Raw genomic sequence first — 115,343 nt, forward strand, 5'->3', positions numbered from 1 at the left:
GTCTCGCTGCAAACTTGCCAAAGTACTCATATCTCTCATCTCTATAACCTATCATCGCATCGAGCGTGTTAACTGCCCGGTAAAAGAGCGCCCCAGGGAGGCCAAATAACAGGTAGTATAGTAAAGGAGCTACCACACTGTCGTTGATGTTCTCGGCAAGGCTTTCTATTGCGGCGGAATTGAGATGAGGTTTATCGAGCTTTGAAACGTCCCTGCTAACTACCATAGCAACGTACCGTCTTTGTTCTTCGATATCCTCTTTTATTGTGTTTTTTATGTGCTCAGCGAGGCTTCTTATGGCAAAAGAGCTTTTTAGGAAGTAGATTGCTGAGATAAAGCTAAGCCAGTTTGGGAGAATTTTAGGAGTGTTTGAGAGAACTAAGGCAAAGGCAGCGACTAAAAGTGACGAAAGGACACCGGCAAAGAAATCAGCCTTTGGGTTCCTTCTTCTGTAGTGCTTGTCAAGGAATTCAATTAATCTTCCGAACCAGACGGTTGGATGGACTAATGCTGGAGGTTCGCCGAGGAACAGATCCCAGGTGAGGGCGAATAGTAGGATCATGACCTTTTCCATTTAAACATTCCTCCTTGGATTATTTAACCAAAAATGTTTATATTTGTCCCGCCAATTCTTCGTGGTGATTGGATGGGTAAGGCTCTCATGGTTCTTGGAACTTCATCAGGAGCCGGAAAATCCCTCCTTGCCATGGCCCTCTGCAGAATCTTCTCTAACATGGGATACGATGTTGCTCCCTTCAAGAGCCAAAACATGAGTCTTAACTCAGCTCCAAGCATTGAAGGAGGTGAGATAAGCCGTGCACAGTATTTGCAGGCAATAGCATGCCGGAAAAGCCCTTCCGTGAAGTTCAACCCAATACTTCTTAAGCCCGAGGGCAATATGAGGAGTCAAGTCGTCTTTATGGGAAAGCCCATTGGAAGTGTCTCTGCTCGAAGTTACATGTTTTCTAAGAAAAGAGAACTATTCGAGAAGGCAATGGAAGTCCTTGATGAACTCATGAGGAAACACGATCTGGTGATAATTGAAGGTGCTGGCTCACCTGTTGAGATAAACCTCAAGGACTACGACATAGCTAACACGCGCGTGATGAGGCGTGTTGGGGCTAAGGCAATTCTCGTTACTGATATTGATCGTGGAGGAAGCTTTGCCTCAATAGTTGGCACAATGGAGCTCTTGAGCGAAGAAGAAAGGAACTCTATCATCGGTTTTGTCTTCAACAAGTTCCGTGGGGATCCTTCATTACTCGAGCCTGGCTTTGAATACTTGGAGAGGCGATACGGAAAAAGAGTTCTTGGTGTGATTCCTTATGTAGAGCATCGTCTTCCAGAAGAGGATTCCCTAACGGAGTTTCCAAAAGTGAAAGGCGATCTACACATCCAGATTATCAAGTTGCCTCACATGAGCAACTTCACTGATTTTGAGCCGCTTCATTGGGCGAACGGTATTGATTATGTCACGCGAGCTGAGGAAATAAAGGGAGATGTAATAATTATTCCAGGTAGCAAGAACACTGTCGAAGATTTGCTTTGGATGCGAGAGAACGGGATAGAGGATGCCATAGTTCAGATGCATAGGGAGGGAGCTTTTGTCGTGGGAATCTGTGGTGGCTTTCAGATGCTGGGTGAGGAAATAGTTGATGAGGTTGAATCAAAGCGCGGAAGGGTTAAAGGAATTGGTCTCCTTCCTGTTAAGACGATCTTTGCACCCATAAAAAGGACGAATCATTTGAAGGCTGAGCTCCTCTGGGAGCCAATGAGAGGAATGATGGTTGAAGGATATGAAATAAGAATGGGTCGTTCAACCTCGGTGAGGCCCTTTTCTGTGATACGCGAGATAAATGGGGTTAAAACTTTCGAGCCTGAAGGTGCTGTTGGGGAGAGAATCTTTGGCACGTATCTACACGGGATATTTCATAACTTCACTTTCACGAGGCGGTTTTTAAACATTCTAAGGATCGAGAAGGGACTTGAACCAATCAGCATATTAGGCTGGAGCATCGAGGAAGAGATAGAGAAGTTCGCAAGAATCGTTAAAGAGAGTCTTGATGTGGAATATATACTCGATGTATTGGGTCTTTAAAAGTATGGTAAAGGTTATTTTGTCTGGGGCTATAACTCATTTGATGGATCTCGGTGAACACTTCCTGAGGATCGCGGAGGAAACTTTCCAAGAGCTCTCCAAAAAAGAATTGAATCTAGAAGATCTCCTGACTATTCAAGCTAGTGTTATAAAGAGCCTTGCGGATTCTTCCCTGATATTCTTTTCCCAGGAAAAAGATGAGAAAGTTTTAAGGGCTTTTTCAGACTTTAAGGATGTCTTGGATCTGCTAAGGGAGAGAAATGCGTTCCTCGGAGGGGAGTTGCTTCAGCTGAACATGCTTAAGAATATTGACCTTGAGAAGGGATTCTCCCTCGACAGGAGGTTTGGAATCCCGAAGGAAATCTTAGTTTGGGCCAACAGGATAATAAAGCCTAGGCTTTTCATAGTGTCCAAGAATAGAGACTACAAATACTTTAAGGATCCTATGTTTTCCCTGGGTGTTGACATAGAACCTACGGACAGGCTGTTTCCCTACTTGGTGAGGTCGGTCAGGAGGATAATAGAAGAGACTGGGGCACCTTTCAGGGTTGTTGCAGAGCTCATGAAGTGGGAGCTCTTCCTAGGTGATGTCAAAGATCCTCCAAGATGCTTTGATGGGTACGTTGAGGTAATTAGGAAGCTTCCCCGGGTCTTTGAAAATGCCTTAGAGTATAGGCTCTCCAAGGACGTGGTTATATATGAGGTCCCCGAATATCCATTTGGGAGTGCCAAGGAAGTTATAGGGTTCTCAACAAAGAAAAAGATCGGATTCATAGCAAGGAGGTGGTGAAATGAGGGCAATTGCCCTGTTTTCTGGGGGAAAGGATGGTCTGTACTCAATATACCTGGCTGAGAACATGGGGTATGACGTTGCTTATCTCCTGGCCCTCAAAACCACCATAGGTATCTCCCCCCACTACGAGAACCTCCCCTCATTAAGGAGGATAGCTAACGCAATGGGGAAGGCAATGATAACTTTTGACATGGTCAGGGGAAGGGAGGAGCTGGTTGAGTTGCTAAAGGCCTTAAGCGTTGAAGCAATCGTCGCTGGGGATGTTAAGATAGAGGATCACTACAGGTGGCTTGAGGGGATAGCTAGAGAGGCGGGCATAGAGTTAGTCGAGCCAATATTTGGGAGGAACACGCTGGAGCTCGCCAGGGAAATACTAAGAAGCGGGTTCTCGTACTCTATAATAGCCGTGGAGAAGGGAAAGGTTTCGGAGGAATACCTAGGCTACACCTTTGAGGGGGAGGGAGATTTACTCAAGTTCCTCGATGATAATCCCGGCGTTGATCCTCTTGGGGAATTTGGAGAGTTCCACACGGTGGTTCTCTCATCTCCCCTGTACTCGAGGAGGTTTAAGCTCGTTAAGGAGAAAGTTCTTGAGGACGAAAGGTATAGATGGCTCAAATTTAGGTTGGTGGAGGAGGGATGAAGATAGTTAAGTTGCTGGAGGAGAAGGGAATAAGGATAGAAGACATAGTTTCGACCGCCCTAGACCTTTACATAGGGGAAGAGAGGGAAAAAGTTGCGGAGATGTTCAAGAGGATACTCCTAAGATATCTAGAGGACATCAACGTTCAAGCTTTACTCCTAGCTGCAGTGCTCCTCGAGGAGAACTTTAAGGTTGAAGGAGATCCAGTGGAGTTGGTTGCTGACGAGATTATAGGGATTGAAATAGCAGAGTACATAGGAGGAAGGCTAGCCCTTTTCAACTTCTTCTACTACGACACAAGAAAGCCAGGGATACTAAAAGATCTCCCTCCCTTTTTGGATGATGCTATAGGCGGATTGATAGCCGGTTGCATGGTTAAGGTTTTTGAGGTGCTCAAATGAGGAATCTCATCCCTTTCTTCACTAGGATCCCACTTAGGGGAGACTTTGAGAAAGCCAGGGAAGAGCTCTGGGCTCTCCCTTTAATCGCCGTTTTAACGTCCCTTCTCCCAATGCTAATACTGTACCTTGATATTCCATTGGCAAACGTTCTCTCCTTGCTCGCTTTGTACTTCATAATCGGCTTATTGCACCTCGATGGCCTCGCGGATTGGGCGGATGGGATAATGGTTAAGGGGAGCAGGGAGAGGAAGATAAAGGCTATGAAAGACGTTAATACTGGCATAGCCGGGGTTTTTGCGGTTGTTAGTGTAATGATGATTCAAGCGTACTCCCTTTCCCTAGTTCCGTGGTGGGCCTTTTTCCTCGGCGAGCTGAACTCGAAGCTTTCAATGCTGCTGGCAATCTCAACTAGGAAACCCCTTGGTGAAGGGCTTGGAAAGTTTTTCATGGATGGTGTTAAGAGAAGAGATGTTTTAATCGGGCTCGGGATTTACGCCCTCTTCTTGGCTATTCTAGCTTATTACAGCCCTCCTTCCCTACTGGGGATTCTCGGCCTTGTTCCGGGCCTTTACGCGTTGCATCTTTCAATAGAGAACTTTGGTGGCTTGAACGGGGACTGCATAGGAGCCATCGCTGAGATAACTAGGGCAGGAACCTTCTTGGTACTGGCCTTAGTCTTTAGCCATTCATAACGAGATTTAGGGCCGAGAAGAATGCTATTATTATCAACGTCCAAACGAACGTTACGCTTATTGCTTCCTCTGCTTTAAGCCTGTACTGGGCAAGTATGGCATTCGCAGCTATTGCAGGGGGCATAGAAGCTTCCACCAGGACGGCATAGAATATTTCCCTTTCCGCATTTCTCAATGTTAAGAAGACGAAGAGAAAAGGTATTATACTTCTAAACGTTGCAACCTCGGCTAGCCTCCTTGGGGAGAACTTCCCCAGGGAAATCCTTGAGCCGAAATATATGAGGAGGAGCGGTATGTTCATCCATCCAACCGTTTTTATGGGGTTAAGAAACCAGTCTGGGAGCCTTATTCCGGCTACAACCAGCGATAAGGCAAGCAAATTCGCGAGTGTGGGCGGAAACCTCAGGGCCTTTTTAAAGCTTTCCTTTATTGAAGCCTTCTCGCTTGAGAAGTGGGCCGCTATGAAGGTAACTATTGGCAGGATTATCAGGGAGTTCGTCGTTGAGTAGAGTATCGCCGGTGTTATGTCCTTTAAGAATAAGCTGGCTATTGGGAAGCCGAGTGCGGCCGTGTTTGGATAGGAGGACAGAACCATTAAAGCACCCATCCACTTCCTGTCTTTGACAAACAGCCTAGAGTAAAAGAACGAGCTTGAGAGGCTTATCCCTATGACGAGAAAAACGTAAAGGAAGACGAGCTTTATCCTTAGCAGGTACTCTAGATTCTTGCTAGCAACGTTTCCAAAGACGAAGAGTGCGAAAAGAACCTCATTAACGAGGAACCTAAGGCCTTCGAAAAACCTCTCGCTTTTTATAACTCTCCTGAGGATGAAGCCGATGAGAATTAAGCTCAACATCTCTGGAATGTTCATGGTAGTTCATCGGACTTCCCTTTTAAAGCCTTTAGCGTTTAACTTAGGGCGATGATAGTCATAATGGCCGGTGGGAAGTCCACGAGGATGGGAGTGGAGAAGCCGATCCTTGAGATTAAGGAAAAGCCCATGCTCCTCTGGGTCTATGAAGAGGCCTCAAAGGTTGACGAGACCTATGTTGCGGTCAGCAAAAACTCTCCTAGGACTAGGGATCTGTGCTTAAAAGAAGGCATAGAAATCATCAAAACGCCAGGGGATGGGTACGTTGAGGATGTCAGGTTTATCTTAAGTGAGTATGGGGATTTCATAAGCTCTGTTGCCGACGTTCCCTTCGTAAAGGCCAGCGACTTCTACGAGCTTAAGAAGGCCTTCAAGGGGAGAAGTTTAACTGGGGTACTTCCTCTATCTAGGATTCCCAAAGACCTTAGGCCTTTAACTTACAAAGGCTATGCTATAGTTGGCCTGAACGCCGTTTCATGGGAAGGGGAGGAGCTCTTCATCCTCTCAAATCCCCTCCTAGCCCTGAACGTTAATACTCCCAAAGACTTAGAGCTGGCTAGGAAGATCGCGAAAATGATTGGGAGAAAGGATTTTTAAGTTAGGATAAAATATCCAGATGGTGGTTACATGGAGAGCCTATTTCTCCTGGTATTGGGAAACACCGAGATTAGCCTCATTCCTGGAATAAGTGTGGCCGGAGCAACTCCTGAACTTACAAAGTTCACTCCCCCAGCCGATGCCGAGTATCTCTTCTATGAGAAGCCAAGGATAATAAATGCGATTCCTGTAACGCCCGAGGGCCATCCCACACCGGCAATAATAACTAAAGCATCCAGAGAGCTCGCGAAGTTTCCGATTTTAGTTGTCAGGGGTGGAAGCTACCTGGCCCCGCTCCTCCCACACGTTCACATAAGTGATATCGTTGGAAGGGACTTCAGGAAGGAAAAAGCAATTCCAAAAGTCGAGGAAATAATCGAGAGGACAAAGCTCCTAGGGGAAGAACTGAACAGAACAAACATCAAGGAACTAGTAATAGGCGAATCAACGCCCGGAGGAACGACAACGGCCCAAGCGGTGCTATGGGCGTTGGGATATGATGCCAAAACTTCTTCAGCATCTCCGAGAAATCCCCAGGAGCTTAAGGAGAAGGTGATAAAGGAAGGCTTTGAGAGGGTCGGAATAAAGAATGGAGACCTTAAAAACGAGCCTATTAAAGCATTAGCTGAATTCGGGGATCCAACGCTCGCAACGATTCTCGGAATATCAATGGGCTTTAAGAGGGACGTTGTTTTAGCTGGAGGAACTCAAATGCTTGCCGTTGCAGCCCTGCTGAAAGCTCTCGGAGAGGACTTGTCAAGGTTCATGATAGCAACGACGAAGTGGGTAGTTAACGACGAGAGCGCTACCTTCCTCAAGACTGCCAGAGAGATCGGAATAATAACGTATTCTGCAGATTTGGACTTTAGTGGCCTTAAGTACAGGGGCCTTCAAGATTATGAGAAGGGCTATGTAAAAGAGGGCGTCGGTGCCGGAGGTTCCGTGTGGCTCGCCGTTAAGGCCGGCTTTTCTCCAGAGGATGTTGCAAGGAAGGTTGAAGAGCTCTACGAAAGGTTAATATCTCGGACTTAATTTTATGTTTTTGGTGGTTGAATGAAGGCTTTAATAATGGCCGGTGGTTACGCCACTAGGCTTTGGCCAATCACCAAGAGCAAACCCAAGCCCCTCCTTCCCGTGGGAAATAAAGTTATCCTCGAGTACATTCTAGAAAAGGCCCTCGATCTTAACATTCCCGTTTACATCTCCACGAACAAGTTTTTCGAGGAGGACTTCAAGAATTATGCGGAAAAGTATGGGGTAGAGCTCATCGTTGAGGAAACCTACAAGGAGGAGGAAAAGTTAGGAACTATAGGGGCTATTAGGAATGCCTTGGAGACCTTGGGCTTAGACGATTACCTGATAATAGCTGGGGATAATCTGTTTTCCCTCTCCCTGCGGGACTTCTTGGAGAAGTTTAAGGAAGTGGGAAAAACTCTGACGGCCGTTTACGATATAGGAGATCCAGAACTCGCCAAGAGGTACGGTGTTGTCATCCTAGAAGGTGACAGGGTTGTTAGCTTTGAGGAGAAGCCTCCAGTTGCGAAGTCAACATTGGTCAGCACGGGAATATATGCCTTCCCTTCTGAGGTCATAAGACTCGTTTATGAATATTTGGAAAACGGTAACAAGGACGCTCCCGGGTACTTCCTCCAGTGGCTTATTGAGAGGGGAGAAGAGATTTACGCCTACCGCTTTAGTGGATATTGGTACGATATCGGAAGCGCTGACAGTTACCTTGAAGCCCTAAAGGAGTTTCTCAAGGACAGCATAATTGAGGAGATCCAGATAAGTCCATACGCAAAAATAATTCCCCCCGTTGTGATAAAGAGGGGGACGAAGATACTCGGCAGGTCGATAATAGGGCCCTATGCCTACATCGGGGAAGAGTGCATTATAGAGAACTCCGACATAAGCGATTCAATAATATTCGACAAAACGATTATTAGGAACTCTACTATATGGAGGTCGATAATAGACGAGAAGTGTGAGATAAGGAACCTCGAGCTTAGGAAGAGCCTCGTTGGGGGGCATGCGAAGATTCAAAGGGGGGATTAGACCTTTGAGGTATCCAAAAATTGAGGAACCAAAGTATGCAATCCCAATAATTGTCATCATCTCAACTTTCTTTAGAATGGTAACCTTCAGGTTTAAGTACTTCCTTGGCTTCGACCCTTACTTTCACCTAGCCTACATAGAGGAAGCTTTGAAAGCTGGGAAGTGGTTCAACTTCTTCACGCTAGCCCATGGGCCGTGGGGCTTTCAAATAAAGTATTTCCACCCCCTCGGTCTCTGGATGACCCCCGCTTATATATACAAGATCTTAGCGCCCTTCGGCGTTTCGTTGGTGACGACCTTCAAGATAACTCCAGTGATATTTGGAGTTCTAACTATAGTTTTCTTTTACCTCTCCCTCAGAAAGCTCTTCAACGATAGGGTTGCCTTTCTATCATCTCTACTACTTTCGATGAGCTACGGCCACATGTTTAGATCCATGGCCAACTACTACAGGGGTGACAACTATATGCTCTTCTGGTACTCTGTTGCACTGCTGGGCATCGCCTACGCTTTAACATTGAAAGCTAGGTGGAGGTACGCTTTTTATTTAGTTCCAGCTCTTGCTACGGGTTTTTCTGCAGCTTTTTGGCAGGCTTACTATCCAATCTTCATCTTCATATTAGCTTCGGGACTTTTCTTGGCCGTGTGGGCCTACCTTAAAGAGGAAAAGTACTTTATCGATTCCCTTTTAATAATTCTTTCCACTGCACTAGGAGCATTAATTGCTAACTGGATTGGAGGAAAGCTCAACTATGGGATGCTCGGATATTATAGATGGATTGGCAAGATTGTCGCCAAAAAGTTAAACCTAACCTTCGGCTTCATAAAGGACGTTTACCTTCTCATTCATCTCAAGTACCTCCTTCCCCTTTCCCTCGTCTTCATTTTCCTACTTTACCTAACGGCGAGGTTTAGTAAGAACACTAGGGTGAGAGAGGCTGTTCTTGTAGGACTAACAATACTCGGCTTAACGGTTCTCTTCCTTAAGTTTCCCGCCCTCAAAGACTTATCAACGGGGTTTGGCATATTCAAGGAGTCTCCAATACAAGAAACTCATCCTCCCAGCTTTAATGACCTTTGGGCTGCTTATAATATAACTTTGTTTCTTATTCCTCTTTACCTCCTCCGCTTCCGGAGGATATCACTGGGGGATTTCTTGATGTTTGGATATATTTTTCCGACCCTCTATATGCTTTCCATTTGGACCCGGTTTCTCTTCATCTCCGCCCCCTCAATAGCCTTCCTTGCTGGTTTCGGCATTCTGGAGGTTTATGAGTTCATTAAGCCTAAACTCTCTGGAAGAAAGTTAATTGCAGTAACATTAGCTTTGCTCATTTTAATTCCTTCAATCTCTGGTGGCTTGGCATTTAAAACAATTTGGGAGATGAAGCCCCTTATCAATGAGCACTGGGTTGAGGCCCTCGAATGGCTGAGGAATAATTCAAATGAAAATGATGTAATCTTAACTTGGTGGGACTATGGTCACTGGGTTACTTATTACGCGAGGAGAGCCCCAGTGGCTCAGGGTAGTCCAAGTGCTTGGGTTGCTGCATATCTTTTAGGTTTGGTTGACTGGAAGTGGGCCCAGAGTATTGGAGTTGATTATGTCATTGTATCCTACTATGACTTCCTAAAACTACAGGCAATATTCGACACCGCAAGACTCAGCAAGAGGTGGGCTAACATTACAATGCAGGGGTATGGCTTTTCCGTGCTCCCTATGACAGCTAATCTTGGCGACGTTATGATGTTTGAGAACAACCTCTATGCTGTTATTATCAAACCAGGAACGAACGCTTGGGATGTTACGATTCGTGTTGGCAACACCTTTAGGTATCCAAGAGAACTCCTCGTGGAAAAGGGAACAAGGGTTATGAGGGTTCCACTCTTAAGATTCTCGAATTCAGGACCTTACTTGTACGTAAACCTAAACTACAACTACGCCTTCCTTATGACGGAGAAAACGTACAACACGACTCTAGCTAGGCTGTTTGTGGGGAATGGAGGTAAAAAATATAGCCTAGTTTACTCGGATGGTGGGATAATAAAGATATTTAGATTGCAACATCCAAATGTTGCCGTGGAGAGAGTGGACGGGAGGATTATTCTAAGGTTCAATAATGCAACGGGAACTGGCCTTGGGATATGGGGCTTCCTCGACAACGGTACCTTAGTTTTTAAGAAGTGGTACTCCGTAAAGGGTAAGGAGGAGTTTCTCCTGCCCCTTGACCTGAACGGGAGCGTGGTCGTTAGGTATGCTTATGCTGAGGGAAGAACGATAGTGGACAGGGGTGTTCTCAGGTTAGATTTAAGTGGGAGATAATTGCGAGTTTGCATACATATCTTACAGGAGGATAGGGGCTAAGGTTTAGGAAGATATCATTTTATGGGATCGTGCTATTAGAGGCAGAGTAATTTATGAGAAAAGTCTAACTTGATCAATCATAGTAAACTAAAATGTGCGTCATATGCATAATTTAAAGAATTTCAAGGAGAGACGAAATAATGGATAAGTTCCAAAATGTTGTTGTAAATAATAGTTCAATTTTTAACCTTCAGATTACACATCGAAGTTGGTAGGTATCATAAAAAACACTAATAGTACTTCCTGGAGTACAGTGGAGGGGTTGTCGAGAAAGTTTGGTAAGGAAGTAGATGAATATCGTGGAGGTAAGTCTGATGTATGAGAAAGAAAAGCTTGATCCTTCAAAAGTTACGATAATAATCCCGACACTAAATGAGGAAAAAGGAATTGGCTATGTCATTGATAGTTTTAAAAAGCTTGGATACAATAACATTCTTGTTATAGATGGAAACAGTAAGGATAGGACCAGGGAGATAGCAAGAGAGAAAGGAGCGAGGGTTATAGTACAGAGCGGTAGGGGAAAGGGCCAAGCGGTTGCTGAAGCCTTCAATTTGGTTGACAGTGATGTTGTGGTTCTCATCGATGGAGATGGTACTTACCCTCCCGAGGACATTGAGAAGATGCTCGAGCCAATTAGGAAGGGGATAGCTGATCATGTAATAGGAAACAGATTGGTAAACTATGAGAAAGGAGCCTTCACGAGGTTAAACCTGCTGGGAAACAAGATATTAAATTGGGTATTTCGGTTTCTATATGGGCATAATCTGTACGACATTTTGAGCGGATACAGAGCCCTAACAAAAGAAGTTTACAAGAGCGTTGAGCTGGAGAAACATGGGTTTGAAGTTGAGGCGGAGCTAACTGTTGAGACCCTCGCGAAGGGTTACAGGATCGTTGAAGTCCCAATAAACTACAGAAGGAGAGCTGGGGATACCAAATTAAGTCCACTAAGGGATGGCCTCAGGATAGGGAAAGCCTTAATTGAACTCCTGGTGAGGTACAATCCTGCCAGGTATTTTTATCTCCTTGGCATATTGTTCTCGATATTGGGATTAATCACTGGAATATATGTTGTCTCTGAGTGGCTTAAGGGGGTAACTCATTACCTCTTGGCTACTTTGACAGCAATATTTGTACTAATGGGCGTTCAGTTTGCTGTGATTGGCTTTGTTGTGAGTTTGCTATTTAGAGTTATGGTGGAGCTAAAAAGGGCCATAAGGGAGTTGAAGAAGTTATGAAAGCAACTCTAGGTGGTGTTGGAATGTCATGTATGCTTAGAACTCCTATCCTCACGAATAAGGAGGGGAAATGTTTTAAGATTGGGGAGATGGTTATAAATCTGAATCTGTCTGCATGGCCTGACAAGCCAAAGGAAACAAACTAGGAAATACAAGGTGGGATAATGAAAAAACAAGGGATAGCAATAATAGGGCTTCGAGGAATCCCTCCAAAGTATGGGGGTACAGAAACTTTTGTTCATGAACTCACCTTTAGGCTTAAAGATGTATTCCAGTTTTATGTTATGCATGAGGATAACAAGTTTTTCGAGGATGAGTATAATGGGATAATAAGGGTTCATTCTCTGGCAATTGAAAGTAGAAGCACAAGCATACCTTCAATAAATGATTCCCTTAACACTGTATATCTCCTCTCAAAGCATGGGAGAGACGTTAGGCTATGGTATTTCCTTGGACCAGATAGTTCCGTAGCAGCGATTTTGGCAAAGTTTGCAAGGAAAAAGGTTATGATAAATCCTGATGGCGTGGAATGGCGTAGGTTGATAAAGAGGAGCTATTTCGTGCCATTCTATCTGTTTCCAATTTACTTGGCAACAATGGTCTACATGTATTTGATGGAGCATCTGTCATGTAAGTTATCTGATGTCGTGGTCGCTGACTCCATGGGAATTAAGGAACACCTTGAAAAGCGACATAAACCGAGAAAAATCGTTTATATCCCCTATGGTGCCAGGGAGCTACTGCCCTCAAGGCTTTCAAAGGAGGAAGAGCTGAAGATTCTTGGCAGATTCAGCCTTGAGCCCAACGGCTATTACCTCACAGTTGCAAGGATAGTTGCCGAGAACAATATTCACCTTGAAATTGAAGGGTTTAAGATGGCAAGATCAAGAAAGAAGCTGGTAATAGTTGGAAACTTCAACAAGAGGGATCCATATACACGGCACCTGCTTAAGTTAAAGGGTGATAATCCCAATATAATATTTTTAGATCCAATTTACGACAGAGAAGTCCTCGGAGTTTTGAGGAAGAACTGCTTTGCCTACATTCACGCTTATGAAGTTGGAGGGACGAATCCTTCTCTACTTGAGCAGATGTTATTTAAGAGACCGATATTAGCTTATGATGTGCCATTTAATAAAGAAGTCCTGCAAGAGGGAGGGATATACTTTAAAGATGCCGAAGATTTAGCTAACAAAATGGAAATGCTTGAGAGAGGGGAGTTTGATTTAAAGCTTATAAAGAAGACTCAGATTAAGAGAATAAAGAGGCAGTATAACTGGGAGAATGTTGTGAGGGAGTATGAGAGGTTGTTTAAAAGAGTTTTGAGGTGAAAATGGACATGGAAGGCCTCCCCCCTGTCACAATATTGATATTGAACTGGAATGGAAAGGACGTAACATATAACTGTGTTTCATCCATAATTCGGAATACAGATTATCCAAGGGATAAGTTAAAAATAATTGTCATAGATAATGGCTCTACTGATGGTTCCTATTACTACCTCAAGCGAAAATTGTACCAGTTTAGAGATGTTATTACTGTCATACGACTTAAAAAGAATTATTATTTTATTAGAGGAAACAATATAGGAATTTCATATGTTTTGGAACATTTTGATCCAGACTATATTTTGCTGTTAAATAATGATACAAAGGTAATACAAAAAGATTGGCTAAGAAAACTTGTAGAGCTTGCAGAAAGCGATGACAAAATTGCCATTGTAGGCCCAAAGTTAATTTTTCCAAATGGAATAATACAGTGGAGTGCAAGAAAAAAAGAAAAGAATCCATTTTTCTTAATTTTACAAACAATTACGGCGAGACTAAACCCTGGGTTTGGTGAGCATGAAGAACAAGCAATATCAGCAAATTTCATAGGTGAAGTGAATACTATAAGTGGAGCATGCATGCTCATTAGAACAGAATTTGTTAAAAAATATGGAAAATTAGATATTTCTTTATATCCTATGTATCAGGAAGACGTTGAGTATTCATTTAGAGCTTGGAAACATGGATATAAAGTAATGTATAGGGGGGATGTAAAAGTAATCCATTACGAAGGATATAGTATGGAGAGCAAGAAATTAGATGAGTTAGAATATAAAAAATTTTATTGGGCATTAAGGAACAGTATTTTAGTGTCTTTAAGGTATTTTGGATTTTGGAAAGTTATCATTTTTGGATTGCTAATTTATTTGTTTGTAACTTTCTTTGACAAAAAGGATAAAACTAAAAAGCTAGGAATTACAAATATTGCTCTTAAAAAAAACGTCAAAGCAAGGATCAAAATTCTAAAAGAAATTATCACAGAAATCAAAAGAAGGAATGATTTATGGAGGGGATAACTGTGAAAATACTATTCGTATCATGGGACATACCCTCAAAACACACTGGAGTTGGAATTCCCTCATATTACCTAATAAAATATCTCTCAAAAAAGCATGATGTTTTTTTAGTGTCTTTTAAACTAACTAGAAAAGAAAACAGATATGAAGATTTGTCCAAATATTGCAAAGATATAATTATCGTGGAACATTTTTTAGATGATATGCATTATCTCAAGAGAGTAATCTTTGCATTGAAAAATATGTTTTCACCTAAACCATTTGTGGTTGAATTAGCATATTCTCAAAAAATGGTAGAGAAAGTAAGGAGTGCTATTAACAAAATTAATCCGGATGTTATTTATGTGGATAGTTATGCTATGCTACAATACATTCCAGACGAAATTTGCTGTTTTAAAGTTTTAAGTCCTCCCGATGCCGAAGCAGAGGCAGCAAAAAACATATGTAAACAGGAGAGGAATCTAATTAAAAAATTGTTTTTTGCTATAGAATATGTTAAAATCAAATACTACGAAATTAAAAATTACAAAAAAGTTAATCTATGTATTGTAAAATCAGATTACGACAGAAAGATACTAAAGTCGTATCTTACATCTGTAAATATATATGCAATTCCAAATGGTGTTGATATTGAATACTTCAATCCACAAGTTATTCATAATACAAATTTAGGGGCATATTATTGCAATAACTATATTATTTTCTTTGGAGATATGAGTCCAACAGTTAATGTACAGGCAGTATTATTTTTTTACAAAAAAATTTTTCCATTAATTAGAAAAAAATATCCAACTATTAAGTTCTATATTGTCGGAAGAAACCCCTCCCCAGAAATCAGGAATCTTCAAAAAGATCCAAACGTCGTTGTTACAGGAGCAGTTGATGACATTAGACCATATGTAGCTTGTTCAGCGGTTGTGATTGCCCCAATGATTTCTGGTGGGGGGATAAAAAATAAAGTATTGCAGGCTATGGCTATGGGAAAGCCCGTAGTCACGACATCTATTGGAGTTAGGGGGGTAAGAGCTGAACATTTAAAAGAAATAATAATAGCTGACGATCCGGAAGAATTTGCTAATTATATCCTTGAATTATTTAGGAATCCAAAGTTAAGAAAAAAGATAGGATATAGAGCCAGGAAACTTGTTGAAATAAAATATACCTGGGATAAAATAGGGGAAAAATTTGAGACATTGTTAAAATCTAGAATTAATTTTGATACTCGTTATTAACATCTATTTTCCCTATTTTTAAACCAGCTAATATTCCATTTAAAAAGGCTATGTACACTTTTGGGGACTTATAGTAAAATAGGTAAATTGCAAGATATTTCCATAATGCCACTAAAAATAGATACAACAGAAACATCTCCCTTAAATGGAAGTCTAAGTTTTTGAAGGCAAAAAGTAAGCTATTTCTTATCAATAAGCGGATCTTAAATGGATTAATTTCTCCCCCACTAGTAGCGGAAACTTTATGCCATATTCTTGCTTGAGGAACATAGACTATCTTGTAGCCTTTATTTTTAGCTCTAAAACACAAATCAGTTTCCTCCCAATAACAGAAAAACTTTTCGTCAAAAAGCCCTACCTCTTTAAACACTTCTTCTCGTACCAGCATACAGGAACCTTCAATTTTATCAATACTCATAATTCTGTCCCATTGTCCCTTGTCGATATCCCTAAACCCATACCTTTTTTCAGCTCCCCTCCAAAGAACTAAATCTGCACCAGTAAAGTTAATTACGTCACTTCTCCCATTATAATCATAATAATAAATCTTAGGCCCAACAATCCCAGTATTTTCATCGCTCTCGGCAACTTTCACAAGCTCAGTCAAAAAGTATCTATCAACCACAGTATCGTTGTTTAGAAGTAGGACATAATCGGGATTCAAAACACTTAGGGCAAATTTTATCCCAACATTATTCCCACCAGCAAAGCCATAGTTATTCTTGTTTTTAATTAGAATCATTCTCCTATCAACGTCAAATTTCTCATAAAGTAACCTGTTAAACCTACCCTTCCCTGCATCATCTTCGTTTATCTCAAAAACCTTAATGGGCTTGTTATTTGGATTGTACTCAAAAAACTTCGAATTAACTTCAATCCTTCCCTCAGCGTACTCTTTAATCTTCTCTATTGAATTGTCCTTAGAACCATTATCAACAACAATAACATCATAATTAGGATATGTTATCCTATACACTGATTCCAAGCACTCGATTGTATCTCTCCACCCGTTCCAGTTTAAGATTATTATGGAGACCCTAGGAGCATTCATGTACATCCCATCTTGTTCTGTCAAAAAATATTAAAAGGCTTTTTGGCGGTACCATATTTGGAGTGGGGTTTGAATGGATAGAAAATCGCTAATAATCGTCATTTCAGTCTTAGTAGGGCTAAACTCAGCAATACTGATGGATTATTTAGGCATTCATATACCATTAGTTAGGCAGATTTTTGGATTTGTTGCTTTGACATTCCTGCCCGGGTATCTCCTTTTAAAAATCTTTAGAACAAAGCTGGAAAGTTTTTTAGAGGGGGTATTTCTGAGTGTTGCCTTAAGTGTCTCTGTTGTTATGTTTGTGGGAATTTTTGCGAATTTTATATACCCCCTTCTTGGGATTGAGAAGCCAATTACATTAGGTCCAATTTTAATAACATTCAATGTGATTATAATAGCACTTTTGTTTATTCAGCAGAAACAAACACTATTCACGCAAGAGATTGAAATTTACAGAAAAATCAAGATAACAAAATGGGATTTATTCTTCTTACTCTTGCCATTTGTCTCCCTATTAAGTGCTTACAGATTCAGTTTTTACGGAGACAATCGTGGTCTGCTTACTCTTTATTTTCTCGTTTCATTGACCCCTATAATCTTTGTTAAGGTGAGAAACTTCAATAGGACTTTTGCGATATGGTCGATTGCTATCTCCCTTATGTGGTCGACAGTTTTTGGAATGTCTTGGAACTATATTTGGGGATATGATATTAATGGGGAATATCACTACGCCAATTTAATTTTATCGAGAGGGATCTGGGATATTTCGGTTTATTATGCGTACAATACGGTTGCAAGTGTAAACATATTGGCCCCCATTTATTCTCTGATTCTGAATACTGGTGTTGTTCTGGTCTTTAAAGTTATTTATCCTCTAATTTTCTCTCTGGTTCCGATAATACTTCTAAAGGCTTATGAACGGCTCTTAGGGAAGAAAGTTTGGGCTGGGTTGTCAGTCCTTTTCATAGTATTCTTCTTTCACTTCTTCTTCAATACAATGGCACTTGCTAGAATGATGATAGTTGAACTATATCTAGCGTTATTGGTTTATGCAACTGTTAAAAGAGTGAATACCATTTTTTTGATGCTGTTCCTAGCTTCTTTGGCAGTCTCACATTACGGAACGGCATATTTGACTATGTTTGCTCTCCTTGCACTAATTCCTTTCTCAAACCTAAAACCACTTAAGGGTAAAATAAATAATATAAATATAGTTGTAGCATTTTTCTGGGCAATAACCTTGTTATGGTACCAATACACCGGAGGAGGATTCGAATTTCACGTTCTGACTGACATTGGATATCAAACATTTTTAATGCTTGGAGATATCTTAAATTTCCAATACTCTCAGGGTCTGTATCTAATAGTATCATCTCAAAAAAGCCTCTTGAGACAAATTGCAAAGTGGATAAATTTGACTGCTCAAGGACTAATTGTTGTCGGCGTTTTAACAACAGTTCGTAAGTTAATTAGAAACAAAAGTAAGGAATACCTAGAGTTTTATGCATTTTCTTTAGTCTTTTTTGCTTATGATGTTGCTGGAGTAGTGGTACCGTTTTTTGCAAACAGAATGAATGTGAACAGGTTATATCATCTAACCCAGTTCTTTATAGCTCCCTATCTTTTAATTGGATTTAATGTGATTAAAGAGGCAATAAATAGCCTTAGCAACATAATAAGGGTTAATCACCTACCAAAAGATACCACAAAAATTGCAAGTATATTCATAATAATTTATTTCCTATTTACATCTGGCTGGAGTTTGGTAATTGCAAAAGATTCAAATCCACCTATGTGGTTAGAGAAAATCGACTCACCTGTATGGAGTATTTCTGAGATAATCGGAGGAAAATGGATAGTGACATACAGATATGACGACCTGAATATATATTCAGATCAATACAGGGCATTGTTGTTCTTGGGACTTATGGGCCAGGGGATAAATAAAGTATCATTTAGAGGAGAAAGAAAAATATCTAATCTTCCAAAAGGAGAGGCCTATGTATATCTCGGGAAAATAAGTGTAAAGGAAAAGAAAATTTTAGTTGTAAATCAGAAGTATTTGGGTACAATAAAAGAATTTTACTATCTTTCTATTTATGATAAATCTATATTTGGAAGAGTTTGGATCTCGAACAAAATATATTCTAGCCAAAACGTGGCTATTTACAAAACTTAAAATGAAAGCAAAGTTAAGTTTTAAAATTGAAAAACAGCACAGCAAACAATTGAGGAGATGATAGATGACAGATTACCCAAACATAATCTTCATAGTTATTGACACTCTTCGAAAAGACTACGCCAAACCGCTAGAAGAAGAACTAAAGAAACTAGGATTCATTTCATATGAAAACGTAATTGCTCCTGCTTCGTGGACAACTCCAAGCCATGCATCAATATTTACTGGGTTGTACCCTGCTTTACATGGTGCACATGAAACTAAAGCACAAAAAGATTTAAATGTTAAGCTGAGTTCCCGCTTTCCCCTTTTAAGTGAAATACTTTATGAGGGAGGATACAATACGTATATGTTTACTGCAAATCCTTACATTAATCCAAAATTTGGATTTAGGGGATTCACTAAGATTGAAGATGTCCTTTTTATACCAAAAGGAAAATACAAACGGCTTATTTGGCACCTAGCAAAAAAATGGCCTTTAGATAAAGGTGCGAGCCACTTTATAAGTTCAATTTCAAAACTTGAAATATCACATGAGGAACATTTTTTTATTTTTGCAAATTTGATGGAAGTTCACGAACCATATCTAGTGTTCGACAAGATGGGTTCGGAGTTCAAAATAAACCTAAAGACGAATAGGATTAATCAACATTTAGTTCAAAAATGGAAGAAAAAATATCCCAAAGAGGTAGAGTATGTAACAAAGAAACTTATTGAACTGGTAAGAATTCTAAAAATCAAAAACATATTTAATGACTCCCTCATTATCATCACAAGCGATCACGGTCAACTATTAGGGGAATATGGAAGAATAGGCCATGGAACATTCCTTTATGACGAACTCCTGAAAGTCCCCCTCTTGGTAAAATATCCAAAAGGCTATGAAGTTGAACATGTTTGGAATAGGTCAAAATACATAAGCCTAGTGAAACTCAAGCCGTTCATCCTTAAGATAATAGAAAACAAGCTCAGCGATGATAGTATTCTATACTCAGATATCGTATTTGCAGAATCTTACGGTGTGCATATAGACATCGATAATATCTCAAATGAGATCGAAAGAAAGAACATTGAACAACTCGACAAATACAGGATTGCTATTTATTACAAGAACTTCAAAGGAATTTTCAATGTTGAAGAATGGAAGTTTGAAAGTATAATATCTTATGACTCAAAAACAGAAATTGATGGAAATGTCGTAAAACATATGAAAAAAGAAGTTTCAAAATTCTTAAAAACCGTAACAATAACAAAAGTTCTAAAAATAAAACCCTAAACTTCCTATATTTTTAATCCCCTTAAGGTTTCTGCCAGTTTCTTTCTTTCATCTTCTCTTAGCATCTTATTCAACTTGTCTACAAATATCGATGTAACTTCCTCATCCTTAATGGGGTGTTGCTCATATGGGTCTTTTTTGAGGTCAAAAAGCCATTGAACGTTGTCATCTGGAGAGTATATGAGCTTATATCTTCCTAAAATTAAAGCCTTTTTCTCATAACCATAACCAACAGCCTCAGAAAGCAAAGGTCTTTTCTTGTTTTTGACTTTAAATAAGTCTTGCCCATCGAAAGTTAAATTATGAGAAACACCTAACAAATTCAAAATTGTAGGAGTAATATCTGCAGAGCTAACCCTGTTTTTAACATAATCTCCGTGGCTCTTAACGGCACCATCAAGTAAAATAGGTACTTCAATAATTTCATTAAAAACGTTATGTCCATGTCCCACACCGTAGTACCCTCTGGGATCGTAGAAATTCTCAGCTTCTAATTTTGCATGTTCCCAAAATTCTTCTCCATGATCTGCTGTAATTACAAGAATTGTAGTGTCTAACAAGCCAGAATCTTCAAGGAAAGAATAAAACTGTTCTATTGCATAGTCAATATATTTAAGCGTATTGTCATAAAGCAACATTCTGTTTATCATATATTCATTAAACTCTTTCCCCTTTTGTTCTTCGGGTCTTCTAAAATCCCAGCGTTCTAGATTTGGGATATTTTTTACTTTCCCAAAGTAGTTCCTAAATTTATTTGGTGGAACTAATGGCTCGTGGATATCTCCAAGATGCAAGTATGCAAAAAATGGTCTTTTCCTTTTTAGTATCCATTTTTTTAAGTCATTTAATAACTTTTCAGCTGGGGTATCACTCTGGTAACGCTTATAAATAACTCTATTTCTCATAGAATATATTGCAACCTCAATTGCTGCACTAAAATATATGTCATAATCAAATGTAAATAATATTTCAGGTAAAGTCAGTATACTGCTCCTAATGGGTTTAAATCTTTTGAAACTATCAAAATTTTTGAGTTTACCATAAATATATGCCCCATGGTTATGAGGATGGAGCCCTGTTAAAATTGAGGCTACTGAAGGGTATGTCCAGGGAGCAGTTGAAACAGCTCTAAATTTTACTTTTAAAGAGTCTAAAAATGATGTTGTTTTTCTAGGGTATCCAGTGAATGATAAGTTAGAGTACCTAAGACAATCTATGACTAGGATAATGACATTCAAGTCGGGCTTATTCGAGGTGTCAACATATTTATATATGATATTATTAATATTTTTAATTCTTGAGTAGAAGTTATCTTTAGCCTTTTTTTCTTCATATAAACTATAAAATCTAAATGCAACATTTTTAAGCATCTTGTTTTTATTTATGATGTTCCTTACTGGCCTGAACATTACGGCACCTCCTTGTTTAATCTCTAAAAAATAAATCTCCTTAAAATTTTCTTCATTATCTTCAAATCAATTCCCAACTTCTTCTCTATTGCCAGCAATAGCTCAACATCTTCCCTATCAACACTTTTACTTAAAAGCACCAAGAAAAAGTAAACTCCCAAAAACATTACCAAAATAGGAACAGCATGCCAAATGCTTGGCACTTTCAAGTGCAAACTCTGAATTAATCCCAGCAAGATAAAACTAATAGCTAAAGGCTTCACGTAGTTCCAGCTAAAGGGATGAATTTTTGTCTCTTGATATAGCCTTACTGAGTTTAGCACATTTCCTATAAAATAAGAAATCGCTGTTGCTATAGCTGCCCCCTCAATGCTATATTTTGGAATTAGTAAAATATTCATAAAAATATTAAGAATTGTGGAGATCAAGTTGCTAATCATGATAAACCCACTCTCCCCAATAACTATTAAACTCAGTCCATTCAGTCCTAGGAATGTGTGGAACATGAAGCCCAAAGCTAAAATCCGGAGTGCTGAGGTAGCTGAAACATATTTATTTCCAAAGAAGAATCTTATCGTGGCTTCGGGAAATAGAAACATTACGCTAAACACGGGGAGCGTTAATAGGAAAATCCACTTTGTAAGAATTTGATAGACCCTTTTCATTTCACTAATCTTACCCTGAGCATAGAGCTGGGAAACAATCGCAGGATAAAGAAATGTGGCAGAGTTCAAGAATATTGGGATTAACCGTGCGAGTGGGGATGCGGCATTATAAATACCAACTATCTCAGAACCTTTATAATAGCCAAGCATTAAAGTATCTGTCCAGTTCATTACGAATGCCAAGATACCAGTAAAGAGCAGGGGTAGTGAAAATATTATCAGTTCTTTTCCAATCCTCAAGTTAAATGAGAGTTTAAAGTTAAGAAGTTTGATTCTATAAACTTCAGCCGTCAATGCTAAAAATGTCAATAATTGGGCAAGAAGGTACATATAGAAGGTTAAAGCAAACGAGAGATTAAAAAGGACAGAAAGTATAACTAGTATTAACCATGAGGTTGGATAGACAATATTCTGGAAGTACACTTTTTCCCTAACTCTTCCAAAGCCCCGAGAGATTGAGATCATTGTTATTGTTAAAGCTGAAAATGGTAATGCAAGTGCCACTGTCCTTAAAGCATAATTCAATCTTGGTTCATTAAGGATCTGAGAAATCTTTCCAGCTCCAATAGTTAAGACAACTCCCCAAATCAGGCTGTTCAGAGAAACAATAATAAGAGCTGTGGAAATCAAATCCTTAATTCTTGAAGGCTCCTTCTCTCTATAAAAAGCAATTTCTCTTGGTAGTGCATTCTGGAATCCGAGAGTAGCTATAACAACTCCAATATTTAGAACTGTTATTGCTAGATTAAACGTTCCATACTCAATAGGTGAAAAATGTCTTGCTATAATAGTTCTGCTTAAAAACCCGAAGAACATTGAAATAAGTGTTCCGATAAAAACTATCCCAGTTCCTCTTGCAATTCTATGTAACGCTAAAGTAACGTCATCCATCCTTATTCCTCCATTTAAAGCTTAAATTTACTCTAGATATCCAAGCTCTCTGGCTTTTCTTATGACCAGCTCTGCCTCCTCCTCGGGTGTCATCTTTGAGGAATCTACTATAACCTCAGGGTTTTCTGGTTCCTCGTAAACCCCATCGTAACCCGTCAACCCCTTTATTTCACCGCGCATTGCCTTCTTGTAGAGTCCCTTGGGATCCCTTTGTATCCTAACCTCCAGAGGAGCATAGACGTAGACTTCAATAAATCTCCCTATCTCCTTCCTAGCGTATTCCCTAATCCTCCTGTATGGGGATATTAGTGAAACTATCGCTATAACACCATTCCTTGTGAGGAGCTTTGCCATGTGAATTACAATCCTATTGTGCATCTCCCTGGCTTCCTTAGAAAAACCGAGGTTTGGGTAGAGGGTCTTCCTTATCGTGTCCCCATCGAGGATCTCAACCCTGTACCCCATTTCCCTCAACATCTTTGCAAGCTTCACTGCCAAAGTAGTTTTCCCAGCACCACTGGGTCCGGTGAGCCATATTGTGAATCCTTGCTCTAGGCTTTTCATGGCCATCCCATAAAAAGATAAGCTGACACTTTAAAACTTTAAAGGAAAGACTAGAGAAGGCTCCTCCCCTTTAGGGGCTTTTCGATTCCAAACAACTTGAGGACGGTTGGTGCGAAGTCATATATTGTCAGGCTTGTAACTTTTGATTCCTCGATCCCCGGCAGGTAGAGGGAAAACACCCCGTATTCTGAGTGAACCGCGTCGTCTGGGCCTGTATCGTTCTCCCTTAGGTAGGGGGTTGGATAGCCTAGGGTTCCCGCCGCCCTCCAGTTGAGGTCGTCAAAGTACACCATCATATCCGGCCTATCTCCTTTGGCAACCGGATATATATCCTCTGGATAGAATACCCTGGTCTCCCACTTCTCCCCATCGGGCCCCCTGATTGACTTTATTCTCTCTGCAACTTCTTCTCTAACATCATCGAACTTGCTTGGTGGAACGGTTCCCTTTGGTTCCCTTCCCTTGACGTTTATGAATACCCTCGAGTAATATCCTCCCCATCCCCATGCCGTTGTTTCTTCCCACTTTACGTTCACTTTATCTAGCCTTATTGGCCCTCCCTCCCTCGGCATGTCTTCAATCTTTAGGAGCCCTTCTTCGGCCATCCAGTGGTTTACGGCAAATGCTCCCTTCATAGCTTTTATGCCGTGATCAGAGACTATTATGACCGCCGTTTCATCGAGATCTAGAAGCTTTAAAGTTTTGCCTATCTCCTTGTCTAGTAGTTTGTAGTACTCGGGGATCACGTTCTCGTAAGGGTTGCCCTTGCCAGGGTAAAGATGGTGGTTCTCGTCGAAGAACTTCCAGAAGGCGTGGTGAACCCTGTCTAGGCCTATCTCGACAAACTGGAAGTAATCCCAATCCTTCGCCTCGATCAAATACCTTATTACTTCAAACCTTTTTTTAGTCATCTCCCATATCTTGTCCCTAACTTCGTCCCTGTTCTCCTTTCTGAATACTACGTCGAATATGTACTCCCCAACTACTCTCTCTATCTCCCCCTTGAGCTCCTTGGGATACGTGTAATCAACCTCTGGACCAGGTGTTATGAAGCAACTTATTAGCCACCCGTTCACCTTCTTTGGAGGATAGCTCGGGGGTATTCCAATTAGGACTGACTTCTTTCCCTTTTCGGCGATATAATCCCACACTGCTTTTTCCTTTATCATTCTGCTGTTCGCTATCCAGATATCATTGTAGGTTCCTCTCTTCCTGTGCCTGAACCCATAAAGGCCGAGCTCTCCCGGCGTCTTTCCCGTAGCCATTGTCATCCACATGGGGATGGTTATCGCTGGTATTCCGGTTTTCATTGGGCCATATATTGACTTTTCCAACAGCTTCTTTATGTGTGGCAGGTCATCTATAAACCTGTGGAAGAGCAGTTCGGGTGGCGCTGAATCTAGTCCGATAACGAAGACCTTCTTAACTTCCTCAAGGTTAAACTCCATTCCTTTTCACCTCCAAATAGCTCATTATCAAGTTGAGAACCCTTAACAGATTTTTCTTCTCGCATACGCATCCCAGGACGTCATTTTTGCCACCTGCATTCAGCCCCATGCTTATCAACTTTTCAATCAGCTCAGGAACGTTAACACTTCCCAACGCTCTGGGGGAAACCCTGAGGTAAACTTGAGAGATGCCGTGGAAGTCTTCGTTAACTACCAATGCAACATCATGCCCAAACTCCCACACGAGCTTTCTTCCCACTTTCGATATTATGTTCAGTGGACTTTTGAATCTAACAATTGCAAGTTTGCCCTTTAGAATAACTTTCCTCAAGGCTTTTTCAACTTCTCTCTCAATCCTCTCAACATTTTTTATCCATTGTTCGTAGTATAGTAGATCTTTCAACTCGTTGGAGAGAAGAACGTGGAGGGCTTCTTCAACGGCCCTTCTATCGACGAGTATGTAGTTTGAGTCGATTAGCTCAACTAACCTTAGAGCATCTTTGCGTGAAAGTCCCTCGGCCTTCAGTAGCTCGTTGACAGTAGGAATTTCAAATGCCCTTTCCCCTAAGTCCCCTACCGCTCCAATAGCACTCCATCCGTTCCATACATTGAAGTGTTCGGAAACGACAAACGATGCTGATGGACAGCTCTTTCCAGCCAAGGTTGGATTTATTTGAGTAACCCTTGGGTTCTTAATCCTTGGCTGAACGTGGTGATCTATGAAGAGCGTCTCCTTTGGAATTCTCTCAGCTTCCTGCGGCACGTTTAGGTCTAGCACGTAGACTCTCTCCGCTTCTTCAATTGCCCTCCAGATTCTATCATCGAAGCGGAACTCCCCTATTTGAGGGGTTACATTCTCAAAATCCTCAAGCTTTAGCGCCTTCACCAATATGGCGGATGATGTGATGCCGTCCGTGTCCCAGTGATGGATTATCAGATGCATGTTATTAGGGCAACCTAACGGCTTATTAGCTTTGTTCCTCATTTTCAGACCACCACTATTGCAACTCCAAGTACGAGTATTATGAAGTTAATTAACTTCCTCAGCTTCTCCTCATCCACCTTGCTGTTAACCTGAACACCAACGTACACTCCAGGCAGGGAGCCGGCTATTAATGGTCCCACCATTCTCAAATTAACGAATCCCAGGTAGGCATAGTTAAGGAAGCTCAAAGCCGAAAGCATCAAGCCGTAGGCAATTGACACTCCTGCAACGTCTTTTGGACTTAGCCTGGCTAGGTTCACAAGGACGAACGTCACGACTACCCCAGCACCAACTGATGTAAACTGCACGATTAAACCAACAACAAAACCAAGGAAGTATAATTGATAGGGCTTGATCTTTATTTTCGGATAAAGTCTCTCTTTGACGATGTTAAGGAAAGAGCTAGCTATCAAGGTTACTCCTAGAAATAGTGTTAGGTAGTGATTGAGGGTATCTTTGCTGAATGTTTTGAGTATTAGGAACCCTAGGCCCACTGCCGGCAGGCTGCCTAATAAAAGTCCGGCTACAAGGTTCCACTTAATTCTCCCTCTCTTCTGGTAGAGCACCAGACCAAACATCTTGGTTACACTTGCGAATAGAAGATCACTCCCTACAGCAACTAACGGCTCAACTCCCAAAAATATTAAGGAGGGCGTCATTAAGGCCCCGCCGCCTATTCCACTCAGCCCTACCAGAAACCCCACTACAAATCCAAGCAGTGGAAGCATCATTTTCACTCTATGAACGGCTTCTCAAAGCTTCTTATAACCTCGTAAACCTCGGGCCTCATCATGTACTCTGGAGGCTTTTCTCCACTCATTATCATCTTTCTCAGCTTTGTTCCGCTTATTCTTACGTGGAACTCCTCGCTGTGAGGGCATATCTTCTCGTTGACCATGCCGCCACATTTCTTGCAGTAGAATGCTTCTCTTATGAACATTGGGGTTATTCCTAAATCGGGAAATTCATCGAAGAGATCCCAGGCCTCGTAGGGGCCGTAATAGTTTCCTACCCCAGCGTGATCCCTCCCCACTATGAAGTGTGTTGCCCCAAAGTTCTTCCTCATTATGGCGTGGTGTATGGCCTCTCTTGGCCCAGCATACCTCATCTCATACCTCACAGTTGCGAGAACAGTAACGTTTTTCGGATAGTAGTGCTCGAAGAGAACTTCATAAGCCCTTATTATGACTTCATCCTTGTAATCTCCCTTCTTCTTCTTTCCAAGTACTGGATTTATGAAGAGTCCGTCAACAAACGTCAATGCTGCCTTCTGGACATACTCATGGCCGAGATGTGGGACGTTTCTTGTCTGAAATGCAACTATCGTTTTCCAGCCTCTCTCTTTGAAGAGCACTCTGGTTTCAACAGGCCTTAGAGTGTACTTTGCGAACCTGTTGGGAAGCTCATTTAGAAGCTCTATCTCACCCCCAACCAACCACTCACCCATCGAGTACACCTTGGCAACCCCAGGATGGTTGGGATCATCGGTCTTGAAGACCTTTTTTGCAAATTCCTTTTTGTCGTATTTGTAAATCTCCTCCACATGCATTCTGGCTATGGGGAGGTCTTCGTAATACAGAAGAACTGCATCTCCCTCGTCAAATGTTTTCTCCTTAATATCAAGGACTATGGGAATTGTCCACGGAAGGTCATTGCTTAGTCTCATATTGTCAAGAACGCTTTGAAAGTCGTCACTTGTAAGGAATCCCTTAAGGGGGGAATACACACCGTGGGCTATGTTTTCTAGGTCTATGGCTCTTCCATGGTCTATTTGGACTCTAGGATACTCATGCTGTTCGCTAAGGATTCTTTCTCTAGTTCTCTCCGCAACGATTCTCCTAACGAGCTTTCCGCCGTGAGGCTTAGAGACCATAATAAAACCTCCTAAGAAAAGAAAAATCAGTCGAGATAACCAAGGGCCCTCAGCCTTTCCTTTATCTTCTCTTCTTCTTCCTCACTAAAGACTTCTTCTTCCTCTTCCTCCTCAAGGCTTGCCAGCACTTCTCTAAGGACATAGGTTACGTACTCATCAACACTTTCAAATCCTGTCTCCTCAACTCTTTCCTTTATCCTATCGTATAAGCTCTTCGGAATTTTGACTTCAACGTATTCTTCCGGCATCTTAACCACCACCGAGTCTCTTCTATTATTAAGCCCTTTTAATGGTTTATCCCAACATCAAACTTACCTTTAGCATCCTTAATCTAATAAACCAAATTGCAATGAGATGTCTTTCTATGTTTCTCCTAGATTATATACCATTCTGAGAAGAACAGTATAAAAATGATCCTGCCATTCTTTTCCTTAAAGAAGGTCCTTTACCCTAAAGCGTAGCCCTACATCTTCGCAACTTATATTATATTGAAAGGTTTATCGCTGATACTAAAGCCGAGGTAACACCAACATCAGAGGGAGGGTAAAGCCTTGCCGCAATGTTCAAAAAGATGGAAAACGTTTTCCTCAATTATCACTAACTCTCGAAGGCCCTTTTTGCCTAAAACACCGTTATTTAAAAAGTTCTTCTATTCTGAAGCGCAGGCTTTCAACGAGCTCTTCCCAGTTCGGACGTAGTGTCTTGGGAATAAAGTGGTTGGTTGACTTAACCTGTTAATCAATTCGCCCCCAAAATCTTCCTTGATATGGTAAAACTTTGTGGTAAGCTCCAAAGCTTTCAGGAATTTGTCCGTCTTAAACTCCACGTTAAGAGCATGAAAAGCATCATAGATGTCCTTGCCCTCCATGCGGTTGTATAAAGCAACAATCTTCTTTGCAAGTAGATCCTCTAAAGAATAAACCTTGAACATCGTAGGGTAGCTATCTATATCCTCCGAGAATCTCGCCGCTCCAATCTTAGCTAAATAAACTCTGTTGAGGGCTGTTCCTCCTTTTAGAATTGACTTCTCACCAAAAATCTCCCACAGCTGGCTTAGGAGGAGCGAAATCTTTTCCTCCTTATCAACATAATTTAAGCCCAACACTGTCTTGGTAGCTATGTATCTGAGTATCCTCTCATCCATACGCCCACCCCAAAATCCTTTCCTTCCCGAAGTTGTCAATTAGCTTCCACTCCCTGATGCCTCTCCCTCTGGAGGGAAGCGTTGGAACCAACTTGGTCCATGTTTTAACCCTGCTCCTCAAGTACTCAATGACATCCTCCGGAACATTAACACCGAGATTTTTCACAAGCTCCAAGATGTAGCCCGTCCTTTGGCAGAGAGAATCACTAGCAAAGCGTTTAAAGTAGCTCAAGAACTCGTCCCAGTCTATTTTCTCAGCCTCGTAAAGTGCTTTTGTTACCTTGGAGTAGCTCCCACAGTACCCTGGTTTGTAAAAGCAGTCAAAGAAAGTTTTGGCTAGGGTAGATGTGTAGATTCCATTCTTGAGGGTCATTCCCGTTGCTTTTTCACCTAGGGCAACAGCTTTTATGGTGTACTCTCCAATTTCTTTTTCACCCGACTTTCTTGGAGTGGCCACGAATATCGTAAACGGTTCATACTCAATAAGGCCATAGAGCCTCAGCGCCGAGGAGAATGCAATATAGCCTGGGAATAACACTAGTGCTATTTGATACGGATTTTTTATTAGAGGTTTTTCCCGGCTCCTCGTTTACTTTTCTTTTGAAAGCCTCGCCCTTTAGGGCGGGGAGGAGGTCAGCACAATGCATATAAGTATCGATACCGATACTAAGTATCGGGGGCGATACCTTGTTCTTCGATCCAAGGCCCAAAGAGAAAAGAGAGGATCTGTTTGGCAGAGAAAAGGAACTAACCGGGCTTATTACATCAATAATAAATATCCAATAACCTTACTCCTTGGAATAAGGAGAACGGGAAAAGGTTCTTTTTTCTGGTTCTGAGGTAGGTTTATTGCATGACTTCCTAGGATTTGAAGACTCTAAGGCTCCCCTCTTTGGTAGGATATACAATGAGATAATCCTGGAGCCCTTTCCCAGGGATCTCTCCATTGAGTTTTTAAGGGAAGGCTTCAGGGAAGTTGGCCTTAATGTTCCCCAAGAGCATATAGAGAGGGCCGTCGATGAGCTTGACGGCATTCCCGGGTGGTTAGTTGAGTATGGTTACCACTATATGCACGCGAGAAACCATAAGAAAGCCCTAGAGAAAACACTTCAAAACGCACTTTCTCTGATAAGATCGGAGCTCTCTGAGCTCGAGAGGAGGAGTGAGAGGTACGTAACACTCTTAAAGGCAATCTCCCTGGGAATTAACAGGTGGTCCAAGATAAAGGAGTACGTTGAGGTTAAGCATGGTTCAATAACTAATGCTAGACTCTCAGCTCTACTCAGGAACCTTGAGAAGGTGAGCTGGATAAGATCAGATCTCGAAAATGGGAAGAAGGTGTATAAAATAGTTGATCCGGTAGTTGAGAGAATTATTAAAAGTTTATGAGAAGGTGGAGGTAATTGTAGGGTGGTACTATGAAGTTCAAAGTCATCTTGGAGCCTCAGCCAGAAGGAGGGTACGTGGCCTACGTCCCAGCACTCCCAGGGTGCGTAAGCCAAGGAGAAACCGAGGAGGAAGCACTTGAAAATATAAAAGAGGCAATAGAACTTTACCTTGAAGTTCTGGAAGAGAGGAGAAGGAGAAATACTGTGGGAAACTTTTTCACTTCCTCCTCACCTTGAAGAACTGTTTCTACTTCTAACAAATTGATCAAAATGTTTATACATTATGCAATACGATAACGTATTCAGGTATCGTATAATGGAGGTTGTCAGCTTTGGGATTCCTTATGACCTCAAGAAGAAGATGAAAGAGGTTGATATCAACTGGAACGAGGAAGTCAGAAAATTAATTGGAGCTAAAGTTAGAGAGTACAGAAGAAAGAAAGCGTTGGGGAGATTGATGCAATGCTTGCGAACTCCTCTTCCTAATTCCATTCCACACGGAAAGGGCTTCCAGAGTTATTAAGCGGAAATAGATGCCCCTCGATCAAACTCAACTGCTTGCAGGTGATAGGGAGTCCTCTCTGAAATGGTTATGAACCGGGCCAATATCTCGAGAACAATCCCCTTGTGGTTCTCACTCTCTTTCCTGGTGCCTACTATAATTTTCACGTAAGTTCCTGGAAAATGCAGGAATATGCCTTGGTCTGTTATGTGTGAAAACATGCGCGTGCAAGAAAAATTCGTTGTATGATGAATAATGTTAGGTGGTAATAGGTGTTGCATAAGTCTTAAGTTATGGTACCGTTACTTAGTAACGGGGGCGTTACTAATGCTGTTTGATCCACGACCCAAAAATAGCAGGAAAGACCTGTTTGACAGAGAAGAAGAACTAGAAGAGCTAAAGAAAGCAGTTAGGAGGTATCCCATTGTTCTCCTTCTGGGAATAAGGAGGGTTGGAAAGTCATCCCTGCTGAAGGTAGCGCTGAACGAGCTCGAAAATGGAATCTACATCGATGTTAGAGAGCTCTACTTCTCCTCCGGCGGATGGATAACGGTAGATTCGCTGACCAACGCACTTGAAAGAGCACTAAACTCTTTGAAGCCAAGCTTCAGAAGGAAAATTACGGAAGCTTTGAGAAGCGTTAAAGGAGTTACCGTTGCCGGAGTAACATTGAAGTTCGAGAGCAGAGTTTCGCTTCCCGACGTTTTGAATGCCCTGAACGATGTGGGAGTGATTATGGCCTTTGATGAGGCCCAATACTTGAGATACTATGGAGCGAGAGGAGGCAAGGAATTCCTAGCTATGGTGGCCTATGCCTACGACAACCTCGAGAACATGAGGTTCGTGTTCTCCGGCTCCGAGGTTGGATCACTGCACGATTTCTTGGGCACGGCGAATTATGACTCCCCGCTATATGGCAGGGTTTATGGGGAGATAACAGTCAAGCCCTTTTCAAGGGAACTGTCCAGGGAGTTTTTTAGGAGGGGATTCGAGGAGGCGGGAATGAAAGTGGAGGAGAAGCTAATCGAGAGGACTGTGGAACTCCTGGATGGCATTCCCGGCTGGCTCGTGGAGTTCGGTTACAACTACATAGAAACGAGGGACTTTGACAGGGCGATGGAGAGTGTAATTCTCAAGGCTGAGAAGTTTATGGAGGGTGAACTGAGAGAGCTCGCCAGGAGGAGTGAGAGGTACATACTAATATTAAAGGCTATAGCAATGGGTTTTGACAGGTGGGAGCTGATTAAGGATTACCTAGAAGCGCGGAGCGGTAAGATACCCAATCCAAGATTGGCTAACCTCCTCAGAAACCTGGAAAAGATGAGCTGGATAAGGAAAGTCTATCGTGACGGTACAAAAAGGTACGAGATCGTTGATCCGGTAGTGGCAAGGATATTGAGGAAGTTCTCACGACAGGCGGGTTTATGAGCAATAAACCTTATAAGCAACTATTCCTGCTTTAGAGTATGATACTCATGAGTAGGTTTATTGACAGGGAGGAGGAGCTTGAGTTCCTTAGGAGGAAGTGGAGTTCTGAAAAGCCCGAGCTTGTAATCATTTACGGCAGGAGGAGAATTGGAAAGACGTACCTTTTACAAAAATTTTTATCTGAGGTAGGTGGCCTCTATCTGCTGGCGGAGGAGAGTGAAACGGTTTTGGAAGATTTCTCGGAGAGGCTTGCCGAGCACTTCAATGATCGCCTCCTCAGAGAAAATCCGCTGAGAAGCTGGGGAGCTTTCTTCACGTATCTCGCCGAAAAGAGTTCAGAGAGGCTGGTAGTGGTGATAGATGAGGTTCAGTACATAGCGAAATCGCAGAAGGATTTCCTCAGCACGTTGCAGAAATACTGGGATCTGTATCTCTCAAAGACGAAGATCATGCTAATCCTTTGTGGCTCCTTAGTTTCATTCATGGAAGGAGTACTCTCGGCGAAGTCTCCCATATATGGGAGGAGAACGGGAGTCTGGAAGGTTGAGGAGATGGACTTTTTCAACGCTTGGAAATTCCACGATGTTGATGCCGAAACCGCAGTGCTCATATACTCCGTCTTCGGTGGAGTTCCCCAGTATTTGGCCGATTACAACCCAGAACTTAGCTTTTGGAACAATCTCAGGGAATTATTACTATCAAAGGGGGCGAAATACTATGATGAGCCGAAATTCCTTCTCAAACAAGAACTGAGGGATGTTTCTAGGTACTTCTCAATCCTCAGGGCAATAGCTTTGGGTTATACCCGCTTTGGCCAGATCGCAGACAAGGCCAAAATCGATACGAAATCCCTCGCAAAATACCTACACGTATTGGGCGAAATGGGCTACATAACTGAAGAAAATCCTGTAATTGGAAAGGGGAAAACCCTCTACAAAATCAACGACAACCTCTTTGCCTTCTGGTTCCGCTTCGTTTATCCGCGAAAGAGTGAGATCGAGATGGGTCTCGACGTCATTGAAGACATAAAAGCGGAATTTAACGACTACCTCGGTAAGGCATTTGAAGAGATTGCCAAACAATTTTTGGTGAGGCTGAACTTGACTGGAAGTCTTCCCTTTAAGTTTACAAGAATTGGAAGGTGGTGGCATAAAGGGGAAGAGATTGATGTAGTGGCGATAAACGAGCGCGAAAGGAAGATTATGCTTGTTGAAGTTAAGTGGAAGGAGCTCAGCAAAAAAGATGCAAAGAATATCTTAAGAGAGCTGAAAAGGAAGGCTAAGCTTATTAAATTGGAAGACTGGGAGGAGCATTATGGTATTATTGCAAAGAAAATCATAGAAAAAGAGGAGCTAAGGGAAGGTGGCCTCCTTGTTTGGGATCTTAAGGATTTTGAAGAACTGCGAGGTCAAGATAATGTTCCTAAGGAAAGCCGAAATCCCACTTCATAAACCTTAAGTCCTTGATTAAAAATAATGTATCTTGGGTGGAATGCATGAAAGCTTTAATACTCTCTGGCGGCCACGGCACTAGGTTAAGGCCCCTGACGTACTCCCAGCAGAAGCAACTTATTCCAGTAGCAAACAAGCCTGTCCTGTTTTATGCTATAGAAGATGTCATTGAGGCAGGCATAAGAGAGATAGGTATCATCGTTGGGCCAAATGCTGAACTCGTGAAGAAAACAGTCCTAAGTGTTGACTGGGATGCCGAGATAGAGTTCATCTACCAAGGAGAGCCCAAAGGTTTGGCACATGCCATACTCGTTGCAAGGGATTACCTTGGCGATGATGACTTCGTGATGTATCTGGGGGACAACATATTAAGAGAGGGGATAGTCCGGCATAAAGAAAAGTTCGAGAAAAGTGACTATGATGCCAGCATTCTTCTCTGTGAAGTTCCTAACCCACAGCAGTTTGGAGTAGCTGAGCTTAGTGAAGATGGGAAAACAATAAAGAGGCTTGTTGAGAAGCCAAAGCATCCGCCGAGTAATCTGGCCTTAGTGGGTATATACTTCTTCAGACCGATAATCCATGAAGCCGTGAGGCACATAAAACCCTCATGGAGGAACGAGCTTGAGATAACAGACGCGATCCAGTGGCTGATAGACAACGGTTACAAAGTGGGATGGACAAAGGTTACGGGGTGGTGGAAGGATACTGGGAAACCAGAAGACCTGCTTGAAGCTAATAGGCTTGTCTTGGATGAAATTGAAAGGGATGTGAAGATAGACACGAAGGCTAAGATAATTGGAAGGGTTAAGATTGAGGAGGGAGCTCAAATAGATGAGAACACCGTCATAAAGGGGCCCGCAATAATAGGGAAGAACGCCGTGATAAGGAACGCCTACATCGGCCCCTACACGAGTGTAGGAAACAACGTGGTCATAGAAGATACTGAAATTGAAGACTCGATAATCATGGATGGGAGCGTTATAATAGGGGCTGGAAGGATAATAGAAAGCATCATAGGTAGGGATGTGAGGATAGTAAGGAGTGATGGACACCCTTCGGGCAGAAGGCTAATAGTGGGCGACAAATCCCAGCTCATCTTGTGAGGTGAAAACATGCGTGTTTTGGTAACGGGTGGGATGGGGTTCATAGGGAGCAACTTCATACGATATATACTCAAGAAGCACAAGGACTGGGAGGTAGTAAATGTTGACAACCTAAGCTACGGGTCAAACCCAACAAATTTAAAGGACATTGAAAGAGATCCACGCTATACTTTTATTAAAGGCGACATAGCTGACTTTGAGCTTGTTAAGGGGCTTGTGAAGAAGGTAGACGCTGTAGTTAACTTTGCGGCGGAAAGCGTTGCAGAAAATGAACTTGTAGCGGTTTACAGAAATGGCAGAATCAGCCTCGTAACGTTTGGTGAATTGTTTAACCAGCTAAGTAAAACCAATAAGGTAATAAGAGACGGGAAGCATGAAATAATTGACGTTTCGGGCAGGAACATAAAAGTGCTATCCTTTTATAATGGGTATGGGGCATGGTTTCCACTAAAAAAAGTCATTCGACATTATTATAAAGGAAAACTCTTATGTTTGCGTCAAAAATGGGGAGAAATTTGTGTGACCCCAAATCACTCCGTATACGATGTTTTTGGAAACCTCGTTAGTGCAGATTCAAACCCAGAGCTTTTGGCAATTAGAAGAATAAACTATTATCCCCATGAACATAAGTTCAGGAACACTGCTAAGGTTCGTGCTGAGGGAAATGGTCACTTAAGGGTAGTCCTCGACAAGGTTTATACTGAAGAGAAGCTAGAAGCACTTCTAAGACTGCTCGCAGCGTATATTTCAGAGGGTAATGCCACTTATAACAAAGCAAACGGCTCTTATACTGTAGTTATAAGTAGCGGTAATAAAGAGTGGTTAGAGAGACTCGCGAAGGATTACAAATTGATTTCAAATGGCTCATATTCAATTACAAAACGAAAAAACGGGGTCTATCAGCTGGAATTAAACAGTAAAGAGTTTCATCAAATGTGTGTAAAACTCTGCGGCAAAAATGCTTCAGAAAAAAGGCTTCCAGATTTTGTATATGGGTTGGACAGGAAATATCAGGAGTTATTCTGGAAAACGCTATTAGAAGGAGATGGAACGTATAGGCAGTGGGAAAGGAATAAAACTGCTGAGTACACAACGGTCTCAAGAAGATTGGCGGCTGGACTAGGCTTGCTTCTAGCAGTTATGGGCATTGATTACACTTATTACATAAGTAAGCCGAGAAACGGTAACCACACCTCATATACCATTAGAACAAGGCTATTTTACAACGTCTCTACTGGAAAAAGGGAGATAATTGAAATCGAGTATGAGGGTTATGTCTATGACTTAGAAGTCGAAAAATCCCACAACTTTATAGCGGGCGTTGGGAATATAGTAGCCCATAATACTCACGTTGATAGGAGTATCTCAAATCCATATCTATTCGTTAAGAGCAACATTCTTGGTGTTTACACGCTTTTAGAAGCAATTAGAAAGGAGAATCCTGAGGTTAGGTTCGTCCACATAAGCACCGACGAGGTTTATGGAGACATACTCAAGGGCTCCTTCACGGAGGAGGACAGGCTTATGCCTTCCTCGCCTTACTCTGCCACCAAAGCGGCGGGTGATATGCTTGTACTCGGCTGGGCCAGAACCTACGGCTTGAATGCCTCCATAACGCGGTGCACCAATAACTACGGCCCCTACCAGTTCCCTGAGAAGCTCATACCCAAGACTATCATCAGGGCGAAGCTCGGTTTAAAGGTTCCCATATATGGAAGCGGGCAGAACGTTAGGGACTGGCTTTACGTCGAGGATCACGTGCGGGCGGTTGAGGCGGTTCTGCTAAGGGGGGAGGCAAGGGAAGTTTACAACATCTCAGCAGGGGAAGAAAGGACGAACCTTGATGTTGTTAGGACGATATTAAGGATTATGGACAAGGATGAGTCTCTTATAGAGTTCGTTGAGGACAGGCCGGGCCATGACTTACGCTATTCACTCGATTCTTGGAAGATCATGAGAGAGCTCAAGTGGAGACCCAAGTACCGGTTCGAGGAAGGCATTAAGAAGACCGTCGAATGGTACCTTGAAAACGAGTGGTGGTGGAGGCCATTGGTAGACGAAAAAGTCCTCCACCCAACTCCATGGAAGCTGGAGTGGTAGCTGACTTCCCTGGCTTGGAGAACGAGACAAGTCCGTAAATGAGGTGATCGAAATGCCCTTCGAGTTCATTCCTCTTGAAATACCGGGTGTCATCCTAATAAAGCCTAAGGTTTTCGAAGATGAGAGAGGCTTTTTTATGGAGACATACAAGAGGTCGGACTTTGAGAAGGCCGGCATTAAGGGGGAATTTGTCCAGGATAACCACTCCCGCTCGAAATACGGTGTCCTCAGGGGCCTGCACTTCCAGAGGGAGCCCTACGCACAGGCCAAGATAGTGAGGGTTGTGAGGGGGGTCATCTTCGATGTGGCCGTGGATCTCAGGCGGAACTCTCCTACCTTTGGGAAGTGGGTTGGTGTGATACTCTCGGAGTTCAACAAATGGCAATTGTACATTCCGAGAGGTTTTGCACACGGCTTCGTTGTCCTTAGCGACGTCGCTGAAGTAGTGTACAAGGTTGACAGCGTCTATGCGCCCGATCACGAGGCAGGTATAATCTGGAACGATCCAGATATAGGGATAAAATGGCCGATAGACAATCCAGTACTCTCAGAGAAAGACAAGAAATGGCCAACCCTCAAAGAGGCCATCAAGAAGGGGTGGGTGTTCTAGTCTTTACTAAAACATTTTATATTGCCATTGGCAAACACATATTGATGGTGGGGAATACGGGAAAAATTTCCATCGAGCTTAATATTCCTGACGAGATACTGAAGACAATTAACATTAAGAGAGTAAAACGAATCTTTGAGAGAGAAATTGTTATAGAGTATAGCGTTCAGAAACTTCACGGGAAGTTCAAGGGCATAAATCTCAAAGAAATACTCAGAGAGGTTGGAAAGGATAGCTGATTTAACGATCTTTTTCGTTTGATAGTGATTTTGTTGAGGAGAAGGGAATACACCTCCTAAATTCTCCCGAAGAGGGAACCAATGTAGGTGATGTCCCGTGAAGGTTGCTGTTATCGGCGCCACTGGCCAGCTGGGGAGCGACATAGTTGAGGTATTCTCTAAGGATCTGACCTTTGAAGTCATCCCATTATCTCATAGAGACGTAGATGTAACAGTATTAGAGAGCCTCAAGGTGCTCGAAAGGATCAAGCCGGATGTAGTAATAAATACCGCCGCTTATGTTAGGGTTGATGATGCAGAACTTCATCCCGAGGAGGCCTTCCGCGTCAATGCGATTGGAGCTTTAAACGTTGCAAAAATAGCGGAGAAAATTAACGCTATAAACGTCTACATAAGCACGGACTATGTTTTTGACGGTGAGAAGGGGAAGCCTTATACTGAAGACGACATCCCAAATCCAATAAACGTCTATGGGGTGAGTAAGTACGTTGGCGAAATTTTCACGCGGAACTATTCAAGTAGGCACTACATAATAAGGGTGGCCAGTCTCTACGGAAAAAAGGGAGCAAGAGGCAAAGGTGGGAACTTCGTTGAGTGGGTAATAGAGAGGGCAAAGAAGGAGGAAAAGCTCAGGGTAGTAAGTGACCAGTTCATGAGCCCAACTTATACGAAAGATGTTGCAGCAGGTTTGGCCAAGTTTCTCAAAATCATGCCCGAATATGGAGTTTATCATATGACCAACGATGGCTTCTGCTCGTGGTATGAGTTCACAAGGGCTATCTTTGAAATCCTTGGCTGGGACGTTGAGGTAGAACCCATAAGCTCCACAGAACTGAATAGACTGGCAAAAAGGCCGAAGTTCTCGGCGCTGAGCGTTAAAAAGCTCGGGAACATTGGTATTAAGATGAGGCACTGGAAAGAAGCCCTCAAGGACTACCTTGCTGAGAAAAAATATATATCATAGAAGCATTAAGTCGCCTTTTAAGGCGGATCAGTGTTTGGAAACCCTTTCCTACCTCTACAGGGAACCATTATGAGCCCAAAAAATTTATGCAGTTTAGTACACATTTTCTGGTTTATGCTTCCATTCACTCAAAGCCGAAAGCATCATTTTGACATACAGAAGTTTGAGTCATTAACCTTAGAGAGACTCACTCTAGGTGTGTTTGAGTATCTTTCTAACGTACTCCATCGATCGAGAGTCAAGAGCGAGCTCCAGGAGCTTACGGTAATTCTCGAGGTTTAGTGGGGCTATTGCGACCGATTTGGCCAAATATTTTAGTCCCTTTTTGGGGTTTCCTCCTAATATAAGAATCAAACCTATCTGGCTGAGATGAATGCTAAGCACTTTTGGATTCTTGTATATATCCAAGTGCTTCCTTATGAAGCGCTCCCTACCCGGAATGTACTTTCTTATGTTGAAGGTTATCTGCCTTCCGTGGACGTAGTACTTGGCAACGATCTCGGGCACGTAGTCAAACTCGTAGTACTTAGATATCCTTAACCACATGTCCCAGTCCTGGGAGCTCTTGAGCTTTGGGTCAAAGAGCCCAACCTTTTTGAAGCACTCCCTCTTTATTAGAAGTGTTGGACTTCCAACAAAATTTTCTTTGAGGAGATGTCCGTATACATACCCTCGATGCTTAGGCAAGCGTCTTCCTATTATTTTTCCTGTGTCTTGAGAAACATAGTAGAAACCCCCGTATATTACGCCTACGTTCTTATCAACTTCTTCCATCCTCTTAACTTGGAGTTCCAACCTTCTAGGTAACCACTCATCATCATCGTCTAGTAATGCAATGTATTTACCCCTTGCTCTCTTTATTCCAGTGTTTCTTGCAACAGGTCCTCCTGAGTTTCTTTCCAGTCTGATATACCTTATTCTACTGTCCTTTATCTTCTCAACAACTTTAGGTGTATCGTCGATGGAAGCATCATCCACAACTATTAGTTCGAAATCCTCAAAAGTTTGGTTGAGCACACTACGAATGGCTCTTACCAACATATGGGCTCTATTGTGAGTGGGTATTATTACAGATACTGTTGGCCTACTCATTTTTGCTCTCTCCTAATGTTAGTCTTTTTAAGTACTCCAGAATAGGTTTACGAACGTCCCCCCTCAACAAACCTAGCTCAACGTTGGCTATTATGAATCCCACTTTATCGCCAACATCGTACCTCTTTCCTTCAATTCTCTTCGCAAGAAGATCCCTATCTTTCAGTAAGAGCCTGAGGGCATCTGTGAGCTGTATCTCCCCGTCTTTTCCTGGAGGTGTTTCTCTCAATGCATCAAAGATGTCTGGAGGCAGGATATACCTTCCGATTATTGCGATGTTGCTGGGGGCTTCCTCGGGGAGAGGCTTCTCTACGAGATCCTCCACCTTGTAGAGGTATTTTCCGATTTCCTTACCCTTTACTATCCCGTACCTGCTTACCCTCTCCCACGGGATCTTCTCAACGCCTATAACGGGGGCGTTCTTCTCCTCCGCAACTTCCATGAGTTGTCCTATGGCCGGCTTCTCGGCTATTATGATGTCATCGCCAAGTAGCACGGCGAACGGCTCTCCGTTAACGTGCTTCTCCGCGTGTAATATCGCATCTCCTAACCCCAGCGGCCTCTTCTGCCTCACGTAGTATATGTCCACCATCTCAGCAATCTCCTCCACCTGCCTTAGCTCCCTAAGCTTCCCCCGCTCCCTTAGGTAATACTCCAGCTCGAAGCTCCTGTCGAAGTAGTCCTCAATCGCCCTCTTGCCTTTCCCAGTGATTATCAAGATATCGTCTATTCCAACCCTTATGGCCTCCTCTACCACGTAATGGATTACGGGCCTATCTACGATGGGAAGCATCTCCTTGGGCATCGACTTCGTTATGGGAAGCATCCTGGTTCCTAGGCCGGCCGCGGGGATCACCGCCTTCTTTATCTTCACCAGCACACCCCCTCGTACACCTTCGCGGTCTTTTCGGCGGCCCTCACTCTTCTTCCATCAATGACGATCTTTCCGGAGTAGTCGAGCCCCTCGAACTCCGGCCATTCCGTCAGTATGAGTATTACGTCAGTAACTTCAAGCACCTCCCTAGCGGAGCCCGCATACTTTATCTTCGTCCCGACGTCGGGATACATGTGCTTGAAGTTCTCCATGGCCTTGGGATCGTAGGCGATCACGATAGCCCCTTCCTCGAGGAGCCTCCTAATTATGGGATATGCCCTCGTCTCCCTGACGTCGTCGGTGTTGGGTTTGAAGGCCAGACCCAGCACTCCGATGGTCCTTCCCTTTAGCTCGGAAACGTGCTTTTTCAGTAGCTCGATGAGCCTGAACGGTTGCTTCTCGTTGACCTTTAGAACGGCCTCCAGAATCAGCGGTTCTTCCCCGATTTCCCTGGCCTTGCTAATTAGAGCTCTGATGTCCTTTGGAAAACACGAGCCCCCGAAGCCGATGCCGGAGCGGAAGAAATGAGGACTAATCCTGTGGTCTAGGCCGACACCCTCGAAGACTTTCCAAGAATCTATGCCAAGCTTCTTGCAGATGTTTCCTATCTCGTTCGCGAAGCTTATCTTGGTGGCTAGGAACGCGTTCGAAGCATATTTAATCATCTCTGCGGTTTTGATGTCCACTACGAGCTTGGGCGCGTCTATCGGGGCGTAGAGCTCTTCAAGGACCTTTCTTGTCCTTTCGTCCTGAACTCCGATGACTATCCTATCCGGGTTCAGAAAATCCCTTAGGGCCACGCCTTCCCTCAGGAATTCAGGATTCATGGCGAGACCAAAATCCCTGAAGGCCCTTTTGCCCGAGTGTTTCTCCAGGATGGGCCTTACAATTCCCTCCGTCGTTCCGGGTAAGACGGTGCTCTTGACGACTACGACGTGATACTCGTCCTTCTTCTTTAGGACTTTGCCGATGTTTTCAGCGGCACTTTTCACGTACTTAAGATCGATTGAGCCATCTTCGAGAGAGGGGGTTCCAACACAGATGAAAGTAACGTCAGAGTTCAAGATGGCCTCTTCATAATCTCTCGTGGCATAATACCTGCCTCTGAGCTCGTCCATGAGCTCTTCAAGACCTTCTTCATAGATTGGAGGGATTCCTTGGTTGATCAGCTCAATTTTTCTTTCATCGACGTCAACGAATGTGACCTCATTCCCAAGCTTTGCGAATCCTATACCCGTGACAAGGCCTACATAACCGGAACCTATAATTGAGATATTCACCATTTTTCACCGATATATATTTAAGTGGATCCCCCACTTATAAAATCCACGGGTGTAAGATAAAATATGAGGAGTATGAAAACTAAGAGATATATTTTAGTAACCCCTGCAAAAAATGAAGAAAAAACGCTACCTTTACTTGCTAAAAGTGTTATTAATCAAAGCATTAAGCCAAGTTTATGGGTTATTGTGAATGATAATAGTGTTGACAAAACTGAAAAGATTATTAGAGACTTATCTAAAAAACACAGTTGGATTATAGGGTATGAGCTCAAGGATGGAGTTTTTGATTATGATCCCACATATAGGTATTCTATTGTCGTTAGAGAAGGATTTAGGGTAGTCAGGAAAATTGCACATGAAATGGGAATACCCTATGGGTTCATTGGACTTGTAGATGCTGACTTTATTTTAGAACGTAAATTTTTTGAAAAAATCCTAAAGGAATTTAAAAATGACCCACAATTGGGGATCGCTAGTGGAGGGGTTTATATATTAACTGAAAAAAAAAAATTAGTTTGGGAACGTACTAACCCTCAATTTGCCAGAGGGAGTCCTCGTGTTTTTAGAAGAGAGTGCTTCAACGATATTGGAGGATACAAACAATTTTATGCCCCTGATGTTTTTTCAAATTATATGGCCAGAATAAAAGGATGGAAGGTAAAACAAATTGTTAATGCCATTGCAGTTCAAATGAGACCAACACAAGAAAGGTATGGATATTATAAGTCCTCTATAAAACGAGGATATGTTAACTATTATTTGGGAACACCAGTGCTATCAGTTTTTGCGTGGATTATGTATATGGCAATAATTGATAGTCCAATAAAAGCTTCTGGGTTTCTCAAGGGATATTTGGAGAAATTAGAGAAGAAAGAGAGGAGAGTTGATAATAAATGGATCGTCGAATTCGTAGAACATGATATGAACTTAAAAAATAATCTTATTAAAGTGCTTCTAATGAGGGGAGTGTGATATGGATGGGCATAAGAATATTTCAGTTATAATATGTACTAAAAATAGCGAAGAAACACTTAAAGAAACATTAGAATCTATAAAAACAGCTAAGCCATTTGAGGTAATAATCATAGATGGAGGATCTAATGACAATACCCTGAATATTGCAAGAAACTTCACTAAAAGGATTTACCACGATAATGGACGAGGATTAGGATATGCCCGATTTTTGGGTGCAATCTTAGCCAAAGGGGAGTACGTTGCATACATAGATTCGGACGTAATAATACCTGCAGAAGATTTTTTTGATGTCCTAATTGAAGAGATGAATAGAAATTGTTGGGTCGGAATTCACGCTCAGATAAAAACCTCCAAGCTCAGGAATTATTGGGAAAGGGGTATGGATTTTTATTTCCGAAATAAGTTCAATATTCCCGGTGAAAAAACTGAACTTCCTATGATGGCCTGTGTTATAAAACGCGAGATTATCATTGACATTGGATTTGACGTTCATTTTAAAGGTGCTGGTGAAGACCAAGATTTCTGGAGAAGGGTACATATGAAGGGATATAAGTTTGGAGTCTCCTATAGAAGGTGGGTATTTCACCATCACAGGTCCTCATTTAAAGAATTCATAAAACAGAGGATCTGGTATGGAAAAGGAAACATTATGTTATTTTCGAAGTATCATGACTGGAAGAAATTGATGAGCCCCATCGGAGCGGTAGTCGGTGGAATTCTTTTAATTCTCAGACACAAAGAATTTAAATTTCTCCCATTTTTTTTCTTGTGGGGAGTGAGTGTTGGGATTGGAGAGATCATTGGTATTCTTGAATTGATAACTAAATCTGTGCGCCTGAGGAGGGGAAGGAATCATGGATAACATTAATGTCATTGTAATTGTGCTGGATACTCTCAGAAGGGATTACGGGCTGTTTTTAAAGAATTCTATGGAGCAATTAGGTTTTGTATACTATGACAATGCCATTTCAACCTCTTCGTGGACATTGCCCTCACATGCATCTATTTTTACTGGGTTGTATCCTGCTTTCCATGGTGTTCACGGTGGAACCAATAAGGATATCACTTCCCTACGTCTTGGAAAATCATTACCCTTACTATCTCGTGATCTCTTTGAGTTAGGCTATGAAACTATCCTTGTGAGTGCTAATCCATTTATAACGCCGAATTTTGGATTTAGATATTTTAATAAGTTTCATAACATATATCGGACTCTGGGATGGCTATCTGAAAATGAGAAAAATGAACTACACAGGCTAAAGTTGAAATATAAGGTTCAGTCAAGGGTTGACTTAATCCATGCTCTTCTTAGTACTGGTCATGTGCGTATCCTGTTAAAATTGATCGTTTCCTATTCTCTTAACAGAATAGGCATTATAGATAGAGATTGGCCGTTGGACAAGGGAGTGAAAAAAGCATTATCTGTTTTTAAGTCTATGAGACCTTCAAAAATTCCAAGGTTTATTTTTGTTAATCTTATGGAAGCTCATGAGCCTTATCTCAAAAATGATCCTTTCAAGCAAGTTCGAAAGCATAATCTAAAAACTAATTCGAAGTTGCCTGAGAAGTACTTGTCCCTATGGAGGCATGCCTACAGAATGGAGGTCCAATACTTAAAAAATAAATTGCTTGAGATCCTGAGAATGCTGAAGAGTAATGATCTTTTTGACTCTTCGTTGATTATCATTACCAGCGATCATGGCCAACTCCTTGGAGAATATAACCGTATAGGTCATGGAGTATTCCTGTATGACGAACTCATTAGAGTCCCACTCTTTATTCATTATCCCATTGAGCAGTTAGATGTAGAATTTGACAAAGGTTCTCGTTTTGATATGACTAAGTATTTTAGTCTTATTAAATTACGGAAGTTAATACTCGATGCTGTTAAACATGGATACGTTGATGAAGCTACTCTTTTCACCGATACTGTCTTCTCGGAGAATTATGGATCATCTATAAATGAACCCCCTAAGACAGAGGAGGAAAAAAGAAATCTGGAACAGCTTAATAAATATCGGATTGCTATTTACTATAATGGTTTTAAAGGCATATTTAACGTCAATGATTGGAAGTTTGAAGAAGTAAATAATATGGCATCTCTGGATATTTCTTATGATGAGGCACTTAAGGGTATGAGAAAGGCTGTCCTTAACTTCCTCAAGCTTTCCATTGCCAACAAAAAGATCAAAAAGCTAGAGTAACTGAAGGGTGATTGTATGCGGAGAGAACATCTTAGTGGAGTCTCAGTAATTATCCCCACGTATAACCGGGCTCATGATCTCAAAAGGTGCTTAGAGTCACTTTTAGCCCAGACTCTTAAGCCCCTTGAGGTTATCATAGTCGATGACAGTTCCAATGATGATACATTAAACTTGGTTGCCCAGATGAGGGGAAGTTTTCATAGGAGAGGGATTCCATTAAAATACATAAAAACAAGGAGCAAATTTAAGAGTTTGACTAGAGCTAGGAATATTGGTTCAAAGCTAGCTAAGGGTGATATACTGCTGTTTTTGGATGATGATGTTGTCCTCTCTAGCAACTACATTGCAGAAATCCATCGTTCATTTGAAAAATGTCCCCAAGCTATGGCTGCTATTGGATTTATAACTAATATCCATATGAGTACCTTAAACAACCTTCTTAACAGGTTCTTTTGGCTTTTCCATACATCTCAGAACAAGGCAAAACTCTTAGTTTCTCTCGATAGTGTTTATCCAACTGCTGATTCGTCTGTGGAATATCTAAAATGTGACCTTTTAACTGGTAATAACATGGCAATAAGGAAGAAGGTATTTAAAGAAGGATTGAAATTTGATGAGAAGCTATTAAGGTACAGTTGGAGGGAGGATCACGATTTTGCCCTTTCCCTCAAGGAGCGTTATGGGGCGAATCCCGTATGTCTGGCAATGAACGCCCGGCTTCTCCACTTAAGATCTTCCGCTGGAAGAATACCTTCCGAGAAGTTTATTTTAATTCGGGAAGCTTACCAACTGTATGTTTTCTATAAACATGGGCTTGACAAAAAAGCCTTAAACAACTTTATTTACTGGTGGAGTAGGTTTGGCTTTCTTATAATGCTTGTTATTGGAGGGATTAAAGGAAATATAAGGAATAGATTTAAGGAAGCAGCTCTCACGTTAAAAGCATTAAGATATGTAATCTCCGAAAGGAACAAAATAAAGCGTCGTGATCTAGGGGAAATAAACAAAGTATTTACGGGGTGAGAACTTTGAGCGTTATCTTAAATATTATTAGGAGTTTGGTTGGTATACTGAAATACACAAATAATCCTATTGAGTGTATTCTTAATTACATAGGAGCAAAACAAACGTTGAAGTTATCCTGTAAATCAGGACTGCGTATTAGTAGCTTGTCTAAGTCTGACTACCGTTGGCTTGGAACATTGTCTAACGTTTGTCTTCTTGATAAGATGGGATATATTAGCCATCTTAGTGAGGATACTATTGTTGTAAATGGTATAAAAATCCCAATAAGAGATATGTGGATTGTTAATACTTACTTCTTGCTTATAACCAAGTTACGTGGCAATATTGGAGTAAATCCTGAAACTAATCGTCCGTATGTGGAGTTTCACTTTAAAGATAGGCTTGTTCATTTTGATCTTCCTGACTATAGAAACGGATGGGGAGTTTTAGTGGATACTTATATCAATCAAGATTATAATGTCTTTGATGTATCTAACAAGACAGTTGTAGACGTTGGAGCTTATATTGGGGACACTGCAGTGTTCTTTGCTCTCAATGGAGCAAAAAGAGTATACAGCTTTGAACCCCATCCAATCTTATATCAAATAGCCCAATATAACATCAAGATTAATAAGTTGAGTAACGTTGTTAGACTCAAGAATGCAGGTGTGGGAGGGCATACTGGTCAGATGTTGTTAGAAACAGATGAAGCTCATCTTGACTCTTCTGGATATGTATCTAAATTTTATCTGCCAAACACTAAACACTTTAATGTTCCACTTTTTGATATCGCGGAACTCTTTGATGTGTTGGACTCCGTTGATATTCTTAAGGTAGATTGTGAAGGATGTGAGTTTGAAGTACTAAGAAGATTGTATTCGACAGGCAAACTCGAGGATATTAACGACGGACTTGTTATGGAGGTTCATGAAGGTGAGGGTCTAGGGAGTATTAGTGAAATATTGGATATCTTGAGTAAAGCAGGATTTAGATGTAAAATTTATAAATCCTTTAGAAATGGTGCTCTAAACCTGTACTTAATTAAAGCATGGAGGGGGTGGGATGAGTACTCTTCCCAATATTGTGCTGATAGTACTAGATACTCTTCGAGAGGACTACTCTACGTCACTTGATAGTATCTTAGTAAAAGAAGGATTCTGTAAATTGCCTAATTGCATCTCTCCTTCCCCATGGACAATTCCTTCTCATGTTTCAATGCTTTCAGGGGAATATCCAAGTGTTCATGGCACACACGAAACTCCAGTAAAAAAAGCAGATGAGGTGCGTGTTTTACAGAGAATAAAGTTACTAAACTATGTTCTTAAAAAGAAGGGATACAGAACTTATTTGTTTACTTCTAATCCATATGTACATCCTCTTTTTGGTTTTTCTCCCTTTGATATAGTGATTGAGAGGTTTTTAGGTAATAAAAAAGATATCCTAACAATCTCAGAAAGGGCAGTTATAAAAGATCTACGACATTCATATGGAAAAGTTAGAACATTTGTTAAGTTACTCAAACAGGGACACTTTTCAATACTTATGAAGCTTCCAATCCATTACTTATTGCATGCGTTTTATACCCTCTACAAGATATCCCCTTTTTATGCGATTGACATGGGTACTAGAAAGCTAATTAGGGATATTTCCAAAGTATCGTTAAATCCTCCCTTCTTTTTATTGGTCAATATTATGGAGATGCATGAACCTTACTTAAAAGATCAAAATAAAGACATTAATCTTAAAAATCTTCGTGCCAACTTTATTCCTGAAATGCTTAATAACATTGATCTTGATAGCATTAGGGATGAGTACTTAAGACGTTCTAAACAACTTGGGGAGTACATAAGTCAATTGTTAGGTATCCTCAAAGAAAAGATGTTATTTGACAATTCAGTAATTATAATTACGAGTGATCATGGGCAACTCTTGGGGGAATATGGTAAGATTGGACATGGCACGTTTTTATATGATGAACTTTTAAAGGTACCATTTTTTATAAAAATCCCTGGCTGGGACTGCACAATAAACTTAGAACAGAACAAATGGCTGAGCCTAACCAGGGTATGGGATATTGTGACTACTTTAGTCTACTTTCAGAATATGAACAATATAGATATTGAAAAGTTTATATTTGGGTTATATTCTGATGTCGTTTTCTCAGAATCTTTCGGAATAGCCCAAAACATTAGCAATATTCCTGAAGCTGATAAAGTAAGAATGGAAAAACATCGTATTGCAATTTATCACGGGCCTTACAAGGGTATATACAACGTGGATGATAATGTTCTTGAATTTATTAAGCCTTATGACCCTAATGCTGAGATAACTGAAGACGTCAAGATAATGCTCATTAAGGATGCAAAAAAATTCCTAAAACAGGCAAAACTAAAAAGTGCAATAAGAAAGATAAATATTAGAAAAAACTTCTGAGTTCAAAGGAACTTTTTCACTGTATTTTTATCAATTTTAAGTTTATTCCCAACTTTTTTTCCATTCCATTAGCAGCTCAATATACTCTCTATCTATACTTTACTAACCAGAAAAACAAGCAGAAAGTAAATTCCCAAAATGCCATCAGAACTGGCACTGTATACCAGATATTGGTTAGCCTTAAATTCAATGCTTTTAACCCTCCTAACAAGACAAAACTAATAGCTAAAGGCTTCATATAGTTCCAGCTAACAGGGATGAATTTCGGTTTTTGAATAGAGCATAGAGCTGGGAAAACAATTGTCGGATAAAGAAACGCGGCAGAGTTCAAGAATATTGGGATTAACCGTGCAAGTGGTGCTGCGGCATTATAGCTTGCCTCACCCATAGGGCTCACCTTTTTGCATCACTTATCAGAATATCTCTCCCAACAAGTCCGCTTAAATCTTTGATGTTCTCTTTTGGCTTTATCATTGCATAAATGAAAACGTTGTCGTCAATTCCGCGAACTTATTTCGAAAAGTTGGAGAAAACTTTTGCATTAGATAAAAGCAAAGGTTTATATAGTTGAAGCACCAAATAGTATATGAGGAGCGTCGTGCAGGGGAGGTTGAAGCGGAAGCTTTACCCCGAGCAAGTCTAACTCAGGAGCAGTTCTATGACCCGTGAGGGAAGTAGGGCTGTGATCTGGGACAAGGTTTGCGAGGAGTGAAGCTTCACATCTGCCTCTTCCGTGCGGCGCTCCTCACCATTCTAATGCAAGTAAAATCTTGCTTTATCTCCCGTTTAAAAGCGTAAACAGGCCGATGAGTAGGATAATGAAGTTTATAACCTTCTTCAGCCGCTCCTTATCAGCTCTTGCGTTCACATGGGTTCCAAAATAAACGCCCGGAACCGTTCCCAAAATAAGCGCCCCCGCCAGTTGATAGTCAACGCTTCCCATGCTCGCGTAACTTAGGAAACTGAGGGCGGAAAGCGCTAGGCCGTAGAAAATAGTCGTCCCCACAACATTCCGCGGGTTTATCTTGGCCACATTCATCAGGGAGAAGCTTATGATAACTCCAGCACCAACGGATGTGAAATGGACAGTCAGGCCGACGATGAAGCCGAGCAGGTAAACGTAGGCCCACCTCGGCCTTACTGGAATGCTAATTTCACCCCTCAGAAGGCTCAGCGTCGCCGTAACGATAAGAATGATCCCGAGGACGAGTGTTAGATGCCGATTGAGCAGCTCCTTCGGCAGGTGCCTCACGATGTAGCCCCCCACAAGCACGGCAGGCACACTCCCGGCCAGGAGGCGGAATGCTATGTCCGTCCTCACGTGTCCCCGCCTGCCATGGAAGAAAACCCCAAAAACCCTCGTCACCGTGGCGTATAGCAAATCGGTTCCTACCGCGGTCAGCGGCTCAACGCCCAAGAATATGAGGGCGGGCGTCATCAAAGCTCCTCCACCCACTCCGGTAAGGCCAACCAAAAATCCCACGACGAAGCCAAGGAGGATAAAGGCTAGCATGCTCCTCCCTCACGGTAGGTAGCCGAGCTCCTTGGCCTTCTGAATGACAAGCTCCGCCTCCTCCTCGGGCGTCATCTTTGAAGAGTCCACCACAACCTCAGGATTTTCGGGCTCCTCATAGACGCCGTCGTATCCGGTTAATCCCTTTATCTCGCCACGCATGGCCTTCTTGTAGAGACCCTTCGGGTCCCGCTGAATCCTGACCTCGAGCGGCGCATAGACGTAAACCTCGATGAAGCGGCCTATCTCTTTTCGGGCGTACTCCCTGACGGCCCTGTAGGGAGAAATCAGGGACACTATGGCTATAACGCCGTTCCTGCTCAGGAGCTTGGCCATATGTATAACGACGCGGTTGTGCATCTCCCTGGCCTCTTTTGAAAAGCCAAGGTTCTGGTAGAGGGTCTTCCTTATCGTGTCGCCATCAAGAACCTCCACGCGGTATCCCATCTCCCTGAGCTTCTTGGCGAGCTTTACAGCCAAAGTCGTCTTTCCAGCACCGCTCGGCCCCGTGAGCCATATAGTGAACCCCTGCTCCAGGCTCTTCATCTTGACCTCTTCCAGGAAAGGCCGCCGTTGAGTTTTAAAATTTTGGTCACAGAGGCAGAAAAACCTTGCCCATCAGGATGCGGAAACCCGCAACCCCCGAATTATATGATGGTGGACAGAACGGATTTAATCAGATAAGCACAATTTCCTTATCCTCATCGCAGGCACGCTCTCCCAACCGTTTTCTCGAAGGAGAACCTTTGAGAAGGAGATGCGTCAATGACTATCACGATCCTCCCTCACGAGCCTTTTTGCCCTCCCCTCGGGAACCCCTGGGAGTGTCTTAACGACTTCTATGAATCTTTCGAGGGCTTTTCGCTTCTTTTCCTCCTCTTTATAATCTATGTGAACGCTGATAACAGTCGAGCTCATGTAGTTCACCCATACGAACATAGTTTTTAAGTCTCTCCCTAAAACATCATAACGATGATGATCCCACCCTTGGCTGATGTTATGATGAGGTCTCGTGGTTCTGACTCGCCTCCACTCCTCCACAACCATCTTAAACCTCGTCGCATCCCTCAAAAAAGATTAAGGAGTAAATTAAACGATGCTCCTTCCCCTGAGTGGCTTCCTCATCCCGAAGAGCTTCAGCACCGTCGGTGCGAAGTCGTATATCGTCAGCTGTATCCTTTTTGCCTCGTCCATACCGGGCAGGTATAGGGAGAACACGCCGTATTCCGCATGCACGGCATCATCTGGTCCAGTGTCGTTCTCCTGAAGATACGGTGTCTCATAACCTAATGTCCCGGCAGCCCTCCAGTTCAGATCATCGAGGTAGACTATCATATCTGGCTTGTCGCCCTTGGCGACGGGATATATCTCCTCCGGATAGAACACCTTAGTATCCCACTTCTCGCCGTTCGGACCCCTGATGCTCTTTATAAGCTCCGCAACCTCATCTCTGACCTCCTGGAACTTCTCGGGCGGAACTACACCGTGCGGCTCCCTCCCCTTGACGTTGATGAACACACGGGAGTAGTAGCCGCCCCAAGCCCATGCAATCGTCTCGTTCCACTTCACTTTCACCTTGTCGAGCCTTACTGGCCCTTCCCTCGGCGGGTTCTCGACCTTAAGGAGTCCCTCCTCGATGAGCCACTGGTTTATGGCAAAGGCACCCTTCATGGCCTTTATCCCGTGGTCCCTCAGCTTCTTGATTATGGTCGGGACACTTATCCTATCGGTTTCCTTCGGTGAGACCCGGAAGTAGAGCTGGGCCTTTCCGTGGAAGTTGTGGTTCACGACGACCGCACCCCGGTAGCCCTTCTCCCAGACGAGCTTTCTGGCAACTTTTGAGATTATGTTGAAGGGGCTCTCGAACTCGACTATAGCGAAGCCGTTTCTCTCCTCAACGCTCGATATGGCTTCTTCAATGGTCTCCTTTGTTGCCTCCACCTTCCTGACCCACGGTTCGTATTCGAGCAATTCTTTGGGCTCATGGCCGAGGAGGACGTGAAGGGCTTCCTCAACTGCCTTTCTATCCATCACAATGTAGTTCGAGTCAATCAGCTCGATGAGCCTCAAGGTGTCTTCCCTTGAAAGTCCCTCCGCCTTTAGAAGCTCCTCGACGCGGGGTACCTCGAGGGCCCTCTTACTCATGTCCCCCATGGCACCGAGGGCGCTCCAGGCATTCCAGATGCCGAAATACTCCGAGACGACCAGGGAGGCTGAAGGGTAATGCTTTCCTTCAAGGGCTGGATTTACCTGCCTAACCTTCAGGTTCTTAATCCTCGGCTGCATATTATCTAAAACGCTCTGGAAGTCGTCGCTCGTTAGAAAGCCTTTTAGGGGCGAATAGACTCCGTGGGCTATGTTTTCAAGGTCTATGGCTCTGCCATGGTCTATCTGAACGGACGGATATTCGTGCCGCTCGCTAAGTATCCTCTCGCGGGTTCGCTCGACCACTATCCGGCGTATAAGCTTGCCGCCGTGGGGCTTTGAGACCATGACACCACCTCAGTCGAGGTAGCTGAGGGCCCTGAGCCTCTCCTTGACCTTCTCTTCCTCCTCCTCGCTGAAGACCTCTTCCTCCTCTTCCTCTTCGAGGCTTGCTAGGACCTCCCTAAGGACGTCGTTTACTCGATTCATCTTGTCAAGCCGGAGGTCAGGCGTTTCATAGAGGCCTTCGTTAGGGACAACGGCTTCCTGATAACCCACAGGCTGACAATGTGGCTCGAGATTCCTGCCCAGTTCTTTTTCCATAGGAAGAGGCTAGCTAGGATTGCCGTGGACATTTACCGCTTTGTGAGGGCCTGAACAACATAATGATATTACCAAATCTGACGAACCGTCTCCGCTACCGATCGCTTTTGTGGCAATCGGTATGGTCGGTTGGCATTGGAATCGCCGGTTGCATTGGGCGACCCAAACCAAAAATCTCCAAAAAGGGTAGGAAAGATAGCCCAAAAGAACTAGGAATGTCAATCCCTTTCCACCTTCACCCTCAACTCCTCTGCAAACCAGTTCACCCTCTGCGGGAACGGGATCTCTATTCCTTCCCTATCAAGTGCCTCCTTGATGCTTTGCAGAACTTGAACCCTCACATCGAACCACTTCTCGCTGGGAGCCCAGGCCCTAACCGCAAGGTTGACGCTACTGTCCCCAAGCTCCTCAACGAACACCATCGGCTCTGGCTCGGCCAGCACGTAAGGAATTTCATCCAGCGTCCTCTTAATCACCTCAATCGCCTTCTCCACGTCCTCCTTGTAGGCTATACCCACAACAACGTCAACTCTTCTAGCTGGGTACTTCGCGAGGTTCTTTATCTCGCTGTTGAACAGCTTTTCATTTGGAATCCTAACCAGAAGGCCGTCCCACGTCCTTATCCTCGTCGAGAGTATCCTTATGTCGTGGACTATCCCAGAATACCCTCCGACCTCTACTGGATCGCCTATCTTGAGGGGCTTATCAAAGTACATGAATATTCCGGAGATGAAGTTGGCAACAACTGTCTGTGCCGAGAAACCAAGGACTATTCCAGTTATCCCTGCAGCAGCTATTATCGTTGTCAGCCTACCGCTGAAGCCTGCAACGTTCAAAGCCAGGAAGAATGCTAGGGTTATCAGCAGGTAGTAGAAGACCTTCGCCTTTATTTGGGCCTCTGCCCCTCCTCTCATCACCCAGTACTCCTGGGCCTTCTTCCCTATTAGATAGGATATGTAGAATAGGAGGAACCCTGCTATTATGCCACTCAGCTTCGTTCCGAAGACGGTTACGTTGAGTATTCCAACTCTGTCAAGGGCTGAGAGAATTGACGCTATTATCACGAAGTTCCTGAGTAGCTTAGCCGTATCCTCGTTAAATATCCAGACGTACTTTGAGCTCTTCGAGAGGCTAACTATCCACCTGTAGAGGATCTCCGCTATAGCAAAGCCCAGGGCAATTGTCAGGATCGCTGAAGCAAGATCCTTCAGCGAGATGGATATAGCTGGAATGTCCATGCTACCACCTCATCTTAAAGGCTATCTCCTTCCTCTCCCCAACGACTTCAAGTCCCTTCATAGGGGGCTCTCCGGTGTTTATAACATCAACACCCTTGTTTATCCTCACCCTTATTAAGGGATAAAACGCCTTCTCTCTCGAATAGTACATTACATTGAGGAGGGGAAACACTATCCTCTCCACCAGGCCCCACGAGCTCCCACTGTTCTCTATGAGAACCTTAACATTTCCAACTGCCTTTGCCTCGCTCTCGAGCCTTGCCCTCGCATACCTAACTATAACCCCACTTTCGAGGGTTCCGTAGAGCGCATACTTCTCCCTACCAACTGAAAATCTGTCTATCTCAACATCCCCAACCCTCACCGATACCTCAATGGGAACGCTCAAGAAGCCCTCAACCCTCTTTCCAGGAGAAACTGCAACGGGTCTGTCGAGTCTAATCATCATGAGCTTTACGCCGTATCCCTTGGCGGGGGCTGGGAGTATGTTCAGTTCTTCTCCAATAATCTCGACTTCCCTCTCTCCCCTAACGTAGAGGAAGCTTCCATCTTTTCTCTCCACCCTTATCTTCTCATCCCCTAGGTTGACCTCAACTTCTTCCTCGAGCCTGAGCCTTCCGAACATCACTCAAACTTCGTGGGTAGGATTTATTAGGGTTGTTGCCCAAGCTAAGAAGTGTGGGTTGATATCCTAACTTACAGCATTCTGAATCCGCCCAAGTTCCCCAGATTCAGGAGGGCGAGCTTCAGGATAGAGGGTAAAAGGTTAGTCTTCTATGTGAGGCCCAAGGGGGAAGTTTCCTTCAACCTTGAGGCTCTTGAGGGCGTTGAACCTCTTGAGCTTCAGTTTTTTAAGCCTCCAAGGAAGGCTATCAGGCTTAGGTTCTCTGGGGGATTCGAGGTCATCGTTACTGTTGGCAGGAATCCCCTAGCATACGACAGGAGGAATTTGATAAACTTCGTTACCTCCCTTTACTCCTTCCTCCTCAACGGCGCTATTGCCAGGGTTGATGGTGGGGTTGGGGTTCTGAAGGTTGTTGGGGATGAGCTGGCGGTTATAAGGGATGGAAGGGTGGAGAAGATAACTAGGGATAAAAAGGTTGAGGGAGAGGTTAAGGATAGAGTGGAGGAGTTTCTAACCCTCATGGAGTTTCTTAATGAGGGCGAGGAGAGTTAGGAGGAGCATAACCCCCAGCCCGCATGTTGACCTTGGAACTATCTCTTCCTTCGTTAGAACCAGAAGTTCGTTGCTACCGGTTCCTATGACAACTTCCCCATCTCCTACAGCTAAGCTCCTCACGTAGCCCGTTGGAATCTCGTTAACTATCTTTCCGTTCTCTTTGTTTAGAACGTAGAGAGTTCCAACGCTGTAAACAGTCTCGTTCTTTGTCTTGAACTCTCCAGTCCCTACTAGAAGCTTTCCGTTGAACTCTTTAATTACCTTCGCCCTGTAAGGTAGAGGAACCTCCCAGAGAACCTTTCCGCTCTTTAGGTCAACGGCGGCCACCTTCTTATAGCCGGCCACGTATGCTTTTTCCCCGTCAATTGTTATGTCCTCAACGTAGAAGAGGGTGACGTTGAGCTTTACGTTGCCATCGGCATCTATAACGTAGAGGTGGCCAGTGTTGTTGTAGCCAGTTCCAACTACTGCCATTCCATTCCAGACCTCCAAATCTCGAACCCACTCCTCAAGGTTGACCTTCCATAAGATCTTCCCGTTCTTTGATATTCCGTAGAGGCTTCCGAACCTTAACTTTCCGGCGAAGCCTGAGGGATAACCTGTTCCTACGTAAACTATATCGCCAACCCTAACCCTGTCCGCCATTTCCGTTAAGTTTACCGACCACACCTTCTCCATCGTGTTGAGGTTAACCTTTGCAACTTCTCCTCTGCTGTAATTTATGAAAACATCACCGCTGGCGAGGTAGGCGTAGTTCCCATCTATGACGAAATCGTATAGTTTATACTTCGTGAGAAATCTGCCCGTATAGTTTCCACTTGAATTAACCTTCAGTAATCCTCCCATGCTTCCCATCAGAAGATAATCCTTCCAAGTCGAGAGCTTGGTTACGAAGCCTGAATCTATTTCCCAAAGCCTTGTTCCATTGGCTGAGAACGCTCCCGTTGTTCCAAGGTAATAAACCGCTATCATTCCCGAGGAGTTCGCTAGCATTCTGTAGGAGCAGGAGGCGTAGATTGTTGAGTTTTCGATTGCGACGGCCTCTATGCTTTTCTGGTATTTTACATTCTCGCATAGCGTTCCTTTCCAAGCTAAAACCGGGGTGACTAGGAGGAGTATCATTAACAACACGATCTTTTTCATCCTGACCACCTCTAGATTTTTATCATCTCCTCGTTTGAGTAAACGATGATTCTTTTTCCTCTTTCGGAAAAGTCCATCACTTTCTTCAGGGGAGTTTTTATCCCCTTAACCTCTATGTAGGCTTCGTATTTGCCCTTAAATTCTTCCACCTTAACCTCCCTTGGCCCAGACTTTGGGATCACTATTATCTTTCCATTTTCAACTCTGAACTCAGTGTTGACGGGAACGTTCACCTTTACCACGGTAACAACATCTTTTGTCCTTCCGTAGGCCAGTAAGTAGAAGCTTAGGGCTAAGATCAATATTAGGACTGGATAGTATTCTCCTGGAATTTGAGTTAGCCTTGGAACACGCTCTTTAAAAATATCAAAGACTAAAACACCGATCCCTATTGGAATTAAAGAGTATAAAAATCCTATAGAAGAGTCTTCCCACTTCAGACCGGCATCCTCGTACTTGGAGTAAATGTCAACGATGAAGGCTACCATCAGAAGGAGCACGCTGGTTATCACTTTAGTTCCCCACTCCTCCTCTGGAAGGAACGCTTGAAATATGCTAACTATTGTGGGGAAGTTTTCTCTCATTATTGGACTGTTTAGGAGCCAGAGAAATGAGTTCAGCATAAAAAGGGTTGAGGCCAAACTTTGGAGGGACTTTTCGGAGAGAGCAAAGCCTACGGCGAGGAGAATCGTAAGGAGCAGGAAGAACTCATCGGTGCTTAGAGGTATTCCGAGTATTTGGAGGCCGAGCCCTATTAAGTTTTCAACTTCCCTCACGCTTTTAACGATGTTCACTATCTCGTAGAGGAAGTAAAACCCCAACGCAACCCTAACGAGCTTCATCATGCACTCCTCACCACCCTTATCAGCGCTTTCCTGGCGTCCTCCTTGGAAACATCCCAAAGAATTGCCGGAATGCCGATTTCCTTGTGGATAGCCCTTTTCTTAACGTTGATCAAGGGCCTTAGGTTCTCTTCAAACTTTCCATAGATTGAAACGTCAACTATCATGGCCTTCCTGTATTTGATGTTTTTAAGCTCTCTAGCTTTTTCCTCGTCGACGTTCGTTATTATAATAACCGTTGGGGAGAACCTAGTTAGGACGCTCTTAGCCTTCTTAAACGCCTCCTCAAATGTCTCATCTGTGGTTTTGACGGCCCCGAGAAGGGCCTTCAGTATAGTTTCCCTGTGTGAGGAGGAGGATGAGGGTGTCACAATCTTTTCCTGGCCGACCACGTAGAGGCCGACGTTGTTGCCTATGGATAAGTGGAATTCTGCCAGTGCATAGGCGAGGGTTATTGCATATTCGAGCGGGTTCTCAACGTAGCTTCCAACTTCTTCTATCCTTGCATCTAGGAATATCATCACACTCCTCTTACCCTCTCTCTCGAACTCATTGACGAGTAGCTTCCCACTCCTAGCGGTGGCCTTCCAATTTATGAACTTGAATGGGTCTCCCGGGGAGTACTCCCTTATCTCCTTGAAGTCGGTTGTTATTGATCCAGTCAACGAGTATAGGGTGACGGGGAATCCCTTGGTGAGTATTCTTCTTAGTCTAGCACTTCTGCCGACTTGTAGTGGAGGTAACACTAAGACCTCTACCTCCTCTCCCTCAAGGCTCCACCTCATTGGATGAACCCTTAGGAAGTGGAAGGAGAGAACTTCAACCCCTTTAAGCGTGAACTTTCCCCTCTTTAGGGGCTTAAGCCTATAGAATATCTCAACTTCTCTCTTTAAAGGGTGGATAAAGGAGAACTTTGAGGTTGATCCAGCCACCTTGAAGGGAGCAGGGACAAGGTCTCTCACGAAAACGGGGCCGATTCCATTGAACTTAATCTTAACCCTTACTTCAACTTCCTCTCCAATTCTAATCCTCACCTTCTTGATCTCTCTTCTAACATCAACAACTTGAGGTGATGGAATGAGAAAGGCTATTATCAAAACGGTGAGAGGAATAAGGGCTATCTCAGCTGGAGTTCCAAATAGGAGGGCCATCAGTATGAACCACAGGAAGAGGGATATAAAGAAATGGGCCCCTTTCATGGTTAATACCTCAGATTCTTCGGGACTGGAACCTTTTCCAGTGCCTCCTTAACAATCTCAACCTCTATTCCCTTCTCTAGGGAGTACTCGGGCTTCAGCACCAGCCTGTGGGCTAGGGCTTCAATGGCATACTCCTTCACGTCGTCCGGAATTACGTAATTTCTGCCTTCTATGTATGCATTAGCCTTGGCCAGCTTCATTAAGGCCAGCCCTCCCCTTGGGCTCGGGCCCGCCTCAACCCTTTCATCCTCCCTTATTGCCCTCACTATCCTAACTATGTACCTAAGGACATCCTCGTGGATCCTAACATTGTTCTCCACCTCATCTTGCATCTTTATGAACTCCTCCCTGCTTATTACCGCATTCAAATCAACCGTGGGATCATCCTTCCTCCACCTCAGCCTGGCCTTTAGTATCTCAACTTCCTCATCCTCGCTCTTTGGGTAGCCTATACTCATCCTAACCAAGAACCTATCAAGCTGAGCCTCTGGGAGGGGATACGTTCCCTCGAACTCCAGTGGATTCTGGGTCGCAAGAACGAAGAACGGCCTTTCCAGCTTGAAGGTTTCCCCCTCTATGGTTACTTGCCTCTCCTCCATGGCCTCCAATAATGCTGATTGTGTCTTTGGAGGAGCCCTGTTTATCTCATCGGCGAGCAGAACGTTTGTAAATATCGGTCCTTTCACCACCTCAAATATTCCCTTTTCCTGTCTCCACACTTTAGTCCCGATGATGTCAGAGGGTAGAAGATCTGGAGTGAACTGAACCCTCCTGTACTCTAGTCCCAGAACCCTCGCGAATGCCTTGGCAAGCAGAGTTTTGCCGAGTCCAGGGTTGTCCTCAAATAAAACGTTTCCATTGGCTAGTGCCGCCGCGAGAACCTTCTTAACCACATCCTCATGACCAACGAATGCTAGCCCTATCTCTTCAATTATGGTCTTGATCTTTTCATGCATACCTATCAAGCCTCCTCATGACTTCATCAACTATTTTCTTCCTCTTTTCAACTTCTCTCTTTTCCATTCTATTTATCCACCACTTTGGAGCAAATATTGAGTATCTTTTCTTGCTGTAGTTTACTATGGGGCCTATAATCTCCTCAAGAGCCTCCTCTCCGATTCCGGCTTTTGCCGCGTTCAAGGCTATGTAAGCTATTATCCTCTCCTTTCTGCCCTCGAGAACAAAAGATTTTAGGATGTCTTCGGCTCTCTCTATAAACTCATCCTTAGCAAGCTCTTCTAGTTCGCTCTTGACTTCTTTGGGGATTCCCTCTATGTCTTTCCTTTGAGATGGAATTTGGGAGGCAACGTAAGCTGAGAATCCAAGTGCCAGGATGAGTGATGAGATCCTAATTAGGAACTCAACCAGTGGTGGAATACCGGGGATTGTTATGAAGTAAATTCCGAGAAGTAACCCGATGAGAGATATTCCAACGGCGTTTTGTCTGAACACTTCTCCTCCCAAGATGTTGAACGCTTCTAGGGTGGCGAGGCTATACCCAACTAACGTGAAAGTTGCACCAAGCTTGAGCATTGGAGAAAGCTGGGGTAAGAATGCAGAAAGATAGTAGAGGACTAGGGCTATGCCAGCCCCCCTAACGAGAAACGCAATTCTCTCTGGGAGCTTTGGGGATATGAAGGAGAGGATTGCTCCTAAGGCTAGCAAGGACACTTCCGTTCTGGGAAGGGGAAGAGGAGAGAAGTAGAAGAAAAATGGAACTCCGAGAGACGATATAAGGGCTTTCACATGCTTCTTGCCAGTTATTAGCATGGTGACTTCTCCAGCAATTAGAAAGGCTACTATCCACAGGGTGCCTGTTTTAAATTCGCCTATGATTTCAATTTTTGGGAAAGTGTACGCTACTATTGCACCTACAATTGAATATATGATTATGTTTTGAAGGCTATTCTTTACTCTCCCCTCCACGAGAGCACCTCCCACTAATGTCTCTCAGAAATTCTAGGAACTCGGAATTCTTTATTCCCTCCAAGCTGTACCTAGCCTTTTCAAATATCTCAACTATCCTATTCACTCCAAACAGCTCCCTTGCAGTCTTGTTGGGCCTTCCATCTAAGCATTCGTTGAATATCTTAACAGCGACTTTGCTGGGATCTTCAAAGACGTAAACGTTAATCCGTGAGCTGAATATCATTTTCTTCGCAGAGATTTCATGCTTTCCAGGTGGGAGTTTTAGCCTAAACTCCTTTCCCTTGCCAACATCTTTTCCGTCAACACTTAGGCTTGCCCTTTTATTCACATTCACGAGAATTTCCTCTTGATTATAATATACTGGTGGATCCCTGTCGAGGGATATCTTCGGGGTCAGCAACATTGACGCAACTTTAAAGGAGCCTAAGCTGAGAGCTAGGCTAAGTATTATGGTTAGGGCATAAACATATGGAGGACGGGAATAGACCTTGACGGTTATATCTTCAATTCTGAAATGATCATAAACTGGATACATAATGTAACCTTCGTATTTCCCCTTTTCCTTCGGAGCAAGAACAGTGAATGAAGAAACTCCCCTTTCATTAGTTCTATTAATTAGCACTTTCCCAAACACCATGAGAGTCACTGGAACGTTCTTCACGGGAGTTCCATTCGAGTACCTTAAGAATACGGTTATTTCACCCTCCTTACCCGCCACCATTCCGAGGCCCTCAACTTTGGCAATTACATCCTGTCTTACCCAAATGCTACCTTTGGCAAGGGACGTTCCATTGTACTTGAGAGTGAAGTTATAAAGGCCGTTCATGCTTTCATCGGCCTTTAACTTTATTGAAAACTTGCCTGGCTTTATAGTCCTATACCCAAAATCTCCCTCAAGAACTATCTTCCCCTCCTGAATTCCGAGAATTGTCCCGTTTATGTAAAATTCCCGGCCTGCAAAAACCTCCCTGGGGTACCTTAAGCTCACGCTGACCGAGATTATTAAAAGGGATTTAGTGGTTCCCTCAACCCATTCGTTTCCTTCATAAACTAATGTTATATTGTGCCTCCCTGGGTTTGGAAGGATCAAGTTAAGGAAAAATGAGCCATCCTCTTTCGTTATGACCGTTGAGTACTCCCTTCCGTCTACCAGCACTTTTATCGGCTCACTCTTCAGTACTACACCATTGGCAGTTCCGAGGAATCCAGAAATCCTGGCAACTCTTCCTACAACAAGCTTCTGTTGTGACTGAATGTATATCTCTGCCTTATCGACTATCTTTATGGTGGGATCGCTCGTTGAGGGGTAGTATATGTCGTATCCCCTATAAACCGCCACAACGTGGAACTCTCCTACAATCCTTGGAGCCTTGCATTTGATAGAGAACCTTCCATCGGTGACGTTGCCCCTTCCGATTATAACCCCTTTCTCGTTCTTGTTTCTTCTAAGCTCAATGACAACCTCCCCAGCTGGAACTGGCAACCCTTCTTGCGTTTTTACGGTTCCCTCAACTACGAACGCCTCCCCTGGAGTTACGGTATCGGGAAGGCTTAGAATGTCGGTTTTGGTTCTGTAGGCTACGGTTACGAGAAGAGTAAGAGGAACTTCTCCTTTGGCACACTTTGCAAGCAGGTTTATTTTATAATGCCCCACATCGACCCCTTCAACCCTTACCGTTTTGTTGATTATCTTTACAGGGAGAGGAGATGATTCTACCTCAACTTTGACCGGTTGGTTGGAGATTATCCTAGCCTCTCCAGAATTTCCTACTGGGATTACCAGTGTCCTTGGATTTAACGAAACTATGCACAGTTCCTTGCTCTCGTTCGTAGGTATAGGAAGTTGAGGGCTTTCACTCCCAGTAGAAGGGATGTTGAGGTGTTGGGGAGGTGTTGCATCAAAAATTACCCACCCAACATCCTTAAAATAGACCTCGGCCCAGGCATGGGCCTGGTTTAGCCTAACTTCTTGCTTTCCCTGCCTTGGCTCAACATGAAAGCCGGTAACCAGCCTAGCTGGGATCCCATTGAGTCTAGCCAAGATGACAAACGCTGTGTTGAAGTCAAGACACACTCCCTTCCTTGAGTAGAAGAGGAACCACGTGACCGGATCTATTCCAGGGGGGGCTGGAGGAGCGTTTAGGTCGTACTCATAGTTCTTTTTCAGGTACTCCTCTATTGCCTTCGCCTTTTCAAATGGGCTCTCCTTTCCCTCTGTTATGTTGAGGGCAAGTTCCTTCACCCTCTCATCCAGCTTTGGGACTTGGAGATACTTTTCGATTTTCTCAACGCTCGCATTTTTAAGAACATCTTCAGGAAATCCGTATTTAATAACACTAAACTCGTACTCCTTTACTGGATAATCCTTAGGCCTGAAAAGATTGTACTCAGGATTATAAAGGAAGGGTATTGAAACTCTCTCAGTATAGAGGGCCGTGTAAAGATTGCCTGCCACTAAGGGTTTCAACATCTTCACCCTAACGAGGTCCCTAGAAACGTTGTGGGGAACAAGAGGAACGTTTATCATTGGAGGAACTGGAGCAAATCCTTCCTCATCCGACACCCACTTCCCATCCATATATGTGGAATACACATTGCTCCTGAGGTATTCAACATTGCCTCTCTCTTCCCAGACTATCATTACGGTAGTGTTTCCGGTGTTCTGAGCTCTGTAGAGGTTCTCCCTTAGATCCAGGGACTTGGGAGTTGCCTGAAAGTTCGTCTGGGAAATCTTAACCGGGGGCTTTAGGGATGTAATCAAAGGGGTTGCCGAGGAAATTAGCATAAATCCTATGATCGCTAGTATGACTGCGGCTATAACGTTTCTCATCATTCTATCATAACCCCGAAACGTTGAAGAGTGTTTCCATCAGATGCCCGAAGAGGTAACTCAAGAACGCCGCGCCTAGGCCAGTAGCAACCATCTCGGCGACCTTTTTCCTAACGGATATTCCAGATATGAGGGCAACAGAGGTTGCAACTATGGAGAGGGCTAGTCCAGCAAGAACTATTGAGACGGGAAGTGCGGTTAAGGAGCTTGAAGCCAGGAAGTATGGTGTCACTGGAAATGCAACCCCTATTAGATATGCTAATCCAGTGTAGAGTGCTGCCCTAAATTCATTCTGCTCCTCTTCCTCAGTCAAAAGCCTTACAACTGCCTCACCTTTCTCTCCAAGCTTCCCCGCAACATCTCTAGCCAGCTCTTCCGGAAGGCCACCCTCTAACAGCTTTTCATAGATTTCATCCTTGGCCTTATCGGGGGAAACTTTGAAGAGAACTTTTGTTCTCTCTCTTATGGCCTCGTTAACCTGTCTCTGGCTCCTTACCGAGATTAAGGCTCCTATTGCCATCGACAAGGCCCCTGCCACACCGACTATTAGGCCACTTATCCCCACGAGCTTCGGAGAGTGCGGATAGACGGCAGATAGTCCAGTTACTGCTCCAAGAATTTCAACAAGCCCATCGTTCATTCCCAGCACGAAGTCTCTCACGTTCTCAACGTGGAACCTTCTCTTGCTTTCGTAGAAGAACTTCTCATGCTCAAGCTCGTCCACTATTATCCTTTTGAGCTCTTCCATCTCTTCCTCAGAGAACTCGTCGGAGTATTTGGTCAGAAACTTGAAATACTTTTGAATAGCACTGTTCTCGCCCATCTCCAGAATTGATGCCACAACACCTGGGCCTAGCATTTTCCTCAGTAGTTTAACTACAAAAATCGTGAAGCCTTTGACCTTTGGTTTCCTTGGCTTCACTCCCCTTTTCCTCAGGAATTCGTGCCAGAACTTTGCATGTCCAGATTCCATCTTGGATAGCCTAAGGAATTCTTTCTTTATCCTCTCGTCCTTCTCCATCTTGGCAAGTTCTGCGTAAAGCACGGCATCAGAGTACTCATCGTTGTAAAACTCCTCGGCAAGTTTAACTATCTCCATACCATCCCCTAGAGATTCCATTAATTTCTGGGTTAATAAATTAAGTGGAGAGAAAAAGGGCTATGTAACGATTTTCTCGAGCTCGTCCAGCTCGATTGCTCTCCTAATCTCTAAGGCTATCCTTCTTCCGGTACTCATAGGCTTCCTCCAGAGGGAGTTACCGTAGGGATGGCCCATGGCCATGTGAATGTTCGTTCCTCCGCCCGTTCTCGGTGCAACGTCGTAGATGTAAAAGTTCAAATCCTTGTCAACGGCCGTCTGGAGCGTAAACGGACCTATGATGCCTGGAGGATAGTACTTCTTCGTAGCCTCCACGTACTTCTCGGCCATTGCAAAGACCTTCTCAAGCAGGGACTCCCTAAGCGTTGAGGAAGCGTGGCCACAGACGGTGTATTCTGGCTCAAACTGCCACTCGGGAAGGGTGAGCTGTTGGGCAGCAGGCAGTCTTACATGACCATCAAGACTGGTTTCAAACCTCCAGTCGATTCCGAGCAGCTCTATCTCCTCGTCAATCGGGGAGTAGAAGAAGTCAAAGTTGAAAACAGGCCCTATTATGTATCTCTCTATTCTCGCTTTCTCTAAATCCTCCCTTGTTATGACGCCCAGCTTTATGAGCTTCTCACTCTTCTCTTTGAACTCCTTGTAGGAGGCGGCAGTGAAAAATCCTCTCTCGAGCCTCTTCTTCGCGTGGGGAAGTTTAACTATGACCAAGCCAACTTCATCGATTTCTTCCGGACTAACGGGCTCTGGATAGGGGAGGCCAGCCTTTTCAAGCAACCAGTAATAGCTCTTCTCTTCACTCCTCTCCTCACTCCTCAAGAGGTTCCTACTCCCAAACATAGGCACTAAGAATTCATTCTCAACTCTGTCTATCCCAGTATAGACGACAAAAGACCTGTTTGGAATGAATATGACGTTTCTTTTCCTTAGTTCTTCTTGAATGTCAATTATCTGGGCAAATTTCTCAAGGATTATAACTTCATCTATGAAGCCCTTGACGAGACCATCCTTCGTCTTTCTGAGCTTAAAGTACTCAGCGTACGTTCTGTGTCTTCCCTTCTGGGCAACCACGAGAGTAGGGAAGCCCTCCTCCTTGGCACCATCCGCAATGTCAAGTGCCGAGTGGCTCCCAATGACGCCTATAGTTATCTTGCTCTTGTCATATCCCTCAAGAATTTCCAAAATCTGCTCCCTACTTATCATATTATCACCTCAGCATATGTTTGGTTCAAAATCCTTACCAAGCTCTCTCATAATCTGGATCCTCTTCTCAATGCTCCCCCTAGTCCCTACATCTCTCCTATAGAATATCGGCCCTCTAATGTGCTTTATTGCACTCTGAGCAATTTTCTCGGCTTCCTCAATGTTGTCTCCAACACCAACAATGGCCAGGGCCCTTGAACCGAGTAGAGTATAGTTTTCATCTATTGAGGCGAATATTAACTTCGCACCTTCCCTAGCAACTGCTTTTTCATTAACTTCAACTTTCACTCCCCTAACGGGGTTTACGGGATATCCCTCGGGGGCTATGTACTTAACGACGGTGGCCTTGTTCTCGAACCTTGCGCTCCTGAGGTTGCCGTCAATTATTCCCTGGGCTATCTCAACGAGATTGTCATCTAGGATTGCAAGGACGTTTATAGCCTCGGGATCGCCGAACCTGGCGTTGTATTCTATTATTACTGGTCCATCTCTGCTCAGCATAAACTGACCGTAGAGGATCCCCTTGTATGGGTATCCTTCCTTTTTCATAGCCTCAACAGTCCTCTGAAGTGTTTCTAAGGCTTTTTCCCAGTCTTCCTTGGTCACGAATGGTAGTAAATGGTTTGGGCATGAATACGATCCCATTCCGCCAGTTATTGGGCCAACATCACCCTCATAGGCGTGGGGGTAATCCTGGGCTAGTGGCATTGGATAAACCTTTTCCCCATCGCTGAAAACTTGGAACGTGAATTCTACCCCATCTGTCCTTTCCTCAATTAGAACCTTCCCATCCTTTCTGATCAGTTGCTCAGCGTAGGCTTTCGCCTCCTCGTTGTCCCTAAGCTGATAGCCCACTACCTTAACTCCCTTCCCACCTGTAAGGCCAAGAGGTTTAACGACCACGGGCTTCCCATAGCTATCTATCCAAGCTTTCATCTCCTCAACGTCATCAAAAACCTTGAACATTTTTCTTCCAGGTATCTTGTTCCTCTCCATGAACTCTCTTGCCCATGCTTTGTTTGTTTCGAGCCTCGCGGCTTCTTTCGTTGGTCCCACGGCTGGAATTCCTTCTTCTTCAAGTGCATTAACAATCCCAGCCTCAAGCGGAGCCTCTGGCCCTATGAATGCGAAGTCAACGGCCCACTTCTTTGCGAACTCGACAACCTTGGAAACGTCGGTTTCTTTGGCAAGTCCGTATTCTTTGGCTATTCTGGCGAGACCAGGATTTTTATGTTTCGAGACCACGTAGAGCTCAGCTCCACCCTTTACGAGGGCCTCTCCTATCGCGTGCTCTCTTCCGCCACCACCCACGAGAAGAACCCTCATAATTATTTCACCAAATTTACGTCAAAATTTGGCGATATTAATGGTTTTCGTTTACATGAATTTGTTAAAAATAAGTTCTTTCCCCGTTTTACTTTTTTGTATAGTAATTACCTACACAAAATTAATTTATATTTCCGATTTGTAAAATAAACCAGGTGGGCCTTATGCTTACAATAGAAGATGTAATAAATCTAATTCCAGAGAGAGGGATAATGTCAATAATTCAAAGAGATTTAGAAGCAAATGGAGACAAATACGCGCTCCTAATAATGAGACATCTCCTTGAAAATAATAACCAAGTATTCTTATTTCTCTACGAACCATTTTCAATTCTCTCGAGGAACCTCAGGGCAATGAACCTAGATGTTACAAAGTACCTCAATAAAAACCTGATTATATTCGACGTCTTTGGTAGCATGAATAAGATAGAAAGGAATACTCCAGGAGTATATACGCTCTCGGGTTATTTAGATGACGTTATATTCATAAGTAAAATGAAGGAGTGGGGGAGAAGTATAATAAAGAAATTCAGCACTGACGTTGAGAAGATCTGGCTGATGACTTACTTAACTTCAGGAGTTTGCAAGCTTTTCCACAACCCAATCTCGACATACAAGATGATATGGCTTATGAGGGAGGATGTTCTGAAGGATAAGTCTCCAAAAACGATAATAACGTACTCTCCGGTTGAGTGTCCACTTCTGGAAGACATAGTTTACTTCGTTTCAGACATTGTTATAGAGACCAAGGTGTTAAAGGGGAAGAAAGTTGGGATAATAGCAAAGGGTGGAGAAGAAAATACTATCTTTGAGCTCTTTGAGGAGGTGTGAGTATGGAATACGTTTCTTGGGAGATTAAGGCTCTTGACAAGGAGCTCGACGGTATAAGAAAATACTCTCTCGTTTTGATCCACCAAGAGGATCCCCTCTCCCGTGGGGTTGATCTACTTTATTACATACTTACCGAAAAGCTCAAGCAGGACAACTTAATAGGGTACTTCAACATCTCCTATCCCCTCCCTTTAGTGCTCAGAGCATTAAGAAGGTTTAATATCGATCCAATAGAGGCCCTCAAGTCATTGAGGTTGGCAATAATAGATACATTTGGAAGCTTCTATGGTGTCAAGTCAAACCTCCCAAGTGTTTGGGTTCTTGAGGGGATGCTGTCTTCGGAAACCCTTCCTGCAAAGTATGCTAGGGTTATAGAAGAACACAAATCCGTTTGGGCTAAAGAAGGCCTATTCGAAGGTAGAGATATTTACGGCTTTGCCGTTGCCATATCCTCTTATATGGAGCTCTTTAACAGTTCGGAGGAGACCTTGAGGTATCTTGAGCTGTCCTCAGAAATTATGAGTATTCATCCGGCTTACAAGAAGTATCCAAGGGGGACGAACTTCTGGCTCTGGCTTGGGAAGGGACATAAGGAAGTATTTGCATCCGTGTACAGGAGAGCAGACTATGTTCTAAGGACGAGGAGTTACTTTACTGACGATGGCATAAAGAGAGAACTCATAATACTCAAAACTCCGGAGTTCGAGGATGAGGTTATCAAGTTTGAGTATGAGTTCGAAGAGGGTGAGATAAAGTTCACGAGAATTTACTGATTCTTGTCAATTTTTTGGTAGAAAACTATTTATATTTAACAAGCTTTTGTTAATTTAGGGTCAGCCATGCTCACGATAGGCATAGTCGGTGGGGGACAGTTAGCGAAGATGATGGCTCAGGAGGCCAGAAAGCTTGGCTTCGGGATAGCTGTTCTAGATCCTCAAGAAAGCTGTCCCGCCTGCGGACTTGCCGATTACAAAATAAATGCGAGCTTCATGGACGGTGAGAAAATAAAGGAGCTCGCTGAAGTATCCGACGTTTTAACGTATGATATAGAGCACATAAACGTTCAAGCATTGAAAGAAGTTGAGAAGGAAGGAACCCCAGTCTACCCCTCCCCGAGGATTCTAGAAATAATCCAAGACAAGCTAGTCCAAATGGAAACAATGAAGAGAGCAGGAGTGCCAGTTCCAAAGTTCATAAGAGCTGATAAAGAAGAGCTCCTAGAGAAAGCAGAGAAATTTGGATTTCCCTTGGTCCAGAAAACGAGGAGAGGAGGATACGACGGAAAGGGAGTTGCAGTCATAAGGAGCGAGGAAGAGTTAAGTAAGCTCATCCCCGCCGACTCCATGATACAAGAGTTCGTGAACATTGAGAAAGAGATCGCCGTCATTGTTGCCAGGGATGAATACGGAGAAGTTGAAGTGTACCCAGTCGTTGAGATGGTATTCAATGAGGCAAACATCCTCGACTTCCTGGTGGCCCCGGCAAGGATAGATGAGGACAAGGCCAAAGAAGCCCAAGAGATTGCGATAAAAGCTGTTGAGGCCCTTAACGGTGTTGGAGTATTCGGAGTAGAGATGTTCCTAGACAGGGAAGGCAGAATCCTCCTGAACGAGATAGCCCCAAGGCCTCACAACTCGGGCCATTACACAATAGAGGCTTGCATGACAAGTCAATTCGAGCAACACATAAGGGCAATAACCGGCCTTCCCCTTGGAAACTCAGAGCTAATTCTCCCCGCAGTCATGTTTAACCTCCTTGGAGAAGGAAGTGGGAAGCCAAAGGTTTTGGGGCTTAGAGAGGCCCTCAGATATCCCGGCGTTTATGTTCATATTTATGGAAAACCCGTTGTCAGGCCCCTGAGGAAGATGGGGCATGTTACCGTTGTTAATAGAGACTTAAATAAAGCCCTCGAGATAGCGGAAAAGGTTAAGAGAATTATTAAGGTGGTGGGAGATGGCTCCTAAAGTTGGGATAATAATGGGAAGCGACTCCGACCTCCCCGTTATGAAGGAAGCTGCCAAAGTTCTAGAGGAGTTCGGGGTTGAGTACGAGATAACTATAGTTTCTGCCCACAGGACACCTGAGAGGATGTATGAATATGCAAAGAAAGCAAGAGAGAGGGGAATAGAAGTTATAATCGCAGGAGCTGGAGGAGCAGCCCACCTTCCGGGAATGACGGCATCGATAACGACGCTTCCAGTTATAGGAGTACCCGTCAAGAGCAGAGCCCTCAACGGTTTAGATTCCCTGCTATCAATAGTCCAAATGCCGGCTGGAGTTCCGGTGGCAACGGTGGCAATAAACAATGCAAAGAACGCTGCTCTCCTAGCACTGAGGATACTCTCAATAAAATATCCAGAAATAGCGGAAAAGCTCGAAAAATACAGAGAAGACATGAGAAAGACCGTAGAGGAAAAGGCCAAAAAGCTTGAAGAGGTTGGATGGGAAAAATACCTCTCAGAAAATCAAAAATAGAATTAGAGGAGGTGCTTCCTCTTTTCATAATCTTGTGAATGCCAATCGGAAGAGCGTGTTCTGAGTTCTATCATATGAGCAACCTTCTCCGCCCTCTTCTTTGCTTCTTGAACGTCCCTATCCCATGCGAGAACTACTCCAAGCCTCCTTCCAGGATATGCCTCGGGCTTTCCGAAGAGCCTAACCGTTGCGTTTGGAATGCTGAGGGCCTTTGCAAGTCCTCGGAACCTTGGAGAATATCCAGATACCTTAGCCTTTATGACGTGAGTCGCTGCTGGGATTAGCATTGGGAACAGCCTGTAGCCTTCTACCCACTCTCCTGGGATTGGGAGCCCAAGAACAGCCCTCAGGTGAAGGCCAAACTCCGAAAACCCAGTTGGGTGAGAGGCCAATGTGACCATTCCCGTGTCGTGGGGTCTTGGGGAGACCTCATTGGCCCAGACCTTATCCCCCTTCACGAACATTTCAACCCCAAAGAGACCAAGACCTCCAAGGACATCGGTTATCCTCTTCGCAATTCTATAAACCTCCCTTTCAGCCTTTTCGCTTATCTCAGCCGGTTGCCAGCTAGCGTGGTAGTCACCATCAATCTGATAGTGACCCACAGGCTTCGGGAATGTCGTGACTATCTCACCGTTCTCATCATAATGCCTAACGGCCAGCTCGGTTATCTCAATGTCGAAGTCTATGTGCTCCTCGACTATTATCTTCTCCGCACTTCCCCTGGCCTTTGTTTTTGCCTCCTCCCACGCCTTTGGAATGTCTTCAGGCCCTTTAACAAAGTAAGATCCCTTTCCAGATGAGCTCATTATTGCCTTTGTGTGGCAGGGATAGCCTATCTTCTCGCAAGCCTCATACAACTCATCCAAGGTTGTGGCGTACATATATCTGGAGGTAGGAACCTTTGCCTCTTTAACAAGGGTCTCTCTCAGCCTTTCCCTGTGCATCGCTATCCAAGTTGCCCTAGCATTTGGGACGACAAAGTAGCCATCCTCCTCAAACTCAAACAGCGCGTCGAGGTTAATGGCCTCTATCTCGGGGATTATCGCATCTGGCTTTTCCCTCTCAACAACGCTCCAGAGAAAGTCCTTATCCATCATGTTGCCAACGTAACTTCTATGGGCAACTTGCATAGCGGGGGCGTTTGCATACCTGTCAACAGCAACAACCTCAACACCAAGCCTCTGAGCCTCAATCGCTATCTCCTTACCAAGTTCACCGCTACCAAGGAGAAGGATCTTTTGGGCTGAATCTGTTGTGGCGGTTCCCAACTCGTCCCTCAGCTTTATCACAATAACCACCCCACGTATATATTGACGTGTATATGTTAAAATTATCAGGATATTTAAGATTTTTTAAGCATATAAATGGCAAACCTTTTAAGGTTATCACTTCACCATCTCTCGGTGGTGTTCATGCTCACCTATGCCCAAGCTGGAGTCGACGAAGAGAAAACTTCAAGGGCATTGAAGGCAATCATAGAAGTTGCAAAGAGAACTTTTTCCTTTAGACAGGGAAAACTTGGTGAACCCGGGGATATAGGACACTACGCGGCTCTCCTAGACTTTGGAGACTTTTACCTGGCAATGACAACCGATGGTGTTGGTACAAAGGTTCTGGTTGCAGAAGCAGTCGGGAGGTTTGACACGATAGGGATTGACATGATAGCGATGAACGTGAACGATCTACTTTGCATCGGTGCCGAGCCCATAGCCCTCGTGGATTACTTCGCAATTAGGGAACCCAAAGAAGAAATCTTTGAACAGGTTGCCAAGGGCCTTTATGAGGGAGCAAAACAGGCTGGAATAGCTATAGTTGGCGGTGAAACTGCTGTTATGCCTGATTTAGTGAACGGCTACGACCTCGCTGGGACGGCCATAGGCGTTGTTAAGAAAGATGAAGTTGTCACTGGTGAAAAGATAAAACCCGGAGATGCCGTTATAGGGATTTCAAGCTCTGGAATACACTCCAATGGTCTGACACTAGCCAGAAAGCTTCTAATCCCAAAGTATGGGCTGGAATATGAGTACGAAGGAAGAAAGCTTTGGGAGTGGCTTCTCGAACCAACGAGGATATACGTTGAACCAATACTTGAACTCTTAAAGAGCGTTGAAGTTCATGGTCTAGCCCACATAACGGGTGGAGGTCTGCTCAACCTCAAAAGACTAACAGCTTACGGCTTTGACATAGAAATGCCCCCACTGGAAGGAATATTCAAGCTAATTCACAAAAATGGGGTTCCCCTGGATGAGATGTTCAGAGTGTTCAATATGGGAGTCGGATTCATGGTAGTAGTTCCAGAGGAAGAAAAAGAAGAGGCCCTCGAAATACTGAACAGGTACTATAGGAGCTGGATTCTTGGAAGCGTCGTCAAGGAGAAAGGGATAAGGATCAGGAACTACAATATAAAACTTTAGAGTATTAACCTTTACTACTGTTTTTCAAACAATTTGAGCCTTTTCTCAAATTATTTTAAACACCTCCATCAAGAAATTATCAAACTTCAAGTTTGATAGAAAAAGCTTATAAATTATAGATCCTATAAAATTATGCTAGTACATTAGTAATAGGAGTTCCATAGTATGGAAGAAACATGAGAAAAAGCATTCGGGCGTGAGGGTAATGAGGATGAAGAATGTTTTCATTTTAGTTCTTTTCATAATCCTGATTTTTGTTATTGGGTATGCTTTTCAAAATACCCAGAAATCTATCAACAACTGCTTCTTACTTCTTCCCGCCAATGTCAAGGAGGAAAACTTAGATGTCGTTGCACACTTCGATAACGTGACTGTTTTAAGAGTCGTTGAGAGCAAGGGGCTTTATACAAGGATTGGGAATTACATTATCAGGAAGAACGGGAAGATGTATATGATAAATTCTTCCCAAGCATACTTCTTTCCATGGGGTTTCATAGCCTCCATTCAGAGATCAAAGACATTGAACGTGCAACTAATCATAATGAACTTGAGTCAACCCAAGGTTAACGTAACCGTCCAAAATAAAGAAACAACTGTTAGAGTGAAGCAACTTGTCGCATGTAGTTATGATAGAAAGCTACTGTGGGAGTATGAAGCTGGAGTTCCTTACCACTGGATTATCCATTATGGGGAAGAGATGCCGAGCAGAGAAGGAGTGAGTTACCCCTCCATTTTGACTTCGAGCACAGAAAGCTACCTCTTCCTAGTTGAGATTCACTCAGCTCCCCGAGAGGTTCCCTCTATAAGGCGTTGGGTGGGTGAGGATTGGGTCTATATATTTGGCAAAAATGGCCTCGTCAAGAAGTTGAGTCTCGGAAAGGATTCCTGGCCCAAGAGGAATGTTTTCATATCCTCAGCTGGAAATTACACAATTCTAGGGTTCGAACAGCCTCAAGAGGATGGCTCCCCAGCGTATGGTAGGGTTTTAATATTCAAAGGGGCAGAGGTCATCTTCAACAAAACGTTCTCCTATAAGTCAGGATGTCTGTGCTATATCATTCCAGGCTGGGGGAACATTGACGAGAACGGATACGCAACCTTTGGACTGTACACAGGCATTGGAATCTACAATGCTACAAGTGGCAAGTTCACGTACAAAGAGTCCTGATTTTTACTCTCTTTTAAGTAGTTGCACTAGTGGGAAGGCAAATCTATGACTAATAATGCTTTTAACCCCTCACCCCTCACTATATCTTATCCCTCTCTGTGGGTTGCCTATAAGAATTGCATGATCTAGCGTCAAATTTTTTATTATGATTATGGCTTATTGACGAATTCTGAATGGGCAAGATATTTTAGGGCGGGGTATAACTTATTTGGTGCTGATACTCGTACAGGAATTTTGCATTTTTAAAAACAAAATGACAGGGGTGTTCCTATGGTTGTTGAAAAAGTGATGAAACGTGATGGCAGGATAGTTCCCTTTGATGAGTCACGTATAAGGTGGGCTGTACAAAGGGCAATGTGGGAAGTTGGTGTCAGGGATGAGAAAAAGTTAGACGAGGTAGTGAAGGCCATAGTTAAAAGGATAAATGAGCTCTATGACGGTCAGATACCCCACATAGAAAACATTCAAGACATAGTCGAGCTAGAGCTCATGAGAGCAGGGCTCTTTGAGGTAGCTAAGGCCTATATCCTATACAGAAAGAAAAAGGCTGAAATAAGAGAGGAGAAGAAGAGGATATTAAATAAGAAAGAGCTTGACGAAATAGATAAGAGGTTCTCCATAAACGCCCTGAGAGTTCTCGCATCGAGGTACTTAATTAGAGATGAAAATGGGAATATAATAGAAAGCCCGAGGGAACTCTTCGAGAGGGTTGCTATTTTATCCGTTATCCCAGATCTCCTTTATGATGAGAGGGTTTTTGACAAGGATGGCAACTATGAGCAAGATTTAAAGAGGGTTGAATACTACCTGGAAAACTTCGAGAACTTTGACAAGAAGTATTCCATAGGAAAGTACAAGCTGAACAAGTACCACTTTGAGAGAATGGTCAGCCTTTACAAGGAACTTGCAGAGAAAGGCAAGATGAAAGTTAGCATCGACGAGTTCCTCTCAATGCTGGAGAGAGGGGAATTTGACAAATACGAGAGGGAAATAGAGGAGTACTTCAGGTTAATGACGAATCAAGTCTTCATGCCCAACACCCCTGCACTAATAAACTCTGGCAGGCCTCTTGGCATGCTTTCAGCATGCTTCGTCGTTCCTATAGAGGATGACATGGAGAGCATAATGAAGGCGGCTCATGATGTGGCCATGATACAGAAAATGGGTGGAGGAACCGGTCTTAACTTTTCGAAGCTCCGTCCTGAGGGAGACTTCGTTGGCTCTACAGCAGGTGCTGCATCAGGCCCCGTTTCGTTCATGCACTTAATAGATGCTGTCAGTGACGTTATCAAGCAGGGGGGAGTGAGAAGGGGCGCGAACATGGGAATACTTGAGATCTGGCACCCGGACATTGAGAAGTTCATACATGCGAAGGAGAAGAACGTGGGGACAAATGTTCTCAGCAACTTTAACATCAGTGTTGGTATATGGAAGGACTTCTGGGAGGCCCTCAAGGAAGGGAAGAAATATCCCCTTATCAATCCTAGAACAGGCGAAGTTGTGAGAGAAGTTGATCCAAAGTCTCTGTTCGAAGAGCTAGCTTACATGGCCTGGGCGAAGGCCGATCCTGGGGTGATATTCTTTGACATAATAAACAGAAGGAACGTTTTGAAAGACGCCAAAGGAGGCCCAATAAGGGCAACTAACCCATGCGGAGAGGAGCCTCTCTACGAGTATGAATCCTGTAATTTGGCCTCTATAAATCTTGCAAAGTTCGTGAAGTATGATGAGAATGGAAAGCCATACTTCGACTGGGATGAGTACGCCTACGTCATCCAAAAGGTCGCCAAGTACCTCGATAACTCCATAGATGTAAACAAGTTCCCGCTCCCGGAGATAGACTACAACACCAAGCTCACAAGAAGAATAGGAGTCGGCATGATGGGACTTGCGGACGCCCTCTTCAAGCTTGGAATACCATATAACAGTGAGGAAGGGTACAAGTTCATGAGAAAGGTAACCGAGTATCTAACCTTCTACGCCTATAAGTACAGCGTTGAGGCAGCAAAGAAGCGCGGAGCCTTCCCGCTCTACGAGAAAACTGGCTATCCGAAGGGAGAGCTTCCAGTTGAAGGTTATTACCATAGAGAACTTTGGAACCTCCCATGGGATGAGCTCGTCGAGGAAATAAAGAAGCATGGAGTTAGGAATGCCATGGTTACAACATGCCCACCAACGGGATCCGTTTCAATGATAGCCGATACATCGAGTGGAATAGAACCAATATTCGCCCTAGTCTATAAGAAGAGCGTCACGGTTGGGGAATTCTATTACGTTGACCCAGTATTTGAGAGCGAGCTTAAGAGAAGAGGCCTGTGGAGCGAGGAGTTGCTAAAGAAGATAAGCGACAATTATGGTTCAGTTCAAGGTCTGGAAGAAATTCCAGAGGACATGAAGAAGGTCTTCGTGACGGCTATGGACATACACTGGCTCGATCATATCCTTGCCCAGGCAAGTATTCAGCTATGGCTTACTGATTCCGCGAGCAAGACGATAAACATGCCGAATGACGCTACCGTTGAGGATGTTAAAGCCGCGTACTTATTCGCTTACTTCCTTGGCTGTAAGGGTGTCACCGTATACAGAGATGGCTCGCTCTCTGTTCAGGTGTACAGCGTTGAGGGAAGAAAGAGAAGATACAGGGCAAAGCCAAGTGAGTACGCTAAGAAGATCTTACTCGAGATAGTTGAGAAGGAACCTTGGATTAAGAACTTGATAAACGTTGATGAGATACTCAATGGAAGGAGTGAGAAGGCTGAGGGAATAACTTTCTCCCTTGGAGGCTTCAAGGCAGGAAGTCAGCATAGCCACACCCCAGGAAGGGAAGAAATACCAGAAGAAAAGATAAAGGAGCTCCTTGGAGTGGTCTACTGTCCAGTGTGCTATGAGAGGGAGGGCAAACTGGTTGAGCTTAAGATGGAGAGTGGCTGTGCAACGTGTCCAGTATGCGGATGGAGCAAGTGTGTGATAAGCTAATTCCTCTTCTTAACATTTTTAAGCCCCATACTCTCTTTTCCCTTGGGACATAAAATGAGGAAGTACTGGGATCTAATAATTGTGATTGCCCTTTCATTGATTTTAGACCTGGTAATATTTATAGCTCCTGAGAGCATAATAAGGAAGGCCCTTGGCCTAATTTTTGTCCTTTTTCTTCCTGGTTATGTTTTCATAACTGCTCTCTTCCCTGAGAGGAAAGAGCTGGACAACCTCGAAAGGTTGGCCTTGAGCTTTGGTCTAAGCATAGCTATAGTTCCACTAATAGGTTTGGCCCTAAACTACACTCCCTGGGGAATAAGGCTTAAACCGATCCTTGTGTCGTTAACTGTATTCAATGTAGCCTTCTCCATCATCGCGATTTATAGGAGGGCTAATGCAATTAACCCTTGGATTCCCTGGATAAGCATAGAGGATCTAAAAAGGGAACTCGAATGGGAAAAGGCGAGCAAGCTGGATAAGGCCCTAACGGTGATTTTGCTGATATCAATTATAGTTTCTATTGGAGTTTTAATTTATGTTGTAACACATCCGAAGCCTGGAGAGGCATTTACCGAGTTCTACATTTTAGGGCCGAAAGGGAAAGCTGCAGATTATCCTACAAAACTTTTCGTGAATGAGACGGGGAGGGTTATTATTGGGATAGTTAATCACGAGCATAGGAATGTTACATATTACGTTGAGATATGGCTCGTCAATTTAACTTACAATTTCACTACCAACGAAACCATAATCCATGAGATGTACTTGATGAACAGGTTTAACGTGACACTCCCTTCAATTCCCGTGAATATAGAGGGCAACTGGACGCCTCAATTTGAGATGAACTATACGTTCAAAATAGATAAACCAGGGAAGTGGCAGATTTGGTTCCTCCTATTCAAAGACAAAGAACCTCCAATTCCTAAAGAGTGTTTAATGGGTGCAAATTGTTTAAGTGAGAAATGGAGAATTATAGAAGCTATAAATGGAACTATACAATCGTTAAAGTTAAACGTTAGGGTTATAGAGATTTAGTGGCTTAAGACTTCGTACACCTTTTTGGCGACTATTATTGAAAAAACTATCAAGAGAACCTCTATTAAGGGTTTGAGATTTTCTTTCTGATCCTTTGATAAGAAAAGAGATCCAACTTCTAAGGTTATTAGCAGGCCTATAAGAGCTAACGTCAGAAATACGTCGATACTCTCTGTAGCCAGCGCTGAAATTAGGAACCATGCGGACAGAAATATTATTGCATAGTCCTCTACATCCATCTTTCGACTCCCCCTAACTTCCGGGCAGTTATTTTCACTCTCCCTCTCTCAAATGTGAAATTCTCGCTAACTATTACTTCCCCTGTTCCCTTGCTTAGACCCAAGAGGATTGAAGAGCATATTGGACAAGCTACTTGGGAGCAATCTTCTATGTTACTTCTGCAGAATTTAATTTGCCTTGGCTTTACATAAATCGTGTAAACATCATCTCCCTCTTCAATGTAGACTTCATCGGCAAGCCCTAAAGATTTCAAAACAGAACCGGCAACACTCTCAACTCCTCCAACCCCTATCCCATTCAGACTTCCCTCTAAGTGTTCTTCAAACTTTTTAACTAAGTGAAGACCAGTTGGTTTGAGGAGAATTCCCATTTGTCTCTCGCTTGGCGCTGAGCTTAGGAAGACAACGTCCTCACCAAGTCTTCCTAGATCAAGATCAAAATCCCTACTTAAGGGAATAAAGACTCCACCCTCGGGGAGGTTCTCGTAAGGGGGAATGTAGATTGCATTCCCCTCAAGCCCAAGATCCCTAACTATGCTTTTTAGGGTTAAATGGTATGAAGAGAGGGTTGATGAGAGGGCATCTGCCTTTACGTATTCTCCAGATTTCAAGGCTAGGATAGTTGCCCCAATGAATACCCCCGCAAATCCTAGGTTTATCATCTTAGGAGTCTGAGTTATAACCCCGATTATTACGATTATTCCACCAATTATTCCAGCCACGATTCCGGTTATTATTTGGATTCTCATCGCTCTCACAACCACCGTTAATTTTAATAAATCTTTTCTTTTTCTTAGCTGGGGAAAGAGCATGAAAAAAGTACTTCTCCTTGTGTTGATGTTTCTGATTCTTTCCCCAGTTGGGGCCGTTGAAAGGCAGCTTAGGTATGAAGATGTTAAATCGAACGATGAGGGGGTATATATATTCTTTTCTTCGTTGGCTAAGCTCTCAAATGAGGTGTTGGAATTAGTAGTTGAGGAAGGGAATGCAACTTCAAAGTTTGAACTGCTAGATACAATAGTTAATAAGACGCTTTGGGAGTTACCATATTATAGGAGTATAGGTGTTGGAGCAAGAATTGAGAAGTTCTTGAAGCCCTTCATAAAGATGAGAGACGGATTAAGGGATGTTAAAACAGGTCAAGCTGAGTTCTTTAGATGGTACAATGTTTTGAAAAAGAGTAGAAGTTTCTCCGCCTATTCTAAGGCAGCCTCTGCTTTGATTCTTATGAAAAATGGGAGAGATACTATAGTTGAGGCAAGTAAGGAGATAAAAAGTCTGAACTTTATTATGGAAAATGGTAGCGTGAAAAGAATTGATGTAAATTTTGAAGACAATATAGAGAGATTAGACAGGCTTATTGATTACTATTCAAGGCTTCTTGAGAGACTTAAGGTTCCAGAGGGTTTTTTTGTCAACGTTTCTAAGCTGAATCCCTATGCGACAGAGCCAGTTATAATATATGGAGCAGGAGAGGGGCTGAAAAATATAATCCTTTATGTTGGAAATGAAAGTTTTGATGTGGGATCTCCATTCTCGATAACTTATTCATTTCCTCGTCCGGGTGTTTACGAGGTTTATGCAACGGCAGTCAACGGTTCAAGGCTCGTAAAGTCAAACATCATTGTTGTAAACGTAACAAAGATGCCAACGAAGATTGTTGTTGAAAAAAGGGTTTATGGGTATGTTTCCACTCCTTTGGTTCTTTCTGGTTCTTTGGTTGATGCTCTCTCAAGGCCATTGGCGAATAGAACCCTCTTAGTAATTTCTTCGGGAGAGGAGACCTATGTTATTACAGATGTCAATGGTGTCTTTAGAAAGATTTACTCTCTGGATTCCCTCGGAACTATCAACGTTAGGATTCTTTTTGAAGGAGACGATGTCTATGAAAATTCATCGGCGAGCGTTACCCTTGTCTTTCTGAGATTACCAGTAACGTTGAAAATAGAGGGTGAGGAGAAGGCTAGAATTGGGAGTACTTACAGAGTTTATGGGGAAGCTTTGGGCCTTAGAAATGGTACCCTTTTAATTTATGTTGACAATAGGACTCATGGAAGTGTTAATGTTAGGAATTCTAAGTTCACATTCAACTTAACATTTGAGGTACCAGGTACTCACGAGATATTTGTTGCATTTCCTGGGGATAATACTCACGCTCCTGCAAAGTCTAATGTCTTGGTCGTTAAGGTGTATGTTCCCCCGTATGCGGAAGTTGCTGGTTTTATCTTACTTTTAATTCTAATGTATGCAGTTTTTAGAATAACCAAACGCAAAAGAAGTAAGAAAAAGATAACATTGCATGATATTATCGCGGGAGTTGAAGAAAGAGAGGAAGAGAAGAGAAGTGTAAGGGAGGCGTATAGGTGGCTTTATAAGAGACTTATTTCTCAATATGGCCTGAAGCCTTCGATAACCCCCAGGGAACTATACAGGTTTCTATCCAAGGAGAGATTTGCCCCATACCTAAGGAAAGTCACTGCTATACATGAGGTTCACGTGTACGGAATGAGACGATTACCCTCTAAGACAGTTAAGGACTTCTTTAGGAGTCTCTCTGTCCTCATAATTTCAAAGATCATAGGTGAGGAGTTATGAGAAGGGCCTTGTATATTACACTAATGATATTTGGAATTATGATAATTATAATGCCCATCTCCTTACCCGTATTCACAACGACATCCGATTTTAGCGTTTTCAATCCATCTTGGATTGGAGTCTCTCAGTTTGGTAAGATGCTCTTTGCTGGGGGGAAGGTTTACCCAGTATTAGTACCTTTTAATTCCTTCAACCTAAGGGAGAAGGAGGGAACTCTGATAATCATTGCCCCAGATCTCAGTTATTCTTCATTTGAAATTGAGGAAATTAAGGAGTTCGTTAGGGGGGGAAATACACTGATTCTTATGGATGACTTTGGAACGGGAAATGAAATCCTCGAGGGGCTAAACCTCAGCGTGAGGTTTTCTAGGAAAATGCCGGTTGATATCTTCTATATGAAGGACTATCACTTCCCCGTTGTCGTGAAGATAAATGATGAGAGGTTATCTGCTGGAGTTAGGGGTATACTTCTGAACGTTCCTTCCGTAATAGAATATCCCAATGGAACAGCATTAACTAGCTCTGTATCTATGCTGGGAAGAAACTTTAAGGAGTACCCAATTCTCGTGACGTTGAAGTATGGAAATGGTAATATCGTGTTATTCTCAGATCCAAGCGTCTTTACAAATGAGATGATAAAATACAACAGAAGGTTTGTTGAGAACTTCATAAAGGCATATGTTAAGTATCCCGTTTATATAGATGAGGCTCACCACTCAAACTTTAATCTTGTCCAGATGGGAACCGTAGTGATAAGGAGGAACGTTAACAAGATAACAATATTTTATATTATAGCTTCGATATCTTTTCTAGCCCTTTTCATAGAGTCTGGTTTGGCATATAAAATCCTTGCAAAAGCTTTATCACTGGTATTTGGATGGCTCTTTAAGAAGGAAAAGGAAGATATTAGGAGTATAGTTGGGAGACTTAAGAAGGAGGGCTATGACGAAAATGTGCTCCTTAGAATAATCAATGGAATAGAGAAAGCCAGAAGGTTGGGTGGTGGATATGGACGGAAAGAAGTTTCTTAATATGCTAAAGAGGGAAATTCATAAGGCCGTCGTTGGAAAGGATGATGTTATAGAACTCTTGGCGGTTGCTTTACTTGCTGAAGGTCACGTTATAATAGAGGGAATCCCTGGGGTAGCAAAGACAACAATAGCCAAGAGTTTTGCTCAAGTTCTGGGCCTTAAATTTTCTAGAATCCAACTAACTCCCGACTTACTACCAGCTGATATTCTTGGAACAGTATACTATGACCAAGTCGAAGGGGTTTGGAAGATCAAGAAGGGGCCAATATTTGCGAACATAGTTCTTGCCGATGAGATTAACAGAGCCCAGCCCAAGACCCAGTCCGCGCTATTAGAGGCAATGCAGGAGGTTCAGGTAACGATTGAGGGAAAGACATTTCAGCTCGAAAGGCCTTTCCTTGTAATAGCAACTAAGAATCCCTTAGAGTTTGAAGGTGTTTACAATCTTCCAGAGGCTCAGATAGATAGATTCCTTCTTGAGATAAAGATAGGGTATCCTAGTGAGGATGAGGAAATCGAGATGCTGAAGAGGAAGGATAGGGGAGAGTTCTCTGAAGTTAAGAGAATATTTTCCAGGGAGCAGATACTGGCACTAATAAAGAGTGTAAAAAAAGTTAAAACGAGTGAAGAAGTTATCAAGTATCTCCACTCCATAATAAAGGAGACGAGAATAGACGATAGGCTTTTAATAGGAGCTTCCCCGAGAGCAGCAGAACACCTCCTATATGCGGCAAAGGCAAAGGCCTTTCTTGAAGGTAGGGATTACGTCATTCCTGACGACGTAAAACAACTAGCAATCCCCGTTTTGGCTCATAGACTTATAGTTAAGCCCGAATATGAGGTGGAAGGTGTAAAGGGAGAGAGCGTTGTCAAGGATATCATTGAAAAAGTTGAGGTGCCGATATGAAAAGAGAGGACGTCCTCATTATCCTTGCAGTTATGGGGATAGTGCATGGCTTCCTCTCGGGTAGTGTGAGTGGGCCTATTTTTAGCATTGGAGTACTCTCATATTTGATGCTGGCTAGGAACAGTTTTCTTCCAGATTTAACGGTGAAAGTTGAAGGACATACTGAGATGGAAGAGGAGAAAGAGTACGAGTTTACACTTTTCTTAAAAAATAAGGGTTCTGCAGCTTTAGTAAAGCCTAGGGTAGAAGGGCCCCCTGAGCTAACAGTTAAAAAGCCTAGAGTTGTTCTTATCCCCCACAATGGAGAAAAGGTCGTTAGAATAAAAATTAAGCCCATAGCAAAAGGAGAGTACACTGTAAAGCTCTTTCTAGATGTGGAGGATATTTTTGGAATAAACTCAACTACGATACCCGTGAGTACGATGAAGCTAAGTGTTGTGCCTTCGGTAGATTCAATCAGAGAGGCTATGGAAAATGTAAGGAACATTAGGCTCAAAGAGGCCTATAAGAAATCTTTGTTTGGTCTTGAGAGCTTGGAATTTTATGGATTGAGAGAATATTTCCCTGGAGATGATGTAAGGAGAATTGACTGGAAGGCGAGTGCGAGGCTTAGGAAGCTTATAGTTAGGGAACTTCTCAAAGAGAGGGAGAGTGACGTTTATATAGTTTTAGACGAGAGTAGGGAAATGAGGAAAGCGAAGATAGATTACGTTTCAACACTTGCCCTTTATCTAGCTTCTATCCTCATAAAAAATGGATATAGCGTTGGTCTAATAAAATACTGGGAAGGCGGATACAAGATCATTAGCCCGGGGAAAGGTGGAGAACAACTTGAAAAAATTAGGAATTCTTTAAAGTTTAGAAGAGAGAGGGGAATGTTTTCTCTAAAGATGGATGTTAGTGGTTTCAGTGAGAAGGCTAGGAGATTCCTTAGTAAGATATTTCCGAAAAGAAAGGGAGTGTTTGAAGCCCTACTTTCCATAAGGACACCATCGTATCTTGTGATAATCTCCGATCTAACGAGTAACACGTCTATGCTATACTCCCTGGCCGTTATGCTCAAGAAAAAGCATAAAATAATAATACTTTCTCCAAATCCAGTATTATTCTATCCCCATGAGCTAGATGAGGGTACTCTTAAGTTCCTATATAGAAAATACAAGGAAAGGGAATCTGTGTTAAGGAAGTTCTCTTCAGTAGTCCCAGTAATAGACCTTGACCCATATGACTACGAAGAAGTTTTGAGGGGATTAGAATGATTGGGCTGATCTCCACAATAATTGGTGGAGCGATATTGAAGGTATGGGCCACAGTGCTAGTTCCTCTCATGTATCTAGCTGGAAGAAAAAGTAAAGATTTTGCATACCTAACATTCTTCGCCTTTGTTCTAATTGCAATGAACGAGATCACCGTGAAGTCCCTATTTTCTTATGATTCCATTAGGGTTTTCCTTTTACTAGTGTTGCCATCTTTAATTGCCCTTTCAGAAAGCGTGTCTCTCCAGGAATTTAAACTTAGGAAAGTTGATTTAATACCAATATCCTTGTTCGTGTTGGGACTCTTGCACGAAGGCTTCTTTTACTTGGGCCTATTTTACTTGGCTTTTGAGGCATATGAACCTAGGAGATTAAAGTTAATGAGACTCCCCCTCCTACTAGCATTCATTCCAGTTGCCACGGTTCTAGTGGCCAAGCTCTTTCTGAAGGAGATGTTGGCTCCTGAATATGAAGCCCTCATAATCGGAGGATCCCTCCTGATAGTATACTTAACAATGGAGGTGAAAGCATGATACTTGTTACAGGTGGAGCGGGCTTTATAGGTTCTCACCTAGTTGATGCCTTGGTTGAGAAGGGATACAAAGTTAGAGTGCTGGACGACTTGAGTGCGGGAAGTCTTGACAACCTAAAAAACAGCATCGACAGGATCGAGTTTATTAAGGGGGACATGAGGAACTTTGAGACTGTTAAGGAAGCTGTTGAAGGTGTGGAAGTCGTCTTTCACCTCGCTGCAAACCCAGAGGTTAGAATAAGCTCCCAAAGTCCCGAATTGCTTTATGAAACCAACGTTCTCATAACGTACAACCTGCTCCAAGCCATTAAGGATTCCAGTGTTGATTACCTCATTTTCACATCTTCCTCGACGGTATACGGTGATGCGAAGAAGATACCTACACCGGAGGATTACGCACCTCTCGAACCAATAAGCGTTTACGGCGGGGCAAAACTGGCTGCTGAGGCCTTGATAAGTGGTTATGCTCACATATTCGGCTTTAGAGCCCTGATTTTCAGGCTGGCGAACATAATCGGGAAGAGGTCAAACCATGGAGTTATATACGACTTCATAAACAAACTCAGGAGGAACCCGGAGGAGCTCGAAATACTTGGGGACGGAACCCAGAGGAAGAGCTACCTCCACGTGAGCGACACCGTCGAGGGAATCCTCCACATCTTTGAGCACTTTAAGGGTGAAGGCAAGATCTACGATGTTTACAATCTGGGGAGTGAAGATTGGATAACGGTGAGGGAGATAGCTGAGATAGTGAGTGAAGAAATGGGCCTAAACCCGAGGTTCAAGTTCACCGGAGGCGTTGATGGGGGAAGGGGATGGAAGGGAGATGTTAAGCTGATGCTCCTTGATATATCGAAGGCAAAGTCAACTGGATGGAGGCCGAGGATGAACAGCTATGAAGCCGTGAGGAAAACTGTGAGAGAGCTTTTGGAGGAACATTAGTACTTTTACCTTATTCTTTGAAAAGCAAAATCCTGAGGCTCAACTCGGAGTAGTTGTTACAATAAGAATTGGTAATCTCTCTGCGGCATATCTATAAATTGGATCTGAGAATTTATAAACTCCAATCTCATCCTTAACTACGATGAATAACTCTTTAGTCAAGGCATCTAGGAGTCTGCTAAGGGTGTCTTTTGGAATTCCTGTCTTTTCTAATTCTCCCCATGTAGCGCCGTAAACCAGTCTCTTAATAACTTCTCGGGCTTTGGGGCTTCTCCCTTCTAAGAAGTGCTCCAACTCCTTTAAAGCCTCGTTCACAGCCTTCTCAAATACCCTTTGCAAGGACTCTTCATGACTTGTCCTGAGGCAACGTCTGAGTCCATAGAGGTTCAACCAGCCAGGCAGAGTTCCAAGCCTCCAAATTGTCTCCTGAATTTCCCTCTGAGTGACATTAACATCACACTGCTCAAACCCTTTCCTTAGGAATTCCGCTGCTACCCATTCGGGCCAGGGTGAGAGAAGTATCTCAATTGGTGGCCTTCCGTAAAGACTGTCTTTGTGAGTGGCTTCGAACAGCTTTTTAACAACACCAGCATAGGAACCTGTAAATATCACCAATAGGGAATCATTTTCATTAAATGCCGTGGCTAGGGCTTTTAGGAAGTTGTTCACGCCTTGTTTCACGTTTTGAACTTCATCAAGAATTAGTATTGTGTCCTTTAGGGCAAAAAGAGCATCTTCCAAAGCGTTTTTAGCAGCTGCATTTTCTCTAAGTTTTACACTAGCACTAACGTCTCTGGCAGAAAAAGAGACTTCTGCAATGTATTTTGATAGTGCATCAAGAATTGACTTTGGTAATCTGCTGAGTATCTTCTCTGTGGCTTGCCGAGAAGTTTCAGCATTCCGTAAGTCAACAAAGATTACATTATACTTCATTTCTTCTGCAAAAGCATTGGCACCTGCCCATGCTAAGCTGGTCTTTCCCGCCATTCTTGGCCCAAGAACTGCCACCCAGCTTTTAGCATGAAGAGCGTTTATTAGCTTATTTAACTCCTCAGAACGTCCAAATAAGCTTTCTTTATCTTTTCTTGGCCTCTGATCAAAAATGAGATGCCTCTTCTGGACTTTCTCCTTCTCATTAAGGGTACTCCCCGAACCAGTTCGGGGGGTAGTCTTTATAACATTTGTGTAGTTCAGTAAAAGGCTTAAATTTGATTAACCACTTAGCTCGCTTGGTAAATTTCCCTTGACTCTGCACGCGGAATAATGTAATGAACTTCAAAGCCTAAATCTTCTTCATCGAGAGTTTTTACTTCATTTGGAATGATTTTCTTGGCTCTAGGTGACTCTTGTCCGGGCCTGTAGAAGAATGATGTAGCTTTCTGAGTCCTTGGTCTTTTCTGGAGCGAGGTCTTTTGGGATTAAGTCTCTGCGGTAAATGTTGAGTTTTGGAATTAGGTTGAGTTTCCACAGGTCGTAGATTCCTCTTGAGGTTCTTTCGCCAAGGTACCCTTCATATAAGGGGGATATCTTGCGAAGTTCATTCCAAAGTCCAAGAAAGCCCATTTCTGTTTCCTCAGTCACTTTTTCATTTCCTCCAAACCTTTTCTTGCAATATTTATTGAGGCGGCGGAGGGTGTTCCCTGTGGGAACCCCCACCCTCCAGGGCGGGGAGGAGGTCAGTTGTTTATCTCTTGGAGGAGTACACTTCTATGGCCACGTCAATTCCTGTTCGCTGTTTGATTTCCTTGAGAAATTGCACAGTGGAATTTCCATCACCAGGCATTATTACACCAAAGCCATTCCCTATTTCAATAACTCCAGCATCTTTAGGAAGAAGCTTCTCCAAACGGTCAATCTTAGCGGGAATACGCAAGTTACTAATGTCAATTCCCTTCTGCAGGAGAAATACAACTACAGCTGGTAATAAGGTGCTCCAAGTGAGCCTTGGAGATCTTCCCCATCTTTTTCCACCAACAATCTCGAGCTTCCACCACGTTTCGTCGAGTTTCACATACACACTTAATGGACGCTTACCTTTCAAGTCCACATAAAGAAGCTCATCGATTGTTGGAGCATTAAGTGTACTTACTGGTATCCCAATAACCTCTAGAGTTTTTATTCTCCCTGGGGGCTCATTTATTGGTAGTGTTGAGCCTGTGTTATCTTCTTTCTGTTTAGGACCTTTCTCTAGAGGAATTTCAACAAGTCTCTCTTGGAGATTGGTTACGCTTAGGATTCTCTCCTTGGATAACCACGACAGTCTTTTGATACCTTCTTCTAAAGGAAGGCGTTCTAGGTCTATGATAATGAGAAGTCTGTCTCTTAACTTCTTCTTTGGCTCGAATGCATTAATCACAACCCACTGGATGCCATTGGTGAGTATTCCAAGCTGGACACCATCGCTGAAGCAGTATTTCCCAAGTTGGTTAAGTGCATTGTAGTCTGATATTACATTTACGCCTAGACTTTTGGCTTCAACATATGCTACACAATCACCATTGATATAGAGAGCATAATCAACTCTACCTCCATCTTCAGTACTCACCTCTGGAATCACGTCTTCGGGGTTGAAGATATCCCACCCCAATGCACTTAAAATTGGAAGTATAAGGTGTTGTTTTGTGGCTTCTTCATTAGAATGATAAAGACTAGTCCGAGAATGTGCTATATCCAGAACCTTTTTAATTGTCCTCTCTACTGGGATTTTTTCACGCATGATGAACCACCCCCTAAACCCTAATTTCTTTGACTTTTCTTTTTTCAAGTCTCGCCCTTCAGGGCAGGGAGGAGGTCAGATTTGAGTAAGTATTCCTATCGAATATAACATTGGTGTTCTCGAGCAAGGGAACAAGTTAGATGAGCTGAAAACTATCTTGTATGAAGTCTTTGAGTTTTACCTTGAAAAATATTTTGGGCTTTCTCATGAAATCGCTCATCAATTAGCTCTTGATCTTGAGAAGATTGTTGAGAACTTATTGAGGAAAGTGTAATAATTTTGCATTATGGTGATTTTAAGTTATCAAATGGAGAGTAATCATTGTACAGTGGCCAGGAACTTGCTATATATTTTGCTTGAGAATTTCTAATGCCAAGATTTCAAGGAATCCTGGTTTCAAGAGCTTCATGGGGGTGATTGTTTGCATTTTGAGGAAGTTGTTGGTAGGTGTCCATATTGCGGTTCTTCCAAGCTGATTTATGACTATGAACGTGGTGAGATCTTCTGCGCAGTTTGTGGAAGCGTTGTAACACAGGACATTATTGATCTTGGCCAGGAGTGGCGTGCTTTTGATGTTTCTCAGAGGAATAAGCGTTCTAGAACTGGTGCTCCTGAAAGCATTCTTATCCACGATAAGGGTCTCTCCACGAACATTGGGAGTGATAAGAATGTTAGTGGCTTAATGAGAGAGAAGATGTATCGCTTAAGGAAGTGGCAGTCCCGGTTGAGAGTTGGCGATGCTACCGACCGTAACCTTGCCTTCGCCCTTACCGAGCTTGACAGGATTACTTCACAGCTTAAGCTTCCAAGATACGTTAAAGAAGAAGCCGCTCGTCTCTATAGGGAGGCGGTGAGAAAGGGTTTGATTAGAGGACGTTCGATTGAGAGCGTTATCGCTGCTTGTGTCTATGCTGCCTGTAGACTTTTAAAAATACCTAGAACTCTTGACGAGATTGCTGACATTGCAAGGGTTGACAAGAAAGAGATTGGAAGGAGCTTTAGGTTTATTGCAAGGAATCTTAACTTGACTCCAAAGAAGCTCTTTGTCAAGCCAACGGATTATGTCACCAAGTTTGCTGACGAGCTTGGCTTAAGCGAGAAAACTAGGAGAAGGGCTGTTGAAATTCTCGAAATGGCTTACAAGTTAGGCATTACAAGTGGTAAGAGCCCTGCTGGGCTTGTTGCTGCCGCATTGTACATTGCTTCCCTTCTTGAGGGTGAGAAGAGAACGCAGAGAGAAGTTGCAGAAGTTGCGAGGGTTACTGAAGTGACCGTCAGAAACAGGTACAAGGAATTAGTGGAAAAGCTTGGCCTAAAGATAATGATCTGACTTTTCTTTATTATGTTTATGGATGAAAATAGTGTTCTACGCTTCACGCGCAGATCAAGGCTTTCATGGTGACGCGGAAGTTGAGTCTATCGAGTATTTCACTAACGTGGACGAGATTCTTAAAAAGTACAGTACTGAGTTGTTTCTTACTCCAGAGGAGCTAAGGAAATATGAGCGCGACAGACAAAAATGGCACTCAGTTCAAGAGTCCTTTCCAGCTGGCAGTCTTGAGTTCTTTATGGAATTGTTTGGCAGGGCAATGGGAGCTGTGTTTAAAGAAATTGCGGGGTTGTATGGTAGCCCCGCCGGGATTCGAACCCGGGTCGCGGGATCCAAAGTCCCGCATGCTTGGCCGCTACACCACGGGGCTACTCCCATTCAGACCTCCTTAATCTGGGTTTTTAAACTTAACTTCTGGCGCACTTCAGAAGGAGAACTCTTCGGCCTCGAACTCCTCAACAACCCTCTCAAACGTGTTCTCAGGGGTGAATATGAACCCGCAGTTGTCGCAAACTAAGGCTCCTTTCTCCTCTCTCAACGGGGAGAAGCATATTGGGCACCTATACTCTTCCCTGTACAACTTATCAAACACATCATCTATCATAACGAGGATCTTCAGGTCTTCCTCCCAGTCTTCGTGGAGCATTCCCCAGTAGGGGAGGGATATCAGGTTGCCCTCCTCTATTATGAGGGGGTTTATCCCAATGCTTCTTATCCCATGGGGTAACCTCTGTGCTGGTTCTATGGAAACTACATCTTGTCCATAGAATTCTATCCTCTCGCTCCTAATTGTAACTCCCTTTGATATTCTCCCTCTTAGCGGGAAGATGTTTATGAACAACTTATCATTCTCTATATCCCAGCTCGCACTTAGGCCAAGGTTCTTTTTTGTATAGAACATCGTGAAGGTATTCTCTTCGTAACTCTCGGAGGAGTAAGTAAAGCCCAGCTTTGAAAGTGCTCTCCTAATGAATTTTGGCTTTGGGAGTGAAGAATAGCTTAGGATGTACTCACCTATCCATCCGGCTAGTGCCATAGAATACCCTATGTAAACCTGCCTCTGAACCCTTAGGTAAGCCACACTGGGGATGAGTTTCATCGGATTAAGTTCTCATCCTGGTATATACACTTTTCCCTGGATGATTAGGTATAGGAAGTATGAGTATATCCCTAGTAGCACTACCGCCGTTTTCCTTCCGACTTTGTTGTTCCTGAAGAGAGATATTGTGAGTACGAGCATAACCGCCAAGGTCATGGGCATTACCGTCTTCATGATGGATGGGTCAACGTGTATGGGTCTTATCATTGCCGCTATCCCTATAACCATCAGTATGTCCAGGATGTTGGCACCTATTATGTTCCCAACGCTTATGTTTGGGATTTTCTTTAGGGTGGCCGTTAGGGAGTTTGCAAGTTCTGGGAGTGATGTTCCAATTGAGACGAGGGTAACTCCGATTATAACTTCAGGCACTCCTAAAGCCCTCGCTATCTTCACGGCGCTGTCAACGACGAGTTCGGCCCCGACTATGACCATTCCACCGGATAGGAAGAGTATTGCAACCTCCCTTCCTATGCTTCCATTCCCTTCCCCTTCAAGCTCTTCGAGGGTGATGTGCCTTTTGTATAGGTAGGTCAAGAAGAGCAGGTAGATTATTATTAGGCTTATTCCCTCGATTCTGCTTATCTCTCCATCCATCATGAGGAGCCATGCGTATGTTGTTGCCCCAAGCATTATCAGGGAGTTCTCGCTGGCTATCTTATCAACCTTCAGTGGCATTATCATGGCGGAGATAGCTAGGATTATCCCTATGTTGGCTAGGGCACTTCCTACGGCATTTCCCAGGGCAATTCCGCTGTTTCCCTTGTATGAGGATATTGCAGAAACAGTTACTTCTGGCAAGGTGGTTGCTATGCTTGCTAGAACAAGTGCTATGAGAAACTCGCTGACTCCAAAAGACCTTGCTATTCTGCTCGCTGCCTCGACAAATATGTCGCTTCCCTTTATTAAGAGTACGAGACCGAGGATGAAGATTGTGGCATCAATGATTCCTGCTTCCACCCTTGACCCCGATGTAGATTTTGGTCACTCTTTTAAGGATTTGCTCTTTAAACTCCAAGGTCTTTGAGTATTTTCTCTATGTCCTTGAGCTTGTCCTCCTCTTTTTCCTCCTCAACCTCTATGTTTCCGAGGGTCGTTATTAGTTCTTGAACTTGTTTCTCTAACCTCTTGAGCTCTTCGAACTGTAGTCTGAGTTTCTCATAAAACTCCTTTTCTATGGGGGTTACCGGTATTGGGCTCTCTATCTTTTCAGCTATCTCATCCAGCTTCCCTGTTAGTTCATAGATTGCCCTGTGGATTCTTATAAAGCTCTTCTCTGGGCTCAGCTCTTTCCCATCTTCGTTCATTGGAAGCTTGAGCCTTTTTATTCCAACTATGACGGATGTTAGCGAGGAGTACACTTCATCCTCTGGTACCGAGATAACTGCCAGCTTTCTCAGATCTTTGAGAAGCTCTATTAGGGTTTCCTTCAGCTTTTCAAACTCTTCAACTCCCTTCCCTGTTAGGACGTAGACCTTCGAAAGATCCCTAAGTGAAAGTAGAGCCCTTTTTGCTTGGAGAAGGCCGTCCTTTATCCTCTCTGGGGGGAGGTCAATGGTCATAGTTAGTAGATCCAAGAATTCTTTAAGTTCTTGCTCTTTTCTTTCTTCGAGTGTCTGCTCGAATTTCTCTATCTCTTCCTGGAGTTCTTTTAGGACTTCCTCCTTTAGCGAGTCTTTTACTTGGTTTCTCAGGGTTTCTGGATCAAGCTCTTTGAGTTTTTCAAGAATTTCGTCAATTTTTGAGGGGAGTGGTTCAAGAACGAGAACTTTGGATTTTAGCTCTTTGTATTCCTTTTCTAGTGAGGATATTTTATCCTGGATTCCCTTAAGCTTCCAGGATATTATCTCGTCTATGGACTTTTCTTCTTTTTTCTTCTCCTCTATAAGCTTGTCCTTGAATTTACTCAACTCATCCTGGACCCAGGATTTTATCTTGTCTAACTCCTTTTCCTGCTCATTTAGAAAATCTTTAAGCTCGAAGTACTTTGAGGTGAGTTTATTGGTTAGGTTATTCACATAATACACCAAGAAACCGGCTATAGCTATGAGTATGCCGATCACTAGTATGTCCCCTAGCATGCTTGCGGGTCCTCCAAAGGAATAAGGGGTGAAATGTAAATTAAAATTTATGCCTTTAGATGCTCTCGCCGAGCAACTTGTCTAGGTCGAGCATTATCAGTAGTCTCTCTCCGTTGTTTATCTTTGCTATTCCCTTGATGAATCTCATGTCAACTTTTGAGGCGAGGGTCTTTGGTGGCTGTTCTATCTGATCTTCTGTTAGCGTTAAAACGTCGGAGACGGCATCTACTATCACACCCACTATCTCTCCGTTGACTTCTGCGATTATTATCTTCTTGTTGCTTAGGTCTCCATCGTCGTAGTAACCTAGTAGCTTCTTCAGGTTCACTACCGTTGTTATTTGTCCTCTGAGGTTTATAACTCCCTCTACGAAGTCTGGGGCGTTTGGTACCCTTGTTATTGGCATCATTTCCTTTATTTCCCTAACCTTCGAGATGTCCAAACAAAACTCCTCATTTCCTAACCTGAATGCTACAACCTGTATCTCGGTCACTTCCTACCACCCCTAACATTTTCTATTTCGGTGAGAGCTTTGTCTAGGTCTTCTTTAAGCTTCATAGTCTTTTCTTTAATTGAATCTAGGGTATCAAGGGAGGTCTTTATTGTCTCCACGAGCTGAGTTGCGAAGTTTAGGTTGTCGGAAACGTCTTTTGATATTGAATCTATCTTTTCAACGAGCATCTGTACTGAATTTGCCTGCTCGTCGATTCCTTCTGATAGCTCTTTTACCATTGAAGCAGTCTCGTTGGCTCTTCTTGCTATGTCATCAAAGGCGGCTATAAGCTCTTGAATTGCATCCTTCACTTCCTGGGTTACCCTAGTGTTTTCCTGTATTGATTCTATAACCCTGTTGATGTTTTCTTGCATCTCCTTGATTAAGTCCCTAATCTGTTCAGCCGATCTTCTAGATCTGTCGGCCAACTCTCTTATATTCTCTGCAACTACTGCGAACCCTTTTCCGGCCTCTCCGGCTCTTGCCGCTTCTATGGCTGCGTTCAATGCTAGGAGGTTTGTTTGCCCCGCTATTGATGTTATGACGTAAACTATCTCGTCAATTTTCTTTGAGTAGTCCGCAAGGATGTTTACTGCGTTTCCCATTTCTTCACTAACTTCGCTTATCCTTGCAACCTTCATAGCTGCGTTGTCTGATATCTCCTTACCTTTTTCCGCCATTGACGCTGATTCTAGTGCGAATTCTGAAAGCTGCTGGGCTTGGACGTTCATCTCTTCAATCCCGGCGGAGAGTGTTTGGATGTAGTCATTGACCTCCGCTATCTTCATGCTTTCATTCTCTAATCTTGAGACGAGTTCGTTTGTTCTGTCCAGATCGCCTACCTGTATACCTTCTATATCTGTTTCCAGTTCGGTTGCTGTTTCTTTAGCCCTTTTAATGTGCTCTTCTACGGTTTCTAAGGCTTGGGAAATTTTTCTAGGAGCATATACTGCTGGTCTCTGTCTTATTCTCTTTTTAACTTCCTCAAGAACCTTTATATCTTCTTCAAAAAGTCCTATTGGGGGAGATACATCTTTTCCTTCGAGAACATCTTTCAGATATTGGATGATTTCTCTTGCCAAGGTGTAATCTTCTTTCCTTTTTCCTCCCTGAACTAGAAACAGGCCTACCCCTATTATAAGGAATATGGGGAGAACGTTGACTCCTGAGATTGCAGTGAGGATCAATTTTCTCGCCTCCTTGGAAAGTTTTTAATTTAGCTGCATGAATAGTTAAGGGTGGCATAATTTGAGCGATTACGTGTATTATTTGGCCAAAATCTGATAAAAAGTTTTCGTTTTGTCATATTCATGAATCTGAGTAGTTTACTGCCTTCATTTTGAAGTTAAAAAGACCTACAAGGGTACCTACACAACTACGTGCATAAAAATATTTTTATTAAAGGTCAACGAGTATTGTATAAGGAACGAGAAGCTCTTTAAACTGTTGGATATAAACCAACAACCCAGAGAGGGGCTGATTATGCAATCCCAGAAAGGATATGAGCTTATTAAGGCCGAGATTTTTAAGAGGTTAGGGGTTAGTGTAGACGCCTACAAGGATTCCTACCTGCAGAGGAGGATAAGAGCCAGAATGAGGAAGCTTGGAATAACTGACTACATGGAATACTACAGGTTGCTCAAGACAAATAAGGATGAATTTGAGGAGCTCTTGTTTACCATAGCAATTAACGTTACGGAATTTTTCAGAGATCCAATAGTTTGGAAGACTTTCCAAAATAAGGTCCTTCCTGAGCTGATAGAGTTTAAAAAGCAAAAGGGTGTGCGGTCGATAAAGATATGGAGTGCTGCATGTTCCACTGGTCAGGAACCTTACTCGATAGCGATGACACTCTATGAGGTTCTTGGTCAAAACCTTGGGGGTTTTAGGGTTTCTATACTCGCCACAGATATAGATAGAGAAGCTCTCCAAGCTGCCGTTAGGGGAGAATATCCTGTAGATGCCGTTGAAAAGCAGGTTCCAAAGCATATGATTCCAAAATACTTCGATAGAATAAGTGAGGAGAGGTATAGAATAAAGCCCTTCGTAAAAAGGTTGGTAACATTTAGGTGGTTAAATCTGCTTTCCTCTCCTTACCCGAAGGGATTTGACGTTATATTCATCCGAAACGTTCTCATTTATATGAACAGGGAGGCCCAGGAGGAGATATTTAAAAAGCTCTATGACTCTCTCGAGGATCACGGTTATCTCATCCTTGGTAAAACCGAAACAATCCTTGGAAATGCAGCCAAGTTGTTCAAGTTGTATGATCTTGTCGCTAGGATCTATAAAAAGAATTTGGAGGTGAAGAGGCATGGCTAGGATATTGATAGTTGACGATGCAGCGTTTATGAGGATGCTACTGAAGAAAATCCTAACGCAGGCCGGCCACCAGGTTGTTGGGGAAGCAAGCAATGGAAAAGAAGCTGTTGAGAAGTACAAGCAACTGAAGCCCGATTTGGTGACCATGGATATAGTAATGCCAGAGATGGACGGAATTACAGCGGTTAAGGAAATTATGAAGATCGATCCAAATGCCAAGATAATTATGATCACTGCAGTCGGTCAAGAGGCTAAGGTTATGGAAGCACTCAAGAGTGGAGCCAAGGGATACATAGTGAAGCCATTCCAAGCTCAGAAAGTCATAGAGGAAGTGAACAGGGTTCTATCGTCTTAATCAAGAATAAAACGGTGATAACATGCCCCTGCTCAACAAAAAGATTAGGGTACTCGTCGTTGATGACTCTGCATTCATGAGGAAAATCTTGAAGGACATCATAAACTCTGATCCAGAACTTGAAGTCTGTTGCGAAGCCAGGGATGGGGTTGAGGCTATTGAGATGGTTCAAAAACATAGGCCCGATGTTATAACCTTAGATATTGAGATGCCTCGAATGAATGGTCTAGATGCTCTTAGGGTTATAATGAAGAAATATCCGACTCCCGTTATCATGATAAGCGCTCTCACCCAGGAGGGGGCTGAGGCTACAATAAAGGCACTTGAGTATGGTGCGATAGATTTCATACCCAAGCCTTCCTCTTCAATATCAATAAACATGCGAGAGATGAAGGATGAAATAATAGCGAAGATAAAGGAGGCTGCAAAAGTTCCAAGGAGATTCCTTGAACTTAAGAGAATAAGATTGCTTAGAGCCCAGAAGGCAAAGAAAACAAAACCCTCAGTCCCTGCAAGGATAGCTGTTGCAATAGCGGCTTCGACAGGTGGCCCGCAGTCATTGCTCAAGATATTCCCAAAGTTTCCAGAGGATTTAAAGGCTGGGATATTGCTGGTTCAGCACATGCCTCCAGGCTTTACCCGTTCATTCGCAAAGAGGCTTGACAGCGTGTCTAAAATTGACGTGAAGGAGGCTGAGGAGGGTGACGTAGTAGAGGAGGGCAAAGCATACGTTGCCCCTGGAGACTACCACATGGAGGTTACGCTTAGGAACGGCAAGCCAACGATAACGCTCAACAAGAAGCCCAAGATTCACGGTGTAAGACCTGCTGCAGACCCAATGATGATAACTGCAGCCCAGGTGTTTGGAAGGAGGACAGTTGGAGTAGTTATGACTGGAATGGGAAGAGATGGGGCTCAAGGAATTGTGGAAATAAAGAAGAGGGGTGGAATAACGATTGCTCAAGATAAAGAAACTTCGATAATCTTCGGAATGCCAAAAGCCGCAATTGAAACTGGAATGGTTGACTACGTGGTTCCCCTGGATAAAATCCCCGAGACAGTGGTTAAGGCTGTGAACACAATACGAGGGGGTGGTGTCATTGGAAGACCTTTCACAGTACCTAGATGAATTCCTTGCGGATGCGAGGGATAGGATAGATAGCCTGAGCAATGCAATACTAACCCTTGAAAAGATCGTCAAAGAGGGAGGCAGTGAAGAGGAGAAGATGGAACTAATAAACCAGATATTCAGAGATGCTCACACCTTAAAGGGTACAGCCGCTACCATGGGTTTCATGAAGCTCAGTGAGACGGCGCACAAGATGGAAAACTTGTTTGATGCAATCAGAAACGGTCAGGTCGAGCTAACACCAGAATTAGTTGATTTAGTTCTTGAGTTCCTTGATGCCATAGAAGCAATGGTTGACAACATAGAGGAGAATGGCAATGAGGGAGACGTAGACGTTTCTGAGCTTTTTGAGAGAGCTGATGAATTTATGGGGGGTAAAGCTCCAGAAAAAGAAGAGAAAAAGGAAGAAAAGCCTCCAGAAGAAAAGAAAGAGGCTGAGGAGAAAGTAGAGGAAGTTAAGGTTCCAGAGGGTGGGAAGGTATATCACATAAAAGTGTACTTCCAAAAGGATGCTCCCTTGAAAGGCGTGAGAGCTTTCCTGATTCTTTCGGATCTTGAAGAGAGGGGTGAAGTTCTCTGGACTAATCCCGAGAGAAAGGTAATCGAAGATGGTAACGCTGATCAAGATGTGATAGAGTTTAAGGTATCATCTAACGTTCCCAAAGAGGAACTTGAGAAGGTTATAAAGAGACATCCGGAAGTTGAGAAAGTTGAGATCTTTGAGGAAGGAAAGGGCGAGGAGAAGAAGCCTGAAGGTGAGAAGGAATACTTAATAAGGGTTTACTTCCAGCCTGATGCTCCTCTTAAGGGTCCAAGAGGATTCTTGATTCTTCAGGATCTTGAGAAGATTGGAGAGATAGTTGAAACAAATCCGAGTAGGCAAGACATAGAGAATGGAAAGTTTCTTGAGGATAAGTACTTCGAGGTTAAGCTTAGAACGTCAGCTAACGAGAACGAGATAAGGGAGATTTTAAAGAAGCATCCGGATGTAGTTAACTTCACGATTTCATCTGTCACTGAAGAGAAGAGGGAAGAAAAGAAAGAGGAAAAAGAAGAGAAAAAAGAAGTAAAGGCTCCACAACCACCTAAACCACCAAAGAAGCCTCAGAGGATAGAGACTCCTAAAGTGAAAGTTTCAAGGATAATAAAGATAGATGTCAGCCACCTCGACAAGCTCATGAACCTAGTTGGAGAGCTCGTGATAACTAAGGGTAGGCTTGAACAGATAGCCGAGAGACTCGGAGACAGAGAACTTCTTGAAACACTATCAACTCTCTCAAGACTTCTCACAGAGCTACAGGATGAGATAATGGAGATGAGGCTAACCCCAATTGCTGAGGTCTTCAATAAGTTCCCGAGGATGGTCAGGGAGCTCGCTAGAAAGATGGGTAAGGAAGTTGAGTTCGTTATGGAGGGTGCCGATATAGAGGTTGACAGAACGATCCTTGAAAAGCTCGGTGATGCTCTAGTCCACCTGCTCAGAAATGCTATTGACCACGGTATAGAACCTCCAGAGGAGAGAGAAGCCAAGGGCAAGCCCAGAGTTGGTAGGGTTGAGCTGATTGCAAAGAGAGAGAGGAATCACGTTGTGATTATCGTTAGAGATGATGGTAGGGGTATAGACCCAGAGAAAGTTAAGAAGAAGGCCATAGAGAGAGGTTTAATAACACCTGAAGAGGCCGCAAGCCTGAGTGATGAGGAGGCGATAAACTTAATCTTCCTGCCAGGATTCAGCACTGCAGAGAAAGTCACTGACGTTTCTGGAAGAGGAGTTGGAATGGACGTCGTTAAAGAAGTAGTGAAGTCGATGAACGGTTCAATAACAGTTCAAACGGAAGTTGGTAAAGGAACGACCTTCATACTCAAGCTACCGATTAGTATGGCGATAATCCAGGCATTGCTCATTAGGGTTCAGGATGAAGTCTATGCAATTCCAATTAACAACATACTTGAAACAATCGAGGTTGACCCATCGATTCTTAAAACAATCGGTGGTAGGCATGTGATAGTTCTTAGGGGCGAGATAATACCTGTTGTGATGTTACATGAGCTATTTGGGCTTCCAATACCAGAGGTCGAGAGATTCCCAGCAATAATAGTCGATTATGGTGCCCAGAAAGTTGCAATAGGTGTGGACGAGTTACTTCACAAGAGGGACATAGTCATCAAGAGCCTGGGCAAGTTCCTCTCCAACATTAGGGGCTTTGCTGGAGCTACAATACTTGGAGACGGTAGCGTAGTTCTTATCATTGACATTGGTGGTCTACTTGGAGGTGGATATCATGGCTGAGAGTTTTGAAGAATATATCAAGAATTTGGATGAATTTGCTAAGAGTGCCTTGGTTGAGACTTTCAACATAGGCGCATCCCATGCGGCAACAGCATTAAGTCAGATGACTGGAAAAGAGGTCAACATCACGGTTCCAAATCTCAAGATTGTGGCAATAAAGCATGTACCTGAGGTCGTTGGTGAGGATGTTAAGGTTGCCGTTTACATTGAACTTGGGAGAGATTTCAGTAGTCATGCCTTCTTCATAGCAGATTACGACGATGCTCTAAGGATGTTCGACATAATAATGGGTAATCCCCCCGGAACTACGACTGAAATGGATGATATGGTTAAGTCTTCCTTCATGGAAGTTGGTAATATCCTAATCTCAGCATTTGCGAATGCATTGAGCGAGTTCTTGGGCATTACCATAGAGCAAAGCCCACCAAGCATGGCAATAGACTTCCTTCCTGCGATACTTGACTTCGCCCTGGCTGATATTGGTAAGTACTGTGACTACACGATAATACTTGAGACGAAAATAACTATAAGTGGCGTGGAGTTTGAAGAGCACTTTCTCTTATTCCCGAAGCCAGAGGATATGAAGAAGATTTTGGACAAGCTAATGGGGGGATTCGCATGAAGAGGAGTGAGTGGTATAAGGACATATTTAAGGAGGCCTCTAACATAGCAATATCCCACGCATTAACAGCTCTCTCCCAGATGATAGGTGGTCCTATAGACATGGAACCCCCCGAGGTTGAGATAGTTTCGAGAGTCGAGTTCCTAAAGAGACTTGCAGAGAGAGGAGTTTCTAACGGTTTCACTGTCATGTTTGACATAACCGAGGGTTTATCAGGTTTAACGATACTTCAGTTCCCTAAACAGAGTGCCCTCAACATAACTGCTGTTCTCATGGGAATGGAGCCTGGCAGTGTAACTGAACTCGATGATATGGGAAAGTCAGCTATAATGGAAGTCGGTAACATCTTGATCTCAGTATATACAGATATACTTTCGAATCTCATCGGTGAACCCGTCTCATTAAGTCCACCAAAGCCTGCTGAGTCGCTATATGACATAGAGAAGGAACTTGGCAGACCTGACCTTAGAAATGTTGAAAGTATAATAATATTCAAATCTCGCTTCCACAAGGAAGATATTGGTGTTGAAAGCTTCTTTTACATAGTTCCTACTCCTGAGTCATTTACTAAGCTTGTTAAAAGACTAGAAAGTCAAGTAGTTGAAGAGGGAGAGTTTCAATGATGACCCAGGAAATTAAGGTTGGAATAGGCGACTATGCCGTTGGGAAAGGTCGGGGAATAATTAGCACGTATGGGTTAGGGAGCTGTGTAGGCATTACCCTGTACGATAGAGTTACCAAGGTTGGTGGATTGTTGCATGCTCTATTGCCTGAGGCATCGAGGTATGGAAGTCGAGGGAATCCAGCGAAATACGTTGATACCGGGTTACAATTACTCCTTAGGGATCTACTAAAGCTCGGTGCCTCTAAAATCAGGCTCGAAGCTAAACTCTTTGGCGGAGCTCACATGTTTGAGAATGTAAAGAGCCAGGATCTAATGATAGGGAAGAGGAATGTTGAAGTCGCAAAAAGAGAACTCAAAAAGCTGGGAATAAGGCTAGTAGCTGAAGATACTGGGGGCAAGGGGGGTAGAACAATTTACCTGGATCTATCTACTGGGAAAGTGCGAATGAGAAAGGTTTCGGGAGGGAAGGTTATCGAAAAAATATACTAGGAGGTGAGGGCAGATGGAGTTTAAGAAGAAAGTAGCAGGGACTGTCATAATAGGAATGCTACTATTAGCAACAATAGCAGGCGTACTAATGATATATGGTTCCAAGAAAGCTGCTTCGTCAGCAAAAGCGAGAGTATTACCTGTTATGGAGAAGTTTGCAGAAAACGAAGTAATGGCTGAAGTGAACAGAATTGGCGGAGAATTTGATGCATTCTTTGAGGAAATTATAGTGCTTGGAGAAGTAGCCCAGGGGGCGGTATTAGAGTCCCTCCAGGATATGCATGATGTATATAGGGTAAACTTTGGAGATCCTGGTTATGAAAAGTTACTTCGTGTTTTCCTACTTAAGAAGTTTAAGGTAATTAAAGACGCTGAATCAAGGGTTTACTACGTTTACTTTGGCGACATAAATGGAAACATGTACATGTATCCAGAAGAAGAACTTCCTGAAGGATATGACCCTAGGGTTAGACCATGGTATAAACAGGCTGCCGAAGCAGGTCATCCAGTATTTACTGAGCCATACCCAGATGCAACAACTGGGAAGTGGGTTATAACTTACGCTGTTCCAGTTTACCAAAATGGGAAGCTAATTGGTGTCGTTGGTCTTGATGTGTTCATAGACACTCTTGTTAAGGCGATAAAAGAGTCAAAAGTTGGTAAGACGGGTTACGCGTTTATCCTGAATAAGAATGGACTTACAATAGTTCATCCAAATGAAGAGTACATAATGAAACTCAATGTAAACGATTATCCCCAGTTAAAACCCATAGCTGATTTTCTCAAGAGTGGAAAAGAAGAAGGAATAGTTAAGTATGAGTGGCAGGGTGTCAAGGTTATAGCAGCTGGGAGGAGGATTAAGGGAACTGACTGGTATGTATTTGCAAGGGCTCCTGAAGAGGAGATTACAGGCCCTGCAATTGAAGCAATCCATCTAATGGAGTCAGATATGAGAAAGAGTGCAACAATAACTGTAGTATTCTTAGTGGTTCTTTCCCTTGTATTCATAGCAATAATGTACAAGATAATCGCCTCATCATTAAGGCCTTTAGTTGGACTTGCAGAGGCTGCAAGGGCCCTTGCAGAGGGTAGGCTAAGTGAGGTAAGAGAGAAGCTTGCTAAGATAAGATACTTGGAGAACGACGAGATTGGAGCGTTGATAAGGGCTTTTGAGGCTGTAGGAAAAGACATGATAGGAACTTTACAAGCAATAAGCAAGAGGCTTGAGAGGTTAGCCGAGGGAGACCTAAGCAATGGTCTTACGGTTGAAGCGAAAGGTGAGCTTAGAGATGTAATAGAGGACGTTAAGACGGTTACCCAGAGGCTTAAGGAGACCATGGGCATGCTAATTGACATGACAAATGAACTTGAGAAGAAGGCAAATGTCCTCGCACAAGTTGCGAATAATGTTACTGAGTCAATCAACCAGGTTACGGAGGCAATCCAGCAGGTTAGTACGGAGGCCCAGAGACAGCAAGAGACCATCAACGAAATTACCGAGGGTGTTAGGCTAGTGTCACAAGTCAGTGAAGAGAGCGTAAGGGCAATGGACGAGTTTGAGGCTGCGGTCAACGAAGTCGTCAACATAGCCAACGAAGGTAGCCAGAAGGGAGATGAGGCCCTCCAGAGAATCAGTGACATTCAAGAGATGATGAATGCCATCGAAGAGTCCGTTAGTAAAGTGGCAGAGATGAGCAGGAACATAGAGGAGATAACAAATGTTATTACAAATATTGCAGAGCAGACGAACTTGCTGGCACTTAATGCAGCTATAGAGGCGGCAAGAGCTGGAGAAGCTGGAAGAGGATTCGCGGTAGTTGCTCAAGAGATCAGAAAGCTTGCAGAGGAGAGCAAGCAGGCTGCTGACAACATAAAGAGCATAATTGATCAGATAACCGACGAGATCCAGGAGGCAGTAGAAACAACGAAGAAAGGAGTCCAGGTAATCGGAGAATCATCGGATACCCTCAGGGATTCTATAGCTTACTTGGGCAACATAGCTGAGTTGCTCAGAGAAACGAGTGACAGGATGGGCAATGTTAAGTCTCAGATCCTTAAGACGCAGGAAGAAATCGAGAATGCTCTCAGAGCCCTTGAAAACCTTGCAGCGAGTGCTGAAGAAACGACGGCGAGTGCTGAAGAAGTCAGCTCTGCAATGGAGGAGCAGACTGCTGCAATTGAAGAACTTAGGAGAGCCTCACAAGATCTCAAAGAAATTGTTGAAAAGCTTAGGGGGGTTATATCAAGATTCAAGCTTTAGTTTCCTTTCACAAATTTTTAGGAGGTGAGTAAGATGGACGTGTTCAGCCTCATAGTAATCCTCGTGGCAATAATCCTGGCAGTACTGCTCTCTAACATTATGGTGTCTAAGATGATGTCTCAGCAAATGAAAAATATACAGGCACTTATAGCATCGGCGACCTTAGAGGCCCCAACTGGATATGAAAGACCATCTAGGCAAGTGCCTGAATCTAAGCCGGCAGAGAAAGCTAAGGAGGCTAAGACTCAGGTTCAACCAACAACTCCAGGTGTAAATGAGGAGGAAATACTCAAGAAACTTAGGCAGGTAATCAATGAAAAAGTCCAAAACGTGTTGGAGGAAGCAAAGAAGAAGAAAGAGAGGTTACTAATGCTCTTAGATGTTGCAAGGGGTTATGCCCTTGGATTCATAAGTGAAGACGAGTACAACGCATTCCTGATGAAAGTGCTTTCAGAGCTTGATGAGTTCAAGAGGTTATGGCTTGCTAGGTTCCCATCTCAGAGTGACAGGGATAGGCTGAACCAAATGATAAACTATGTACTAAGAACGAAGTTGCCAATAGAGGTTAGGGAGAAAGGAAAGGAGGGCACGGTTAGGCTATCGCCGGATGAGGCATTGATAAGGATTACTTCCAACATAAATAGTGCAATATCAATATTAGATGACCTTATAAAGAAGAGAGGAGAAAACCCAGCCGTAACACCACTTGAGATCCAACTCTCCCAAGAGGTTGAGAAGTTAAGGAGAAAAGTTGAACAACTTGAGGCGAGGCTCCAAGAGCTAGAGGCCCTCTAATGGGGGCACAGAAATGGCGATCGCTGAGACTAGAGTTAAAGTGGCTATTCAGTCATCTTGGAAAAGTATGAGGGGAGTTAATTGGAGAGATGCAATAGCCCAGTTAGATTCGGATAGGTTGGTTATTAAATACCTTAAAATGGGCGAAGTTGTTAGTGAGGATAGTTTTCCGTTTTCTTCGTTAAGTGATATTAGCGTGAGAATTCCAGATGAACTAAAACTTAATCCTGAGAAGGAGCACTTTGGAATGAAATTTTACATTCCCACTAGGGGAGAGGTTCTTCTAATTTTGACCATTGAGGAAAACCTCCTGATATATGATGAGAAGAAGTTTCTCGAGTTCATACACAAGATCTTTGAGACTCTCATAAATGGAAAACCTGCGATGATTCAACTTGCGAGAATAGTTGGTGGGGCAATAAATATGGAGTCAAAATGGCAACAAGGTTGGTTGAGAGTTGTGAAGGTTAAATCAGCCAGAACTCAAAAAACTGAGAGAAGTGTTGTTGTCATCACAGAAGAAAAGAAGCCAATATCGATATTCTCTGACATCGAAGATATAGAGATTGAAGAAGTCGATATGAATGGGAAAAAAGTGAGGGCTTGGAAGATAAGGCACTTCCACATAAATCAGAGTGTAACCTCCTACCTTTACATCCCTGAGAAGCAAACTCAACTGTTCGTCTTAAGGTACCTTCTCAAGTACAACCCAGCTACCATGGAGTTCATAATGAAGATTGCGGATGACTTCCCAAGCCTTAAGGCAGAGTTCCAGGAATTCATGGAAAGGGAACTTAGGGAACTCGAGGCGCTTGATGAGATGGAGAAGCAGATATTAGTTGCACTATACTCCGGAATCGACCCTCTTGAACTTCATCAATTCCTTGGAATAACTGAAAAGGAGATCGAGGAAATCTATGATAGGATGATAGATAAGGGATTGCTAAAAATAATCATGATAAGGAAGGTTGTCGATTTAACAAATGAAGGAAGGAGATTAGTGAATAAGCTCCTCAAGTATGGGCTTGTTTCAATGTGAGGAGGAGGCTCATCAGGGTTGGTGTTACTATCTCTATAGTTCTCTTCATTACTCCGATGGTTGGCATTTTTTCAATTCTAAGGACACTTGAGCCCTCTTTTGGTATCGCTTCAACGACCGTTGTTGCTATCCTTTCAAGCTCCGGGATAGGATCTATTGAAAGGTTCCTCGTTATTGTCGTGTCTATTACTGAAATAGTTATCAGCTTGGGATGGCCCAATAGCTTTTGAGTCTCAATTATCATCTGATAGAATTCGGAGTATTTTGAGAGTAGTGCCATAAGTCTTTCTCCGCCAATCACAAGTGCCATTATCTCTCCTTCTTCTTCATTCAGGTAACCGTCCAGTAACTCCTTATACTTCTTCACATAAAGAACGTGCTCTCCCGCTATGCTGATTCTCTTTATAACGTTCCCTACAGCTAAGGTTCCTCCTATCTTTATCACTGGAACATCTGCAAAAGCATCTGGAAATCCAAGAACTTTCAGGTGCTCCGAGATGACATGAAGCGTGTCTAGCATATCCACTATTATCAATTTTCTTCCTCTCATGTTGGCATACTTTTTCAGGAGTATTGCAAAGAACTCTGGTCCATACGATGTTGACTCTGCTTTCATAAGAACCAGTTCCCCACTTTTCAAGGAGTCCAAGAGATTGAAAAGCTCATTTATGGACTCCATATCATCAACCTCCAGGCTAATTTTATATAATCAGGTTATGTATTTAATATTATCGTTTCCATAACTGGTTGTACTTAGTATAAATGTGCAATTGTATCATTGTTTTATAATAACAGCTACTATCTGCAATCTTCTGGAATAATTAAAAGTAGAAAATTTCAATCTGTGGAGGTTTTCTTGACTATAACTATAACTATTGAGTTTACATTAGTTCCAGTTGGGCCTGTGAATAGCAAAGCTCCCACTTTTTTTAAGGCCTCATAGGCATTGTGTTCAAAGAGAGTCTTTTCGACATCTATTCCAGCTTCCCTAAGCTTATCATAGGTATATCCATCAACTATACCTCCAGCGGCATCGGTTGGTCCATCGGTTCCGTCAGTGTCGAATGCTACTATAACGGCTTCCATACCTCTTATCTTCCTGGAGGCACTTAGTGCTATTTCCTGGTTTGGTCCGCCTCTTCCTCCTTTGCCTTTAATGGTTACGGTAGTTTCGCCTCCAAAGACCAAAACTACTGGTGGTTTAAACGGTCTTTCTCTCTCCCAGATCTCCCTAGCTATTGAGCCAATGAATATGCCTGCCTCCCTAGCTTCTCCTTCCAAGACGGTTGTCATTATATATGCATCAAACCCCATTTTCCTGGCTTTCTCTACTATGGCCTCGCATGATTTTGTGTTGCTAGCTATCAAGAAGTTGTAGATATTTGGGAGATCTTCTTTTAATGTCTCTTCAATTTCCCCTCTCAATCCCTTTTCTATTATATTTCTCACACTTTCTGGAACTTCGTTCCAGATTCCATAGATCTCAAGTATCCTTTTGGCATCTTCAAACGTTGTTGGATCTTTTACTGTTGGTCCTGAAGCTATTGCCTCCAGGTTGTCCCCTACGACGTCCGATATTATCAATGCTATGCCGGTTCCCTTGATTCTTTTGGCCAACTTTCCTCCCTTGACCTTTGATATATGCTTCCTCACGGTGTTTATCTCGTGTATTGTGGCTCCACTCTTTATCAGCAGATCATTGGTCTTCTTAAGGTCTTCTAGAGATATTCCATCCTCCGGAACTTCAAAAAGAGCTGATCCCCCACCTGAAATTAGGATAAACACTATGTCCTTTTCTCCAACCTTTTCTAGGAGTTTTAGTCCCTCTTCCCCGCCCTTTATCGAATTTTCGTCAGGTATTGGATGCCCTGCTTCTATGACCTTAATCTTTTTTAGAGGCTTTCCATAGCCATACTTAGTCACGGCAATGCCATCTTTAACATCTACGATCTCTTCTATTGCCCTAGCCATTTCACATGCAGCTTTTCCAAAGGCAAGGACGTAAATGTCCCCTTCTATCGGGAACTCTTTCCCTTCAACTATGATCTTATTTTCCAAAACCTTTACTGAGTTTCTAACTGCCTTGTAAGGGTCTGCGACGACTAAAGCTTCCTTAACCAACGTTAGAGCAACATCCTTCATACTTCATCCCTCAGTCAACGAAGGCTTTTCCACCAACGAGCTCCTTAATCTTCTCGGTTGCGTCAGAGTACACTCTCTTGAACGTAATCCTCCAAAGTCCATCCATCTCTTCTATATCTACTATTTCTATGTTTAAACCGAGCTTCTCAAAGTGGGTAACCATCTTGTATGCAGTTTCTATCTTCTTAACTCTTATCTTGAACGTTTCGGCGATTTCTTCTCCCTGTTCAACATCTAAGATTCCCTCGACAAAAGGTTGAAGCAGGGCCTTTCCTAGATCTTCCGCTAGTTTTCTCAATTCTTCATCTCTGATTTTTCTCTCTGCTATATAGAAGGCTAGCCTAGATATTCTGCTTGTGAAGTACCCAGGGGGTAGTTCGTAAAATACTCTCGCTCCAATTTTGATATCATTTATATTCGCATATGGAGTGACATACTTGACTATCTTCTTCATATCTGGGCTTTTCATAACTATCCCTTCTCTCCCCTCTTCACTGAGCTTCTCTATTAAGGCGTAAAGTTCTCCTATATCATCTCTTGTGTACTTTCCGAACACTTCAACGTGAGGAATTCCATACTCTTCGGCAAGTTTAAGTCTTTCCTCTACTGGCAAGCTTTTTCCAGTGTTAATTTCTTGCACGTCGAATAAGAAGAATTTTATGTCCTCTTTAACATATGGAGGGCCTTCAACGAGATAAGGGCTTTCTGGTCCTGCCATTTCCCCAACTAGCACTAAATTTGGATTGTCCTTGAAGAATTCCTCTGGAACAAAGTCAGTTATTCTCTCTGTTGTGAATGGGCAGATAAACCCACCGCGGGTTATTGCCAATATTCTCTCTCCAACTTTAGTGACTCTGACGTTGTACCCATCAACTTTTTCTTCTACGTAGAATTCTCCCCTTTTGAAGATCCTCCTTATCCCCTTTTCAAGGTTCACGACCCTCTTAATGTGGGGAAATCCGAGAATTATCTTATCAAAGTCGAAGACTACTGTTCCACGTCTTAGTTTTCCTGCAGAGTCCTTGAATCTTAAGTACCTTAGCCCCTCGTATTCGTCTTCTACTATCCCTCCCTTGGCCTCGAGAATTTCTATTCTTTCTTCCGAGATCCCAAGGCTCGTTAGAATATCCTTAAATCTGCTACTTACCACCCTTTCCACCAGATAAATTTTGGGCTTTGAAGTTTTTAAATTAAAGTTATAATTTCCAAAACTTTTATTAAATATTCAGCATTTATAAATTTGTGAAAATTGCAGGAGGTGTGTCGAAGTGTTCGAAGAAATAAACAGCTTTGAAGTTGCCTTTAAGAAGTTACTTGAAGATGTCCTCGAATTTGATGTGAAAAAGGCCTTGGAAGACGTTGATAAAGTTATCTGTATAGAGCCTCACCCTGACGATTGTGTAATTGGGATGGGGGGGACGATAAGGAAGTTAACTGAGAGAGGTGTCGAGGTAGTTTACCTCTGTATGACCGATGGCTATATGGGAACCATGGATGAGGGATTAACTGGCCACGAGCTCGCTACAATAAGGAGAAGAGAGGAAGAGGAAAGCGCGAGAATGCTTGGAGTCAAGAAAATATACTGGCTGAATTACAGGGATACTGAGTTGCCTTATACGAGGGAAGTTAGAAAGGACATTGTTAAGATAATCAGGAAGGAAAAGCCTGATGGGGTGTTCCTTCCAGATCCTTGGCTTCCATATGAGGCCCATCCAGATCACAGAACTACGGGTTTCTTGGCCTTAGATGCAGTTGCTTTCTCTCCACTACCAAACTTCTCAAACGTTGATTTAGATATAGGCCTAAAACCTCATACTGTATCTTTCGTTGCGTTGTACTACACAAACAAGCCGAATTACTTTGTTGACATAACAGATGTTATGGAGCTGAAGCTCAAGGCTATAAGAGCTCATAGAAGTCAGTTCCCCGACGATATTTGGGAGACTTGGGAACCCTTCCTTAGAACAGTGGCCCTCTTCTATGGACAAAAGGCGGGAGTTAAATATGCAGAAGGGTTTAGGGTAATGCCAGGTTTATTCTACCATATCACGCCTTTTGCTGATCTCATATGAGTTCTTTTTCTATCATCAACTCTACTTCTTTTGTGAATTTTTCTAGTGGCATGGTGTCCAATCCAAATCTCCTTATTGGCTCGTACCTCTTGGGTTCGTCCGTTATGAGTAGACTTCCAGTATAAATCGCCGTTGCTGCTGTCAAGACATCTTCCATGTCGAGCATTATTCCCTTTCTCAGTAAGTTGGCCTCAATTTGTGATGCTTTAATTATTATCTCCTCGTTCAGGGGGATTACTGTGTAAATATCTTTCAAAACTTCGAACTCAAGCTCAATATTCTTTTTTAGATATGCACGGGCGGTAAGGTACCTGTATAGTGTAATTATTGATAGGTTTACTGTGAACTTCGCTAGAGTTATCTCAAGTAGTCTCTTTCTACTTTTCGAATGCATTTTTAGCAAAGCCGAGCTGTCAAATGTTATGTCTGGGGGGAGTGGCATTTTTCAACTCTCCTTCTTCTTTTTTATGATGTTAATGAGGGTTTCTGCTTCATCATCGTTCATAACAACCTTATCTACTTTCTTGTCAAGTTCAACTAAGTGCCAGGTTTCTATGAGCTTCTGAAGTACCTCATCGTAGGATCTTGCCTCCAGTTTGTCCTTTAGCATTTTAATTTTCTTCCACGTGCTTTCATCAACGGCAATGGTTTTCATTCTATCCCCTCCTCAACAACCTTTTTGTATGTTTCAACACTCTTCCTTCTCGGGATTCTTTCCTTGGTTATTAGGTCGACCTCATAAAGGCCGAACCTGATCTTAAACCCCATTGCCCACTCATAATTGTCAGTCAGAGCCCAGTGGAAGTACCCGCCGACCTTTATTCCGTTCTCTATTAACCTCTTAACTTCTTTTACATGGTCAATTATGTATCTCGGCCTTAGAATATCCTTGGAGTCTGCTATCCCATTCTCCGTTATAAAGACGTTCTTGTTGTATTCATAAGCCTCAGCCGTTGAATCGTACAGCCCTTGAGGGAACACCTCCCATCCGAAGTCACTTGTTGGATTGTTATCTGGAGAAACACTATTTGGATTTCCAGAGTAGCCGTATCCCTCGACTCCAACGAACGTGACTAGGGGTAATTCTTCATATTTTGGTTCAATGTACCTAACGACTTCTCTAGTGTAGTAGTTATTCCCGATCCAATCGTTCCTTTTTATATGTGGGACCTTAATATATTCACCCGATATGTCTATGTCAAGCCTTCCCCTGTTAACGGCCTCTAAGAATAGCCTGTTGTGGAACAAATCATAATTCTCAGCGGCCCTTACATGTCTTGGATCCCTTGGATTTAATGGATAGGTGGGGATTATATTTAGTATTATGCCTACGGGCTTATCTGAGAACTTCTTTATTGAATCATATGCCCTAGCATGGGCTACAACTTGGTTTAGGATAACTTTCTTTGCAGCCTTTGGATTTAAAATTCCTGGAGGCCATCCAACGTAAGGGGCTAGGTAACCTAATTCTGCGGTAACCATTGGTTCGTCAAACGTTGCCCAGAAGTCGACATATTTATCGAACTTCCAAGCAACGTAAGCAACGAATTTTGAGAATTCTATGATAGTTTTTTCGTCTACCCAGCCTTTTGCCTTTGCCTTATCTATATTTGCCCTAACTTCTATTGGGTCATGGATCCAGATGGGATTTGTTTGATGGTTCAACGTTACAAATGTTGTGAATCCAAGCTTTTTCAGGTTTCTAAGGACGTTTAAATAGTGTTCAACTTCTCTCTTGTTTGCGATTTCATCGAGTTGTTCTAGGTGTTCTTTCTTTATTTTAACCTTTTTGATAAATCCATATCCGTCTTGCTCAATACTAACTTCAACATTAAATGTTGGGCATGGGAATATTCTACTCCACTCGATTGTTAGTTGATAGGCGTTTAGGCCGAGATCTTTGGCAAGTCTGTGATCTATTTCATAGAGATCGTAGTTATTTATTCCTTCTTCGGGAAGATCGCCACTCACTAACTCGTTCTTTATGTTATAGGGATCACGAACCCATATCCACCAATCGCTTCTAGGGTCAATATTCCTCCTATATGGATCCCCCATTTCAAACTGAAACGCGGACTGAACGACTCCCCAGTAGAATTCCATATTCCTCCCCAATCCAACTTTATAGAATACCATGTTTTTATAATTTTCTTAGATAACTCCAACATGTTGAAGTACCCCCTTCTCTATGCCGAGAATTCTTCAGAAAATTGGTGTTCAATGTAAATAATCCTCCATTAATGTTTCAACAGTTCCACCAAAAATCTTATATACATCACCGCTTCTTTACAAATTTGAAAGAAATTATAATGAGGTGGTCTCCTATGAAAAAGTACTTAGCCACAATATTGGTGGCTCTGTTCTTCCTTAGTACAGTAGGTGTTGTTGCTGCCCAGGAGGAGCTTCCAAGAGAACAAACCTTGTATACAGCAAACTCAGCACCACCAACAAACGCTAATCCTCTCGCTGGAAGCAACATAATACCAATAGCCGGTCTCGTTTTTGAGCCACTGTTCATGCTCAACTTCATGAAGACCGAGCTTGTTCCATGGCTTGCAGACTATGGAAAGTGGGTTAAGCCAAATGTGTTCGAGGTTAAACTCAGGGAAGGAACAACCTGGCAGGATGGAAAGCCACTTACAGCTGAGGATGTAAAGTTCTCATTCGAATACTACCAGAAGGTTGGTCTCAAGGACTGGTCAAAGTATGGCCTCAAGGAGATAAAGGTTGTTGACGACAGGACGGTTCAGTTCATTTTTGAGGGCACTCCAAACGTTTGGGCCTGGAGAAATGAGCTTTACAGTGTCCTAATTCTACCAGAACACATCTTCAAGAACATCGACCCACAGAAAGTTAGGACAATGACATTCCTTGGTGATCAGCAGAAGTACCTCGTCGGTTCAGGACCATACAAGCTCTACAAGGTTGTGCAGCAACAGAAGGCGATCTTCGTAAGGAACGATAACTGGTGGGGTGCAAAGTACTTCGGCCTCCCAGCTCCCAAGTACATCGTCCAGCTCTATGTCGGTTCAAACGACCAGGCAGCAAACATGTTCCTCAAGGGAGACCTTGACGTCGGTACCTACTATGTTGACATAGTCGAGCTTAAGAAGAAGAACCCACACATTGTCAGCTGGCTTGACAGGCCACCATACTTCCCACCAGTTGTTCCAGTTATAATGTACTTCAACACCAAGCACAAGCCACTTGACAACCCACTCGTAAGGAAGGCAATTGCCGAGGCCATCTGTCCAGCCCAGATCGTCAAGCAAGGACCAATAAGCGACCTCCCAGACCAGACCCCACTTGGAAACGTCATGAAGCCATGGAAGGAGAAGATCGGAGTTAGCCAACTAATTAATGAGTACGGCTGGAAGTACTGTGACCCACAGGATGCTGCAAAGCTCCTTGATGAGGCCGGAATTAAGGATACCGATGGAGATGGCTGGAGAGAGTACAACGGTAAGGATCTCGTTCTAACCTTCGCTGCCTGTGGTCCATGTAGCGACTGGATGCAGGCAGTTGAAATTGTCGTTAACCAGCTCAAAGCTATAGGAATCAAGGTTGATGTCAAGAAGTACGATTGGGGTACAATGGTCAGCAAGCAGCAGGCTGGAGAGTTTGACCTCACAATGCACTGGGCCGGAACCTTCAAGCCTGATCCATACAGCGTCTACTATGACCTAATGTACTACAAGAGTGATGAAGAGAAGGGAGGAGCCAACTTCGGAAACTACTACAACCCAGAGGCCAACAAGCTCTTAGACGAGCTTGCAAAAACACCTGATGAGGCCAAGCAGGTTGAACTCCTCAGAGAGCTAACCAAGATCTGGCTCAAGGACGTTCCTGCAGTTCCACTCTACATGGGTACGCTGTTCTATGAGGCAAACACCCAGTACTGGGCCAACTGGCCAAACGAGGAGAACCCATACGGTGTCCCAATCTTCTGGCCAGGATTCGGTACATGGGGTACAGCACTAGCATTCCTCGGTGTTAGGCCAGCCAAGGCCGTTGGTCCAGAGACGGTGACCCAGACAGTAGAGAAGACCCAGACCGTCGAAAAGACTCAGACAGTCGAGAAGACGCAAACAGTAGAGAAGACCCAGACTGTTGAGAAGACTGTGACTGTTACGCAGACTCAGACTGCTACTGGTGGAGGCATTTGTGGTCCAGCGGCAATAATTGCCCTAGCAGCAGTCCCACTCCTCCTAAGAAGGAGGAGGCGCTGACCTCTCTATCCTATATTTTTTTGCTCAAAGATCTGGGGAGGTAAAATTTAGGAGGGAGAAGAATGGGATTCAAAGACTATCTTAAGAGGAAAATTGTGATTTATCTTCTGACATTTCTGTTTGCCGTTACCCTAAATTGGCTGTTACCAAGGTTAATGCCGGGTAATCCTATTGAAATTATGATAAATTCGGCATTAGGATTATCCCCTCAAGAGAGACAGACTCTGTTACAATTTTATGAGAACCTTTATGGGTTAAATAAGCCACTTTACGTTCAGTTCATAAGCTTTTGGAAGTCCCTATTAACCGGAAACCTCGGATATAGTATCCTTTATAGAGCCCCCGTATCTGAGCTTATTAAGCATGCATTACCATATGACATAGCTATATTATTTCCTGCAATAGTCCTCAGTTGGATAGTGGGTAATTGGCTTGGGGCACTGGCAGGAAAGAACAAGAAATATGACAAATATGTGATGCCCTTGTTCTACTTCCTAGCAAGCATTCCCTACTTTTGGTTTGCCATGTTGCTCGTTTATGTAGTGGGTGTTAAGCTAGAGTGGCTTCCCTATCAAGGTGCTTACAGCCCTGACCTTGTGCCATCATTGAGCATAGGGTTTATAGTAGACTTCCTAAAGCATTGGATACTTCCCTTCCTAAGCCTGTTCATAGTAATGATTGGAAGCTGGGCTATCGGAATGAGGAATATGATAATCTACGAACTCGAGGCTGACTATGTGAGATACTTAGAAGCTCTAGGTGCTAGTGAAAAACTCATGACAAAGCACGCTTACAGGAATGCCATACTCCCACAGGTTACAGGATTGGCTTTACAGTTGGGTCTGATGGTTGCTGGGGCGATTGCGACTGAGATAGTGTTCAATTATCCTGGAGTCGGTGTTCTCCTAATGCGTGCGGCCCTTAGTCAGGACTACTTCCTTCTCCAGGGAGGATTCCTAATGATAGTCATAGCAGTCCTCGTTGCAAACTTCGTGATAGACATAGTCTACGCACTAATCGATCCACGTGTTAGAGTTAGCTACACGGAGGGATGAAAATGGAGCTTGTAAAGCTTGCATTCAAGAACAACAAGTTCAAATTTGGATTTGGTATGCTCGTATTTTTCATACTCTTTGGTTTAATAGGACCGCTCTTTACTCCCTTTGCCAGCGATGGATTGTATTATGAACAGGTGGGTAAAATCAAGCTGGCCTCATATTCAACAAAGACTCTTCCCCCAATGACCAGGGAGAACATAACGACATATACGGGAAAAACCGTTGAGGTTCTTCACATACTCGGGACTGACAAGGAGGGTAGGGACGTCTATACTGAAATCGTGTATGGCCTTAGAACATCACTCTGGATAGCCTTCTTGGCGGCAATAATAGGAACAACACTAGGAATTACGATAGGTTTCATCTCCGGTTACAAGGGAGGAATCGTCGATGAGTTGCTGATGATGTTTGTGAACATAATGCTCGTTATACCTTCAATAGTTCTGCTTATCTTGGTGGCTGCCTACCTTGAAGCAAGGAGCCCAGCGGTGCAGGCCCTCATCATAGGATTAACTAATTGGCCCTGGGTTGCTAGGTCGGTTAGAGCTCAGACCCTCTCACTAAAGAATAGAGAGTTCGTTAACCTCGCCAGAATAGTTGGGCTCAGCGATCTCAGAATTATATTTGAGGAAATAATGCCCAACATGGTGTCATATATATTCATGGTTGGAATCCTTCAAATCAGCGGTGCTATTCTCGCGTCAGCAACATTAGACTTCATAGGGCTGGGACCAACGACGATGATATCACTAGGAACGATACTTCAGAAAGCTATAATGCACAATGCGCTTCAGTTCGGCTGGTGGTGGTGGTTTATCCCACCAGGGCTGATAATCACCCTGATAATTACGGCATTGTTCTTCATAAACCTGGGTATGGAAGAAGTTTTCAACCCGAGACTTAGGAGGGAGTGATATGGTTATGCTTAAAGTTGAGGGTCTCAAAATTTATTACGCTACTCCCGTGGGTTATGTGAAGGCTGTTGACGATGTAAGCTTTGAAGTAAAAGAGGGGGAAGTCTTTGGAATTGCTGGAGAGAGTGGGTGTGGTAAGTCAACCCTCGTCCACTCCCTAAT

General features: G+C 43.2%; 110 protein-coding genes, 1 tRNA gene and 3 pseudogenes (2 of these 114 cut by a window edge). 64 read left to right on the top strand and 50 right to left on the bottom strand.

The window, feature by feature from the left end:
* Nucleotides 1–574 carry the 5' portion of an adenosylcobinamide-phosphate synthase CbiB gene (cbiB, locus tag PY04_RS02325; RefSeq protein ID WP_014733574.1) on the bottom strand. Its footprint begins 302 nt before the window's first position, so only the first 574 of its 876 coding nucleotides appear in the window; it begins with the start codon at nucleotides 572–574; its stop codon lies beyond the left edge, outside the window.
* A gap of 72 nt (nucleotides 575–646) precedes the next feature.
* Here cbiB and PY04_RS02330 point away from each other — a divergent pair, with 72 nt between their 5' ends.
* The 5 genes from PY04_RS02330 to cobS are packed head-to-tail and all read left to right on the top strand — an operon-like array spanning nucleotide 647 to nucleotide 4,627.
* Entirely contained in the window at nucleotides 647–2,098 is a 1,452-nt protein-coding gene (locus tag PY04_RS02330; RefSeq protein WP_048055908.1) for a cobyric acid synthase, read from the top strand.
* Between the two features lie 43 nt (nucleotides 2,099–2,141).
* On the top strand, nucleotides 2,142–2,888 hold the full coding sequence (locus PY04_RS02335) for a hypothetical protein (protein WP_014733576.1): 747 nt from the start codon (nucleotides 2,142–2,144) through the stop codon (nucleotides 2,886–2,888).
* Between the two features lies 1 nt (nucleotide 2,889).
* Nucleotides 2,890–3,534, top strand: a complete 645-nt coding sequence (locus PY04_RS02340; protein WP_014733577.1) for an ATP pyrophosphatase — start codon at nucleotides 2,890–2,892, stop codon at nucleotides 3,532–3,534.
* On the top strand, nucleotides 3,531–3,935 hold the full coding sequence (cobZ, locus tag PY04_RS02345) for an alpha-ribazole phosphatase CobZ (RefSeq protein WP_014733578.1): 405 nt from the start codon (nucleotides 3,531–3,533) through the stop codon (nucleotides 3,933–3,935). The genes PY04_RS02340 and cobZ overlap by 4 nt, the downstream gene beginning before the upstream one ends.
* A complete protein-coding gene (cobS, locus tag PY04_RS02350) occupies nucleotides 3,932–4,627 on the top strand; it encodes an adenosylcobinamide-GDP ribazoletransferase (protein ID WP_014733579.1) in 696 nt (231 codons plus the stop codon). The genes cobZ and cobS overlap by 4 nt, the downstream gene beginning before the upstream one ends.
* On the opposite strand, the gene PY04_RS02355 is transcribed toward cobS, so the two are convergent.
* Nucleotides 4,614–5,498 (bottom strand): AEC family transporter, encoded by an 885-nt coding sequence (locus PY04_RS02355; protein WP_014733580.1) that lies wholly within the window; start codon nucleotides 5,496–5,498, stop codon nucleotides 4,614–4,616. The genes cobS and PY04_RS02355 overlap by 14 nt on opposite strands.
* Nucleotides 5,499–5,549: 51 nt before the next feature.
* Between PY04_RS02355 and PY04_RS02360 the strand changes: the two genes are divergently transcribed.
* From PY04_RS02360 to PY04_RS09365, 8 genes are all read left to right on the top strand, one after another.
* On the top strand, nucleotides 5,550–6,095 hold the full coding sequence (locus PY04_RS02360) for an NTP transferase domain-containing protein (RefSeq protein WP_048055910.1): 546 nt from the start codon (nucleotides 5,550–5,552) through the stop codon (nucleotides 6,093–6,095).
* Nucleotides 6,096–6,125: 30 nt separating this feature from the next.
* The gene (gene cobT, locus PY04_RS02365; protein ID WP_014733582.1) at nucleotides 6,126–7,127 is read left to right on the top strand and encodes a nicotinate mononucleotide-dependent phosphoribosyltransferase CobT; all 1,002 of its coding nucleotides are present in this window, start codon (nucleotides 6,126–6,128) and stop codon (nucleotides 7,125–7,127) included.
* A gap of 21 nt (nucleotides 7,128–7,148) precedes the next feature.
* Nucleotides 7,149–8,150 carry a sugar phosphate nucleotidyltransferase gene (locus PY04_RS02370; RefSeq protein WP_014733583.1) on the top strand — a complete coding sequence of 334 codons (1,002 nt, stop codon included), beginning with the start codon at nucleotides 7,149–7,151 and terminating at the stop codon, nucleotides 8,148–8,150.
* 4 nt (nucleotides 8,151–8,154) lie between these two features.
* Nucleotides 8,155–10,473: an STT3 domain-containing protein gene (locus tag PY04_RS02375; RefSeq protein WP_014733584.1), complete on the top strand. Its 2,319-nt coding sequence runs from the start codon at nucleotides 8,155–8,157 to the stop codon at nucleotides 10,471–10,473.
* Nucleotides 10,474–10,829: 356 nt separating this feature from the next.
* Nucleotides 10,830–11,753: an S-layer glycoprotein N-glycosyltransferase AglJ gene (aglJ, locus tag PY04_RS02380; protein ID WP_014733585.1), complete on the top strand. Its 924-nt coding sequence runs from the start codon at nucleotides 10,830–10,832 to the stop codon at nucleotides 11,751–11,753.
* A 164-nt stretch (nucleotides 11,754–11,917) separates the two neighbouring features.
* A complete protein-coding gene (locus PY04_RS02385; RefSeq protein ID WP_014733586.1) occupies nucleotides 11,918–13,084 on the top strand; it encodes a DUF1972 domain-containing protein in 1,167 nt (388 codons plus the stop codon).
* Nucleotides 13,085–13,086: 2 nt separating this feature from the next.
* A complete protein-coding gene (locus PY04_RS02390; protein ID WP_048055912.1) occupies nucleotides 13,087–14,097 on the top strand; it encodes a glycosyltransferase family 2 protein in 1,011 nt (336 codons plus the stop codon).
* Between the two features lie 2 nt (nucleotides 14,098–14,099).
* Nucleotides 14,100–15,329 carry a glycosyltransferase gene (locus tag PY04_RS09365; protein ID WP_014733588.1) on the top strand — a complete coding sequence of 410 codons (1,230 nt, stop codon included), beginning with the start codon at nucleotides 14,100–14,102 and terminating at the stop codon, nucleotides 15,327–15,329.
* On the opposite strand, the gene PY04_RS02400 is transcribed toward PY04_RS09365, so the two are convergent.
* Nucleotides 15,307–16,380, bottom strand: coding sequence for a glycosyltransferase family 2 protein (locus PY04_RS02400; RefSeq protein WP_014733589.1), 1,074 nt, complete (start codon nucleotides 16,378–16,380; stop codon nucleotides 15,307–15,309). The two genes, PY04_RS09365 and PY04_RS02400, sit on opposite strands and share 23 nt — an antisense overlap.
* Nucleotides 16,381–16,453: 73 nt before the next feature.
* Between PY04_RS02400 and PY04_RS02405 the strand changes: the two genes are divergently transcribed.
* Nucleotides 16,454–18,562, top strand: a complete 2,109-nt coding sequence (locus PY04_RS02405; RefSeq protein WP_014733590.1) for a DUF2206 domain-containing protein — start codon at nucleotides 16,454–16,456, stop codon at nucleotides 18,560–18,562.
* 64 nt (nucleotides 18,563–18,626) lie between these two features.
* Complete coding sequence (locus tag PY04_RS02410; protein WP_014733591.1) at nucleotides 18,627–19,838, top strand: sulfatase-like hydrolase/transferase; 1,212 nt, start codon at nucleotides 18,627–18,629, stop codon at nucleotides 19,836–19,838.
* 5 nt (nucleotides 19,839–19,843) lie between these two features.
* Here the strand turns inward: PY04_RS02410 and PY04_RS02415 are convergent, their stop codons facing one another.
* From PY04_RS02415 to PY04_RS02460, 10 genes are all read right to left on the bottom strand, one after another.
* Nucleotides 19,844–21,247: a sulfatase gene (locus PY04_RS02415; RefSeq protein WP_014733592.1), complete on the bottom strand. Its 1,404-nt coding sequence runs from the start codon at nucleotides 21,245–21,247 to the stop codon at nucleotides 19,844–19,846.
* A 23-nt stretch (nucleotides 21,248–21,270) separates the two neighbouring features.
* A complete protein-coding gene (locus PY04_RS02420; RefSeq protein WP_014733593.1) occupies nucleotides 21,271–22,803 on the bottom strand; it encodes a flippase in 1,533 nt (510 codons plus the stop codon).
* 27 nt (nucleotides 22,804–22,830) lie between these two features.
* Nucleotides 22,831–23,367 carry an adenylyl-sulfate kinase gene (gene cysC / locus PY04_RS02425; protein ID WP_014733594.1) on the bottom strand — a complete coding sequence of 179 codons (537 nt, stop codon included), beginning with the start codon at nucleotides 23,365–23,367 and terminating at the stop codon, nucleotides 22,831–22,833.
* A gap of 50 nt (nucleotides 23,368–23,417) precedes the next feature.
* Entirely contained in the window at nucleotides 23,418–24,815 is a 1,398-nt protein-coding gene (locus PY04_RS02430) for an alkaline phosphatase family protein (protein WP_014733595.1), read from the bottom strand.
* Nucleotides 24,805–25,800: a DHH family phosphoesterase gene (locus PY04_RS02435; protein ID WP_014733596.1), complete on the bottom strand. Its 996-nt coding sequence runs from the start codon at nucleotides 25,798–25,800 to the stop codon at nucleotides 24,805–24,807. Before PY04_RS02435 ends, PY04_RS02430 begins: the two co-directional genes overlap by 11 nt.
* A gap of 2 nt (nucleotides 25,801–25,802) precedes the next feature.
* A complete protein-coding gene (locus PY04_RS02440; protein ID WP_048056180.1) occupies nucleotides 25,803–26,528 on the bottom strand; it encodes a sulfite exporter TauE/SafE family protein in 726 nt (241 codons plus the stop codon).
* A gap of 5 nt (nucleotides 26,529–26,533) precedes the next feature.
* A complete protein-coding gene (sat, locus tag PY04_RS02445; protein ID WP_014733598.1) occupies nucleotides 26,534–27,673 on the bottom strand; it encodes a sulfate adenylyltransferase in 1,140 nt (379 codons plus the stop codon).
* A 26-nt stretch (nucleotides 27,674–27,699) separates the two neighbouring features.
* A complete protein-coding gene (locus PY04_RS02450) occupies nucleotides 27,700–27,921 on the bottom strand; it encodes a hypothetical protein (protein WP_014733599.1) in 222 nt (73 codons plus the stop codon).
* A gap of 401 nt (nucleotides 27,922–28,322) precedes the next feature.
* A complete protein-coding gene (locus PY04_RS02455) occupies nucleotides 28,323–28,817 on the bottom strand; it encodes a nucleotidyl transferase AbiEii/AbiGii toxin family protein (protein ID WP_014733600.1) in 495 nt (164 codons plus the stop codon).
* Nucleotides 28,810–29,355, bottom strand: coding sequence for a type IV toxin-antitoxin system AbiEi family antitoxin (locus PY04_RS02460; protein ID WP_014733601.1), 546 nt, complete (start codon nucleotides 29,353–29,355; stop codon nucleotides 28,810–28,812). Before PY04_RS02460 ends, PY04_RS02455 begins: the two co-directional genes overlap by 8 nt.
* A 311-nt stretch (nucleotides 29,356–29,666) precedes the next feature.
* Between PY04_RS02460 and PY04_RS02465 the strand changes: the two genes are divergently transcribed.
* From PY04_RS02465 to rfbD, 10 genes are all read left to right on the top strand, one after another.
* Complete coding sequence (locus tag PY04_RS02465) at nucleotides 29,667–30,206, top strand: ATP-binding protein (RefSeq protein ID WP_014733602.1); 540 nt, start codon at nucleotides 29,667–29,669, stop codon at nucleotides 30,204–30,206.
* Nucleotides 30,207–30,235: 29 nt separating this feature from the next.
* On the top strand, nucleotides 30,236–30,442 hold the full coding sequence (locus PY04_RS02470; RefSeq protein WP_014733603.1) for a type II toxin-antitoxin system HicB family antitoxin: 207 nt from the start codon (nucleotides 30,236–30,238) through the stop codon (nucleotides 30,440–30,442).
* A gap of 79 nt (nucleotides 30,443–30,521) precedes the next feature.
* Nucleotides 30,522–30,728 (top strand): hypothetical protein, encoded by a 207-nt coding sequence (locus PY04_RS09630; RefSeq protein WP_014733604.1) that lies wholly within the window; start codon nucleotides 30,522–30,524, stop codon nucleotides 30,726–30,728.
* A 306-nt stretch (nucleotides 30,729–31,034) separates the two neighbouring features.
* Nucleotides 31,035–32,135, top strand: a complete 1,101-nt coding sequence (locus PY04_RS02475; RefSeq protein WP_014733605.1) for an ATP-binding protein — start codon at nucleotides 31,035–31,037, stop codon at nucleotides 32,133–32,135.
* Between the two features lie 38 nt (nucleotides 32,136–32,173).
* Nucleotides 32,174–33,586 (top strand): ATP-binding protein, encoded by a 1,413-nt coding sequence (locus PY04_RS02480; protein WP_014733606.1) that lies wholly within the window; start codon nucleotides 32,174–32,176, stop codon nucleotides 33,584–33,586.
* Nucleotides 33,587–33,630: 44 nt separating this feature from the next.
* Nucleotides 33,631–34,689, top strand: coding sequence for a glucose-1-phosphate thymidylyltransferase (locus PY04_RS02485; RefSeq protein ID WP_014733607.1), 1,059 nt, complete (start codon nucleotides 33,631–33,633; stop codon nucleotides 34,687–34,689).
* Nucleotides 34,690–34,698: 9 nt separating this feature from the next.
* Nucleotides 34,699–36,789, top strand: coding sequence for a dTDP-glucose 4,6-dehydratase (gene rfbB / locus PY04_RS02490; protein ID WP_014733608.1), 2,091 nt, complete (start codon nucleotides 34,699–34,701; stop codon nucleotides 36,787–36,789).
* 52 nt (nucleotides 36,790–36,841) lie between these two features.
* Nucleotides 36,842–37,399: a dTDP-4-dehydrorhamnose 3,5-epimerase gene (gene rfbC, locus PY04_RS02495; RefSeq protein ID WP_014733609.1), complete on the top strand. Its 558-nt coding sequence runs from the start codon at nucleotides 36,842–36,844 to the stop codon at nucleotides 37,397–37,399.
* Nucleotides 37,400–37,443: 44 nt separating this feature from the next.
* Nucleotides 37,444–37,638 carry a hypothetical protein gene (locus PY04_RS02500; RefSeq protein ID WP_048056181.1) on the top strand — a complete coding sequence of 65 codons (195 nt, stop codon included), beginning with the start codon at nucleotides 37,444–37,446 and terminating at the stop codon, nucleotides 37,636–37,638.
* Nucleotides 37,639–37,735: 97 nt separating this feature from the next.
* Nucleotides 37,736–38,602 (top strand): dTDP-4-dehydrorhamnose reductase, encoded by an 867-nt coding sequence (rfbD, locus tag PY04_RS02505; protein ID WP_014733610.1) that lies wholly within the window; start codon nucleotides 37,736–37,738, stop codon nucleotides 38,600–38,602.
* A gap of 192 nt (nucleotides 38,603–38,794) precedes the next feature.
* Here rfbD and PY04_RS02510 read toward each other — a convergent pair whose 3' ends face one another.
* Genes PY04_RS02510 through PY04_RS02520 form a run of 3 tightly spaced genes read right to left on the bottom strand, consistent with a single transcriptional unit; the run spans nucleotide 38,795 to nucleotide 41,848 of the window.
* Nucleotides 38,795–39,694, bottom strand: a complete 900-nt coding sequence (locus tag PY04_RS02510) for a glycosyltransferase (protein WP_014733611.1) — start codon at nucleotides 39,692–39,694, stop codon at nucleotides 38,795–38,797.
* Nucleotides 39,687–40,568, bottom strand: a complete 882-nt coding sequence (gene galU, locus PY04_RS02515; RefSeq protein ID WP_048055913.1) for a UTP--glucose-1-phosphate uridylyltransferase GalU — start codon at nucleotides 40,566–40,568, stop codon at nucleotides 39,687–39,689. Before galU ends, PY04_RS02510 begins: the two co-directional genes overlap by 8 nt.
* Nucleotides 40,565–41,848 carry a UDP-glucose/GDP-mannose dehydrogenase family protein gene (locus PY04_RS02520; RefSeq protein WP_048056182.1) on the bottom strand — a complete coding sequence of 428 codons (1,284 nt, stop codon included), beginning with the start codon at nucleotides 41,846–41,848 and terminating at the stop codon, nucleotides 40,565–40,567. The genes galU and PY04_RS02520 overlap by 4 nt, the downstream gene beginning before the upstream one ends.
* Before the next feature lie 66 nt (nucleotides 41,849–41,914).
* Here PY04_RS02520 and PY04_RS02525 point away from each other — a divergent pair, with 66 nt between their 5' ends.
* The 6 genes from PY04_RS02525 (at nucleotide 41,915) to PY04_RS02550 (ending at nucleotide 48,468) form a co-directional block, all read left to right on the top strand.
* A complete protein-coding gene (locus PY04_RS02525) occupies nucleotides 41,915–42,823 on the top strand; it encodes a glycosyltransferase family 2 protein (protein ID WP_048055914.1) in 909 nt (302 codons plus the stop codon).
* Nucleotide 42,824: 1 nt separating this feature from the next.
* A complete protein-coding gene (locus tag PY04_RS09370) occupies nucleotides 42,825–43,688 on the top strand; it encodes a glycosyltransferase family 2 protein (RefSeq protein ID WP_014733615.1) in 864 nt (287 codons plus the stop codon).
* The gene (locus PY04_RS02535; protein ID WP_014733616.1) at nucleotides 43,681–45,030 is read left to right on the top strand and encodes a sulfatase-like hydrolase/transferase; all 1,350 of its coding nucleotides are present in this window, start codon (nucleotides 43,681–43,683) and stop codon (nucleotides 45,028–45,030) included. Before PY04_RS09370 ends, PY04_RS02535 begins: the two co-directional genes overlap by 8 nt.
* Nucleotides 45,031–45,045: 15 nt before the next feature.
* Nucleotides 45,046–46,053 (top strand): glycosyltransferase family 2 protein, encoded by a 1,008-nt coding sequence (locus tag PY04_RS02540; RefSeq protein WP_014733617.1) that lies wholly within the window; start codon nucleotides 45,046–45,048, stop codon nucleotides 46,051–46,053.
* A gap of 431 nt (nucleotides 46,054–46,484) precedes the next feature.
* Nucleotides 46,485–47,168 (top strand): FkbM family methyltransferase, encoded by a 684-nt coding sequence (locus tag PY04_RS09635; RefSeq protein WP_167884976.1) that lies wholly within the window; start codon nucleotides 46,485–46,487, stop codon nucleotides 47,166–47,168.
* Complete coding sequence (locus PY04_RS02550; RefSeq protein ID WP_014733619.1) at nucleotides 47,098–48,468, top strand: sulfatase-like hydrolase/transferase; 1,371 nt, start codon at nucleotides 47,098–47,100, stop codon at nucleotides 48,466–48,468. Before PY04_RS09635 ends, PY04_RS02550 begins: the two co-directional genes overlap by 71 nt.
* 775 nt (nucleotides 48,469–49,243) lie before the next feature.
* Here PY04_RS02550 and PY04_RS02560 read toward each other — a convergent pair.
* The 5 genes and pseudogenes from PY04_RS02560 to PY04_RS09755 all read right to left on the bottom strand — a co-directional run.
* Complete coding sequence (locus PY04_RS02560) at nucleotides 49,244–49,981, bottom strand: sulfite exporter TauE/SafE family protein (protein ID WP_048055916.1); 738 nt, start codon at nucleotides 49,979–49,981, stop codon at nucleotides 49,244–49,246.
* Nucleotides 49,982–49,990: 9 nt separating this feature from the next.
* Nucleotides 49,991–50,527, bottom strand: coding sequence for an adenylyl-sulfate kinase (cysC, locus tag PY04_RS02565; protein WP_014733622.1), 537 nt, complete (start codon nucleotides 50,525–50,527; stop codon nucleotides 49,991–49,993).
* Nucleotides 50,528–50,743: 216 nt separating this feature from the next.
* A complete protein-coding gene (locus tag PY04_RS09640) occupies nucleotides 50,744–50,899 on the bottom strand; it encodes a hypothetical protein (protein ID WP_167884971.1) in 156 nt (51 codons plus the stop codon).
* A 171-nt stretch (nucleotides 50,900–51,070) separates the two neighbouring features.
* A complete protein-coding gene (locus PY04_RS09725) occupies nucleotides 51,071–52,474 on the bottom strand; it encodes an alkaline phosphatase family protein (protein WP_014733623.1) in 1,404 nt (467 codons plus the stop codon).
* 9 nt (nucleotides 52,475–52,483) lie between these two features.
* Nucleotides 52,484–52,606, bottom strand: a pseudogene (locus PY04_RS09755) (CopG family transcriptional regulator); the annotation flags it as partial.
* On the opposite strand from PY04_RS09755, the pseudogene PY04_RS09730 reads away from it, so the two are divergent.
* Nucleotides 52,595–52,783, top strand: a pseudogene (locus PY04_RS09730) (DNA methylase); the annotation flags it as partial. The pseudogenes PY04_RS09755 and PY04_RS09730 sit on opposite strands and share 12 nt — an antisense overlap.
* Before the next feature lie 164 nt (nucleotides 52,784–52,947).
* Here the strand turns inward: PY04_RS09730 and PY04_RS02585 are convergent.
* Nucleotides 52,948–53,967 (bottom strand): mechanosensitive ion channel family protein, encoded by a 1,020-nt coding sequence (locus tag PY04_RS02585; protein ID WP_014733624.1) that lies wholly within the window; start codon nucleotides 53,965–53,967, stop codon nucleotides 52,948–52,950.
* Between the two features lies 1 nt (nucleotide 53,968).
* A complete protein-coding gene (locus PY04_RS02590) occupies nucleotides 53,969–54,592 on the bottom strand; it encodes a DUF432 domain-containing protein (protein ID WP_048055917.1) in 624 nt (207 codons plus the stop codon).
* Between the two features lie 51 nt (nucleotides 54,593–54,643).
* Here PY04_RS02590 and PY04_RS02595 point away from each other — a divergent pair, with 51 nt between their 5' ends.
* On the top strand, nucleotides 54,644–55,144 hold the full coding sequence (locus PY04_RS02595) for a hypothetical protein (RefSeq protein WP_048055918.1): 501 nt from the start codon (nucleotides 54,644–54,646) through the stop codon (nucleotides 55,142–55,144).
* On the opposite strand, the gene PY04_RS02600 is transcribed toward PY04_RS02595, so the two are convergent.
* Genes PY04_RS02600 through purD form a run of 9 tightly spaced genes read right to left on the bottom strand, consistent with a single transcriptional unit; the run spans nucleotide 55,103 to nucleotide 66,718 of the window.
* A complete protein-coding gene (locus PY04_RS02600; RefSeq protein WP_014733627.1) occupies nucleotides 55,103–56,290 on the bottom strand; it encodes a PQQ-binding-like beta-propeller repeat protein in 1,188 nt (395 codons plus the stop codon). The two genes, PY04_RS02595 and PY04_RS02600, sit on opposite strands and share 42 nt — an antisense overlap.
* A gap of 11 nt (nucleotides 56,291–56,301) precedes the next feature.
* Nucleotides 56,302–57,132: a hypothetical protein gene (locus PY04_RS02605; RefSeq protein WP_014733628.1), complete on the bottom strand. Its 831-nt coding sequence runs from the start codon at nucleotides 57,130–57,132 to the stop codon at nucleotides 56,302–56,304.
* Nucleotides 57,132–58,331, bottom strand: a complete 1,200-nt coding sequence (locus tag PY04_RS02610; RefSeq protein ID WP_014733629.1) for a DUF58 domain-containing protein — start codon at nucleotides 58,329–58,331, stop codon at nucleotides 57,132–57,134. Before PY04_RS02610 ends, PY04_RS02605 begins: the two co-directional genes overlap by 1 nt.
* A 2-nt stretch (nucleotides 58,332–58,333) precedes the next feature.
* On the bottom strand, nucleotides 58,334–59,287 hold the full coding sequence (locus PY04_RS02615; RefSeq protein ID WP_014733630.1) for a MoxR family ATPase: 954 nt from the start codon (nucleotides 59,285–59,287) through the stop codon (nucleotides 58,334–58,336).
* A complete protein-coding gene (locus tag PY04_RS02620; protein WP_148266000.1) occupies nucleotides 59,280–60,257 on the bottom strand; it encodes a hypothetical protein in 978 nt (325 codons plus the stop codon). The genes PY04_RS02615 and PY04_RS02620 overlap by 8 nt, the downstream gene beginning before the upstream one ends.
* Entirely contained in the window at nucleotides 60,235–63,093 is a 2,859-nt protein-coding gene (locus PY04_RS02625; protein WP_014733632.1) for a transglutaminase domain-containing protein, read from the bottom strand. Before PY04_RS02625 ends, PY04_RS02620 begins: the two co-directional genes overlap by 23 nt.
* Nucleotides 63,094–63,097: 4 nt before the next feature.
* Complete coding sequence (locus PY04_RS02630; RefSeq protein ID WP_014733633.1) at nucleotides 63,098–64,189, bottom strand: VIT1/CCC1 transporter family protein; 1,092 nt, start codon at nucleotides 64,187–64,189, stop codon at nucleotides 63,098–63,100.
* Nucleotides 64,190–64,249: 60 nt separating this feature from the next.
* Nucleotides 64,250–65,392: a formate--phosphoribosylaminoimidazolecarboxamide ligase family protein gene (locus tag PY04_RS02635; protein ID WP_014733634.1), complete on the bottom strand. Its 1,143-nt coding sequence runs from the start codon at nucleotides 65,390–65,392 to the stop codon at nucleotides 64,250–64,252.
* A gap of 9 nt (nucleotides 65,393–65,401) precedes the next feature.
* Nucleotides 65,402–66,718, bottom strand: coding sequence for a phosphoribosylamine--glycine ligase (gene purD / locus PY04_RS02640; protein WP_014733635.1), 1,317 nt, complete (start codon nucleotides 66,716–66,718; stop codon nucleotides 65,402–65,404).
* Between the two features lie 164 nt (nucleotides 66,719–66,882).
* Here purD and PY04_RS02645 point away from each other — a divergent pair, with 164 nt between their 5' ends.
* The 4 genes from PY04_RS02645 (at nucleotide 66,883) to purE (ending at nucleotide 70,023) form a co-directional block, all read left to right on the top strand.
* A complete protein-coding gene (locus PY04_RS02645; protein ID WP_014733636.1) occupies nucleotides 66,883–67,548 on the top strand; it encodes a hypothetical protein in 666 nt (221 codons plus the stop codon).
* A gap of 2 nt (nucleotides 67,549–67,550) precedes the next feature.
* Complete coding sequence (locus PY04_RS02650) at nucleotides 67,551–68,321, top strand: hypothetical protein (RefSeq protein WP_014733637.1); 771 nt, start codon at nucleotides 67,551–67,553, stop codon at nucleotides 68,319–68,321.
* A 66-nt stretch (nucleotides 68,322–68,387) separates the two neighbouring features.
* Nucleotides 68,388–69,512 (top strand): 5-(carboxyamino)imidazole ribonucleotide synthase, encoded by a 1,125-nt coding sequence (locus PY04_RS02655; RefSeq protein WP_048055921.1) that lies wholly within the window; start codon nucleotides 68,388–68,390, stop codon nucleotides 69,510–69,512.
* Complete coding sequence (gene purE / locus PY04_RS02660; RefSeq protein ID WP_014733639.1) at nucleotides 69,502–70,023, top strand: 5-(carboxyamino)imidazole ribonucleotide mutase; 522 nt, start codon at nucleotides 69,502–69,504, stop codon at nucleotides 70,021–70,023. Before PY04_RS02655 ends, purE begins: the two co-directional genes overlap by 11 nt.
* 2 nt (nucleotides 70,024–70,025) lie before the next feature.
* Here purE and purT read toward each other — a convergent pair whose 3' ends face one another.
* A complete protein-coding gene (purT, locus tag PY04_RS02665) occupies nucleotides 70,026–71,315 on the bottom strand; it encodes a phosphoribosylglycinamide formyltransferase 2 (protein WP_014733640.1) in 1,290 nt (429 codons plus the stop codon).
* Between the two features lie 123 nt (nucleotides 71,316–71,438).
* Between purT and purM the strand changes: the two genes are divergently transcribed.
* The 4 genes from purM to PY04_RS02685 all read left to right on the top strand — a co-directional run bounded on the left by purM (nucleotide 71,439) and on the right by PY04_RS02685 (nucleotide 77,619).
* Complete coding sequence (gene purM / locus PY04_RS02670; RefSeq protein WP_014733641.1) at nucleotides 71,439–72,440, top strand: phosphoribosylformylglycinamidine cyclo-ligase; 1,002 nt, start codon at nucleotides 71,439–71,441, stop codon at nucleotides 72,438–72,440.
* A 211-nt stretch (nucleotides 72,441–72,651) separates the two neighbouring features.
* The gene (locus PY04_RS02675; protein ID WP_237710135.1) at nucleotides 72,652–73,608 is read left to right on the top strand and encodes a hypothetical protein; all 957 of its coding nucleotides are present in this window, start codon (nucleotides 72,652–72,654) and stop codon (nucleotides 73,606–73,608) included.
* 270 nt (nucleotides 73,609–73,878) lie between these two features.
* A complete protein-coding gene (locus PY04_RS02680; protein ID WP_014733643.1) occupies nucleotides 73,879–76,584 on the top strand; it encodes an adenosylcobalamin-dependent ribonucleoside-diphosphate reductase in 2,706 nt (901 codons plus the stop codon).
* A gap of 54 nt (nucleotides 76,585–76,638) precedes the next feature.
* Complete coding sequence (locus tag PY04_RS02685; RefSeq protein WP_014733644.1) at nucleotides 76,639–77,619, top strand: DUF1616 domain-containing protein; 981 nt, start codon at nucleotides 76,639–76,641, stop codon at nucleotides 77,617–77,619.
* On the opposite strand, the gene PY04_RS02690 is transcribed toward PY04_RS02685, so the two are convergent.
* On the bottom strand, nucleotides 77,616–77,858 hold the full coding sequence (locus PY04_RS02690; RefSeq protein ID WP_014733645.1) for a hypothetical protein: 243 nt from the start codon (nucleotides 77,856–77,858) through the stop codon (nucleotides 77,616–77,618). The genes PY04_RS02685 and PY04_RS02690 overlap by 4 nt on opposite strands.
* On the bottom strand, nucleotides 77,849–78,607 hold the full coding sequence (locus PY04_RS02695) for a hypothetical protein (RefSeq protein WP_048056189.1): 759 nt from the start codon (nucleotides 78,605–78,607) through the stop codon (nucleotides 77,849–77,851). The genes PY04_RS02690 and PY04_RS02695 overlap by 10 nt, the downstream gene beginning before the upstream one ends.
* Before the next feature lie 61 nt (nucleotides 78,608–78,668).
* On the opposite strand from PY04_RS02695, the gene PY04_RS02700 reads away from it, so the two are divergent.
* The 6 genes from PY04_RS02700 to PY04_RS02725 are packed head-to-tail and all read left to right on the top strand — an operon-like array spanning nucleotide 78,669 to nucleotide 85,121.
* Nucleotides 78,669–80,453 carry a hypothetical protein gene (locus PY04_RS02700; protein ID WP_014733647.1) on the top strand — a complete coding sequence of 595 codons (1,785 nt, stop codon included), beginning with the start codon at nucleotides 78,669–78,671 and terminating at the stop codon, nucleotides 80,451–80,453.
* Nucleotides 80,450–81,484 (top strand): DUF4350 domain-containing protein, encoded by a 1,035-nt coding sequence (locus PY04_RS02705; protein WP_014733648.1) that lies wholly within the window; start codon nucleotides 80,450–80,452, stop codon nucleotides 81,482–81,484. Before PY04_RS02700 ends, PY04_RS02705 begins: the two co-directional genes overlap by 4 nt.
* Complete coding sequence (locus tag PY04_RS02710) at nucleotides 81,462–82,391, top strand: MoxR family ATPase (protein WP_014733649.1); 930 nt, start codon at nucleotides 81,462–81,464, stop codon at nucleotides 82,389–82,391. The genes PY04_RS02705 and PY04_RS02710 overlap by 23 nt, the downstream gene beginning before the upstream one ends.
* Nucleotides 82,388–83,650 (top strand): DUF58 domain-containing protein, encoded by a 1,263-nt coding sequence (locus PY04_RS02715; protein ID WP_014733650.1) that lies wholly within the window; start codon nucleotides 82,388–82,390, stop codon nucleotides 83,648–83,650. Before PY04_RS02710 ends, PY04_RS02715 begins: the two co-directional genes overlap by 4 nt.
* Nucleotides 83,647–84,180 (top strand): hypothetical protein, encoded by a 534-nt coding sequence (locus tag PY04_RS02720; RefSeq protein WP_014733651.1) that lies wholly within the window; start codon nucleotides 83,647–83,649, stop codon nucleotides 84,178–84,180. Before PY04_RS02715 ends, PY04_RS02720 begins: the two co-directional genes overlap by 4 nt.
* On the top strand, nucleotides 84,177–85,121 hold the full coding sequence (locus PY04_RS02725; RefSeq protein ID WP_014733652.1) for an NAD-dependent epimerase/dehydratase family protein: 945 nt from the start codon (nucleotides 84,177–84,179) through the stop codon (nucleotides 85,119–85,121). The genes PY04_RS02720 and PY04_RS02725 overlap by 4 nt, the downstream gene beginning before the upstream one ends.
* Nucleotides 85,122–85,160: 39 nt before the next feature.
* On the opposite strand, the gene PY04_RS02730 is transcribed toward PY04_RS02725, so the two are convergent.
* The 3 genes from PY04_RS02730 to PY04_RS02740 form a co-directional block, all read right to left on the bottom strand.
* The gene (locus PY04_RS02730) at nucleotides 85,161–86,297 is read right to left on the bottom strand and encodes an ATP-binding protein (RefSeq protein ID WP_148266001.1); all 1,137 of its coding nucleotides are present in this window, start codon (nucleotides 86,295–86,297) and stop codon (nucleotides 85,161–85,163) included.
* A 159-nt stretch (nucleotides 86,298–86,456) separates the two neighbouring features.
* Entirely contained in the window at nucleotides 86,457–86,702 is a 246-nt protein-coding gene (locus tag PY04_RS02735; protein WP_048055923.1) for a hypothetical protein, read from the bottom strand.
* A gap of 103 nt (nucleotides 86,703–86,805) precedes the next feature.
* Nucleotides 86,806–87,837 (bottom strand): type I restriction endonuclease, encoded by a 1,032-nt coding sequence (locus PY04_RS02740; protein ID WP_014733655.1) that lies wholly within the window; start codon nucleotides 87,835–87,837, stop codon nucleotides 86,806–86,808.
* Between the two features lie 421 nt (nucleotides 87,838–88,258).
* On the opposite strand from PY04_RS02740, the gene PY04_RS02745 reads away from it, so the two are divergent.
* Together PY04_RS02745 and PY04_RS09465 are read left to right on the top strand one after the other, a co-directional pair.
* Complete coding sequence (locus PY04_RS02745; protein WP_014733656.1) at nucleotides 88,259–89,167, top strand: transcription initiation factor IIB; 909 nt, start codon at nucleotides 88,259–88,261, stop codon at nucleotides 89,165–89,167.
* Between the two features lie 22 nt (nucleotides 89,168–89,189).
* Nucleotides 89,190–89,312, top strand: a pseudogene (locus PY04_RS09465) (DUF365 domain-containing protein); the annotation flags it as partial.
* A 149-nt stretch (nucleotides 89,313–89,461) separates the two neighbouring features.
* On the opposite strand, the gene PY04_RS02750 reads toward PY04_RS09465, so the two are convergent.
* The 6 genes from PY04_RS02750 to PY04_RS02775 all read right to left on the bottom strand — a co-directional run bounded on the left by PY04_RS02750 (nucleotide 89,462) and on the right by PY04_RS02775 (nucleotide 94,027).
* Nucleotides 89,462–89,537, bottom strand: a tRNA-Gln gene (locus tag PY04_RS02750).
* Nucleotides 89,538–89,591: 54 nt separating this feature from the next.
* A complete protein-coding gene (locus tag PY04_RS02755) occupies nucleotides 89,592–90,266 on the bottom strand; it encodes a hypothetical protein (protein WP_014733657.1) in 675 nt (224 codons plus the stop codon).
* Nucleotides 90,267–90,278: 12 nt separating this feature from the next.
* Nucleotides 90,279–91,226 (bottom strand): calcium/sodium antiporter, encoded by a 948-nt coding sequence (locus PY04_RS02760; RefSeq protein WP_014733658.1) that lies wholly within the window; start codon nucleotides 91,224–91,226, stop codon nucleotides 90,279–90,281.
* 47 nt (nucleotides 91,227–91,273) lie between these two features.
* On the bottom strand, nucleotides 91,274–92,329 hold the full coding sequence (locus tag PY04_RS02765; RefSeq protein WP_237710137.1) for a hypothetical protein: 1,056 nt from the start codon (nucleotides 92,327–92,329) through the stop codon (nucleotides 91,274–91,276).
* A 73-nt stretch (nucleotides 92,330–92,402) separates the two neighbouring features.
* Complete coding sequence (locus PY04_RS02770; protein ID WP_048055924.1) at nucleotides 92,403–92,840, bottom strand: chemotaxis protein CheW; 438 nt, start codon at nucleotides 92,838–92,840, stop codon at nucleotides 92,403–92,405.
* Entirely contained in the window at nucleotides 92,837–94,027 is a 1,191-nt protein-coding gene (locus PY04_RS02775; RefSeq protein ID WP_014733661.1) for a methyl-accepting chemotaxis protein, read from the bottom strand. The genes PY04_RS02770 and PY04_RS02775 overlap by 4 nt, the downstream gene beginning before the upstream one ends.
* Before the next feature lie 295 nt (nucleotides 94,028–94,322).
* Here PY04_RS02775 and PY04_RS02780 point away from each other — a divergent pair, with 295 nt between their 5' ends.
* The 10 genes from PY04_RS02780 to PY04_RS02825 are packed head-to-tail and all read left to right on the top strand — an operon-like array spanning nucleotide 94,323 to nucleotide 104,766.
* Nucleotides 94,323–95,162, top strand: a complete 840-nt coding sequence (locus tag PY04_RS02780) for a protein-glutamate O-methyltransferase CheR (RefSeq protein ID WP_014733662.1) — start codon at nucleotides 94,323–94,325, stop codon at nucleotides 95,160–95,162.
* On the top strand, nucleotides 95,155–95,517 hold the full coding sequence (locus tag PY04_RS02785) for a response regulator (RefSeq protein ID WP_014733663.1): 363 nt from the start codon (nucleotides 95,155–95,157) through the stop codon (nucleotides 95,515–95,517). The genes PY04_RS02780 and PY04_RS02785 overlap by 8 nt, the downstream gene beginning before the upstream one ends.
* A 22-nt stretch (nucleotides 95,518–95,539) precedes the next feature.
* On the top strand, nucleotides 95,540–96,646 hold the full coding sequence (locus tag PY04_RS02790; RefSeq protein WP_014733664.1) for a chemotaxis response regulator protein-glutamate methylesterase: 1,107 nt from the start codon (nucleotides 95,540–95,542) through the stop codon (nucleotides 96,644–96,646).
* Nucleotides 96,618–98,936 carry a chemotaxis protein CheA gene (locus PY04_RS02795; protein WP_048055925.1) on the top strand — a complete coding sequence of 773 codons (2,319 nt, stop codon included), beginning with the start codon at nucleotides 96,618–96,620 and terminating at the stop codon, nucleotides 98,934–98,936. The genes PY04_RS02790 and PY04_RS02795 overlap by 29 nt, the downstream gene beginning before the upstream one ends.
* Nucleotides 98,929–99,558 (top strand): chemotaxis protein CheC, encoded by a 630-nt coding sequence (locus PY04_RS02800; protein WP_014733666.1) that lies wholly within the window; start codon nucleotides 98,929–98,931, stop codon nucleotides 99,556–99,558. The genes PY04_RS02795 and PY04_RS02800 overlap by 8 nt, the downstream gene beginning before the upstream one ends.
* A complete protein-coding gene (locus PY04_RS02805) occupies nucleotides 99,555–100,181 on the top strand; it encodes a chemotaxis protein CheC (RefSeq protein ID WP_014733667.1) in 627 nt (208 codons plus the stop codon). The genes PY04_RS02800 and PY04_RS02805 overlap by 4 nt, the downstream gene beginning before the upstream one ends.
* Nucleotides 100,181–100,672 (top strand): chemotaxis protein CheD, encoded by a 492-nt coding sequence (locus PY04_RS02810; RefSeq protein ID WP_048056190.1) that lies wholly within the window; start codon nucleotides 100,181–100,183, stop codon nucleotides 100,670–100,672. Before PY04_RS02805 ends, PY04_RS02810 begins: the two co-directional genes overlap by 1 nt.
* A 13-nt stretch (nucleotides 100,673–100,685) precedes the next feature.
* A complete protein-coding gene (locus PY04_RS02815) occupies nucleotides 100,686–102,932 on the top strand; it encodes a methyl-accepting chemotaxis protein (RefSeq protein ID WP_014733669.1) in 2,247 nt (748 codons plus the stop codon).
* A gap of 33 nt (nucleotides 102,933–102,965) precedes the next feature.
* The gene (locus tag PY04_RS02820; protein WP_014733670.1) at nucleotides 102,966–103,727 is read left to right on the top strand and encodes a hypothetical protein; all 762 of its coding nucleotides are present in this window, start codon (nucleotides 102,966–102,968) and stop codon (nucleotides 103,725–103,727) included.
* 13 nt (nucleotides 103,728–103,740) lie between these two features.
* Nucleotides 103,741–104,766, top strand: coding sequence for a CheF family chemotaxis protein (locus PY04_RS02825; protein ID WP_048055926.1), 1,026 nt, complete (start codon nucleotides 103,741–103,743; stop codon nucleotides 104,764–104,766).
* Here the strand turns inward: PY04_RS02825 and PY04_RS02830 are convergent.
* From PY04_RS02830 to PY04_RS02840, 3 genes are all read right to left on the bottom strand, one after another.
* Nucleotides 104,741–105,382, bottom strand: a complete 642-nt coding sequence (locus PY04_RS02830) for a DUF257 family protein (protein ID WP_167884977.1) — start codon at nucleotides 105,380–105,382, stop codon at nucleotides 104,741–104,743. The genes PY04_RS02825 and PY04_RS02830 overlap by 26 nt on opposite strands.
* Nucleotides 105,383–105,603: 221 nt before the next feature.
* Nucleotides 105,604–106,908, bottom strand: coding sequence for a glycerate kinase (locus PY04_RS02835; RefSeq protein WP_014733673.1), 1,305 nt, complete (start codon nucleotides 106,906–106,908; stop codon nucleotides 105,604–105,606).
* Nucleotides 106,909–106,918: 10 nt separating this feature from the next.
* Entirely contained in the window at nucleotides 106,919–108,058 is a 1,140-nt protein-coding gene (locus PY04_RS02840) for an RNA ligase (RefSeq protein ID WP_014733674.1), read from the bottom strand.
* 118 nt (nucleotides 108,059–108,176) lie between these two features.
* Between PY04_RS02840 and PY04_RS02845 the strand changes: the two genes are divergently transcribed.
* A complete protein-coding gene (locus PY04_RS02845; protein WP_014733675.1) occupies nucleotides 108,177–108,980 on the top strand; it encodes a PIG-L deacetylase family protein in 804 nt (267 codons plus the stop codon).
* Here the strand turns inward: PY04_RS02845 and PY04_RS02850 are convergent.
* The 3 genes from PY04_RS02850 to bgaS are packed head-to-tail and all read right to left on the bottom strand — an operon-like array spanning nucleotide 108,973 to nucleotide 111,083.
* A complete protein-coding gene (locus tag PY04_RS02850) occupies nucleotides 108,973–109,422 on the bottom strand; it encodes a type II toxin-antitoxin system VapC family toxin (protein WP_014733676.1) in 450 nt (149 codons plus the stop codon). The genes PY04_RS02845 and PY04_RS02850 overlap by 8 nt on opposite strands.
* A 3-nt stretch (nucleotides 109,423–109,425) precedes the next feature.
* Complete coding sequence (locus PY04_RS02855; protein ID WP_014733677.1) at nucleotides 109,426–109,635, bottom strand: hypothetical protein; 210 nt, start codon at nucleotides 109,633–109,635, stop codon at nucleotides 109,426–109,428.
* Nucleotides 109,632–111,083, bottom strand: a complete 1,452-nt coding sequence (bgaS, locus tag PY04_RS02860) for a beta-galactosidase BgaS (RefSeq protein WP_014733678.1) — start codon at nucleotides 111,081–111,083, stop codon at nucleotides 109,632–109,634. The genes PY04_RS02855 and bgaS overlap by 4 nt, the downstream gene beginning before the upstream one ends.
* A gap of 221 nt (nucleotides 111,084–111,304) precedes the next feature.
* Between bgaS and PY04_RS02865 the strand changes: the two genes are divergently transcribed.
* The 4 genes from PY04_RS02865 to PY04_RS02880 all read left to right on the top strand — a co-directional run.
* Complete coding sequence (locus PY04_RS02865) at nucleotides 111,305–113,209, top strand: ABC transporter substrate-binding protein (protein WP_014733679.1); 1,905 nt, start codon at nucleotides 111,305–111,307, stop codon at nucleotides 113,207–113,209.
* 62 nt (nucleotides 113,210–113,271) lie between these two features.
* Complete coding sequence (locus PY04_RS02870; protein ID WP_014733680.1) at nucleotides 113,272–114,264, top strand: ABC transporter permease; 993 nt, start codon at nucleotides 113,272–113,274, stop codon at nucleotides 114,262–114,264.
* A 2-nt stretch (nucleotides 114,265–114,266) separates the two neighbouring features.
* Nucleotides 114,267–115,181, top strand: coding sequence for an ABC transporter permease (locus PY04_RS02875; protein WP_014733681.1), 915 nt, complete (start codon nucleotides 114,267–114,269; stop codon nucleotides 115,179–115,181).
* Between the two features lies 1 nt (nucleotide 115,182).
* Nucleotides 115,183–115,343, top strand: partial view of an ABC transporter ATP-binding protein gene (locus tag PY04_RS02880; protein ID WP_014733682.1) — the 5' end (the start) only. The gene runs 805 nt beyond the window's last position; 161 of the gene's 966 nt are visible here — the first part of the coding sequence; its start codon is at nucleotides 115,183–115,185; its stop codon lies beyond the right edge, outside the window.

The sequence above is a fragment of the Pyrococcus sp. ST04 genome, assembly GCF_000263735.1.
GTDB lineage: Archaea > Methanobacteriota_B > Thermococci > Thermococcales > Thermococcaceae > Pyrococcus.

What these genes read in the sequence shown, in the direction of transcription:
- PY04_RS02330 (WP_048055908.1), top strand. Translation starts at nt 647, where the DNA reads ATGGGTAAGGCTCTCATGGTTCTTGGAACTTCATCAGGAGCCGGAAAA.
- PY04_RS02335 (WP_014733576.1), top strand. Translation starts at nt 2,142, where the DNA reads ATGGATCTCGGTGAACACTTCCTGAGGATCGCGGAGGAAACTTTCCAA.
- PY04_RS02340 (WP_014733577.1), top strand. Translation starts at nt 2,890, where the DNA reads ATGAGGGCAATTGCCCTGTTTTCTGGGGGAAAGGATGGTCTGTACTCA.
- cobZ (WP_014733578.1), top strand. Translation starts at nt 3,531, where the DNA reads ATGAAGATAGTTAAGTTGCTGGAGGAGAAGGGAATAAGGATAGAAGAC.
- cobS (WP_014733579.1), top strand. Translation starts at nt 3,932, where the DNA reads ATGAGGAATCTCATCCCTTTCTTCACTAGGATCCCACTTAGGGGAGAC.
- PY04_RS02355 (WP_014733580.1), bottom strand. Translation starts at nt 5,498, where the DNA reads ATGAACATTCCAGAGATGTTGAGCTTAATTCTCATCGGCTTCATCCTC.
- PY04_RS02360 (WP_048055910.1), top strand. Translation starts at nt 5,550, where the DNA reads ATGATAGTCATAATGGCCGGTGGGAAGTCCACGAGGATGGGAGTGGAG.
- cobT (WP_014733582.1), top strand. Translation starts at nt 6,126, where the DNA reads ATGGAGAGCCTATTTCTCCTGGTATTGGGAAACACCGAGATTAGCCTC.
- PY04_RS02370 (WP_014733583.1), top strand. Translation starts at nt 7,149, where the DNA reads ATGAAGGCTTTAATAATGGCCGGTGGTTACGCCACTAGGCTTTGGCCA.
- aglJ (WP_014733585.1), top strand. Translation starts at nt 10,830, where the DNA reads ATGTATGAGAAAGAAAAGCTTGATCCTTCAAAAGTTACGATAATAATC.
- PY04_RS02385 (WP_014733586.1), top strand. Translation starts at nt 11,918, where the DNA reads ATGAAAAAACAAGGGATAGCAATAATAGGGCTTCGAGGAATCCCTCCA.
- PY04_RS02390 (WP_048055912.1), top strand. Translation starts at nt 13,087, where the DNA reads ATGGACATGGAAGGCCTCCCCCCTGTCACAATATTGATATTGAACTGG.
- PY04_RS02400 (WP_014733589.1), bottom strand. Translation starts at nt 16,380, where the DNA reads ATGAATGCTCCTAGGGTCTCCATAATAATCTTAAACTGGAACGGGTGG.
- PY04_RS02405 (WP_014733590.1), top strand. Translation starts at nt 16,454, where the DNA reads ATGGATAGAAAATCGCTAATAATCGTCATTTCAGTCTTAGTAGGGCTA.
- PY04_RS02410 (WP_014733591.1), top strand. Translation starts at nt 18,627, where the DNA reads ATGACAGATTACCCAAACATAATCTTCATAGTTATTGACACTCTTCGA.
- PY04_RS02415 (WP_014733592.1), bottom strand. Translation starts at nt 21,247, where the DNA reads ATGTTCAGGCCAGTAAGGAACATCATAAATAAAAACAAGATGCTTAAA.
- PY04_RS02420 (WP_014733593.1), bottom strand. Translation starts at nt 22,803, where the DNA reads ATGGATGACGTTACTTTAGCGTTACATAGAATTGCAAGAGGAACTGGG.
- cysC (WP_014733594.1), bottom strand. Translation starts at nt 23,367, where the DNA reads ATGAAAAGCCTAGAGCAAGGATTCACAATATGGCTCACCGGACCCAGT.
- PY04_RS02430 (WP_014733595.1), bottom strand. Translation starts at nt 24,815, where the DNA reads ATGGAGTTTAACCTTGAGGAAGTTAAGAAGGTCTTCGTTATCGGACTA.
- PY04_RS02435 (WP_014733596.1), bottom strand. Translation starts at nt 25,800, where the DNA reads ATGAGGAACAAAGCTAATAAGCCGTTAGGTTGCCCTAATAACATGCAT.
- PY04_RS02440 (WP_048056180.1), bottom strand. Translation starts at nt 26,528, where the DNA reads ATGCTTCCACTGCTTGGATTTGTAGTGGGGTTTCTGGTAGGGCTGAGT.
- sat (WP_014733598.1), bottom strand. Translation starts at nt 27,673, where the DNA reads ATGGTCTCTAAGCCTCACGGCGGAAAGCTCGTTAGGAGAATCGTTGCG.
- PY04_RS02450 (WP_014733599.1), bottom strand. Translation starts at nt 27,921, where the DNA reads ATGCCGGAAGAATACGTTGAAGTCAAAATTCCGAAGAGCTTATACGAT.
- PY04_RS02455 (WP_014733600.1), bottom strand. Translation starts at nt 28,817, where the DNA reads ATGGATGAGAGGATACTCAGATACATAGCTACCAAGACAGTGTTGGGC.
- PY04_RS02470 (WP_014733603.1), top strand. Translation starts at nt 30,236, where the DNA reads ATGAAGTTCAAAGTCATCTTGGAGCCTCAGCCAGAAGGAGGGTACGTG.
- PY04_RS09630 (WP_014733604.1), top strand. Translation starts at nt 30,522, where the DNA reads ATGGAGGTTGTCAGCTTTGGGATTCCTTATGACCTCAAGAAGAAGATG.
- PY04_RS02475 (WP_014733605.1), top strand. Translation starts at nt 31,035, where the DNA reads ATGCTGTTTGATCCACGACCCAAAAATAGCAGGAAAGACCTGTTTGAC.
- PY04_RS02480 (WP_014733606.1), top strand. Translation starts at nt 32,174, where the DNA reads ATGATACTCATGAGTAGGTTTATTGACAGGGAGGAGGAGCTTGAGTTC.
- PY04_RS02485 (WP_014733607.1), top strand. Translation starts at nt 33,631, where the DNA reads ATGAAAGCTTTAATACTCTCTGGCGGCCACGGCACTAGGTTAAGGCCC.
- rfbB (WP_014733608.1), top strand. Translation starts at nt 34,699, where the DNA reads ATGCGTGTTTTGGTAACGGGTGGGATGGGGTTCATAGGGAGCAACTTC.
- rfbC (WP_014733609.1), top strand. Translation starts at nt 36,842, where the DNA reads ATGCCCTTCGAGTTCATTCCTCTTGAAATACCGGGTGTCATCCTAATA.
- PY04_RS02500 (WP_048056181.1), top strand. Translation starts at nt 37,444, where the DNA reads ATGGTGGGGAATACGGGAAAAATTTCCATCGAGCTTAATATTCCTGAC.
- PY04_RS02510 (WP_014733611.1), bottom strand. Translation starts at nt 39,694, where the DNA reads ATGAGTAGGCCAACAGTATCTGTAATAATACCCACTCACAATAGAGCC.
- PY04_RS02525 (WP_048055914.1), top strand. Translation starts at nt 41,915, where the DNA reads ATGAGGAGTATGAAAACTAAGAGATATATTTTAGTAACCCCTGCAAAA.
- PY04_RS09370 (WP_014733615.1), top strand. Translation starts at nt 42,825, where the DNA reads ATGGATGGGCATAAGAATATTTCAGTTATAATATGTACTAAAAATAGC.
- PY04_RS02535 (WP_014733616.1), top strand. Translation starts at nt 43,681, where the DNA reads ATGGATAACATTAATGTCATTGTAATTGTGCTGGATACTCTCAGAAGG.
- PY04_RS02540 (WP_014733617.1), top strand. Translation starts at nt 45,046, where the DNA reads ATGCGGAGAGAACATCTTAGTGGAGTCTCAGTAATTATCCCCACGTAT.
- PY04_RS02550 (WP_014733619.1), top strand. Translation starts at nt 47,098, where the DNA reads ATGAGTACTCTTCCCAATATTGTGCTGATAGTACTAGATACTCTTCGA.
- PY04_RS02560 (WP_048055916.1), bottom strand. Translation starts at nt 49,981, where the DNA reads ATGCTAGCCTTTATCCTCCTTGGCTTCGTCGTGGGATTTTTGGTTGGC.
- cysC (WP_014733622.1), bottom strand. Translation starts at nt 50,527, where the DNA reads ATGAAGAGCCTGGAGCAGGGGTTCACTATATGGCTCACGGGGCCGAGC.
- PY04_RS09640 (WP_167884971.1), bottom strand. Translation starts at nt 50,899, where the DNA reads ATGAGCTCGACTGTTATCAGCGTTCACATAGATTATAAAGAGGAGGAA.
- PY04_RS09725 (WP_014733623.1), bottom strand. Translation starts at nt 52,474, where the DNA reads ATGGTCTCAAAGCCCCACGGCGGCAAGCTTATACGCCGGATAGTGGTC.
- PY04_RS02585 (WP_014733624.1), bottom strand. Translation starts at nt 53,967, where the DNA reads ATGGACATTCCAGCTATATCCATCTCGCTGAAGGATCTTGCTTCAGCG.
- PY04_RS02590 (WP_048055917.1), bottom strand. Translation starts at nt 54,592, where the DNA reads ATGTTCGGAAGGCTCAGGCTCGAGGAAGAAGTTGAGGTCAACCTAGGG.
- PY04_RS02600 (WP_014733627.1), bottom strand. Translation starts at nt 56,290, where the DNA reads ATGAAAAAGATCGTGTTGTTAATGATACTCCTCCTAGTCACCCCGGTT.
- PY04_RS02605 (WP_014733628.1), bottom strand. Translation starts at nt 57,132, where the DNA reads ATGAAGCTCGTTAGGGTTGCGTTGGGGTTTTACTTCCTCTACGAGATA.
- PY04_RS02610 (WP_014733629.1), bottom strand. Translation starts at nt 58,331, where the DNA reads ATGAAAGGGGCCCATTTCTTTATATCCCTCTTCCTGTGGTTCATACTG.
- PY04_RS02615 (WP_014733630.1), bottom strand. Translation starts at nt 59,287, where the DNA reads ATGCATGAAAAGATCAAGACCATAATTGAAGAGATAGGGCTAGCATTC.
- PY04_RS02625 (WP_014733632.1), bottom strand. Translation starts at nt 63,093, where the DNA reads ATGATGAGAAACGTTATAGCCGCAGTCATACTAGCGATCATAGGATTT.
- PY04_RS02630 (WP_014733633.1), bottom strand. Translation starts at nt 64,189, where the DNA reads ATGGAGATAGTTAAACTTGCCGAGGAGTTTTACAACGATGAGTACTCT.
- PY04_RS02635 (WP_014733634.1), bottom strand. Translation starts at nt 65,392, where the DNA reads ATGATAAGTAGGGAGCAGATTTTGGAAATTCTTGAGGGATATGACAAG.
- purD (WP_014733635.1), bottom strand. Translation starts at nt 66,718, where the DNA reads ATGAGGGTTCTTCTCGTGGGTGGTGGCGGAAGAGAGCACGCGATAGGA.
- PY04_RS02645 (WP_014733636.1), top strand. Translation starts at nt 66,883, where the DNA reads ATGCTTACAATAGAAGATGTAATAAATCTAATTCCAGAGAGAGGGATA.
- PY04_RS02650 (WP_014733637.1), top strand. Translation starts at nt 67,551, where the DNA reads ATGGAATACGTTTCTTGGGAGATTAAGGCTCTTGACAAGGAGCTCGAC.
- PY04_RS02655 (WP_048055921.1), top strand. Translation starts at nt 68,388, where the DNA reads ATGCTCACGATAGGCATAGTCGGTGGGGGACAGTTAGCGAAGATGATG.
- purE (WP_014733639.1), top strand. Translation starts at nt 69,502, where the DNA reads ATGGCTCCTAAAGTTGGGATAATAATGGGAAGCGACTCCGACCTCCCC.
- purM (WP_014733641.1), top strand. Translation starts at nt 71,439, where the DNA reads ATGCTCACCTATGCCCAAGCTGGAGTCGACGAAGAGAAAACTTCAAGG.
- PY04_RS02675 (WP_237710135.1), top strand. Translation starts at nt 72,652, where the DNA reads ATGAAGAATGTTTTCATTTTAGTTCTTTTCATAATCCTGATTTTTGTT.
- PY04_RS02680 (WP_014733643.1), top strand. Translation starts at nt 73,879, where the DNA reads ATGGTTGTTGAAAAAGTGATGAAACGTGATGGCAGGATAGTTCCCTTT.
- PY04_RS02685 (WP_014733644.1), top strand. Translation starts at nt 76,639, where the DNA reads ATGAGGAAGTACTGGGATCTAATAATTGTGATTGCCCTTTCATTGATT.
- PY04_RS02690 (WP_014733645.1), bottom strand. Translation starts at nt 77,858, where the DNA reads ATGGATGTAGAGGACTATGCAATAATATTTCTGTCCGCATGGTTCCTA.
- PY04_RS02695 (WP_048056189.1), bottom strand. Translation starts at nt 78,607, where the DNA reads ATGAGAATCCAAATAATAACCGGAATCGTGGCTGGAATAATTGGTGGA.
- PY04_RS02700 (WP_014733647.1), top strand. Translation starts at nt 78,669, where the DNA reads ATGAAAAAAGTACTTCTCCTTGTGTTGATGTTTCTGATTCTTTCCCCA.
- PY04_RS02705 (WP_014733648.1), top strand. Translation starts at nt 80,450, where the DNA reads ATGAGAAGGGCCTTGTATATTACACTAATGATATTTGGAATTATGATA.
- PY04_RS02710 (WP_014733649.1), top strand. Translation starts at nt 81,462, where the DNA reads ATGGACGGAAAGAAGTTTCTTAATATGCTAAAGAGGGAAATTCATAAG.
- PY04_RS02715 (WP_014733650.1), top strand. Translation starts at nt 82,388, where the DNA reads ATGAAAAGAGAGGACGTCCTCATTATCCTTGCAGTTATGGGGATAGTG.
- PY04_RS02720 (WP_014733651.1), top strand. Translation starts at nt 83,647, where the DNA reads ATGATTGGGCTGATCTCCACAATAATTGGTGGAGCGATATTGAAGGTA.
- PY04_RS02725 (WP_014733652.1), top strand. Translation starts at nt 84,177, where the DNA reads ATGATACTTGTTACAGGTGGAGCGGGCTTTATAGGTTCTCACCTAGTT.
- PY04_RS02740 (WP_014733655.1), bottom strand. Translation starts at nt 87,837, where the DNA reads ATGCGTGAAAAAATCCCAGTAGAGAGGACAATTAAAAAGGTTCTGGAT.
- PY04_RS02755 (WP_014733657.1), bottom strand. Translation starts at nt 90,266, where the DNA reads ATGAAACTCATCCCCAGTGTGGCTTACCTAAGGGTTCAGAGGCAGGTT.
- PY04_RS02780 (WP_014733662.1), top strand. Translation starts at nt 94,323, where the DNA reads ATGCAATCCCAGAAAGGATATGAGCTTATTAAGGCCGAGATTTTTAAG.
- PY04_RS02785 (WP_014733663.1), top strand. Translation starts at nt 95,155, where the DNA reads ATGGCTAGGATATTGATAGTTGACGATGCAGCGTTTATGAGGATGCTA.
- PY04_RS02790 (WP_014733664.1), top strand. Translation starts at nt 95,540, where the DNA reads ATGCCCCTGCTCAACAAAAAGATTAGGGTACTCGTCGTTGATGACTCT.
- PY04_RS02800 (WP_014733666.1), top strand. Translation starts at nt 98,929, where the DNA reads ATGGCTGAGAGTTTTGAAGAATATATCAAGAATTTGGATGAATTTGCT.
- PY04_RS02805 (WP_014733667.1), top strand. Translation starts at nt 99,555, where the DNA reads ATGAAGAGGAGTGAGTGGTATAAGGACATATTTAAGGAGGCCTCTAAC.
- PY04_RS02810 (WP_048056190.1), top strand. Translation starts at nt 100,181, where the DNA reads ATGACCCAGGAAATTAAGGTTGGAATAGGCGACTATGCCGTTGGGAAA.
- PY04_RS02815 (WP_014733669.1), top strand. Translation starts at nt 100,686, where the DNA reads ATGGAGTTTAAGAAGAAAGTAGCAGGGACTGTCATAATAGGAATGCTA.
- PY04_RS02820 (WP_014733670.1), top strand. Translation starts at nt 102,966, where the DNA reads ATGGACGTGTTCAGCCTCATAGTAATCCTCGTGGCAATAATCCTGGCA.
- PY04_RS02825 (WP_048055926.1), top strand. Translation starts at nt 103,741, where the DNA reads ATGGCGATCGCTGAGACTAGAGTTAAAGTGGCTATTCAGTCATCTTGG.
- PY04_RS02830 (WP_167884977.1), bottom strand. Translation starts at nt 105,382, where the DNA reads ATGAAAGCAGAGTCAACATCGTATGGACCAGAGTTCTTTGCAATACTC.
- PY04_RS02835 (WP_014733673.1), bottom strand. Translation starts at nt 106,908, where the DNA reads ATGAAGGATGTTGCTCTAACGTTGGTTAAGGAAGCTTTAGTCGTCGCA.
- PY04_RS02850 (WP_014733676.1), bottom strand. Translation starts at nt 109,422, where the DNA reads ATGCCACTCCCCCCAGACATAACATTTGACAGCTCGGCTTTGCTAAAA.
- PY04_RS02855 (WP_014733677.1), bottom strand. Translation starts at nt 109,635, where the DNA reads ATGAAAACCATTGCCGTTGATGAAAGCACGTGGAAGAAAATTAAAATG.
- bgaS (WP_014733678.1), bottom strand. Translation starts at nt 111,083, where the DNA reads ATGGAATTCTACTGGGGAGTCGTTCAGTCCGCGTTTCAGTTTGAAATG.
- PY04_RS02865 (WP_014733679.1), top strand. Translation starts at nt 111,305, where the DNA reads ATGAAAAAGTACTTAGCCACAATATTGGTGGCTCTGTTCTTCCTTAGT.
- PY04_RS02870 (WP_014733680.1), top strand. Translation starts at nt 113,272, where the DNA reads ATGGGATTCAAAGACTATCTTAAGAGGAAAATTGTGATTTATCTTCTG.
- PY04_RS02875 (WP_014733681.1), top strand. Translation starts at nt 114,267, where the DNA reads ATGGAGCTTGTAAAGCTTGCATTCAAGAACAACAAGTTCAAATTTGGA.